Source organism: Aeromonas sobria, assembly GCF_006243315.1.
GTDB lineage: Bacteria > Pseudomonadota > Gammaproteobacteria > Enterobacterales > Aeromonadaceae > Aeromonas > Aeromonas sobria_A.
On the sequence record NZ_NKWE01000044.1, the window covers coordinates 1 to 101,465 of the forward strand.

Below are 101,465 nucleotides of genomic sequence, written 5' to 3' on the forward strand. Positions count from 1 at the left end.
ACATTATGCGCAGTCATGCTTGTGGATAGAACAAAGGGGCCGGAGGCCCCTTAATGGTTGTTCTTCAGGCAGCCACAACGTTCAGGCGGTATCCATTAGCCTGCTTTGGTTCCGATTCCTTCACAACAACATACAATTTGTGGGCTTCTTCATGATTACGGAACACTGTGATTTCAACAGGTTGCTGGTTCTTGATGGCACTTTGCAAAGCCTGATTGAGCTCAGCCGCTGATGGCTCATCTTGTAATGTCAAAACGAAGAATTTGCCAGAGAGTCTTATATCCTTAGTCTCTGAATCTCGACGATAACCAGATGTTGTGACTCGGTTGTTATAAACTAGGTTGAACTGGTTAGCTTCAAGCTTCTCTGAAAAGTAAAATGTCAGCTTGTCCCCATCCTTGTTGGTGTAACACGTTTCCATGGCGGCATCCTTGTTAGCTAATGTTGGTTTGTGGGCAAGGGTTTGCCGCACCAGAAGATCAGAGTAGCGAACGCGATGCGCTTCTCTGTTCTATACATCCGACTCTAACAAGAGGCCACATAGGCCTCTTGAACATTGATGCCGATAACTAGCTTTATCGGCATCACCATCCTAGTCCTTATCAACGTTGTTCTGCTCAGTGCTATCTGGATCAGCTCTCACGTACTTGGCCCCATTGCGCTCATAAATATGAAAGTCAGGATGTTTTCCTTCGCGTACCTCTTCAATTAGCTTTTTACGAGGAACTGTCCCTCGCCCAGGAATTGTGTAAGTTTGGTTTTCGCCGTTCTTCCCATCCTTGTTACCACGAATATCCTTTGCCATAAGCATTCCCCTCTTTGAACACCATGCTCCATACGGATATTGGGACTATTGCTTGCAAACCAAGCCATTACTGACAAAAAACCACTTTGCAAGAGATAACACCCCTCCCCTGTGGCTGGCCCTGAAAAACCGATTTGTATCGGCGTTGATGGTACAACCACGAAATGAAAGACCTGCATCTTGCGATGCAGGTCTTTGTTGAATGTGATCAATGTAATCAGGCTGCCAACCACCGTTTTCGTTTTGGCATGGGGGTCGGGTGGTGCAATGGGCGGGACTGAGTACAGATCTCGATGATCAGTTTTTTCAGTTCACTCATATCGCTACCCTTGAGCGTCAATGACCAGAATGCCCTCGCCTGGCTGTAGTGCATGCCATTGGTATAAAGCAGGGTGTCATTTTCAAAGCGAAGCTGATTGTAGGGCGCTTCCATTTGCAATCCGGTTTCAGGAAACCAGATATTCAAGGTGCCCGAGGGGATCAGGGTAAATTGCGCTATCAGATCGGTTTGTCCGACCAGCTTGTAGGTTTTTTTGATGATATCTAGCGGCATAGGGTTTCTCGATTTTTCAGCAAGCTATTTAATTGTTTGTTTTCTCTGCTGCGGGATGGATGTTTATCCTGCTGATGGCAATGCACTCGTTCCTTACCGCCTCGTTATTCCCTGAACCGCTTGCCATCCCAGAGAAGTACAAAATAGCAGCGCTCGCTTGAATGAGACCTTAATGAATCGCTTGTTGTTTTAAAAATAGACAGCAAACAACAGGATGAAGACTCACAACTTTACATGGCCCAATGTTGTTATCTCTCACTGCTATCCCAGCCGGTCGAGCGGTTTTTGTTGGGCACTCTCATGCCGTTCGCTGTTACTGGTGTGCAGATATTTAGAGGTGGTGTCGATGCTGTCATGTCCGGCATCGGCTTGTACGTGCGAGAGTGGTCGCCCATGCAGATTGATATCGTGGGTGATCCCGGTATGGCGAATGGCGTGGGGAGATAGCTGCCGCATTTCAGCCCCATCCTGGGTAAATCCATCCCGCTCTGCCAGATCTGCACCCTTGCCAATGATCATCATGATCAGGTCTCGTAACTGACGAATGCCCAGATTGGCATTGAGTTCGCCCTGTTCACGGCCATGGGCTGCCGCTTTGTGGCGAACGAACAGTGGTGTCTGTTCATCCGGTGTCGGCAAAGGGGCAAGGCCGAGGAAGCAACGATAGCGTTCAAGCGCCGCCAGCAGCGCTTGGGAGACCGCCACGGTACGCCGCTTTCCCCCTTTGCTTTGTGGAATGAAGTAGCCCCAGACGCCGGTTTTGCGATCCCGGCGAAACTGCCCCATCACCGGAGTGAAACCTGGCCTGGCCGCGACCTCCGAGATCCGTAGATAACAGGCATACATCAGGATGGTGAGAAAGCGGCTGCGTTCGTGCTGCTCGGGATGTTCGCGGGCCAGGGTGTCGGCCGCCTGGAGCACGTAGGACCACTGTAACTCGCTGAAGCATTGAACTTGATCATCGGCCTCTTGCTGTTGTGGCCGCTTGACTCGCTGTAGCAACAAGGCGGGGTTTCTGTCCATGTACTCCTCCTGGATCAGGAACTGGAAGAAGGCGGACAAAATGGCGAGTTTGGTCTTCATGGCCTGTTCACTTAGGCGATAGGGCAAGGCTCGCCCCAGTTCCCGTTTGCCCAGAAACGGGCGCCACTGCGGATTGGGTAATCGCTCCCCCCACTCCTTGTCGAGGATGAACTGCGCCACGTTGCGATAGGCGATCAGCGACTCTGGCGGGGACTGACAGTAGTCGAGATAGCGCATCATGATGCGGCGAGTGAGATCTTTGGGGTTGATGGCGGCCTCGCAAAAGCACCAGTGCAAAAAGGTGGTCAGCTCACTGCGATAGGTTTTGTAGTTATTTTCGCTATGGCGCTGCTCGAGCAGCCAGTCGACCGTTAATTCGTAGACCAGACCGGCATCGGGCACGTCATTGAGGCTGAGGTTGGCCAGGTACTGATTGACTTGCGGGTTGCCAGCCTCGAGATAGATCAGGCTATCAAACAGCGGCATGGCTGGCGGCAAGGATAAAGCGTGTTGAGTCATGGTGTTGCTTGTTGGTGATGATGTGAATTGGTGTGGGTCTGTGAGCCGAGACCCGAGAAAAGGGCCTACGCCGTGATGCATGAATGCGGCTTCTGTTGGTGTCTGTACTGTCCCTTGCGGTTGCTGTTGCTGATTCAGGTCTCCGCGGGCTGGCCGACTATCTCGCAGTTGTTTGCTCGTTGGCTCGGCTGAGATGGCTAGTCACTGCGCACTATTCAGTTATGCACTGTATATGCACCGTTGTTAAAAATTTCTCGGGGTAAATAGCCGTAAAAATGATTTTAAATGCAAATTAATTGAATGGTTTGAGCTATTCATCCCGAGAAGTAGCAGGCCTGTGCAATCAGGCGACCTGTTTGAGCGGTTTCTCTTTGCGCTTTGCTGCCGGCGTCTGCTCTTCTTCTGGACTGGCTGCTTGCACCTTGCCGCCGCGCAGCAGGGTTTGTAGCACGTCACGTTGTTCCGCCAGATAGAACGCCAGACTTTCTTGCTGCTCTGGTGCCAGTTCAATCGGGGCACCGGCGAGCAGGGTCATCAGTTCATCGGCGGTATCCAGCAGCTTGTCGTAGGCATCGGCCTCTTTTTTGCTGGCAAAGGTCATCTTCTCTACTCCCCCACGAACAACCACATATTTGATCTCGACAGCCATGATGGCCTCCTCTTGGTAATGGTGAATAGAGTATATGTATGGATATACAGTATTGCAAATCCACGCATCGAACATGGCCTGTGGATACCATGGATAAACGCGGGTGAGCTCAAAATATCGGAAAGTGCCATTTGACATCCATGTCTGACTGGTCGGATCATTGCCCCATGACTATCGTACGACACCTGTTTATTTTACTGATGGTGGAGGTGCTGCTTCTGGGGAGCATCGCCCATCTTGTTATGAACCTCTCTTGGCCACTTACCCTGCTGATGGTGGTGTTCGCCCTGCTGGCGTTGCGCTGTCTGGTGGTGCTGGGCAGCTGGCTGTTTACCCGCTTCTACCCCTCCCCGGCCATCGGCACTTGGGCGAGAGTGAAGATGATGGCGCAAGAGATGCTCGCCTACCTCTACACCTTTACCTGGTTACTCCCTTTTGAACCGCTGTTGATGGCATCTGATCGGTTGCCAGCCTGTCAGCGGCCGGTGTTGCTGGTGCACGGTTATGGCTGCAGCAGGGGGATCTGGCGCACCCAGCGTGCCAGGCTTGAAGCGGCTGGCCATGTGGTGGCCACCATTACCCTGATGCCACCGTTTGGTCATATCGATGAGATGGTGCCGCTGCTGGCCACCCGGATTGACGATGTGTTGGCGCAAACCGGGGCTGACAAATTGGTGCTGGTCGGTCACAGCATGGGCGGGCTGGTCTGTCGCGACTATCTTGCGGTTCATCGCGGTGACAAGGTCGCGCGCCTTATTACCTTGGCGACCCCCCATCAGGGAAGCCAGCTTGCCGCACTTGGGCTGGGAGCCAATGCCCGCGAAATGGAGCCGGGCTCTGGCTGGCTGCAGCGTTTTTCCTCGGTGCCTCTTTGCGTACCCGGCATCTCGGTGCGCACCAGTCATGACAATGTGGTGATGCCCCAAGAGCGGCAACGGCTGGCAGGTATGGAAGATCTTGAGTTACCTGCCATTGGCCATCTCTCGCTGCTCTATTCGCGCCGTACCACCGACCTGTTGTTACGGCTGCTGGCCCGCCCCTGAGAGCCAGATATAAAAAAGGGGGCCTGATGATTCAGGCCCCCTTTTTGTGGATGAATGGCTAACCGGTTAGAAATGGATCCCCTTGATCAAGGTAGATACGGCAATCTTATCGGCGGCCGCTTTGGATTTATCCCCATCTTTCGGGTCGGAAAACGTGCGAAAACTGGTGTTCATGATCACCTGGGCAACACGGGGTGCCAGCGCATGGATCACCTGACCGAATACCCCAAGGCGCGTCGCCAATCGAACATGCTTGTTGATGATTGTATCGCACACCAGATCGGCGGCCTCTTCCGGTGTCATCATCGGTACTTGGTCATATTCTTTGGTGGGCGCGACCATCGGCGTTTTCACCAGTGGCATATTGATGATGGAAAAGCTAACCCCTCTGTCGGCAAACTCTGACGCGGCGGTGCGCACCCAGGCATCGAGGGCAGACTTGGAGGCGACATAAGCAGAGAAGCGCGGCGCATTGGTCAACACCCCGATGGAGGAGATGTTGATGATGTGGCCTTTTTTCTTCTCAATCATGGTGGGCAGCACGCCCATGATCACCTTGAGCGCGCCGAAGTAGTTCAGTTGCATGGTGCGCTCCAGATCGTGGAAACGCTCGAAAGAGTCTTCAATGGAGCGACGAATGGAACGACCGGCATTGTTGATCAGAATATCGACCCCACCGTGATCCTCGACAATTTGCCTGGTAATCGCCTCCCCTTCGGCCAGATCGGCAAGATCCCCCTGATAGACCTCGATGGTGAGGCCCAACTCGGCAAATTCAGCGCGGGTTTCGGCAATTTTTAGCTCATCGCGGGCAATGGTCACCACGGTCGCTCCCGCCCCTGCCAACTTGCGTGCAGTGGCGCGACCAATCCCCGAGGTGGCACCAGTGACTAATACCACCTTGCCTTCGACCCGCCCGCGCAGGGAGCGATCGATAAAGAGTTCAGGGTCGAGATGACGCTCCCAGTAATCCCACAAACGCCAGGCATAGCTGTGCAGGGGAGGGACCTCAATGCCAGAGCCTTTCAATACCCGCTGGGTTTCGCGACTATCGAAACGGGTGGGATAGCTGATGAGGCGGAACATATCTTTGGGCAGTCCCAGATCGGCAATCGCGGCATCGCGGATCCGGCGTATCGGTGCCATGGTCATCAGCATGGCGCTCAGATGACGGGGGATGAAGTTAAACAAAGAGGCATTAATGCGAATGGCGGGTTCGGGCGCGTGGGCCGCGCGGGCAAAGGTGCTCAGCATGTCACCGACCCGCATCGGGTTGGGATCCGTCAGGTGAAATGTTTTGCGCTCCTCCCCTTGCTGGTGGGCGATGTAGACCATGGCGTCTACCACGAAGTTGACCGGTACGATATTGATGCGGCCCCCCTCCACCCCGATGGCAGGCATCCAGGGCGGCAACAGACGGCGCAACTTCTGGATGGTTTTAAAGAAGTAATAGGGGCCGTCTATCTTGTCCATCTCGCCAGTATTGGAGTCGCCGACCACGATGCCGGGGCGGTAGATCCGCCAGGGAATGGTGCATTCGTTGCGCACAATCCCTTCTGATTCGTGTTTGGTCTGGAAATAGGGCAGGTCGAGGTGCTCGGCCTCCTCGAACATGTCTTCCCGAAACAGGCCGTCGAACAGCCCTGCTGCGGCGATGGAGCTGCAGTGGTGGAAGTGCCCGGCGCCCAGGCGATCGGCAAGTTGTACCGCCTGGCGGGTTCCCTCGACGTTGACCTGCTGCTGGATCCCCTCTTTGGCATTGAGATCATAAATGGCAGCCAGATGGAAAAAGTGATCGATATGGCCACTGAGCTGCGCCAGCTGCTCGGTCGATATGCCCAACAGCGGTAGCGTGATGTCACCAAATACCGGGATGGCTCGTTGTTCATCGACTTGCCAGAAGGCAAACAGGTCAGTCAGTTTTTCTTGATGGGATGAACGCATCAAAAAATAGACTTTGTTGTCGAGTGACGCATCCAGTATTTTTTTAATCAATCTGTGGCCTATAAAACCACTACCACCTGTAATGAAATAGTTCATGTCATCGTTCCGCTACTGATTTGGCTATTACTTACCGTTAGATATATCACGATTCATATGGAAATCTGCAATTCAATAACCAGTTCGTGAGCTATCCCTAAGTTCAGTTAATTTACTGTTTCGTTATTAGGTAGAACCCTCTATTTTTTGTCCCTAGACTGAAATTGAAAAATCAGTAATGCCACAACCGGACTGTACGTTGTCGTTGTCGCCATTACGGTTAACCATCGTTATTCAAGGAGAAGATCATCATGGCTAAAAAACTCAAAGCACTGGCAAGTTCGGTGACCGACAACCAACTCACCTCCACCATCAAGGAGTCCACCCAGCAGATCTGGTTGGCTGGCTTGGGCGCCTATGCCAAAGCGCAGGAAGAGGGTGGCAAAATTTTTGAAGCGCTGGTGCAAGAAGGGGAAGCCTTGCAGGCCAAAACCCGTCAGAGCGCTGACGAGAAAATTGCCGCAGTGACCGACAAAACTGCCGGGACCTGGGGCCGCCTCGAGCAGGTATTCGAAGAGCGCGTAGCGCGTGCGGTTGCCAGTCTTGGCATCCCGACCCGCAAAGATATCGACAAACTTTCCAAGCGCATGGCGGAATTGACCGAGGTGGTACAGCAGTTGCTGGATGCCGAGGACGATGCGGCCCCTGCCGCGGCCACCGAAGCAAAACCGGCCGCAGCCAAGAAACCTGCCGTCAGAAAGGCACCGGTAAAGAAGGCACCGGTCGCCCAGGCTAAAGAGGCGGTGGTCGAACAGGCTGCGGATCTGCTCTCTGCCGCCGAGGATGCCGTCAAAGAGGTGAAAGCGAAAGCGGAAAGCGTTCTCCCCTGATCTCTGATCCTGCCAGATGGTGATTGATACCGGCCCATGCCCTTAGCTGGGCCGGTTTTTCCATTTATAGCGAGGTGGCACTATGAGTACGATCGCAATTGCCCTGGCCGGAGGCGGCCCGCTGGGCGGCATCTACGAGATAGGTGCCTGTGCCGCCCTCTCAGACAGCATCAAGGGGTTGCGTCTTGAACATGCTGACATCTACGTGGGGGTCAGTTCGGGGGCCGTGGTGGCGTCGGCACTGGCCAATGGCATTTCAGCCGACAAGCTGGTGCGGATCCTGCTCAGTGATGACTCCGGTGAGATATTCGATCCTGCCACCTTGCTGCGACCTGCTTTTGGCGAATATGCCGACCGGCTGAGCACCATACCGCCGCTGGCCTGGCAGAGCCTTGGCCATTACCTCTCTGCTCCCTGGAAGCATCGGCTGTTCGAGTCGCTGCAGGGGCTCTCCAAGGCGATCCCGACCGGGTTGTTTGACAACCGTGGGGTGGATCGGATCCTGACCCAGTTTTTTTCTCGGCCGGGCCGCAGCAATGATTTTCGCCAGCTCGCTGGCCGTCTGTTCGTCGTCGCCACTGAGCTCAATACCGGCCATGCGGTGGCCTTTGGCAGCCCGGGGCTGGATGATGTGCCCATCTCTGCGGCAGTACAGGCTTCGGCTGCCCTGCCTGGCCTCTTTCCCCCCTCATTGATCAACGGTCGCTACTATGTGGACGGGGCGCTGATCAAGACCCTGCACGCCTCGGTCGCACTGCAGGAGGGGGCAGATCTGGTCTTTTGCATCAATCCACTGGTGCCTTTTGATGCCAGCATGCTCCCCGGAGATCCTACCAATCTGGTGGACAGCGGGCTGCCGGTGGTGCTGGCCCAGACCTTTCGTGCCATGATCCACTCCCGCATGCATGTGGGAATGGATCGTTACCGTCATGAATACCCCGCTGCCGATGCACTGCTGTTTGAACCCTCGGGTGCCGATAGCGAGATGTTTTTTACCAATGTGTTCAGTTATCGGGATCGTCGCCGTCTCTGCGAGCACGCATTCCAGCGCACGCGCAGTGACCTCTGGGCGCGACGCGAGGTACTGGCACCCGTGCTGGCCAAGCATGGCCTAGAGCTCAATCTGGCGGCACTGGAAGATAAAGAACGCACCTTGCTGACCCCCAGTAGCAGTTCGGTCGCCGCGCTGGACAAGTCACTGGAACAGTTGCAACACTGGCTTGCCAAGCGTTATCGCCACGGCGTGCGTCGTTCATTAGTCAAGGAGTAGCATGGATCGCAAGCCCAAACGCCGTACCCGGGAGCGGATCCTGACCACTGCCCTCGCCTGCTTCAACCGACAAGGGGAACCAACCGTCACCACCTCGGCCATTGCCGCCGAGATGGAGATAAGCCAGGGCAATCTCTATTACCACTTTCATAACAAGGAGGAGATCGTCAATGCGCTGTTCGCTGAGTTCGAACAGCAGATGGCTCGCCTGCTGGATGCAGTCAGTACCCCCACCGATGAAGCGGAAGATATCTGGCTCTTCCTGCACCTGATGTTTGAAGCCATCTGGCAGTACCGTTTCTTCTATTACGATATCTCGACTCTGATGAATGGCTACCATCTGGTGGAGCAGCGCTTTTCCGCTCTGCTGCGTCGCAAGGAGCACACGGCTGCGGCCATCTGCCAGCATTTGCAAACGGCCGGGCTGATGGACGGGTCGGCACAACAGATGCGTTCACTGGCGGCCAATGTGGCGCTGGTGGGCACATTCTGGATCTCTTACCAGCGGGCACTGCACCCCAAGGCGGACGCCGATATCGCCCTCGGCGTCTTTCAGGTGATGCAGCTGGTCGCACCCTATTTGCGGGCCGATGCCCGTGCTCATCTGGGCGCCCTCGCCCACCACTATACCGATAAGGTTTGATTCACATGCTACAGGGAGAACCAGCATGACTACTTCACAACTCGAATTTGTCCCCTTCCCCTATGCGGATGCGGCTTATGACTATGCCGGCCAGAAGCTGGCTGATCACTGGGAGCGCCTCCATCAGGGGGATGCCGAACCCTGGCCTGAGGATGAACAGGTACAGGATGCCTGGCGTGCCTATCACGCCGGGGATTTTGCCCAAGCGGTGGCGCTGGGTGAAGCTGCTGGTGACGAAGGGCTCAACGTGGCAAACAAGGCGCTGGTGATCCATGCCAGTTACCTGTTGGATGACAAGTACGCCAAGCGCGCCGCCTTCGAGCGGGCCGCCAATCACGCCGAGCAGCTGCAAAAACGCCAGCCCGACAACGCCAACGCCTGGTATTTCCACGCCCTGGCACTGGGCCGCTACAGTCAGGTGATCTCTATCACCAAAGCGCTGTCACAAGGGATTGGCGACAAGATCAAGAGCAGTCTGGAAAAGGCGCTGGCGCTGGAGCCGGATCATGTCGAAGCCCATATCGCCTTCGGTGCCTGGCACGCCGAGATAGTCGACAAACTGGGTGCCATGATTGGCGGCATTACTTATGGCGCCAAAAAAGAGGAGTCAGAGCGCCACTTCAAGGTCGCGTTGGCGTTGATCCCCGATTCTGCCATTGCCCGTATGGAGTACGCCAATGCCCAAGTGATGCTGCACGGCAAGAGTCGCCTGAAAGCCGCTGAGGCGCTCTATGCCGAAGCGGCCGAGTGCCAGCCGGTGGATGCGATGGAGCGCCTCGATGTGGCTGCCGCGTGTGATGAGCTTGAGGATGAGTGATCCCTTCATCTGCCGCTAAAGAGTGAGGCCAACCTGCAGGTTGGCCTCTTTCGTTATGGCAGGAAATGAATCTGCGGTGGGTCAACCCAGTAGTGCATCGAGCTCGCGCGGGTCACAGTGCAGTGCTGGCTCCATCAACGCCAGTAACAGCAGTTGTTCAAACTCTATCGCAAAACGCGCCACCACCTGGTCGGGATCTGGCACCAGCTTCTTGTCGGTGATCAGACCCAACTGTACGGTATGGTCGTAAGAGAGTATGGAGACCCCCACGCCGATATCCCCGGCTTGTGGCACCCAGAATAGCGGTTGGCGCAATCGCGCCCCGGCCAGATAGAGTGTCTGCTGCGGGCCGGGCACATTGGTGATCACCGAACTGGCTTTGGCCGAGAGCAGCTCGACGGCTTGTTGTTGTACCGCCTTTGGCGCCATCCCCAGCACCTGCAGCAGATTGAGCACGACGATAGGCTGTAACGAGGTGCGCAGTGCCAACATGCGGTCACGCACGGCATAGAGGCGTTGCAATGGATGTTCAATATCGAGCGGCAGATCCAGTGCCACCAGCCCGAACCGATTGCCAAGGGCGCCATCATCGTCTGGTGCCCGCATATTGACTGGCACCAGCGCACGGATCTCTACCAGGTCAGCGTCATCCCCCTTCTCCTGCAAGTAGTGGCGAAACGCACCGGCGGTGGCGGCGATCAACAGATCGTTGACCGAGCAACCCAGCACCTTGCCCACGGCTTTGATGTCTGGCAACGCAATCTGTTCTGACCAGGCCACCCGCTTGGTGCTGGCGGTTTTGCCCCGCAAGCGGCATGGGGAGTCATCATTGAGGGTGGCAATGTGGCACAGCTCGCTGGCGACATCTCGTCCGATCTTGAGGTAGTCCATGGCCTTGGTGGGATGAGTAACCACATCGACATATCTGGACCAGAGGTTGCCGGTCAACTTGAGACCGGCCCGCACTAACCTGCTGCCCCCGTGTGGCATCTCATCCTCTTCTGGCGTGGACTCATCCCGCTGCGCTGATAGTTGGGGGCGTGGCGAACCTTGCGGGGTGTTATCCATCATGGTCAGAATGGCCCGCACCAGCGAGAAACCGTCGCCCATGGCATGGTGGATCCGCACCACCAGCGCCTGCCCGCCGAGGGAGGTATCAGTAAGATGCATGTCCCATAAGGGGCGCTGGTGGTTAAGGGGGGTGGAAGCGAGATCGGCCACCAGCTTTTCCAGTTCAAGCTTGCCCGCTTTGCCCGGCAGGATCACCCGTTTGAGATGTTGGTCGAGATCGAAGTCAGGGTCATGGCGCCAGTAGTAGGATCCCCCTTCGAGAATAGCGCGTTGCTGAAAGCGAGGCTGTACCGACATGGTATGGCGCAATCCGTCCCGCAGGCGCGGCTCATCCAGTTGGCCTTCGAACATCAAGACGCCAATAATCTGCATCAGATTATTAGGTCTGTCCATGCGTAACCAAGCAGTGTCAACGCAGGAGATAAATTCACTTAGTGGCATGGTTGTTTCCCTACAACATGAATTTAGCGAGGCGGCCAATCACAGATGCCACTCATATTCGGTGAGGGCCTTCAGGGAGTGAACATAACAGCAGCAACGACCGACTCGAAATATGAAAATAGAATGACCGATAATAAAATACCCCGTTCATCAATCGCCTATTTAATAACCACACAAGGCAAGCAAACGGATATATTACCAGGCTGACTTGCCTGCAGATCCGGCTATTTCAGGTGTACCCCTGATGGTTTTACGCACGATTAGGGCAAGGTAGCCGGTTGCTGACATAATCGAGGATCTCTTGCTCCAGCACACTACGCACCGGTAGCAGCATCAAGCCGAGATGTACTTCAAGTCGCAAGGTGTTCTCGTCCAGCATCAGGGAACCATGAACCCCTGAGCCACGAAACCGCAATTCGGTCTCCTCTTCATCTGCCCATTCACAATCGAGCTGGTAGCTTTCGCTCATATCCTGAGCGATGGCTTCTGCGGCAAGGCGTGCGGCGGCAAGACCCAGAGGATGTTGACGGTTGACCTGAATGGTGGAGAGTCCGCTGTTACCAGCGAGTGAGTCATATAGAAACATGGTGAATACTCTGGGCCATAAGATATTTATTGATATTAAACACATGTTCAGCACAAGTGAAAGGGGTGTTCCCATAAATGGGACTCACTTAACAGAGTCGAGGGCAATCGAACTGGCGAGTAGGCCACAGCATTTATTCCAGCTTCTCATGGGGTTACACTTGTCCCTAAGCGGGCAACAAAAGTCGTTTATTTTTCATCTGGTTGTATACATATGCCCCAATCATCTTGCCATTCCATGGGCCACAGGCCAGAGAGCATTACATGACCCATCAAGACCACGTCCACGATGATGCAACGACCCTGGGACGGCTCTATCGCCAGCTCAAGCGGGTTGCCGCCTTGCGCGAACAGATGCGAACCCATCCTGAAGATCAACAGGATCGGGACCGGTTGCGCCAGTGGCAGGCCGACAGGTTGGGGCGTACCCATAGTGATCTGCTGGAGAGTGACCGCTATGGCCCCGCCGCCGCGTTTTTCCTGACCGATCTCTATGGCCCTGGCGATTGCGCTCGCCGCGATGCGGACGTGATGCGGGTGATGCCGACCGCCGAGCGATTGTTGCCGGAGTCCGGTCTCAAGGTGCTGGCGCAGGCGATCGAACTTGATGCCCTCTCCGAGGAGCTGGATTATCTGATGGTGGTGGCATTGCGCCGCATTGGGGGTATCAATCCTATCAGTGCCGAACACTACGTCATTGCCTATCGCGCCGTGGGCGAGCAGGCGCGTCGCGAACAGCAGATCACCCTGGTGAATGAACTTGGCATGACGCTGGACAGGCTGGCGAGAAAACCGCTGCTGGGTGCGACCCTCAAGCTGGTCTCTGGCCCGGCTCATTTGGCTGGGCTTGGTGAGCTGTTCTCCTTTGTCGAGCGGGGTTATCGGGTCTGCCATCAGATGGGGCGTGCCAACGAGTTTCTCGAGACCATCGCCAGTCGCGAGACGGCGATCATGACGGCGCTCTTTAACGGCGACAGCAGTGTGCTGGCGTAGTGTTGCGGTGAGGGATAAACCGCCAGAATAACAAAGCGGGCCGATGGGCCCGCTGTTCGTTTATCACTTTTTGCCGATATGTTGGTCAATATGAGTTCGGTCAGATCACCAGCAGATCCATAAAGGCGTGTACCGGGGTGGCGGCAAGGCGCGGCCCGTCCTGACAGAGGGCGAGGATATTGCTGACCCGTTTCGCCGGGAAGCGGGTCGCCAGATTGTGCTGGAATTTTTCCACCAGCAGCGGGATCCCCTCCTCCCGACGACGGCGATGGCCGACCGGGTACTCCACCTCCACCTTAGGAGTGTGAGTGCCGTCCTTGAAGAAGATCTGGATGGCGTTGGCAATGGAGCGCTTGTCCGCCTCCAGATATTCACGGCTGTAGCGTTTCTCCTCCTGCACCACCATCTTGCTGCGCAGCCCATCGATGCGGGGATCGGCAGCCACGTCATCCTCATAATCCTCGGCGACAAGGCGACCGAAGATCAGCGGCACCGCCACCATGTACTGCAGGCAGTGATCTCTGTCGGCGGGGTTGTTGAGGGCCCCCACCTTGCTGATGATGCGAATGGCCGACTCATGGGTGGTGAGCTCGATGCGGTCGATCTCGTCCAGCCGCCCCTTCAGCTGACCGTGCAGCTTCATGGCGCACTCCACGGCGGTCTGGGCGTGGAACTCGGCGGGATAGGCGATCTTGAACAGCACGTTCTCCATCACATAGCTGCCGTAGCCCTGATGCAGGGCAAACTGGTTGCCCTTGAACAGCACGTCGTAGAAACCCCATTTTGGCGCGCTCAGCACGCCGGGATAGCCCATCTCACCGCTCATGGTGATAAGGGCGAGGCGCACCGCACGGGAGGTGGCATCCCCCGCCGCCCAGCTCTTGCGGGAACCCGCATTGGGGGCATGACGGTAGGTACGCAGGCTCTGGCCATCGACCCAAGCCTGGGAAACGGCATCGATCACCTGATCGCGGGTTCCCCCCAGCATATGAGCCACCACGGCGGTGCTGGCAACCTTGACCAGCACCACGTGATCGAGACCGACCCGGTTGAAGGAGTTCTCCAGCGCCAACACCCCCTGAATCTCGTGGGCTTTGACCATGGCCACCAGCACATCGCTCATGGTGAGCGGCGCCTTGCCTTCAGCGACGCGGGTACGGGAGAGCCAGTCGGCGGTGGCCAGAATACCCCCCATATTGTCGGAAGGATGGCCCCACTCGGCAGCCAGCCAGGTGTCGTTGTAATCGAGCCAGCGGATGATGGCGCCGATATCCCAGGCCGCCTTGACCGGATCGAGACAGAGCTGGGTACCGGGTACCCTTGCACCATGGGGCACGACGGTGCCGGGGACTATGGGGCCAAGGTGCTTGGTGCACTCGGGGAAGCGCAGGGCCAAGAGGCCGCAGCCTAGCGTGTCCATCAGGCAGTAGCGGGCGGTGTCGAGGGCCGCCTCGCTGGTGATGAGGTGGTTGCAGACATAATCGGCAATATCGACCAGCACCTGATCGGGCTCGGGTCTGTGGTTGACGTCGACGTTGGCGGACATCGTGATTTCCTTATCGTTGTTGTAGGGAGACAAAATGACGGGGGGCCGGGCCGACATAATCGGCGCTCGGGCGGATGATCCGGTTGTGCTCGCGCTGCTCCATCACGTGGGCACACCAGCCGGTAACCCGTGAGCAGACGAAGATGGGGGTGAACAGCTTGGTCGGGATCCCCATGTAGTGATAGGCGCTGGCGTGGAAGAAGTCGGCGTTGGGAAAGAGCTCTTTCTCTTCCCACATCACCTTCTCCGCCTCGCAGGAGACGCGATAGAGGCGATCATCCCCCACCGCTGCGGCGAGTTTGGCCGACCACTCCTTGATGATGACGTTGCGCGGATCTGAAGTGCGGTAGATGGCATGGCCAAAGCCCATCACTTTATCCTTGGCCACCAGTCTCGCCAGCAATTCGCGCCTTGCCTGCGCTTCATCCTGCCAGGGCTCGATCATCGCCATGGCCGCCTCGTTGGCGCCGCCGTGCAGCGGGCCGCGCAAAGTACCGATGGCGGCGGTGATGCAGGAGAACATGTCGGAGAGGGTCGAGGCGCAGACCCGCGCCGCAAAGGTGGAGGCATTGAACTCATGCTCGGCGTAGAGGATGAGGGAGACATGCATCACCCGACGCTCCAGCTCGCTCGGCGCCTTCTGGTGCAGCAGCGCGAGGAAATGGCCGCCGATACACTCTTCATCGGTATCGAGGGCGATGCGTACCCCTTCATGGCTGAATTTGTACCAATAGATCAGGATGCCCGGGAAGGCAGCCAGCAGCCGATCCGCCACTTCATGCTCGTGCTCGAAACCATCTTCCGGCTCCAGATCGCCGAGCATGGAGCAGCCGGTGCGCAGCACATCCATGGGATGGGCATTGGCGGGGATACGCTCCAATACCTCCAGCAGCGGCAGGGGCAAGGCGCGCAGGCGACGCAGTTCGCGCTTGTAGGCGTCAAGCTGCTGCTCACCGGGCAACTCCCCCTTGAGCAGTAGATAGGCGACCTCCTCGAACTGGGCGCTATCGGCCAGCTCCTTGATGTCGTAGCCACGATAGGTAAGACCGGTGCCGCTCTTGCCCACGGTGCAGATGCTGGTCTCCCCCGCACTCTGCCCGCGCAGACCTGCCCCGCCCAACGGTTTTTGTTGTCCCATACGCTGCCTCCTAATCCCTGGATGTGAACAGACGATCCAGTGTCTGCTCGTAGTGGTGATATCCGAGAAAGTCGTAGAGCGACTCCCGGGTCTGCATGGTCTCCACGACGGCGCGCTGATGGCCATCCTGGCGAATATGGTGATAGACGTTGAGGGCTGCCTGATTGGCGGCGCGGTTGGCGCTTAACGGGTAAAGCACCATGTCGACCCCGTGGGCGGCGAGCTGCTCTTTGTCAAACAGCTCGGTTTTGCCAAATTCGGTCATATTGGCGAGGATCGGCACCCCGGCCGCCTGCTTGAACTGGTCGTACTGGGCAAGCTCGGTCACCGCCTCGGCGAAGATCATGTCAGCGCCGGCAGCCACATAGGCGGCGGCACGTTCAAGGGCAGAACCTAGCCCCTCCACCGCCAGCGCATCGGTGCGCGCCATGATGACAAACTCGCTATTCTCGCGGGCATCCACCGCCGCCTTGATGCGATCGCACATCTCCTCCAGCGTGACCACAGCCTTGTTGGGGCGATGACCGCAACGCTTCTGGGCCACCTGATCTTCCATATGAACGGCAGCAACACCTGCCCGCTCGAACGCGCGAATGGTGCGGGCGATATTGAATGCCCCGCCCCAACCGGTATCGATATCGACCAGTAGCGGCACTCGGGTGGCCGCGGTGATCCGCTCAGCATCGATCAGCACGTCATTGAGGGAGGTCATGCCAAGATCCGGCAAGCCGTAGGAGGCGTTGGCCACCCCGGCGCCGGAGAGGTAGAGGGCTTGAAAACCACTGCTCTCGGCCATTAGCGCCATATAGGCATTGATGGTACCGACGATCTGCAGGGGAGCTTCATTGGCAAGGGCGGTGCGAAAGCGCAGGCCTGCCGAGGGGGACAAACTGGACATCATGACTCCTTTCACCTGTCTAGTGTGGCTATCTAATATCACGTTTACGTTAACGTCAATCATACTTTCGTCCCATTCAGGGTGCAGGCAAGACAGCGAAACGGTTTTAGGGTAAATTTCACCGATTCTTTCAACAGGTTGAATTGCATGATGGAGCCCAGTTCCGTGATTGTCTGTCCGGCGTGCGACTTGCTGATCCAGCGCAAGGCTCTGCCGCTGCGTCGCCATGCCCACTGTCCACGCTGTCACCAGCATCTCTATGGCCGTTATGCTTTTCGTCCCTCCCAGTTGATGGCATTGACCATCACCGGCTTGCTGTTGCTGCCCTCCGCTTTTTTTGAACCACTGATCTATTTGCGATTAGGCGGGGTGAGCTCCGATGCTGATCTGCTGCGCGGGATCCTGGTGCTGTTTGGCGAGGGCGAGTGGTGGGTGGCCGGTCTGGTGCTCTGGTGCGCCGTGCTGGCACCCGTCGGGCTGCTGGCCGGTATCTTTGCACTGGCATCGGGGCTGGCCAAACGCTGGCAGATCCTGGCGCCAACCTTGAAGCTGGTAGAAGTGTTTCGCCACTGGGCCATGCTGGAGGTCTATATCGTCAGCCTGCTGGTCGCCCTGTTCAAACTGATCGATATCGCGGATGTCCAGCTTGGTGGCGGATTGCTGAGTCTGGGTATTTTGATGTTGCTTAATATGACCCTGCTGATCCTGTTTGACCCGGCGCCCTACTGGGCACGGATCCCCCTCAAGGAGGCAGCAGATGACCAGCGCCCGTGAGATGGGGCTGTGCCGCTGCCACGACTGCGGCTTGCTGGTTCGTTATCAAACTGGGGCCCGCTGCCCCCGTTGCAACAGCAAGCTTCAGGTGCGTATTCCCCGCTCCCTCGCCTGGTCGTGGGGCTTGCTGGCACTCGCCACCTTTATGCTGCTACCGGCCAACTTGCTGCCCATTACCCACTTCTACAACAAGGGGTTGCTGCAGTCAGATACCATTTTCAGCGGTATCATGATGCTCTATCGCAGCAAGATGAGCGGGATTGCCACCATAGTCCTCACCGCCAGTATACTGGTGCCGGTGGGCAAAATAGTGGGGCTGGGCTGGATCTGCTGGCAGTTGCAGCGGGCCAAGCCGGTGCGACGCAAGCGCCAGCTTTTGATGTATCGGGTGATCGACTTTATCGGCCGCTGGTCGATGCTGGACTTGTTTGTGATTTCACTGATGGTGGCGCTGGTCGATCGCGGCGTCATGCTGAGTGTCCGGGCTGGCCCCGGTGCCACTGCCTTTGCCGGTGTGGTGGTGCTGACCATGATGTCAGCCCGCATGCTCGATCCCCGTTTACTGTGGGATAAGGCAGCCCGTTGATAAGTTCTCTGTTTCTGAATTATGTGCTGTTTAATCCAGCCAATAAGGAGTCGGTATGATCGGGGCTGAACCCGTCATTGAAAAGCGCCGCTGGTTATCGCCAGTCTGGTTGCTCCCCCTGATAGCCCTGCTGCTGGCGGGGGGCTTTCTCTATCAGCAGGTGTTGAGTCGTGGCCAACTTATTCAGGTCAACTTCGCCCAGGGTAACGGTATTTTACCGGGCAAAACCCAGATCCGTTATCAGGGGGTGGCCATCGGTGTCGTACAAGAGATGGATCTTGCTGAAGATGGCCGCAAGATTGCGGTGATGGCCAAGATAGACAGCCGGGCCCGGCCACTGATCCGCAAAGGGTCAGCCTTCTGGCTGGTGAGCCCCAAAGCATCGCTGACCGAGATCTCCGGACTCGATACCCTGGTCTCCGGTAACTACATCAATCTGCAACCCGGGCGTGACAACAATCCGTTGGAGGAGACCTTCGATGCACTGGAGGGGCCTCCCCCCGGCTATCAGGCTCAGGGGCGGATGCTGCACCTGACCGCTGACTCGTTGGGCTCGGTGGGGATCGGCGCCAAACTCTACTTCCGTGGCATAGAAGTGGGCAGCGTCATCAATACCCGCCTTGGCCAGGACAACCAGAATGTCATTCTGGATCTGGTGATCGAGCCTCGTTTCGAACATCTGATCAAAGCCGATACCCGCTTCTGGAATATTAGCGGCTTCAAGGGCTCCTTCAGTCTGGCCGGGGTGAACGTGGAAGCGGGTAGCCTCACCTCCATCCTGAGCGGCGGCATCGCCTTTGACTCGCCTAAAGCCTCGCCAGAGCCAGAGAAGGGGCAAATGTTTACCCTCTATAAAGGGCTGGCGGAAGCGGCCCGTGGTGAGCGCATCGACATAGTGGCCGGTGATCTGCCCATCAAGGAGGGGATGCCGATCCTCTATGAAGGGATCGAGATTGGCCGCATTGACCCTATTGGTCTGACCGACAAGGGGCGCATGGTGACGGCGCTGATCAATCCGGAGCAGGCTTATCGCATTACCGACAAGAGCCAGCTGGTGTGGGAGAGCGTCTCCCTCTCCCCGACCGGTGTGCAACATGCGGATCGCCTGCTCTCTGGCCCTGCCATTCGCCTTGACTATGTGGCGGGCAAACCGGCGCGCAAGATGACGCTGACCGATCGCGCTCCCCAGACTGGCACCAAGGTGACGCTGCAGGCCGAGGATCTGGCCGGGCTCAATCAGGATGCGCCGGTCTGGTACAAGGGATTAGAGGTGGGCCGGATCAGCCAGCTCACCCTGGATGCGCGCGGTAATGCCAGTGTCGAACTGGTGATGACGCCGAACTATGGTTATCTGCTCAACCGAGCCCGTTTTTATCGGGCTGCACCGCTGCAGATCGATGCCGATCTGAGTGGCATCAAAGTGGAAACCAGCCCTGCCAGTGCCTGGCTCGGTGGTGGGATCAAGCTGGTACAAGCCAGTAGTGGCGAGCGGATCAATCGGCTCTACCCGGATCAGGAGCTGGCACTGCTGGGGACCCGTGATGCCAAGCCCCAGCGCTGGTTGCTCAAAGCAGATCAGGCCGATGGTATCGGCATTGGCTCCCCCGTGCTTTATCTGGGATTGGAAGCGGGCAAGGTCAAACAGCTGCGCGCCGCGAAAGAAGGGGTCGAGATTGAGCTGGAAATTGACGGTGTCTACGCACCCCTCCTCGCCCGGCAGCCGCAATTTTGGAAGAAAGCAGCCATCGACACCCGGGTAGGAGTTGACGGCGTCAAGGTCAAAGTCGGTAATCTGGCCACCTTGCTGCGCGGTGCCATCGAATTCGACCAGTTGGGTACCGGCCGTAGCAGCCATCAGCTGTTTGATAATAAAGAGCAGGCCAGAGCCAAGGTTCGCCCCCTCTCTCTGGTGGCGGAGAGCAACCCGGGCCTCGGAGTTGGCAGCCCGATCCGTTATCGCGGGGTCGATATCGGCAAAATCGATCAGATCGAGCTGGAGCCCTCCTTGGGGCAAGTGATCTTCAAGGCAGAGCTTGATGGCCACTACGCAGCGCGTTTTTTACAATCCGGTGCCCGCTTCACCCTGGTGCAAGCCAAGCTGGGGCTGGGTGGTGTGGCCCATCTCGACACCCTGATCAAAGGGGCCTTTGTCGAAGCCCAACCCGGCAAGGGGGCAGGCAAAGATCGCTTCCCCCTGAACCAGAGTGGTCCGGTTGGGTTGGCCCTGACCCTCAAGAGCCCTTCGGTCAACGGCCTTAGCGTTGGTAGCCCACTGCTGTTTCGCAAACTGGTGGTGGGCAGTGTCACCAAAGTGGCGCTGGCACGGGATGGCAGCGAGGTGCTGATTGAGGTGAGCGTGGAGCAGGAGTATGCCCATTTGGTGCGAGCCAACTCACGGTTCTGGAACGTCTCCGGAGTGAAGGCGGATATTGGCCTGACCGGCGGCACCATCGAAGTGGAGACGGTGCAGAGCCTGCTAGCGGGCGGCATCGCCTTCAATACCCCGGAGCAGGAGATGGGCCCGACCGTTAAGACCGGCCACAGTTATCCGCTCAACAGCAAAGCCGAGAAAGCGTGGCTGGAGTGGAGCCCGCGCATCCTGCCCTGATCTTCTTCCTCAATCACTGTTGATTGCCACAAACGCCCGGCCTGCATGCCGGGCGTTTTATTTCATCTGCTCTATTTAGCCAGGGTCACCATTAAGAGAATGGCTTGGCCTGTGGTAGGATATCGACCCTCTTTTTCGGTCAACGAGACGGCGCCGTGCACGACAACACCTACCTTCCCGATCACTTTTTACACCACATTGCGGCCATTATGCCGGCTCATCTGTCTATGGATGATTTTGTGGCCAGTTGTCGGCGACCGCTACGGCGCAGCATTCGGGTCAATACCCTCAAGATCACTGTGTGTGACTTCTTGGCACAAATGCAGCCACAGGGTTGGCAGTTTGATCCCGTGCCCTGGTGTGACACCGGCTTTTGGCTGACCCGCAGCGATGAAACGGTTCCCCTCGGCAACACCGCCGAGCATCTGAGCGGACTTTTCTACATTCAGGAAGCGAGCTCCATGCTGCCGGTGACCGCGCTCTTTGCCAGCGACAAGATCAAAGCGGACGGCATGTTGCTGGATGCCGCTGCCGCCCCCGGCTCCAAGACCACCCAGATCGCCGCGCTGATGAACAATCAGGGCATGCTGGTTGCCAACGAGTTTTCCAGCAGCAGGTTGAAAGTGCTCAGTGCCAATATCCAGCGCTGCGGTGTGACCAATGTCGGCATGACTCACTTTGATGCCAAGGTGTTTGGCCAGTGGTTGCCGGAAACCTTCGACGCCATCCTGCTTGATGCCCCCTGCTCCGGCGAAGGGACGGTACGTAAAGATGAAGATGCCCTGCGCAACTGGAGCATCGAGAGCATCGACGAGATTGCTGCGGTGCAGCAAGGGCTGCTGGAGAGCGCCTTTCATGCCTTGAAACCGGGCGGTGTGCTGGTCTACTCCACCTGCACCTTGAGTGAGCAGGAGAATCAGGCGGTCTGCCAATCCCTGCTGGACAAGTTTGGCGATGCCCTGATGTTTGACTCACTGGCGGACCTGTTCCCCCATGCGGAGCAGGCCTGTACAGCGGAAGGATACCTGCACGTTTGGCCCCAGATCTTCGACAGTGAGGGCTTTTTCGTCGCCAGATTACGCAAGCAGCACTCGGTGCCCAATACCATGTTCAAACCGGGCAAGCTGGGAAAATTCCCCTTCTCTCCCCTACCGGCCAAAGAGGCTGACTCCATGTTGCAAGAGATTGCAGCCAACTTCGGGGTGATGCCGCAGGGGCAGTTGTTTGGTCGCAATGACGAGATCTGGCTCTTTCCCCATCTGTTTGAACAGGTACAGGGTAAGCTGCGTTTCGATCGCATCGGTATCAAGTTGGCCGAGACCTTCAAGAAGGGTTATCGACTCACCCATCAATGGGCACTGGCTTATGGTGATAAAGCCAGTCAAGGATTTGTCGAACTCGACAGCGCCAATGCCCGTGAATTTATGATGGGACGAGATGTCTGGCCTGAGCAGGCCGCTGGCGCTGGTGAGGTGATCGTCCGTTACCAGGGACATACCCTGGGCATGGGGAAATGGGTGGGCAGCCGGGTCAAGAATGCCCTCCCCCGAGAACTGGTGCGAGACAACAATCTCTTTGGTGCGTAAGCAGCGGAACGAGTCTGGAATAACCACACTCAGGTTGAACTTCTCTTCGGATCTTGAAAAGCCTTGAGCCTTGTCTAAGCTTAAGGCAATCCGAACACCAGTTAGCGCACGGCTCTGCAAGGAGCCAATTTCCCTATGCCAGGTACAAGGAATTCGTACCTGGCTCTTTTTATCTCTTATCGTCCCGCCAACGCTTCATCGTTAGGCTTCTACGACAGTCTCTTCCACCAGATTGGCTACTGTGTTTTCAAGCTCTGAGCCCCTGCCCAACTCATGTTGATAGAACAGATCGATCGCCTGTTCGATAAGCGATGCCTGACTGTCTTCGAGGTGAAGACCGAGATCAGCCAATCGCTCGGCGTGGCGATTGCTGATCCAGCATTGCAATCGGGTATGAGTCTCCTGTTTACGCTTTACATGCTGACGCTGCCGCTCGGCATTATTTTGTGGCACTGCCTCTTCGGCGTCACTCACTGCTATTTCATGGCTCATATGACCTTGCAATGCTCCATTATCAGATTTGTTATCTCTTACTTAATGCGTTTATCCATTGGCAGAGTGCCCTTCCCTCTTGAACGCTAGGCAGCGTGGCAAATATATCATCAGATCAACGAGATATCATTTAACATAAAAAATGCGGTGACGCAGTTATGTCAAAGCAAGCCATCGAGCGCGTGATCGGAGAATTTATGGGCATCATCGAAGTACTCCTGCAGAGTCCGCATATCCTTGTGGCGAGTGACTTCAATGATCTTGTTCATCGGTTTGCCGGCAGTCACAGCCGAGGTGATAAATCCGCGCCGCAAGCTGTGGCCGCTGACGTAGAGATCATCGATGGCCTGACCGGTGCGCCGCTTGATCATCAGGTTTATCCCTTGTGGCCCCAGGGGATCTGGCATGAGTTGCCCCCAGCGGTTCATCCGCCGAAACAGGTGCCCCTCGCTGATCCGGCTTTTGCGCAGCCAGTGCTGCAGTGCCGACACCGGACAATGATGCTTGCCCGGGATCAGCGCAATTTCGGTTTCATGGAGCTGATGCTTGCTCGGTTTGAGGCGAAGGCGGATCCCCTGCCCCACAAAATCGATATCACTCACCTCGATACGGGCCGCTTCCGAGCGGCGCAAGGCGCCACTGAACATCAACAGCAGTAGGGTGTGATCGCGAAGGCCGGCCAAATTAGTGGTGTCGATGCCATCCAATACCCGAGTTAATGGTTGCAGCGTTAATGCACCTGTCTTGCGCTTACGGTTATCCCCCAGTCGCACTATACCGCGCATCATCTCCTTGATTTCGGGATGCTCGGTCGGCATTGGGTTAATGCCTTTTTGTTTGAAGGCATAGCGGATCCCCGCCAGCCGTCTCACCAGGGTTGCCGGTTTTCGGGGTTCTCCATTGCGTAGCTCCCCCTTCCCCTCCTCTTTATCGAGCCATACCCAGTCGGCCAATACCCCATCTGCCTGATCCGCCAGAAAGTTCATGATGTCGTGATGGCTGGTTTGCAGCGGATCCAGCCCGTGCAATTGGCACCAAAAGACGAAAATACGGGTATCGGCCTGATAAGCATTGAGGGTTGAATCGGCTTTTGAACTGCGTAAAAAGCGACGAGCCCGACTATTTAGCTGGGCATCGAAGACGGTTTGCAGTGACTGATGAGCCGGATTGGATAAGCTTGGATATACCACGGAACACTATGATTCATATGAAGTTTAAGAGGATCTTACAGGATCCTCCCCATACATCAAGTATCGATAATGAATATTATCGATACTTGATGTAACTTGATTTAATACCCTTAACCCCCGTAGCACATATTGAACATAGGGGTGTTAATCGCCGCTATTTAGCATGAACTTAGAATATGCGAACACACTGTAAGTGAGAGATAACAAGGTGTGGTGTTGATATTGACGGGGGTAATCTGCTTGATATTTGAAGTATAAAAAGCCCCGAACAACGGGGCTTTGGGATTATTTCTTAGCCAGTTTAAACAGTTCAAAGAAATTACGGCTGGTCGCCTCGGCCAATTCACTCAGTGGTATATGGCGCAGGTCGGCAATAAATTGGGCAACATCTCGGACAAAGGCGGGTTCATTCTCCCTCCCCCGATGGGGAACCGGCGCAAGATAGGGTGCATCGGTTTCAACCAGCAATCGGTCGAGGGGCAGTGCCTTGATCACTTCTTGCAGTGCAGATGCATTTTTAAAGGTGGCGATCCCGGAGATGGAGATATAAAAACCCATGACCATCGCTGCTTGCGCCATCTCGAGGGATTCGGTGAAACAGTGCAGCACGCCGCCAACCTGATCCGCCCCCTCTTCGCGCATGATCTGCAAGGTATCTTGCTGGGCATCACGAGTGTGAATGATCAGCGGCTTGTTCAGCGCACGAGCAACCCGGATATGTTCGCGGAAAGAGGCCTGCTGCACCTCTTTGTTCTCCGGCGAGTAGAAGTAGTCGAGCCCGGTCTCGCCGATGGCGATCACTCTTGCGTCTGCCGCTTGAGTCAGCAGCAAGGCAGCATCCACCCCGGGTTCCTGATTGAGCGGGTGCACCCCGCAAGAGGCAAACACTTGGGGATAGGGGGCGATCGCCTCGAGCATGGTCGGGAACTGTGCCTGAGTCACACTGACACAGAGGAAATATCCCACATCCAGTTTCGCGGCCTTGGCCAGCACATCGGCCATATTGGTCTGTTTGCTGCCATAGCTCAGGCGATCGAGATGACAGTGGGAGTCAACGAGTAACATATAAAACCTTTATTCTTGTCGGAACTATAACCAGCGACTGAGCCAGTTCATCAGATGGATGGTGGGATTGGAGAGCTGTCCCGGCTGGCACGCTGACTTGAGGGCAACCAATTGCTGCTCCTCTTCCAGCAGTTTTTCACTGGAGTGCTGCTCTGCCAGTCGTTGACTCAAGATCGCCAGATCCGGCATCGCCAACTGGTGGTGACCGCATCCCGCCTGGGTTTTCAACGCGTCGCATAAAAACAGCTGCAGCCAGTGCAACCTGACCTGGGTTTCTTGCCCCAACTGGCTGCAAACTGCGGTTGCTGTGATGGGGCTTTGCCGCAGAGCGACGAAACTTTCCAGCAGTTCGCGGCGAGTTACGTCCTGTTGCTGCTCGATATAGTCGAGTACCCGCAATGGGGCGCCCTGACAGATCCGCACCTGGGCCAAGGTGGCCTGATGACCCTGCTCGGCTAACCAGCGAACCGTCTCCCCTTCTACAGGCAACTGGCAAACATGTTTGTGACAGCGACTAAGGATGGTGGGGAGCAGCCGGGAAACCTGGGAGGCAATCAGCAACAGCAAGCTGTCGCCGGCTGGCTCTTCCAAGGTTTTCAGCAGGGCGTTGGCTGCCGATTCGGTCATCCGCTCCGCATCAGGAATGATCACCACTTTGCCACGACCGAGCTGGGCAGAGCCCTGCAGCCGGGTGCAGATCTCGCGAATGGCCTCGACCCCGATGGTCTTGCTATCACGGGCTATGGTGCCGAGATCCGGGTGGTTACCCTTCTCATACAGCTGGCAAGAGTGACAGTGACCGCACGGTTCTCCGCGATCTGGTTGCTGGCAAAGGTGCAGGCGAGCCAGTCGTTCGGCCAGCTGTTCCTTGCCAAGACCGGGATCGCCGAGCAGCAACCAGGCGTGACCGAGCCGACCGGACTGAGCCGTCTGGCTTAAACGGTGCCAATCCGGGATCAGCCAGGGATACATAGCTGCTCGTTCGACAGATAGTGGTCCAAGGCACTCTCGATGGCGGTTTTGACCTGATCCGGCGTTTGCGCCGCATCGATCACCACAATGGAATCATCCTTGGCAGCCAGTTCGAGATAACGCGCTCGGGTGCGCTCGAAGAAGCTGAGCTGCTCCAGCTCGATGCGATCCAGCTCGCCCCGATGGCGGGCGCGCTGCAAGCCAAGGGCGGGATCGATATCGAGATAGAGGGTGAAATCCGGCTTGAAGTTACCGAGCACCGCCTGCTTGATGGCACCAATCAGGTTGGCATTGATCCCGCGGCCGCCGCCTTGATAAGCCTGGGAGGAGAGATCGTGGCGATCCCCCACTACCCAGATACCGTCCGCAAGGGCTGGCTTGATACGAGTCTCCACCAGTTGTACCCGGGAGGCATACATCAGTAGCAATTCAGCTTCGATGGTGAGGCGCTCATCGTGCACCTCTTTGACGATGGCGCGCATCCGCTCCGCCAGCGGGGTACCACCAGGCTCGCGGGTGCATTCGATCTTGTCGATACCATGGCGCCGCAGATAGTCAGTGACATAACGCACGGCCGAGCTCTTCCCTGCCCCTTCCAATCCTTCGATCACAATAAATTTAGACATTAAGGTTTCTTCAATATGAATTCGCGAACCGCCCGATTGTGTTCATCGAGGGTCTTGGAGAAATAGTGGGCACCGCCACCCTTGGCGACAAAATAGAGATAGTCGCTCGCCAGCGGGTTGAGCGCTGCTTCAATAGAGGCCTTACCCGGCATGGCGATAGGAGTGGGCGGTAAACCATCGATAACATAAGTGTTGTAGGGGTTCTTGTCGGTCAGATCGCTGCGGCGGATATTGCCATCGTAGCGATCCTTCACCCCGTAAATAACGGTGGGATCAGTCTGTAACTTCATCCCCAAACGCAGGCGATTGACAAATACAGCGGCAATTTGTGCTCGCTCGTCAGGCTGGCCGGTCTCTTTTTCGATGATGGACGCCATGATCAGCGCCTCATACGGCGTCTTGTAGGGTAAGTTGGCCTGGCGTTTCTCCCAACTCTGCTGCAAGAAGGTCTCCATGTCCTGATGGGCCCGGCGCAATAGCGATAGATCGCTGGCATGGGTGGTATAGGCGTAGGTTTCCGGCAGGAACCACCCTTCCAGCTTGCCATTCTCAATGCCGAGCTCCTGCGCCAGATCGGCTTCTGATTGCTCGACCGTCAACCGCTCAAGATACGGCGCGCTGGAGAGCTGCTTCTGCCAATCTTCGAAACGGGAACCTTCAACGAAGGTAAGGCTGAAGTGAAACTCCTTGCCTGAGGCAAACAGGGAGAGGGTATCCTTGAGGGGAGCCCCTTCCTTGATCTCATAGGTGCCCAATTTGATGGCAACCAGTTCGGGATGACCGCGCAGCCAGAGCCGCACCGCCCATGGGCTGGTCTCCCCCTCCCCCAACTCGGTTATCAAGCGGGCGGCATGGGCACCTTTTTCCACCGTAAAGAGCCGGGTCGGCCCTTTGTTGGTGAGTGTCTCCACCTGTTGCCATTTGTAGTGCACATAGCCCCCGGAGACAGCAACTGTCAGTGCCGCCCCCGCAAGCAGGGTGTAAAGCCGATTAAACTTCAATGACCAAACGCTCCTGTAAACGGCGACTCAATACCGCGGCGGGATAATCAATATCCTCGATGCCGTTGACCGGCACCACCCCCATCAGGGTATTAGTGAGCCATACCTCTTCTGCCTGCCATAGTGACTCCAGCGGAGCCTCCACCACACGCAACTCAATACTCATCTGTTTCAGCATCGCCATCACCTGGCGGCGCATGATGCCATCGACACCACCCCGGGCCAGATCCGGTGTAAATACCGTCTTGCCCCGACGCCAAAACAGATTGGCACTGACCCCTTCAGTCAGAAAACCGCGACTGTTGAGCACTATCCCTTCGACTGCACCACGGCTGACAAGTTCGCTTTTCAGCAATACCTGCTCCAGACGATTCAAGGTTTTAAGCCCGGCCAGCATGGGAGCATCACCGATCCGCTGGCGGCACACCACCATCTCGATACCCTCCTGTTGCCACTTGCCATAGTGGGTGGGAAATGGCGCCAGGCTGATAATGCGGGTGATGTGCTGACAGCCACTGCCATCATAGCCCCTGCCACCCTCGCCGCGGGTCAGGATCACCTTGGCCACACATTGTGGCTGGTCGGCCACCATCTCTTCAACCTCTTGGGTCAACAGATCCCAGTCTGGCTCAACCAACCCCAGCCGGTTGTTGGCCAGCAGCAACCGTGCCAGATGGGCAGGCCACTGCAACACGCGACCCTCTTTGACCGCCATGGTGGTGAAATGACCGTCACCATAAGCCAGCCCCCGATCATAGGCCGAGATTGTATCAAGCTTCATGCCATTGATAAGCAAAGGGATCCCTCCGATAAAAAAGGCCCGATACCGGCAGTATCGGGCCTGTGTCTTTGCCCTGCGGCAAATTATACGCGTTTGAAGATCAGTGAGCCATTGGTGCCGCCAAAACCAAACGAGTTGGAAAGGGCGTACTCGAAGCTGCCTGGCTTGGCCACGTGGGGCACCAGATCCAGATCGCACTCTTCATCCGGGTTGTCCAGGTTGATGGTGGGCGGCGCCACCTGATCACGCAGGGCCAACACAGTGATGATCGCCTCGATGGCACCGGCGGCACCCAGCAGGTGACCGGTCATAGATTTGGTTGAGCTGATCATCAGAGATTTGGCGTGCTCGCCAAACACTGACTTCATGCCACGCAGCTCGGCCACATCACCCAGCGGGGTGGAGGTGCCGTGAGCATTGATGTAACCAATCTGCTCGGGGGCAATGCCGGCATCCTTGATGGCATTTTTCATGGCGCGCGCGCCACCGTTGCCATCAGCGGGAGGTGCTGTCATGTGATAAGCGTCACCGCTCATGCCAAAACCGACCAGCTCGGCATAAATCTTGGCACCGCGGGCCTTGGCGTGTTCGTACTCTTCCAGTACCAGTACACCGGCGCCATCACCCAATACGAAACCGTCGCGATCCTTGTCCCACGGACGGCTCGCTTTTTGCGGCTCATCATTGCGATTAGAGAGCGCCTTGGCGGCGGCAAAACCGCCCATCCCCATCGGAGTGGAGGCTTTTTCGGCGCCACCGGCTACCATCACGTCCGCATCACCGTAGGCGATCATCCGGCCCGCCATGCCAATGGCATGGGTACCCGTGGTACAGGCGGTGGTCACGGCAATGTTCGGCCCTTGCAGACCTTTCATGATGGAGAGATGACCAGACACCATATTGATGATGGTGGATGGTATGAAGAAGGGGCTCAGCTTGCGCGGACCACTGTTGATCAGGCTGCTGTGGTTCTGTTCAATCAGACCCAAACCACCGATACCTGAGCCAATTGCCACGCCAATACGTTCGGCATTCTCTTCATTGATAGTCAGGCCGGAATCATCCAGCGCCTGCATACCAGCAGCAATACCGTATTGAATAAAGAGATCCATCTTGCGAGCGTCTTTACGGTTGATGCCGTATTGCTCGGGATCGAAATCTTTGACCATGCCTGCGAAGCGGGTCGCAAACTCGCTGGCATCAAAGTGGTCGATCAGGGAAATGCCGCTCTGCCCGTTGAGCAGTGCTTGCCAGCTGGATTCGGCAGTGTTACCCACCGGGGAAAGCATCCCCAAGCCGGTCACCACGACTCTGCGTTTTGACACTGAGGTAGTCTCCGAGAGGTTTTTGAAAGGAAGCAGATATAAAAGAAGCGGCCCTTGGGCCGCTTCTTTCAGAACAGGAAATTAATCCTGGTTAGCGGTGATGTAGTCGATAGCCGCTTGAACAGTGGTGATCTTCTCGGCTTCTTCATCAGGAATTTCGGTATCGAATTCTTCTTCCAGCGCCATTACCAGTTCAACGGTATCCAAAGAGTCAGCGCCCAGGTCGTCGACGAAAGAGGCGGCGTTCTTAACGTCGTCTGCTTTAACACCCAGTTGTTCGATGATGATTTTCTTTACGCGTTCTTCGATGTTGCTCATGACCTGAATTTTCCTTTAAAAATACGCTATTGCGTCTGGTTGGGGTAGTTTATTCAATTGACGTGAGTTTGCAAGTAGCTTGCCGCTGGTCAAACCACGATATTCGCCAAACTTCGGCGTATTATCGCAAATTTGAACAGATCTCACGACAAATTGATTACACCATGTACATCCCGCCATTAACATGGAGGGTTTCGCCGGTGATATAAGCTGCTTCATCAGAAGCCAAGAATACCACAGCAGCGGCAATTTCTTTTGGATCACCCAAACGGGCGGCAGGCACCTGGCTCATGATGCCACTGCGTTGATCATCATTGAGTGCGCGGGTCATGTCGGTTTCGATGAAACCTGGCGCGACCGCGTTCACAGTGATACCACGGGATGCCACTTCCCGTGCCAACGCTTTGGTAAAGCCAACCAGACCGGCCTTGGCGGCCGCATAGTTGACTTGACCCGCATTCCCCATGGTTCCCACCACGGAGCCAATGCTGATGATGCGACCATGACGTTTTTTCATCATGGCACGCAAAACCGGTTTGCTCAGACGGTAGAGAGAGGTCAGATTGGTATCGATGATCTCGTTCCACTCGTCATCTTTCATCCGCATCAACAGGTTGTCACGGGTGATACCCGCATTGTTGATCAGAATGTCGATATCGCCAAAACGCGCCTTGATGGCGGCAAAGACGGCTTCGATGGATTCCTGGCTGGTCACGTTCAGTGCCATACCGCAGCCATTATCGCCCAAATAGGCGCTGATCGCCTCGGCACCGCTCTCGCTGGTTGCAGTACCGACCACTTTTGCGCCACGGGCCACAAAGGTTTCGGCAATCGCACGACCGATGCCACGACTGGCACCTGTTACCAACACAACCTTATCGGTAAAACTCATCACTTGCTCCTGTTTACTTGGACTGGGCCAGCGCCTGCTCGAAAGAGGCCGTATCGTTGGCATGGATACCTTCCACACGCTTGTCGATGCGCTTGGCCAACCCGCTCAATACCTTACCCGGCCCCATCTCAATTGCGAGAGTGACACCGTCATTGGCCATCTGCTCGACAGTCTCGGTCCAACGAACCGGGCTGAACAGCTGACGCACCAAGGCTTGCTTGATGGCGGCCGGATCCTGTTCACAGGATACGTCGACATTATTGATGACTGCGATGGTTGGAACCTTGATCTCGATCCCGTCCAGCGCTGCTGCCAGTTTTTCTGCGGCAGGTTTCATCAGCGCGCAGTGAGACGGCACGGAGACCGGCAGCGGCAATGCCCGCTTGGCGCCTGACTCTTTCATCAGCACATTGGCTCGTTCAACGGCCTCTTTGTGACCAGCGATAACTACCTGGCCCGGGGAGTTGAAGTTGACCGGAGAGACCACCTGCCCTTGCGCCGCTTTCTCGCAGTTGGCGGCGATGGATTCGTTGTCCAGACCGATGATGGCGGCCATGGCGCCAGTGCCTTCCGGTACCGCTTCCTGCATAGCCAGACCACGCAGCTCGACCAGTTTGACTGCATCGGCAAAATCGAGGGCACCGCTGCAAACCAGCGCTGAGTACTCCCCTAAGCTGTGACCCGCCATCACCGCAGGGGTTGCCCCACCCTGCTGTTGCCACAAACGCCACAGGGCGACAGAGGCGGTCAGCAGCGCAGGCTGGGTGCGCCAGGTTTTGTTCAGATCTTCAAGTGGACCATCCATCACCAGAGCAAGCAGGTCATAACCCAGCACCTGGCTCGCCTCGGCGAAGGTCTCCTTGATCACGGCATGTTGTTCGGCCAGCTCGGCCAACATGCCAACGGACTGGGAACCTTGTCCCGGGAAGGCAATGGCAAAATGGGTCATCATTGATTCCTGTTAGAAAAGATGAAAATGAAATCTGAAACGGGATGAGGCGAATGCCGCATCCCAACGAGGATCAGAGGCGAACCAGCGCCGAACCCCAGGCGAAACCGCCGCCAAACGCTTCCAGCAACACCAGCTGACCGGGTTTGATCCGGCCATCTCTGATCCCCTCATCAAAGGCGATCGGCACAGACGCCGCTGAGGTATTGCCATGTTTGTCGAGGGTCAGCACCACTTTGTCGAGGCTCATACCAAGCTTCTTGGCCGTGGCGTTGATGATGCGGAAGTTGGCCTGGTGCGGCACCAGCCAGTCCAGTTCGCTTGGTGCGATACCGGCAGCCGCCAGGGTTTCGGTCACGATCTCGCTCAGGCGGGTGACCGCTACCTTGAATACGTCGTTGCCCTTCATATACATGTAGGCTTCGAGCTCGGCACCCGGCATACCACGGCGAGGATGTGGCAACTTGAGCAAGTCACCATAACGGCCATCAGCATGCAGATGGGTAGAGAGAATACCGGGGGTCTCGCTGGCGCCAATCACCACCGCACCCGCCCCATCACCGAAAATAATGATGGTGCCACGATCTTGCGGATCGCACATGCGAGAGAGCACATCCGCCCCCACAACCAGCACATTCCGCGCCGCACCGGACTTGACAAACTGATCGGCAATGGAGAGCGCATAAGTGAAACCGGCGCAGGCGGCCGCCACGTCAAAGGCAGGAATACCAGGTACGCCGAGCAATCCCTGCAGCTCGCAGGCTGCGGCCGGGAAGGCATTTTCCGCACTGGTGGTCGCCAGCACTATCATGTCGAGATCGGCTGCTGTCAGACCTGCCGCATCCAGGGCGCGCAGAGCAGCCTGATGAGCCAAGGTGGCCACTGTTTCGTCAGCACCGGCAATGCGGCGCTCATGGATCCCGGTTCGTTCCACGATCCACTCATCACTGGTCTCGACCATCTGCTCAAGATCGGCGTTGGTACGCACTGAACTCGGCAAGTAGCTGCCAGTACCCAGAATTTTGCTATGCATAGAGTTCTTATAGATCCCTGTCAGAGAAGACAGCTTCAAGGCGATCTGCTATTTGCAGTGGAAGTTGATGTTTGGCCTCTTGTGCGGCCAGCAGGATCGCATTACACAAGGCACGCCGTTCAGCACGCCCATGACTTTTTACCACAATGCCGCGCAATCCTAACAGACTTGCCCCGTTATACTGGTCGGGGTTCAGGTAAGAAAAGCGTCGTTTGAACATAAATCCAGCGAGTCGGCCAAGAAAACTGCGTTTCTTGCGGGGATATCCGGCCAGTTCAGCCATCATCCGTACCACACCTTCTGCCGTCTTGAGCGCGATATTACCAACAAAACCATCGCAGACAATCACATCACACTCACCACTGAAGATACGATCACCTTCGATGAAGCCAACATAATTGAGTGCACTGCACTGTCGCAGCAGCTCGGCACTGTGCCGCACCAGATCATTGCCCTTGATCTCCTCCTCGCCAATGTTAAGCAAGGCGACCCGAGGCGCCGATATGCCTTCGACCTTTTCGGCCACAACGGAGCCCATTAGCGCAAATTGCAGCAGCGTATCTGCATCACAACTTACGTTGGCACCGAGATCCAGCATCATGGTGCGCTGGCCGCTCAAGGTCGGCAATGCCTTGATGAGCGCCGGTCTGTCTACCCCCGGCAACGACTTGAGCACGCATTTGGCCATGGCCATCAAGGCGCCGGTATTACCGGCACTGACACAAGCATCGGCCTCACCGGCTTTCACCAGATTGAGCACCACTCGCATGGAGGAGTCTTTAAGGGTACGCAGTGCCACGATCGGCTTGTCGCCCATGCCAACCACTTGGGATGCATGTACGAAACGAACGCGGGGATGATTGAGCAAGCCATGTTGCTGCAACAAAGAAGAGGTCTGGTGCTGGTCGCCGACCAGGATCAGTTTTAGCTGGGGCAAAAGAGACAGTGCCTGCACGGCGGCAGGCACTGTTTCAGAGGGGCCAATATCTCCCCCCATGATGTCTAGCGCGACAGTTTGCGTAGACAAAGGCAATCCTTAAGCGATTACCTTTTTACCGCGATAGAAACCATCGGCAGTCACGTGGTGACGACGATGAATTTCACCACTGGTCTGATCAACAGTCAGTGCAGCGGAGGTCAGTGCATCGTGGGAACGACGCATGCCACGCTTGGAACGGGTTTTACGGTTCTGTTGTACGGCCATTGTAGGCTAACTCCTAAATTCACTTACGTTTAAGCGCTTCAAGAACTGCAAAGGGATTCGGCCGCTCATCAGCAGGTTCGATTTCACCCCAACTCATCTCCATATTCCCTCTCGGGCAAGCATCCATGGGATGCATTGCGACTTGAGGCAACGTGAGGATTAATTCATCCTCGAGGATTTGGTGAAGATCTATCTCGCCGTTTTCATCCAACTCAATGGGCTCATAAGCTTCCGGCAGTTCTTCCTCGTTTGTTTTTTCAAACAGCGGAGTGTAGATATATTCAGCTTCACAAAGGTATTCAAACGTCTCACCACAACGTTGGCAAACCAGGTCAACCTTGGCATGGGCAGTGCCTTTCATAACGGTCAACTTCTGGACATCTTTACCAAATTGCAGTGATACATCGATATCACTCTGCAAGCCAGCGGTTGACTCTTCCAGCCTGGGCATCTGCGACTTTTCCACTATCCCGACATAATCGAGCAGTTTCAAGGCACTACGGACTGGATCAACCTTAACGGGCAACTTCACCTTTTGCATAGGGCGCGAATATTATAGGTCCAACAATGGATAGTCAAAGGAAAAAGTCCTTACCGCCGATGATTTTAACGTCACAAGTCCCTAGAATGCCGGTACTTGCTTTCATCGGTGCCTGATATTATGCCACAGAATCTGACCCTCGCCTCAACTTCTCGTTACCGTAAAGCCTTGCTGGAGAAGCTTGGCCTGCCCTTTGATTGTGCCGCACCGGATGTGGATGAGCGCCCACTGGCGGAAGAATCAGCCCAGGCGTTAGTGGCCAGACTGGCCCGCGCCAAGGCACAAGCCATCGCCGATGGTCGTGATCACGGCCTGATCATAGGTTCTGATCAGGTGTGCGTCTGCGATGGCCGGATACTCGGCAAACCGGGCACCATCGACAATGCGGTCTCGCAGTTAATGGCGGCACAGGGTCGCAGCGTGACCTTCTATACCGGTTTGTGTGTGCTGGATGCCGCGACCGGGCAGACCCATCAACTGGTGGAACCTTTCACCGTTCATTTTCGCAATCTCGATGAAGCCGCCATTCGCCGTTATGTCGAGGCTGAATTGCCCCTCGATTGTGCCGGCAGCTTTAAATGCGAAGGGATGGGGATCGTGCTGTTCAAGGGGCTGGAGGGACGCGACCCCAACGCCTTGATCGGTCTGCCACTGATCGGTTTGATCGAGCTGCTGGCCTGCCACGGTATCGCCCTGCCCTGATCTCTCATTGCACAAAGAAAGATAACCACGACGAGCGGCAGGATCGCCGCCTCGTCTGGCAAGCACAGTCCGTGATCTTGCTGTTTCACTCTTATCCATCGGGAACCAGATAGTGCGTATAGATGATTTGAGGCTGTTTCTCTCAGTGGTTGAACTGGGCAATTTTGCCGCCGTGGCACACTCCCTTGATGTGCCACGAGCCCAGGTCAGTCGGCGGATTGGCGATCTGGAGCAGGCCCTTGGCTGCAAGCTGTTTACTCGCACCACCCGCAAACTGGCCCTGACGCCAGCCGGCACTGATTACTTTATGCAGTTGCAGGAGATTATTCCCCGGCTCGAAACCCTGAACCAAAGTATCAAGAATCAGAGCTCCGCCCCCACCGGCTCGGTCAAACTGGGGTTGATCGGGGATGCCGATATTCTGGCTCACGATCTGCTGCTTAATTTTCTCAGCCAGTACCCGCTCATTACGCTGGAAACCCACGTCAGTAATCTGGGTTATCACGACATCATGAACTACGGACTCGATGCCTGTGTCCATATTGGCAAAATGCAAGATAGCTCGTTTATTGCCAGACCCCTGACCACGGTGTCGCGCAAGCTTTATGCCAGTCCGGGCTATCTGGCCGAGCACGGCATGCCGCAGCAACTTGAGGATCTTCAGCAACACGCACTGCTGATCCACCGACTGGCCAGCGGTGAACTGGAAGATTGCTGGAACTTCAACACGGGCCCACTCAAAGTGAGCAGCCGACTCATCTCCAACAGCAGCCACTATATCCGCTACGCCGTGCTCAAGGGCGCCGGTATCAGCCTGCTGCCCGAGTTGAGCGTCAAGGCGCAGGTCTCCAGTGGAGAACTGCTGGAGATCCTGCCTGCCCACAAGGTCTATCTCGATGATGCCTGGCTGGTCTATCCCAGTCGCAAGGGGATGACCCATGCAGCCCGCCTGTTGATCGATAGTTTGCTGGCGGAGTCGGCGCTACTACTGAACTGATTGTCACGTATTTCGAGACATTGAAGCACGGCTAGACGGGATTATTAACGCTTCATGATTCAATTAAACTGGCGTCATATGATAACGCCTGTTTAAAGGAATCCTCCCATGGCACTTTCCCATCCCGGTACAACAGTGCTTAGCAGCACACTCCTGCTGCTGTTAAGCGGCTGTGGCACCGACGCCACCACGCCACCTTCCCAGCAACCAGCACAACTGCGCGCCGTCCAGGTGATGACCTTGGCTGACCCCGTTGCCACCCGAGCGCACAAATTCAGCGGCGTGCTGAAATCAGCCCACACCACTGACCTCTCGTTTCGCGTTCACGGCATGTTACAGGAGCTGGTGGCGACCGAGGGCACACAGGTTCGCAAAGGGGAGCTACTCGCGCGACTCGACCCGCACGATTTTCAGGTCTCAGTGAGCCAGGGAGAGGCCCAGTTAGCCGAAGCAACCGCCGCCCATCAGCTTGCACGGATCGAGCTTGCTCGGATCAAGCGTGCTTGCGCCGATAACGCCATCGCCGATGTCAATCTCGATCGGGCTATCAGCGGCGAAGCCCGGGCGCACGCAGCGGTCAAGCTGGCCACTCAGGGGCTGCAAAAAGCCCGTGATGCGCTGGCATATAGCGAACTGCGCGCGCCCTTTGACGGGGTGATTGGCAAGCGCCATATCGACAATCATGAGTTCGTGCTGCCCGGTATCAAGGTGCTCACCTTGCATCAGCCAGATCAGCTCAATGTGGTGATCGATGTACCGGAACGCCAGGTCAGCAGGATAACAACCGGCCAGCCGGGTCATCTCGCCTGGGGTCAGCGCCAGCAAGATCTCGCCGTCACTGTGACCGATATCGCTTCCATCCCCTCCCCGCTCAAACGCACCTATGAGGTCACCCTCGAACTGCCTCGGGATCAGGTCAATCTGGTGGCGGGCAAGTCGGTTAATGTCACCCTCGAACTGCCGCAGCAAGCTGAAACCCCGCTCTTCTGCCTGCCCGCGATGGCGGTCAACAGTCAGGATCGCCAGTGGCATGTCTGGCGGGTGGCGCAAGACCACGTAACCCGTATCCCGGTATCACTCCATGATCAGCAGCAAAATACCCTGTGTGTCAGTGGTGAACTGACGGCAGGTGATCAACTGGTAGTCGCTGGCAGCGCCTTCGTCAGCGAGGGCGAGCAGGTCGCCATTATTGCCAATCACTCGCTGGATCAGGTGGCTATCATGGCAAACCAATCACTGAAACAGGTCGGCAAATCATGAATCTCTCGACCTTTGTGCTACGCCAGAAGACCTTCGTGATCTTCTTCACCCTGCTCTGCACCCTCGTCGGGCTGGTCTCCTACTTCCAACTTGGCAAGCTGGAAGACCCCGCCTTCACCGTCAAAAGTGCGGTGATTGTCACCCTCTATCCCGGTGCCGATGCCGGTGAGGTGGAGCGGCTGGTCACCGATCAGATCGAAACCAAATTGCAGGAGATGGCGCCGCTATGGAAGCTGCGCTCCCTCTCCCGTCCCGGCAGTTCGATGATTTTTGTCGATCTGCAGGAGCAGGTGAACTCTGCCGAGCTCCCCCAGCAGTGGGACTTGCTGCGCCGCAAGGTGGATGACGTCAAGCTGTCTCTGCCACCCCAGGCCCAGCTCACCATAGTGCAGGATGAGTTTTCCGAAGTGTATGGCATGCTCTTCTCCCTTTATGGCGATAACGTCGCCATGGCCGATCTCAAGGATCATGCCCGCGAGCTGCAACGCCGGCTCAAGGCCGTCGAGGGGGTGAAGAAAGTTCAGTTGCACGGCATTCGGGAGCAGGTGATCAACATCGATCTCGATGATGAACGGTTGGCACAAGCCAACCTGACCACCCTGCAGCTGATCGATCAGCTAACCAGTCAAAACATGCCATTGCACAGTGGGGATTTCCCCCTTGGCATCGAGCAACTGCGCGTTGAGCAGGGCGGTGCGTTCAACAGCGTGGAGGATATCCAGAACCTCAGCATCAAGACCGGTATCAATGGTCTCGAAAGCGCCACCGTGAAGCTCGGGGATATCGCCAACATCTATCTGGACTACCAGGATCCCGCCATGACCCTGAGCCGCTTCAATGGCCAGCAAGCGATCACCCTGGCGGTAAGCCCGGTCAACGGCATCAACGTGGTCAGCATTGGTGACACCCTCAAACAGGAACTGGCACAGTTCGAAGCCACCCTGCCGGATGGCGTGCATATCGGTGTCATCGCCTATCAGCCAGAGGAGGTGGCCAAGTCGGTCAATAACTTCATCCTCAACCTCGCCGAGAGCGTGATCATCGTTGTGGTTGTATTGCTGATCTTCATGGGGTGGCGCAGTGCCGCCATCGTCGGTGCCAGCCTGTTGCTGACCATCCTGTTTACCCTGATCTACCTCAATCTGACCCAGGTCGACCTGCAGCGGGTATCGCTCGGCTCGTTTATTCTGGCGCTGGGCATGCTGGTGGACAATGCCATCGTCATCGTCGATCTCTTTGAGTCCAAATTGCGCCAGGGGATTGCTCGCCATCAGGCGGTGAGCGACAGCATCCGCGAAATGGCGCTGCCGCTGTTGGCTGCCACCCTGATCGCCGCACTGGGAACCGCACCGGTACTTTTCTCCCAGACTGATGCCGCCGAGTTTGCCCTCTCCATCGTCCAGGTGCTGTGCAGCTCCCTGCTGCTCTCATGGCTCATCGCCATGACGGTCACCCCGCTGCTCTGCTGGTATTTCATTCCTGCGCCGAGCCAAACCGATGAGACGGCACGGGTCTCACCCATGGCCCAGCTCTACCAAAAAGCCGTGTTCTGGTCGGTAGACCATCCGGTCAAACTGCTGCTCGGGGTTGCCCCTGTGCTGCTGCTGACCCTGGCCACCATTCCGCTGCTGCAGGTCAACTTCATGCCCTCCTCGGATCGCCCCATGCTGTTTCTCGACTACTGGCTGCCCAACGGGGGACGGATTGCGCAAACCTCCGCCGACATGCACAAAATTGAGCAGTGGCTGCTGCGTCAGTCCCAGGTGATCAGTATTTCCAGCCACGTTGGCGAGAGTGCCCCGCGCTTCTCGGTCACCGTGGAGCCTGAGCCTTTTGACAACAGCTATGGCCAGATCCTGATCAATACCCGCAGTTATGACGATATCGCCTCCCTGACGGCGGCAGGAGATGCCTGGCTGCAGGCCGAGTTCCCTTATGCCGAGCCCAGATTCCGTCCGCTCAAGCTGGCCACCAAGGACAAATTTGCCATTGAAGCCCGCTTCGTCGGACCGGATCCTCAAGAGCTGCACCGGCTGGCCAATCAGGCCAAGCAGTTGCTGGCGGCTAACCCCCACCTCATCTACATCCGGGATAACTGGCGGCAGGAGAGCAAGGTGCTGGTGCCCCTCATCAACCAGGATGCGGCAAGAATGGCCGGCGTCAATCGCACTGATATTGCCAACGCCATTTCCCGAGCAACCGATGGTAGCCTGATTGGCCTGATGCGCCGCGATGATGATCTGATCCCCATCAAACTGCGCAGCAGCAACGCCTCGCTGGAACACTTTGACAATATTCCGGTGCGCTCCCTGCTCGGTAGCCACAGCGTCCCGATGGGACAGGTTGTCGATGGTATCGAATTCAAAGGGGAAGAGAGCATGCGCTGGCGCTATAACCGTCAACCGGCCATCACAGTGCAGGCTGACGTGCGCGGCGATACCCCTTCCAATGTGCGCAAGGCCGTGGCCAGTGAGCTGGAAGCCATTGCCCTGCCCCCCGGCTACACCATGGAGTGGGGCGGCGAATACTATGACGAGAAGCGGTCGGTCGATGATCTGATGACCCAGACCCCCAAGGCGATGATCTTGATGACCATCATCCTGGTCGCCATGTTCAGTGCCTACCGCCAGCCGTTCATCATTTTGGTGACCCTGCCATTGGCCTCCATCGGCGTTGTCTGGAGCCTGTTGTTACTGGACAAACCGTTCGGCTTTATGGCGATTGTCGGCCTGATCTGCCTGAGCGGCATGATCATCAAAAACGGCATAGTGCTGATCGACCAGATCGAGCTGGAACGCAAGAATGGCAGAGCGCTGGCAGAGGCGGTGAAAGTCGCGACCCTCAACCGCACCATGGCCATCTCGATGGCGGCCCTCACCACGGTACTCGGTATGATACCGCTGCTGACCGACCGGCTGTTTGATCAGATGGCGGCCACCATAGTGGGCGGGCTCTCGGCCGCCTCATTCCTCTCCCTTTTCGTGATGCCAGCCCTCTATCAACTGCTCTATCGCGGCGACAAGCAGGCAGCCATCACCCCTTCGATCAGCAAGGAGCAGTGCCATGATTGACTATCGACTCACCATGGTGGCCGCCGCCCTGCTGCTGTGCGGTTGCAGCATGACCCCAGACTATGAGGTGCCGCTGGTGGCAGTGGGGAATGTCTATCTCAATAGCCAGGGAACAGCGGGGATCAGCGCGGTCAAACCCATGGCCGGGGTGCACTGGTGGCAGCAGTTCAATGATCCGCAGCTCGACCAGCTGATCGTGGCCGCCCAACAACAGAACATCCCCATCAGGATGGCCAAAGAGCGGATCAACGCCGCACAATCCTATCAGGCGGCGGTATCCTCCCTTAAAGTGCCTACCGTCTCCCTTAATGCCGGTTATCTGGATATGCGGCTGAGCGAGAATGGGCCGCTGAGCGGCCCTGCCGTCACCGAATATGCGCTGCCGCCGCAGCTGGGGGGCAGTAGCATCAGCCTGATCGATCGCGACAGCCATACCCATCTGGCCAGCGCATCCATCGGCTGGGAGGCAGACCTGTTTGGCCGGATCGATGCCATGAGCCAAGCCGCCAGCATCCGGGTTGAGCAGGCCGAGCTGCTGCAGCGCAACCTCACTACCCTGATGACCGCGGAGGTGATCAACAACTACTTGCAGTACCGCGCCGCTGAAGAGCGCATGGCCATCACCCGCCAGGCCATCACCGAACAGCAACAGGTGCTGGATCTGGTGCTCTCCCTCCAGCGCCACGGCTATGGATCTGAGCTGGATATAGCCAATGCCCGCGCCGCCCAGGCCACCACAGAAGCCATGCTGCCGATGCTCGACAGTGCTCGCGCCGTTCATCTTGGTCGGCTGGCCATTTTACTGGGGGAGACCACCACCCAGACCCGTAACCGGCTCGGTGATGGCGTCTTGCCACAGATGAAGGGGTTGATCCCGTTGGGCCTGCCATCGGATCTGCTGACCAGACGCTGGGATATCGCCCTGGCCGAGCGGGAGATGGCCGCGCGCAACCAGCAACTGGGGGCAGCCATCGCCAACCAGTACCCGAAACTGATGTTGACCGGTACCCCCGGGGTATCGGCCCACAATCTGGACGATCTGCTCTCCTCGGGTTCCGTGGGTTGGTCCCTTGGTGCTGGCATAAGCTGGAACCTGTTCGACGGCGGACGAGGTGCTGCCATGGTGGATCTGCAAGAAGCGGCATTTAGGGAGTCTGCCCTCGCCTATCAGCAGGTCGTCAATGGCGCCTTCAATGAGGTAGATACTGTGCTCAATGCCTATGCAAACAGCCAGGAGTATTACCGCTTGATCAACCAAGCCGACGAGCAGGCGCGCCTGGCGGTCAACAAAGCAACCAGCCTCTATCGGGCCGGGCTCGAAAACCATCTGAGCGTGCTCAATGCCCAGCGTGTCAGCAACAACCTGCAGGATGCCAAAGTACAGGCCAGGCTCAATACCGCCACCACAGTGGTGATGTTGCACAAGGCGCTGGGTGGCGAATGGACAGTGCCACAAGCCCCCGCGCATGAGGGAACGGCAGGATAAGCAAGATAAAAAAAAGAGCCCGGCCAATTGGCCGGGCTCTTTTTATCGATGAGATTCAGGCATTCACAATAACTGTTGCAGTGCTGCCATGGTATCCACCACTGCCGATGGCCGGTGACGACTGAGGGCATCACGGTTATCGACCCCCCAGCTGACGCCAATCCGCGGCATGGCAATCGCCTCGGCCATCGCCATATCATGCACCGAGTCACCTATCATCACCGCCTGCCGAGGCAATAGCCCCAGCTCGGCCAGGATCTGCTCAAGCATCAAAGGATCAGGCTTGGCCCGCGCCTCATCGGCACCTCGGCTGATGATGAACAAGGGGCGCAACCCCGTCTCATCCAATACCCGGTCAAGGCCACGACGTGATTTTCCGGTGGCGACCGCCAACAGCAGCCCCTGGGCGTGCCAGCCACGCAACAACGCCTCTGCCCCAACAAATAAAGGGCTGGGAGTCACATCGTGCAGATAGTGATGGCGATAGCGATCGGTCAGCGCGGTGATCTGACGCTCATCATCGCCACAGCCAAACAGGCGGGACATGGCCACATCAAGACTCAAACCGATAATTTGCCGGATCTGGGCTGGGGCTGGCACCGCCAGTTCGCAATCGCTGGCGGCCCCTTGCACACAAGCAACAATCCGGCCCACCGAATCCATCAGGGTACCGTCCCAATCGAAAATGGCGAGCCGAATATCTTGCATTAGCGAGCCAGTTTTTCCAGGAAGCCATCGAGTTCAGGAGCAAGAGGAGCCTCCATCTGCATCTCGCGGCCATCGGCAGGATGAATAAAGCTCAGCTTCCAGGCATGCAAAAACAGTCTTTTCAGCCCTTGGCTGCGCATTTTCTCGTCAAACGCCGCTTCGCCATACTTATCGTCGCAAGCGATCGGGTGACCGGCATGCAGGGTGTGAACGCGGATCTGGTGGGTGCGGCCGGTGATCGGGCTACATTCGACCAGGGTCGCTTCGGCGAATTGGCGCACGATGCGGAACCGGGTTTCAGACGGCTTGCCATCAGCACTGACCCGCACCACCCGTTCACCGGATTGCAGATCGTTTTTGCGCAGCGGCGCGTTGACCACTTTGACGTGAGCCTGCCACTTGCCACGAACCAGCGCCAGATACTGCTTGCGCATGGTCTTGATTCGCAGTTGTTCATGCAAGCTACGCAAGGCGCTGCGCTTTTTGGCAACCAGCAGCACGCCGGAGGTATCGCGGTCGAGACGGTGAACCAACTCGAGGAAGCGAGCGTCCGGACGCAGAGCACGAAGCCCCTCGATAACGCCAAAGCTGAGGCCACTGCCACCGTGCACGGCCATGCCAGAGGGCTTGTTCAGCACGATCATGGCCTCGTCTTCGAACAGGATCTGGCTCTCCAGACGCTGGATAACCCCCAGATTAGCCGACGGCAATTCATTTTTTTCGGCAACGCGGACAGGGGGCACCCTTATCACGTCACCCGCGCAGAGTTTGTACTCCGGTTTGATGCGCTTTTTGTTTACCCGCACTTCGCCTTTGCGAAGGATGCGATAGATCAGGCTCTTGGGGACGCCCTTTAGCTGAGTCTTGAGAAAATTGTCGATGCGCTGCCCGTCATGCTCAGCTTCGATGGTGAGCAGCTGCACTTGTTGTTGTATCTGTGTCATGGCGCGGATTTTAACACTGCCAAGGCCCCTTGGCTGCATGGTTTGTTGAAAAATGGCGCCTTGCTATAAAAGAGGTTTAAATGGGATAATAAACAAGGTTTTGTCATTGTGTTCAAGCCTTGTACTAAGTGGCCAAATAGTATGCCACCCAATCCCGAAACACCGTGTATACAAGAACATGACGGTTCCCGGGTGCGAGGTACAACGCATGGAGAACACAAACATTACCGTTTATTTGTCTCCACTGCGGCACCCTTAACTCGTCACCTCTCGAGAAGTGACGACCAGAGCGCCCTTAGTTTGCGCCTCATGCATACCCCAGCCGGGAGGTTGCCCAAGTATGCTGAAGACCCGAGGCCGGCGCCGGCAGGACCCAAGTGGAGGAAATCAAAATGACACAATAATGAGAACTCAATGAAAAGAATGCTAATCAACGCAACTCAAGAAGAGGAGTTGCGCGTAGCGCTGGTTGACGGACAACAGCTTTACGATTTGGATATTGAAAGTCCGGGACACGAGCAAAAGAAAGCGAATATTTACAAAGGTAAAATCACCCGCGTAGAGCCCAGCCTTGAAGCTGCTTTTGTCGACTACGGCGCCGAACGACACGGTTTTCTGCCGTTGAAAGAGATCGCCCGCAACTATTTCCCCTCCGGTTACTCCTATCAGGGTCGTCCCAACATCAAAGAAGTGGTCCGCGAAGGCCAGGAAGTGATCGTTCAGATTGATAAAGAAGAGCGTGGCACCAAGGGTGCAGCCCTCACTACCTTTATCAGCCTGGCTGGTAGCTATCTGGTACTGATGCCGAACAACCCCCGTGCCGGTGGTATCTCCCGCCGCATTGAGGGTGATGAGAGAACGGAACTGAAAGAAGCCCTGAACGGACTGACCGTGCCGGAAGGCATGGGTCTGATCGTGCGTACTGCCGGTGTTGGCAAATCGCCCGAAGAGCTGGAATGGGACCTGAATGTTCTGCTCAACCACTGGGACTCCATCCACAAGGCATCACAAGAGCGCACTGCGCCCGTGCTTATCCACCAGGAAAGCAACGTGATCGTGCGTGCCATTCGCGATTATCTGCGTCGCGATGTGGGTGAAATCCTGATCGATGACCCGGTAATTTTTGAACGTGCCCGTGCTCACATCGAGCTGGTTCGTCCCGATTTCCTCAATCGGGTGAAGCTGTACAAGGGTGAAGTTGCCCTGTTCAACCACTTCCAGATTGAGAGCCAAATCGAGTCTGCTTTCCAGCGCGAAGTGCGCCTGCCCTCCGGCGGCAGCATCGTCATCGATCCGACCGAAGCACTGACCTCCATCGATATCAACTCCTCCCGCGCCACCAAGGGCGGCGATATCGAAGAAACTGCGCTGCAAACCAACCTGGAAGCGGCCGACGAAATTGCCCGTCAATTGCGTCTGCGCGACCTGGGTGGCCTGATCGTCATCGACTTCATCGACATGACCCCGGTTCGCAACCAACGCGAAGTGGAAAACCGTCTGCGTGAAGCAGTGCATCAGGATCGCGCCCGCATTCAGCTGGGACGTATTTCCCGCTTCGGTCTGCTCGAAATGTCGCGCCAACGTCTGCGCCCCTCTCTCAACGAGTCCAGCAGCCACATCTGCCCTCGTTGCCAGGGTCAAGGTGTCATTCGTGATAACGAATCCCTCGCACTGTCCATCCTGCGTCTCATCGAAGAAGAGGCCATGAAAGACAATACCGAGCAGGTGCACGGTCAAGTGCCGGTCGATGTTGCCGCCTATCTGCTCAACGAGAAGCGCGCCGCCATCGCCAGCCTGGAACAGCGCAATGATGTCCGTGTTTACATCATTCCGAACCAGCATCTGGAAACGCCGCACTACGAAGTCACCCGCATTCGTCAAAACGAGATTGCGGAAGCGGCCAGCTATGAGCTGAAAACCGAAGTGGCCAAGCCGACCTACCAGCCGAAACAGGCCCAGGTGATCGAACGTGAACAGCCACTGTTGCAAGGTTTTGCCCAACCGGTACAACCTGCTCCTGTAGCCGCCCCTGCCCCCGTTGCAGCAGCTACTGCCGCACCAGCCCAAGCCGGTTTCTTTGGCAAACTGATCAAGGGTATTGCAGGTCTGTTCAGCAATGATGCCGCCCCTGCCGCAGTGAAAGCGCCTGCCGAACAACCGGTTGAGCGGGAAGCTCGCAAGGATGACGGTCATCGTCACCAGCGTGATGACGCCCGTGGCCGTGGTCAGCGTCCTCGTCGTGACGACAATCGCAATAACCGCAACAACGCGGAAGCTGGCGAGAAACGTGAAAACGGTAACCGTGAAGGTGGTGAAAACCGCAATCGCCGTCCTCGTAAAGAGCGTGAGCCCCGTCAGGAACGCGAACCGCGCGCTGAAGCTCGTAATGAGCAGCGCATGGAGCGTGAACCCCGTGCTGACGTGCAACCGCGCGTTGAACGTGAGCCTCGCGAACCTCGTCAAGAGCGCGAGCCCCGTGCACCACGTCCGGCCCGTGAGCCCCGCGCTCCTCGTGAGCAGCGTGCTGAAGTCGTTGTTGAAGCAGTAGAAGCCATTGACACTGTGGAAGCCGCGATCGAGCCGCGTCAGGAAAAAGAGCAGAAAGTGGCTGAGCGCCGCGAACGTCGTCAACTGCGTAAGCAGATCCGTGTCGATGTCGTTGCTACCGATGCCCCTGCCCTGCCGGTTGACGAGGCGCCAGCTGAAGTGAACGAGGCAACCGTGGGTAATGAGCAGGAAGAGCAGACCGAAGGTCAACGCCGCTCCCGTCGTACCCCACGTAGTCAGCGCATTGAAGGTCAGCGTCGCAAGCGTATCAACGAAGATACCCGTAGCCAGCGTGATGAAGAGCAGCAAGCAGATGTCACTCTGACAGCCGCGGCCCAGGCCGACGCTGCGCAGGTTAAAGTGGAAGAGCCTGCCGTACCTGTCGTCACTATTCCTAGCGCAGACGCCATTGCTGCGGCACTGCAGGCATCTTCAGCCTTGACTGAACATGTGGTTGTAGAAGCTGTTGCCGATGACATCCGTGATCAGGTCGTCGCAACCGAGGTTCACACTGCCGTGGCTGACGTTACTCCAACAGCACCGACTGCCGCACCTGCGCAGCTGGTTGCTGATGTGGTAGTCGCTCCTGTTGTTGCCGAGGTGACACCTGTCATTGAAGTCGCGCCGGTTGCCGAAGTCGTTGCAGTGGCTGACGTGGTGATTGCACCCGCTCCGGTGGTAGAAACAGCATCTGTAACTGCAGTTGCCGTTGAAGCTGCGCCAACTACCGAAGTAACAGCACCTGTGGTCATTGCTGAAGTAGCCGTGATCGAGCCCGTCGTTGTAGCCGCTGTTGAGCCTGTTGCCAAGGAAGCGGTTGCCGCCCCTGTGGCCAAGCAGGTCAACAAAGGTGCCGGTTTGCTGGCTCGTGCTCGCAAAGCCTCTGCACCGATGGCCACCCCTGCCGAGGTGCCTGTCGTGCAGGTTAACTGTGAGCCAGTGAGCCATCCGCCACTCGTTCGCAGTGAAGTGGCCAGTTCTGGCCGTCACGGTGGCAGCACTGCTGCTGTTAACGTGGCAACCAGCCCTGCTGGTCGACCATAACAGACCAGGGTTACCTGATTTGCCAAAAGCCACACCCTCCGGTGTGGCTTTTTTTATTGCCTATCACAAGTTCATCTTGGCGCTCTCTTTTAGTGCCGCCCTGCTAGTCCTAACGCCCCTTTTAGCCTTGCTCAACTGGTTTGATCAAAGCGCAAAGATCTTCCGATAGAGAACTCGATACTTAACTTTATGTGTTGTGTTTAATCTATAGTTTGTTGGCATATGAATAGTGGTAAATGTTGAGCAAGCATCAGCGCCCACTTCACCCCACTGCAATAAGTGGTTTCCCTATGGGTGCTATATAGCGATATGGGCGTGCTTGCCGATATCGAGTTCACCCCTCTCTTCTGCGGATTTAAAAAAGAAACAGCCCAGCAAACTTAGCTTGCTGGGCTGTGGATCTGGCTGACCATGATCTGAATCCGAACCCTGGTAACAGGGTCAAATTGACTCATCAGCGCTTATTGTGCCAGCAGGTGACCTACCAGCTCATGGCGCCACCCTTGCAGCAGCATCGGCTTGTCACTGCGGGCCCGCTCTTCGTCGTTCATCCGCCAGCTCCAGGTGAAGTACTGGTGAATGATCTTCTTGCTGGCAATCAGCTCGGGCGGAATGTTGCTGGCCTTGGCCTTCTCTTCCACCATGGCCTTGATGCGCTTGAGCTCGGCCTTGTACTGGGGGAAGTCCACCAGCCGGCGGATCGGCTCGGGCCAGCTGTCAGGATCGCTCTGCTGGGCGCGGGCGACGATATCGAGCATCCGCTTGCCGTGGATCTTGATCTCGATGGGGGCCAGCCCCAACTCGTTGAGATCCCGCATGGAGGTCGGACGACGCTCCGCCACCTTGAACAGGTGCAGCTCCTTGACCACGAAGTTGAGAGCCAGATCGCGGCGTACCGCCTCTTGCTGGCGCCAGGTGGCCAACTCGCGCAGGATGGCAAGCTCGCGGCGCCCCAGCTGCCAGGCGTTGACGATTTCAAGATAAGCCTGACGGGGATCGCTACCCTGGGTCTTGCGGGCGGAGTGGTTCTGGCACTCCTGCTCGAACCAGGCAAACTTGCCGCTTTCGCGCAGCTTGGCCATCACTTTCTCGTAGAGCGGCATCAGGTAGAACACATCCGCCGCCGCGTATTCGAGCTGACGATCGGTGAGCGGACGGGCCAACCAGTCGGTGCGTGCCTGATCTTTTTCCAGCTCGACCCCGAGGAATTCGTTAACCAGCGCACCAAAACCGACCGACACGCCGTAACCGAGAAATGCGGTGGCCAGCTGGGTATCGTGCATCTGGTTGGGCAGGTGGCCCGCCTGATGCTGAATCAGCTCCAGATCTTCGCCAGAGGCGTGCAGGATGGCGATCTGCCCTTCCCTGCCCAGTCGCTGCCAGAGATCGGAGAGATCCAGCGTCAGCGGATCCAGCAGCGCCAGATGCTCGCCGTCATAGATCTGGAACAGGCCAAGCTGGGGATAGTAAGTGCGGGTGCGAACGAATTCAGTATCGATAGCCAGGGGAACGTCGGCCAGAGAAGCGAGATAGTGCTCAAGTTCGGCTTGCTGAGTGATAAGTTGATATTGCATCTGTGCCTGCGCGGTTGATCAGGGCCAAAAAGAAAAAACCGTGGGATGACCCACGGTTTTGCATAACGACAGTACTGGTTTGCAGAGGGTTCTGCAGCCGCAGTCCGGTTATTGCTTGGCAATCTCCTCGTCGCGCAGTACGCGGCGCAGGATCTTGCCCACATTGGTCTTGGGAAGTTCGTCGCGAAATTCTACCAGTTTCGGCACCTTATAGGCAGTCAGATGTTTGCGGCAGTGGGCAATAATCTCGTCTTCCTGCAATGTTGCATCTTTCTTGACCACAAAGATCTTCACCAGCTCGCCAGAAACCGGGTGCGGCACGCCGACTGCGGCCACTTCCAGCACTTTCGGGTGCAAGGCGACCACATCTTCAATCTCGTTCGGATAGACGTTGAAACCGGAGACCAGGATCATATCCTTCTTGCGGTCAACGATCTTGAAGAAGCCCTGCTCGTCGCACACGGCGATATCACCGGTACAGAGCCAGCCATCCTGCATCACTTCGGCGGTCGCCTCGGGGCGCTGCCAGTAGCCGGTCATCACCTGCGGGCCGCGAACCTGCATCTCGCCGGGAGTGCCGAGGGCGTGGATCACCTGACCGTTGTCATCCACCAGACGGATCTCGGTGGAGCAGACCGGCAAGCCGATGGAGCCGTTGTAGTCGGTCAGATCGTAGGGGCAGACGCTCACCAGTGGCGAGCACTCGGTCAGGCCGTAGCCTTCCAGCAACGGCGTATGGGTCAGCGTCTTCCACTTTTCGGCTACCGCACGTTGCACCGCCATGCCGCCGCCGATGGTCAGCTTGAGCTTGTCAAAGGAGATGCCTTGAAACTCTTCGTTGTTGACCAGCGCATTGAACAGGGTGTTGACGCCGGTAATGCAGGTGAAGGGGTACTTCTTGATCTCTTTGACAAAGCCCGGGATGTCGCGCGGGTTGCTGATCAGCAAGTTGTAGCCGCCGACTCGCATAAAGAGCAGGCAGTTCACGGTAAGGGCAAAGACGTGATAGAGCGGCAATGCGGTCACCACGAACTCCTTGCCGCGCTCCAGCATGGGGCCATAGACGCCGAGGCACTGCTCGACGTTGGCAATCATGTTGCGATGGGTCAGCATGGCCCCTTTGGAGAGGCCGGTAGTGCCACCGGTGTACTGCAAGAAGGCGAGATCGTCGTTGGTGATCTCCGGCTTGATGTACTGCAGGAAACGCCCCTTGGTGAGCGCCTGACGCATGGTGGTGGCGTGGGGCAGATTGTATTTCGGCACCAGCTTTTTGACGTACTTGACCACGAAGTTGACCAGGGTGCCCTTGGCCAGCCCCAAGTTGTCCCCCATCCGGGTCAGGATGACGTGCTTGATCGGGGTGTCGTAGACCACTTTTTCCAGGGTATGGGCAAAGTTGGAGACGATAACGATGGCCTTGGCGCCAGAGTCTTTAAGCTGATGCTCCAGCTCGCGCGGGGTATAGAGCGGGTTGACGTTGACCACTATCATGCCGGCGCGCAGGATGCCGAACACAGCGATGGGATATTGCAGCAGGTTCGGCATCATCACCGCCACCCGATCACCCTTCTCCAACTTCAGCTCGTTTTGCAGATAGGCAGCAAAGGCGCGGGACTGCTCTTCCAGTCGGCGGTAGGTGATGGTCTGTCCCATGTTGACGAAGGCTGGCTGGTCGGCAAACTGGGTCACCGAGGATTCGAACATCTCGACCAGGGAGCTGTATTGGTCTGGATTAATCTCGGCGGGAACCCCTTTTGGATAACGCTTCAGCCAGACTTTTTCCACGAACTTCTCCTGCATAACTAGCACCTGTGCACTCACTGTGTTGCCTCCGTCCCTGTTCACATCCATTTAAATCGGTCGTTTTAAGCTGATACTCTAATGCGCCCATACTTACACAGCGCAACATTGATTAACAGCGAATTAACAATGAAAAAATGTGAGGGGGATGACAAACTTGGAATTATTGAAAGCCGGTGATTCTACCGAACTTGACAAAACTTTACGATACAAACGGCCGTATCCACCGAATTTTCCATATGAAAATGGTGGTTTCCACCCAATATGACCCGCTCGATCTGCTGGAAGGCATCCTGACGGAGTTGCCATTGGGTTTCCAGCGCAGCAAAGCCCTGTTCCCCCTGGATCAACAGCACCGGACAACGGATAGACGCCATCAGTGCTCGGGCCTGCCCTTCGCTCATTCTTAGGGGCGAAAGATCCCGCAAACGGGGATCGCTGCGCCAGTGCCAGCGCCCAGCTCGCTTTTCAAGCTGTCGTTCACAAATTAGGCGCGCCGCCTGCGGCGTGATATCCGCCACTTTGCAACGGGCGGCCACCGCCTCATCAACCGAGGCAAAGCCGTTGGCACTGCGCTCCCGGGTACGACTGCGGTTTAAAATCGCTCGTCGCAGCTGGGCAGGCACCTCCTCATCGGGCTGGCTGAGCGGGCCCAACCCCTCCAGCATGATCAGCCGATCCACCTGTTCGGGAAACACCCCGGCATAGGCAGAAGCGATCAGCGCCCCGAGGGAGTGACCAAGCAGAGTGAAACGCGACCACCCTGCCGCCTGCACTATCTGGTAGAGATCGTCCAGCCAGTCGACAAAGACATAGGGGGTGGTTTTGTGATCGGAGTGACCGTGCCCCGGCAGATCGACACAGATGAGATGAAAATCACCCAGATACGGCGCCAGCGGCAAGAAGCTGGCACTGTTATCGAGCCAGCCATGCAGGGCAATCAGCAGGGGTTTTCCCTGCTGATCATGCTCAGCGGATTGGTTCTCCAGCAGGGCCACCTGCCGACCATCCGCCAGGGTGAGCAGACGCTCGTGCAGAGTGCTTATCATGGGGTTGATCATGGCCAGCCTTAGCGACGCAGCGGCCGTCTCGGCCAGAAGGGATCATAGAAGGGGTCGTAGAAGTAGGGGTCCATATAGCGGATCTCCACCTCTTTGACTGGCGGCCACAACTTGCTGGAGGTGATATCAATCACCGAGAAGCGGTATTTGTGCTGGCCAATCTGACCATCCACCGGCTTGCCTATGATGCCGAGCACCGTCAGGCTGCGCCCCTTGGCATAGAGGGTCGGATCGACAAAACCCTTCATGATGGCCAGAAAACGGCCCGGGCTCTGCTCGGTCTGCTCCGGTACACCGTTGGACTTGAGCGGCAGATAGACCACTTCAATAACGCTCTGATCCGCCTTGTTGTGCACCGCCGAGATAACGCCGCTCCAGCGGGCCGGTTTGCCCTCCATCCCGCCAAGGGCAGCTTGATAGGCCACCAGCTGATTTTCGGGCTCATAAGCCAGCTCCTTGGGTACCGAGCTGCAGGCCCCGAGCAGCAGGGCCAGCGCCCCGACCACCATCCCGCGTTTCATCATGTCGCTCCTGGTATTACGCATCATGTCACTCTCCTGTTGCCGGCGTGGCCCATCGGGCCATCCGCTGGTGTTGCAGCTGATGAGCGGCAAGAGCGACATGCCTCTTGCCCTTATTCGCGACCCGGCAGTTTTTTCCAGGTCACCTTGTCACGCAAATAGACCGGCGTCGCCTGCTCCACCGGCACCGCCTCCCCCGCCAGCCAGGCGGCGCGGGCCAGCGGCAGCATGTCTTCTGCTGCCGGGAAGCGCACCTGACTCACCGCCAACTCATCGGCCAGAGCACTCAAGGTCTCGCCATAGGTTTCAAAACCGGTGCCGACGCAGGTCACAGGGCCCGCCTGCTTGCCACGGGCGTCAACCAGTGCCGCAGGATCGCTCACCACCTCGTCGCCCACCAGTTGCATGCGGCCATCGATCAGCTCATAGCGGCCAAAATAGACCTCGTTCATCCGCGCATCGATGGCGGTCAGCACCTGTTCAGCGCCATCGAGACGATAGGCCCCTTGCGCCATGGCGGCCAGAGTCGAGATGCCAATCAGCGGCACACCTACCCCGAACGCCAGCCCCTGAGCCACGCTGATGCCGATCCGCACCCCGGTAAAGGAGCCCGGCCCACGGCCGAACGCGATGGCGTCCAGATCACTCAAACTTATCCCGGCATCCTCTAACACAGCCTGAACCATGGGCAGGATTTTTCGGGTGTGATCCCGTGGCGCCTCCTCCCAGCGGGAGAACAGCGTGTCACCCACCAGCAAGGCGGCGGAGCAGGCTTCGGTGGCGGTATCTACGGCCAGGATCTTCAACTCGTTCATGCTTTCCAATCTCTATAAAATCAGTCAATTACATAACCGGCAAGCGAGATATGCTCACCCGTTGTTCAAATCTGTTAGCTGGCGGCAAACTTATTCACTGCGATCGAAAAAGCTCCCCAGCGTCCCCAACTCCCGGGTGCGAGGGATGGCAGGCAGGCTCTTGATAAAGGTGGCACCGTAAGGTTTGTTGACCATCCGTGGATCACAGATCACCAGCACCCCGTGATCACTGCGATCACGAATAAGCCGTCCCACCCCCTGCTTGAGAGCAATCACCGCCTTGGGCAACTGCAGCTCGGCGAAGGGATCGCCCCCCTTGAGCTTGCAATCATCGACCCGCGCTTTGAGCAGCGGATCATCGGGGCTGGCAAACGGCAGCTTGTCGATGATAACACACGACAACGCTGCCCCTCGCACGTCGATCCCCTCCCAGAAGCTGCTGGTCGCCACCAGCACGGCGCGGCCATTCTCGACAAACTCCTTGAGCAGCCGCTGCTTGTTATCCTCCCCCTGCAGCAGCACGGTGCGGCCAATCTCCCGGCGCAGCACCTCGGCCACCTGACGCATCACCTGATGGCTGGTGCAGAGGAAGAAACAGCCCCCCGGCGTCTTGTTGATAAGCGGGATCATCAGATTGGCCAGCTGCTCGCCGCGACCAAAGGCATTGGGCTCCGGCAGATAGCGGGGCACACAGAGCCGCGCCTGCTCGCCATAGTCGAACGGACTGTCGAGGATCAGCTCGGCGCTGCCCGCCAGCCCCAGCTCGGCCTTAAAGTGATCAAAACGCATATCCACCGTCAGGGTGGCGGAGGTAAAGACCCAGGCCACCTCCGGTTTTTGCACCTCGGCACTGAAACGTTCAGCTACCGATAGCGGCGTCAAATTGAGGGAAAAATGCAGCCGCGAACAGTCATACCAGTATGAGAAACCGGTCTGATTGACCGCCAGCACCTCCCCAAGGCGGGTGCGCAGCTCGCAGATCCGCTCGAAAGCGTGATCCAGCTGCTCGCCACGGCCGAGCGCCAGTTTAAGCACCTCGTAGCAGAGCCCGATGGCATCGTTGAGACGAGCCAAGGCTTGCCCCCAGAGCGATTGGCGCAGCATGTCGCGGGTATTGCCGCGGCCGCCATCCACCCCGAAGGCTAGGCGCAGATCCTGACTGGCGATGGCGAGCCGGTCCGCCGCCTTGCCGAGCTGGGCCATGTCGTGGGCCTCAGCGCGATAGGCCAGCTGGATATCCTGTGCCAGATCCTGAATGGTGCGACTGCCCACCGACTTGCCGAAGTAGTTGGTGGCAATCTCCGCCAGCTGGTGCGCCTCGTCAAACACATAGACTTGCGCTTGGGGCACCAACTCACCAAATCCGGTGTCTTTCACCGCCATATCGGCGAAGAAGAGGTGATGATTGATCACCACCACCTGGGCATCCATGGCGCGGCGACGGGCCACCACCAGATGGCAGTCGTCGTAATAGGGGCAGTCGCGACCGAGACAGTTGTCGTTGGTGCTGGTGACATGGGCAAGGATCTCGGCGTTCTCCTGCAATCCCGGAATATCCCCCACATCGCCGTTATCGGTGGCGGTGGACCAGGATTTTACCTTCACCAGATCGTTGAGAACTTCCGGCTTTTGCAGATGGGATTCGCTCAAGAGCCGGTTCATCCGCTCGATGCAGAGATAGTTGCTGCGCCCCTTGAGCAGGGCCACTGGCGGGGTGTAGGAGAGCGCGCCTGTGATGGTAGGGAGATCCCGATAGAAGAGCTGCTCCTGCAGGTTCTTGGAGCCGGTGCTGATCACCACCCGTTTGCCGGACTCTAGCGCTGGCACCAGATAGGCGTAGGTCTTGCCGGTACCGGTCCCCGCCTCCACCAGCAGACGGCCACCACTTTTGATGGCGCGCGCGACCGCTTCGGCCATCTCCAGTTGGGGAGCGCGGGCTTTGAAACCGTCGATATGGCTGGCCAGAGGGCCATCTGGCTTGAACAGGGTCTGGATGGTCAAAAGGGCGTCCCGCAGCAAAAGCGGTCATTATGCCAAAAGCACGGCAAAAGCGGGACAGATAATCTGCTTAGACGAACAGATCGATCTGATGCTCAGGATCCGGTTTGTGATCATCCTCTTCCGCCTTGGACTGATCACGCTTGGCGGGGGTGTTATACGCCTGCTGGCGCTGCTGGGAGTCACTGTTGTCAGTGCTGGTCTTACGCAGTTGATGCTTCTTGCTGATCTGGTTCACTTCCCGCTTGATCTCTTCGCTGCCGGGCGCGGCGGGCGCCCGGGGCAAAATGGGGAACAACAGGTCCTGGCTGGGCATGATGGCGACTCCTGCAGGGGTTATTGTCTAGTTATCGACCAGAAAACCGTTTTCTCCACTTTAATCGATCAAATCACAATTTCGGGTTGCATTTTCTGTCAAGGCAGGTAGTTTAAATCAGGCGTCAATTACGACATCTTATTTTGTAAAGGATTGATTACATGAAGTTCACCCCCCTGAAGACTCATCACCACCATCATCATCCCGACTAGTCTTTCAGGAGGTTGACTGCTGGAAGACACTTAACTGGTGACTTCCAAAAGGACCGCAAGATTCATAAACCCTCGGAAGCACACACTTCCGAGGGTTTTTTCGTTTTTGACTAGAAGGAAATAGAGCAAATGGAAACACAACGTCTGCGTATCGCCATGCAAAAGTCCGGTCGTCTGAGCCAGGATTCCCAAGCCCTGTTCAAGAGCTGCGGCCTCAAGATCAACCTGCGCGAGCAGCGCCTTATCGCCCATGTCGAGAACATGCCCATCGATATCCTGCGAGTGCGCGATGACGATATCCCGGGTCTGGTGATGGAAGGGGTGGTCGACCTTGGCATCATCGGCGAGAACGTGCTGGAAGAGGCACAGCTTATTCGCGCGTCCCAAGGATTGCCTGCACAGGTCAAAACCCTCAAGCAGCTCGACTTCGGTGGCTGCCGCCTCTCGCTGGCAGTGCCGGAAGATGTGGCCTACACAGGGCCACAAAGTCTGGCAGGCAAGCGCATCGCTACCTCCTACCCCGGGCTGCTCAAGCGCTTCTTTGATGAAAAGGGTCTTGGCTTCAAGAGCGTGATGCTGGGGGGCTCGGTAGAAGTGGCACCCCGTGCGGGTCTGGCCGATGCCATCTGCGATCTGGTCTCCACTGGCGCCACCTTGGAGGCCAATGGCCTTAAGGAAGTGGAGGTGATCTACCGCTCCAAGGCGGTGCTGGTACAGGCTCCCAACCCCTTATCCGATGCCAAGCAGAAGCTGATCGACAAGCTGCTGCCCCGCATTCAGGGGATGCAGCAGGCCCGCGAGAGCAAGTACATCATGCTGCATGCCCCCAAAGACAAGCTCGATGCCATCACCGATCTGCTGCCGGGTGCCGAGCGCCCCACCATCATGCAGCTGGCCGGAGACACCAATCAGGTGGCCCTGCACGTCGTCTCCAGCGAGACCCTGTTCTGGGAGACCATGGAGCAGCTCAAGGCCCTCGGCGCCAGCTCCATTCTGGTGCTGCCCATCGAAAAAATGATGGAATAAGGAAGGGATATCATGCAGACCCTGATCTGGAAGACCCTTTCCGCCGCCCAGCAGGCCGACGTGCTGACCCGGCCCGCCCTCAATGACGAGGCCGATATCGGCGCCGTGGTGCGGGATATCATCGCAGCGGTGCGCAGCCGTGGCGATGAGGCCCTGCGCGAGCTGAGCCTGCGTTTCGAGCGAGCCCCCCGTGAGCAGTTGCGCGTCAGCGAAGCCGAGATTGAAGCTGCCTGCGCGCGGCTGGATGACGAGATCAAAAGCGCCATCGAGGCGGCGATTGCCAACATCCGCACCTTCCACGCTGCCCAAGTGCAGCCGGTGGTGCGAGTGGAGACCCAGCCCGGGGTGGTGTGCGAGCTGCGCACCCAACCCATCAGCCGGGTCGGCCTCTATGTGCCGGGGGGCAGCGCACCGCTCCCCTCCACCGTGATGATGCTGGCTATTCCGGCGGCTATCGCCGGTTGCCGTGAAGTGGTGCTCTGCACCCCGTCCCCCGCCAGCGACGAGATCCTGTTTGCCGCCCGCGCCTGCGGGGTCGAGAAGGTGTTCGCCATCGGCGGTGCCCAGGCCATCGCGGCCATGGCTTACGGCACGGACAGCATCCCGAAGGTGGACAAGATCTTTGGCCCGGGCAACGCCTATGTGACCGAAGCCAAGGGACAGGTTTCCCGCGACTGGCGCGGCGCCGCCATCGACATGCCAGCTGGCCCCTCCGAGGTGCTGGTGATTGCCGACGAGAGCGCCAACCCGGCCTTCGTGGCGGCAGACCTGCTCTCTCAGGCCGAACACGGCCCCGACAGTCAGGTGGTGCTGGTCACCACCTCGCCCCTACTGGCCGATGCCATCGCAGGGGAGATCAAGCGCCAGCTGGCCAAGTTGAGCCGCCGCGAGATCGCCGCGCAGGCGCTCGGCAGCAGTCTGGTGATCCTCTGTGACGATCTGGCCGAAGCGTGCGCCATCTCCAACGCCTATGCGCCGGAGCACCTGATTGTGCAGACCCAAGCGCCTCGTGATCTGCTGGATAAGCTGGAGAACGCTGGTTCCATCTTTCTTGGCCAGTGGACACCCGAGTCGGTCGGTGATTACGCCAGCGGCACCAACCACACCCTGCCCACCTATGGCTACGCCCGCACCTGCTCCAGCCTTGGCCTCGCCGATTATCAGCGCCGCTACACGGTGCAGGAGCTGAGCGTCGAGGGCATTCAGGGGCTCGGCCCCATCGTTCAGCGCATCGCCCAAGCCGAGGGGCTCGATGGCCACAAAAATGCCGTCACCCTCAGGTTGAACGCCCTGGCCGCCGCGCCCCAACCAACAGCACAGCAGAAGGATTTGTCATGAGCATTGCCAATCTGGCGCGCCGCGTGGTGCGGGCCCTTACCCCTTATCAATCCGCTCGCCGCATTGGCGGCAAGGGCCACGTCTGGCTCAACGCCAACGAGGCACCGCAAGCTTACCCCTTCACCATCGAGGGGAGCCGCCTCAACCGCTACCCCGAATGCCAACCGGCCGAGGTGGTGAGCGGCTATGCCGCCTACGCCGGGGTCAATCCCGATCAGGTATTGGTGAGCCGCGGCGCCGACGAGGCCATCGAGCTGCTGATCCGCACCTTCTGCGAAGCGGGTGAAGATCAGATCCTGATCTGCCCGCCCACCTACGGCATGTACGCCATCAGCGCCGAGACCTGCGGCGTCGGTATCGTCGAGCAACCGCTGACCGCCAGCCGCCAGCCTGACTGGCCCGCCATCGCCGATCGCCTCGGCGACGTGAAGCTGGTGTTTCTCTGCTCCCCCAACAACCCCACCGGGGATCTGGTGGGGCGCGATGGCCTGATCGCCCTGCTGGAGAAAGCGCGGGATCGCGCCATCGTGGTGGTGGACGAGGCCTATATCGAGTTCTGCCCCGAGGCGTCCGTGGTAGACCTGCTGGCCCGCTTCCCCAATCTGGTGGTGACCCGCACCCTCTCCAAGGCCTTTGCGCTGGCGGGGATCCGCTGCGGCTTCACGCTGGCAAGCCCCGAGGTGATCGCCATGCTGGCCAAGGTGATCGCCCCCTATCCCATCCCCGAGCCCATCGCCCAGATCGCGGCGCAGGCCCTCTCCCCCATGGGACTGGAACTGATGCAGGAGCGAGTGATGGAGCTCAACAAGCAAAAAGCCGCCTTCAAGGCAGAGCTGGCCAAGCTTGCCTGCGTCAAAGCGGTGTTTGAGGACAAGGGCAACTTCGTGCTGGTGCGCTTTGTGGATGGCGCCGCCGTCTTTGCCGCCATGAAGGCCGCCGGCATCATACTGCGGGATTTCTCCAGCAAACCGGGCCTGGACAACAGCATTCGCGTCACCATCGGCTATCAGGGCGAGATGGATGCCGTGCTGGCGGTATTGCGTGACCTGCCCTCTCCCACTTTGTAAGACAAGGATGTAGCGATGAAGACCCCGTTTTTGTTTATCGACCGCGACGGCACTTTGATAGAAGAGCCGGTGACCGACAAGCAGGTGGATAGCCTCGCCAAGCTGCGCTTCGAGCCCATGGTCATTCCGGTGCTGCGCGAGTTGCAGGCCGCCGGTTACGTGCTGGTGATGGTGACCAATCAGGATGGGCTGGGCACCGCCAGCCTGCCGCTGGAGAACTTCCAGCCGCCTCACGACCTGATGATGCATTTATTTGAATCGCAAGGGGTGAAGTGGGAGCAGGTGCTGATCTGCCCGCACTTCCCCACCGACGGCTGCAGCTGCCGCAAGCCCCACCTCGGGCTGGTAAAGGAGTATCTCGCCTCGGGTCGTATCGACTTTGCCAACTCCTTCGTGATTGGCGATCGCCAGACCGATCTGCAGCTGGCCGAGAATATGGGCATTAGTGGCATTCGCTACCACCCGCAGGATCACGACTGGCTCGCCATCCGTGATCAGCTGCTCACTGCTCTTAGTCCAAATAAGGGCCGCGTCGCCTCGGTGGAGCGCAACACCAAGGAGACCCGCATTCAGATAGCTGTTGATCTCGACCCTTCAGCCACCAACAACAGCAGCGGCAACCAGATCGCCACCGGCATCGGCTTCTTTGATCACATGCTGGATCAGATCGCCACCCACGCTGGTTTCCAGCTCAAGCTCAACGTCAGCGGCGATCTGCATATCGACGATCACCACACAGTGGAAGATGTAGGGCTGGCCCTAGGTCAGGCTCTGCGTCAGGCCCTTGGCAACAAGCGCGGCATCGGCCGTTTCGGCTTCGTGCTGGCGATGGACGAGGTGCAGGCAGTGATCGATGCGCGCCCGCTGACTGAACAGGAGGTGAGCACAGCGCTGGATTTGAGCGGCCGCCCCTACTTCGTGTTTGACTGCCCGAGCGGCTTTGGCCGCGACAACGTAGGCGAGATGGCCACCGAGATGGTGCCCCACTTCTTCCGCTCAATCTCGGATGCCATGGCCATCACCCTGCAAATGAAGGTGGGCAGCGGCAACACCCACCATCAGGTGGAGGCGCTGTTCAAAGGCTTTGGCCGCGCCCTGCGTCAGGCCATTCGGGTGGAAGGGAGTGACCTCCCCTCCAGCAAGGGAGTGCTGTGATGGATGTGAGCAAGCAGAAGCTGGTCATTATCGATACAGGCTGTGCAAATCTGGCCTCGGTCAGAATGGCGTTCGAGCGCCTCGGCGTGCGGCCCTTGGTCTCCAGCCAAGCGGCTGATATCGAGCAGGCCGACAAGCTGATCCTGCCCGGTGTCGGCACTGCGGTGGCCGCCATGAACAACCTCAACGAACGGGGGCTGGTGCCCCTTATCCGCGCCGCCAAGCAGCCGCTGCTGGGCTTTTGCCTCGGCATGCAGATGCTGGCGGAGGCCTCCGAAGAGAGCATGGGCACGCAGGGTTCGCCAGAGCGGCTTATCGACTGCCTTGGCATAGTGCCGGGCAAGATCCGGCTGATGGAAGTGGGTAACCTGCGCCTGCCCCATATGGGCTGGAACCAGATTGAGCATGACGAGACCCATCCCCTGCTCAAGGGGATCCCGAGCGGCAGCTACTTCTACTTCGTTCACTCCTATGCGCTGGAGGTGACAGAAGCGACGCTGGCGACCTGCGACTACGGCAAGCCTTTCACCGCCATCGTGGGCGGGGTTGCTGAGCACAGCAACTTCTTTGGCGCCCAATTCCACCCGGAGCGCTCAGGCGCAGCCGGTGCCCGTTTGCTGCAAAATTTTCTGGAGCTTTGAATGATCATTCCCGCAATTGACCTGATCAACGGTCAGGTGGTCCGTCTCTATCAGGGGGACTACGAGCAGAAGACCGAATACAGCAGCAGCCCGCAGGCCCGCTTCGATGAATATGTCTCCCAGGGGGCGGTGCAGCTCCATCTGGTGGATCTGGACGGTGCCAAGGATGCCAAGGCGCGCCAGTTGCCCCTGCTGACCCAACTGCTGTCAGCCACCGAAGCGCCGGTGCAGGTCGGTGGCGGTGTACGCACAGAGCAGGATGTGGCAGATCTGCTGGCCGCCGGAGCCAGCCGGGTGGTGATCGGCTCCACCGCGGTCAAATCCCCGGATCTGGTGGCCAGCTGGATGGAGAAATATGGCCCCGAGCAGATCGTGCTGGCGCTGGACGTCAATATCGATGAGCAGGGTAATCGCCATATCGCGGTGGCAGGCTGGCAGGAGAACAGCGGCGTGACCATCGAAGCGCTGATCGAGCGCTTCCTGCCCGCCGGGCTCAAGCATGTGCTCTGCACCGACATCAGCCGTGACGGCACCCTCGCTGGCACCAACGTCGAGCTCTATCGGGATCTCTGCGCCCGCTACCCGAGCGTCGCTTTTCAGGCTTCTGGCGGCATTGGCGGCATCGCGGATATCGAGGCGCTCAAGGGCTCCGGCGTCAAGGGGATCATCCTTGGCCGCGCCCTGCTGGAGGGCAAGTTCTCGGTAGGTGACGCCATCGCCTGCTGGCAAACGCCCGCAGCCGTTACCACAGGAGGCAACTGATGCTGGCAAGACGCATTATCCCCTGCCTCGACGTGAAAGATGGCGTGGTGGTCAAAGGGGTGCAGTTTCGCAACCACGAGGTGATGGGCGGCATTGTCGAGCTGGCGCGCCGCTACGCCGAGGAAGGGGCAGACGAGCTGGTGTTCTATGACATCACCGCCTCCAGCGATGCGCGAGTGGTGGACAAGAGCTGGGTGAGCCGGGTAGCGGAGGTGATCGATATCCCCTTCTGCGTCGCCGGTGGCATCAAAAGTGTGGAGGACGCCCGCCAGATCCTCGAATTTGGTGCCGACAAGGTCTCCATCAACTCTCCGGCGCTGGCCGATCCGACCCTCATCAGCCGACTGGCCGAGCGCTTTGGCGTGCAGTGCGTGGTGGTGGGCATTGACTCCTACTTCGATGCCGAGACGGGCCACTATCAGGTCAAACAGTTTACCGGTGACGAGAGCCGCACCCGCACCACCGCCTGGCACACCCTCGATTGGGTGCAGGAGGTACAAAAGCGCGGCGCGGGCGAAATCGTGCTGAACGTGATGAATCAGGACGGCATGCGTCAGGGTTATGATCTCGACCAGCTCAAACTGGTGCGCAGCGTCTGCAAGGTGCCGCTGATTGCCTCCGGCGGCGCCGGTGCCATGGCGCACTTGCGCGATGCCTTTACCCTCGCCGATGTGGATGGGGCGCTGGCCGCCTCGGTATTCCACAAGGGCCTTATCCCCATTCCCGAATTGAAACGCTGGCTGAAAACCGAAGGAGTCGCCATCCGTGAATAACTTTTCTGAAAATGCACAAACAACCGCCAGCGCGCGCCCCCTTGCCGAGCAGCTCGACTGGGCCAAGTGCGATGGAATGATCCCCGCCATCGTCCAGCACGCCGCCAGTGGCGAGGTGCTGATGCAGGGCTTTATGACCCGCGAAGCGCTGGAAAAGACCCAGGCCACAGGTCAGGTCACCTTCTTTAGCCGTAGCAAACAGCGGCTCTGGACCAAGGGTGAAAGCTCGGGCAATGTGCTCAACCTCGTGGCCATCAGCACCGACTGCGATCAGGATTCCCTGCTGATTGCCGCCAACCCCGTCGGCCCCACCTGTCACAAGGGCCCCCCCTCCTGCTTCCATGGTCACCCGCTGCCGCCGCTCGGTTTTCTGGCAGAGCTGGAACAGATCCTGGCCGCCCGCAAAGGGGCCGATCCGGCCACCAGCTACACCGCCAGCCTCTACGGCAAAGGCACCAAGCGCATCGCCCAGAAGGTCGGTGAGGAAGGTGTTGAAGTGGCGCTGGCCGCCATGGCCAAGGATCGGGAGGAGCTCATCAACGAATCCGCCGATCTGCTCTACCACCTGACCGTGCTGCTGCAAAATGAAGGGCTGGGATTACAGGATGTGGTGCAGCGACTTTATGAGCGGCATAATAAATAACTGTATATTGATAGATGGGCGTGAAGCCCATCTATCATAGCGACCGTGTAGATAATTAAACTGCCGCAATATAATCCTGACCTTCCATTTGCCACTTCTATTCTGCTTACTCCCCATAGAAATAAACTAACCAGCAATTATCAGGTACTGCTGTACCGTTCTCTCAATAAATGGTTCAGAGGGCACATGGATAATATTTTCAGAGTGTCATCAGCCCATCAGTTACTTTTATACATACAAATGTTTTCATAAACATCGTGTTGATCAAGTTTTTACTACTTGCGCAAGAATATGATGCAACTACATAAATGTATCTTTCACTTATAGTACTCACAGGTGAAAATTTGAACTCACAGATAGAATTTCTGCTTGACAGTGTACACTCAAAAATTGTTGAACATGAAAAGGCCAGCGTTCAAAATGGTGTTAACTTCAATCTATTCTCCATTCTTAACATTGAAAGAGATGAGGTTGGCACACATTCAAGGTTTATATATGAATTATTAAATCCGAAAGGGGCGCACAACCTTGGTTATTATCCTGTAAAAACCCTCCTAGGGATAATTAACTTGGATGTCGATGATCATAACATAGAGGTTCGACGAGAGGATCTCACCACATCAGGAAGAAGGATCGATTTCACCATCAGTACCAAAAGTCATCTGATTGGCATTGAAATGAAGATTGATGCGGGAGATCAATACAATCAGCTTGATGACTATTATGATGAATTGTTTTTACGTGCTAAGGCTAATGAAAAAGTATCAATTTTTTATCTCACTTTAAATGGTAGAAACCCATCAATATATAGTTTAGGAAAACTACCAATTGAATGTGTTAATTGTATTTCTTTTGATATACACATTTTAACATGGCTTCAAAAGTGCGTAGAACGAGCGCCTAAGGAGTCAGTAGTAAAACAAACTCTTAATCAATATCTATCATTGGTGGAAAAATTGACTCATAAAAGTGGCCTTACCCCTTCCCTCTCTAACGAACTTGCTGGTTCTACTGAGAAAATGCTAGCTGCCTTATCAATATCTGAAGCAGTAGTTTATGCAAAAGAAAGTATTATGAGATTGTTTTGGAACGAACTTAATGCAAAACTAATCTCTGTAGGAAAGAAACCTGAAATATATGGCGGCAGTAATATAGATGACATTTGTCATGCCTATTTTTTTAAAAGCAAAAACAATCGCAATATCGGAATACGCTACTGCATATATCAAGATAGCTTCAAGAGTATATGGACCTATATAAATTTGTATTCATGGCTACATTATGGCCTGCGCAGTCACGACAAAAATAATCGCTTGTGTGTTGACCCAGAGTTAAAGTCATCAATCAATAACGATTTTGGTGTGGGTAACGCATTTTCAGCCAAAGAACCTGATTGGTTATCTTGTTATTACTTTGACCCAGACCAAGAATGCCCGCATCCAATAGCATTCGAAAAATATGAAAATAATGAAAGCTGTACCTATGTTTATTTTACTCAAATTAAAAATAGAACTCTTCGCATCGAGCAACTAATACAACACATCTATAAAATGGAAAGTAATATCAAATATCTTTTCACATAAAATGTGCTGGCCGTTTATCACAACGGCCTTCTAATCAGATTGTCACAGTACCTCAACCTTTACCTTGATAATCCCTTCGCGAATATTGCCGATGCTGCTAAACGCAGATTTGGAGAGATCGATAATACGCCCGCTTTTAAAGGCGCCGCGGTCATTGACCTTGACCACCACACTCTTGCCGTTGGCGAGGTTGGTAACCCGTACCATAGAGCCAAAAGGTAACTCCATATGGGCGGCGCTATTGAAGTTGTTGCGATAGAGCTCGCCGCTGGCGGTCTTTTTGCCGTGATAGCGGTCGGCATAATAGCTGGCATAACCGGTCTCGCTATAGCCGCGCCAGCTGCCGCCGTGGCTCTGGTCATAACGGCTGCTACAGGCCGCCAGCAACAGGCAAAGAGATAACAGCAGCCCTTTCTGAATATGTTGCACCTTTTCCCTCTCCTCTCTTCTTCTTTCTGCTCGGCTCTATTTTCTGCTCTGCTCTATTTTTTGTTCTTCTATGTGGTCCGTGACGCTGGCGGCACGTTTGCTAGCAGGCTCTCTCGCCTTGCCATCGGTCCGATGCACTCGCCATGTTACTCGCCTTGCTGCCAGGCAACAGCGACCGCGCGGCTACTTTGCCATATCTTTCATGCAAAAAGGGAGGCAAATGCCTCCCTTTCATCTATTTACCCGTCATCCCATGTCAGGATGGGCCAGACATTGATCAGGCAATCAGCTTGTCGTCGCTAAAGCCAAAGCCACGCAGACCCACCACATGGACATGCTCGTGCTTGCCTTGCACTTTACGGATGAGCTTGTAGGTGGTGCCCTTCTCGGGGCTGATGTTCTCAGGCGCCGCGATCAGCAGCTGCATATCCTGCCGCTCGCACAGCTCGAACAGGGTGGCGATGGATTTGCCATCCAGACGGGCCGCTTCGTCGAGGAACAACAGGCGGCAGGGAGCGATATCCTTGCCGCGCAGACGGCGGGACTCCTCCTCCCAGCTGATCAGCACCATCAGCAAGATGGCCTGACCGGTACCGATCGCCTCGCCGGTGGAGAGCGCGCCGCTCTCGGCACGCAGCCAGCCATCGGCCCCACGCTGCACCTCGATCTCCAGCTCCAGATAGTTGCGATAGTCGAGCAGCACGTCGCCCATCACCTGATAGCTACGATCCCCCTGTTCGATCTGCGGATTGAGGCGTTGGAACAGCTTGGCCATCGCCTCGGAGAAGCTGAGCTCCTTGTCGGCGAACAGATCGTTGTGCATGGCGGTTTGATCCGCCAGTGCCGTCAGCAGACGAGTGTGCGCCTCGCGGATATTGACGTTGAGGCGCACTCCGCGCACCAGACCGAAGGCGATGTTCTGCAAGCCCTGGTTGAGCACCCGGATACGGTTCTGCTCGCGGCGGATGATGTTGGTGATCTTGGCCGCCACCTCGTGGGAGGAGAGCGACAGGTGGTTTTCCCGCTGCTTGAGCTCATCGGCCAGACGGGCCAGCTCGATCTCCATCTCCTCGATCGCCTCCACCGGATCATCGGAGCGGATGATGTCGTTGCGAATGCGATCTTTAAGGTAACGGTAGACCTGCACGTAGAAGGCGACCTTCTGCTCGGTGCTGCGGTTGCCCTCCGACAGGCGCAGCGCATCGCGCAGGGCTTCATCGTGCGCCACCGCCACCCGCAGGGCACCGAGGGCTTTGTCCGACATAGAGCGCAGCTCGTCGCTGTCGAGATAAGCCAGCTCGCGCTTATTTAAACGCTTCTCGACGTCGGTCTCCCGCGCCAGTCGCACCACCCGCGACCAGCTCGCCTTGTGACCCACCAGGGATTTACGGGCGCTGAAGTAATCCTTGCCTTCGAGCGTGAGACGACCGCCAAGGGATTCGATCTCGCGCTTGGTCACCTGCAACTGGGCCTCGGCGCTGGTGCGACGGGAACGGGTGCGGATAAGCAGCTCCTCGATCTCTTTCTTGTGGGCGCGCGCCTTATCTTCCATATCGTCAGATAGCGTCAGCCCCATGGCTGCCAGCTCCTGCTCGAACTCGGTCAGGGTCTGGCGCTTGGCCGAGGCGCTGGAATCGAGGGCGGTGCGCAGTTGCAACGCCTCGGTATGACGCTGGGCAATCTGCTTGTGCTGCTCGCCGGCAGTGCGGGCCGCCAGCTCGGCGGCTTTAAGCTTCTCTTTGAGTCGCTCACTCATTTCAGACGCCTTGCCCAGCAGATCTTGCGCATCCTGATAGGCAAAGTGCGGCAGACGGGCCACCAGCTGATCAAGCGCGTAGCAACGGCGCTTCTGCTCGGCCAGCAGCTCGCTCACCTCATCATAGGCAGCCTGCAGTGCGGCCAGATCTTGCGGATCCTGACGCAGCACCTGCACCACTGTCTCGAGCTTCTCGAGCGCCTTGCCGTGCTTGGCGATAAAGGCTTCGGCCTGTTTCAGGGCTTCCACGTCGGCATGGGCCGCCTCAAGACGAGCAGCCAGATCCACTTCGGCAAACAGGTGAGCAAAGGGCAGCATCCCCTGCACCAGCTGGATATGGCGGGCCAGCTGGGCGGTGGCCGCTTTGGCCTCGGCCAGCTGCTTGTCGCACTCGGCGATGGCCCCCTGCAATCCCCGCAGTTCGGCCTGCTTGGCCTGCACTTCTGCTTCGGGGTCGGGGCGGAAGGCGATATCCAGATGCTGGCCGATAAAGTCACGGAAGTGACCGTAGAGACGGTGGTACTTCTGCTGCTCGAAGGCGGCCTTGGCGTAACCCTCGATCAGGCTCTCGCGCTCAAGGTCGAGCTGCTCGATGCGTTTTTCCCGCGCAGCGCGGCCAAACAGCGGCAACTCGGGGTAGCGGGAGAAGCGCACCTGACGCTTGCTGGTGCGCACCAGCACGGCGTCCCCCAGCTCGTCCGCTTCCACCAGATCCTCGTCAAAGGAGTCGGGGTTGCCCTGGATCAGGTAAATATCTTCCGGGCAATCTTCCAGCTTTTTCAGCCGCTCGATGGCGCCCTCAAGGTCGAGCACCACCAGAGCACTGCGAGCCGGGCCGTAGAGCGCGGAGTAGTAAGGGGCATCGTCGATGGAGATGTCGTCATAGACATCGGAGAGCAGCACGCCCCCCACCTGTTCGGCGATGCGGGCAAGACGCGGATCGGCCTCGCCAGCTCCCAGCTGCAGGTTGCGAATTTGCAGCTCCAGCGCCTGTTTCTGCGCCGCGATGCGGTTGCTCTCCTGCTCGAACTCGCGCTCCTTGTCGAGCACGCTCTGCATGCCGGACGACAGCTCCTCGGCGGTGGCGAGCGGCAATCCGCTCTGCTCGCGCAACTGCTCGAGTTTTTCAAAGGATTTGAGCCAACGGGGTGCCAGCTTGGTGAGATCGCTAATATCGCGGCCCAGTTGGGCGCCCTGATGCTCGAGGCTGGCGCGGCGCTGGTTCACTTCCGCCTGCTGCTCACTCAGCTCTTCCTGACGGGTGCGCTGGGCTTCAAGAAATAACTCCAGCTCATCTTGGCTGGCGATCAGCTGGCCGGAAGCCTGCTGCAGCTCATCACGCAAGCGGAAGAGCGCCTGCTGGCTGTCGCTCTCTTTCTCGAGGCGAGCCAGCGCGGCGCGCAGCCCCTGCCCCTGGGCAATACGGGCCTTGTCTTCGATGTGACGCTTGAGCAGCGCCTGCGCGGTAGGCCAGGCGGCCTCACGCACTGTCTCGGGGGCGATGCTCAAAAGCAGCGCCAGCGCCGCTTCGTGTTCGGCCACCGCCGCCTTGGCCAACGCGAGTTGTTGCTCGGCCCCCAGCACCCGGCTGGTGAGGCTCTGCTCGGCGCTGCGGAACTGATGCAGGGTGTCGCTCGCCTGTTCGGCAGTCAGCCCCGGCAGTTCGCACTGCTCGCGGGCATTTTCCAGCGCCTGCACCGCCTGACGGTACTGGATGGCGCGGGTCTGCTGAATATCGAGCGCCTGCTGGTAGTCGGCCAGCTGGGTCTTGAGGCTGTCTACCTCGGCCTGCGCCAGCTCCTTGCGCTCTTCCACCTCCAGCAGCTGACTGTGGATCTCTTCCACGATCGCTTGCTGTTGCTCCAGCTTGTCGACCAGCTCCGCCAGATCGGCGCGATACATCTCGATCTTCTTTTGCAGCGCTACCGCAGCCAACACTTTGGCCAAGTGATCGGCGGCTGACTCAGCCTCGGCAGTGAGCAATTTTTCACGATTGGTAAGCTGCTCCACCTCGTCGGCCAGATAGATGGCGCGCTGGCGCTCTTCGGCCAAGATGCGGCGTTTCTCCGCCAACTCCTGACGCGCCTTGAGGGCCAGCTCGGAGAGACGGCTCTTTTCGGCGGCGTTGCGCACATAGTCCGCCGCCACATAGTGGGTGGTCTCGGTGATCAGGTTCTTGAACAGATCCCGCTGACCCTGGGTCTCTTTAATGGCTTCCAGAGTGCGGCGGTTTTCATAGATGGCCGCCTCCATGTCCTGAAACGCCTTGCGCACCCCGGAGTTCTCCGGCAGCAGGTATTCCCGCAAGGAACGGCTGATGGACGAGGAGATACCGCCGTAGAGAGAGGCTTCGATCAGGCGATAGAACTTGCCGCGATCCTTCTGATCGCGCAGTTTTTTCGGGGTAATCCCGAACTCGAACATGAAGTTGTGGTAGTCGGTCACCGTATTGAACTTGGCGACCTTCATGGCCCCCAGCTCGGCGGCTGCCCCTTTCAGATCGGAAAACGCCCGTACCCGACCCTTGCCGTCATCGAGTTTTTCCAGCAGCAGATCGGTGGGTTGCAGCTGCTCGGGCACATCCACCAGCGCGAACGGGGTGATGTTGACCTTGTTGTCGCGGTTGGCCACCTGCTCGAGGTGGACACCGACCCAGATCCGCTGTTCGCGGCTGTTCATCACTTCCAACAGGGAGTAGCAGTGGCCACGCTGCAGCTTGCCGTAGAGCCCCTTGTCACGGGAGGCGCTGCTGGAGCCCGCTTCCGTGGTGTTACGAAAATGGAGCAGCGACTGGTCGGGAATAAGCGCCGCAATAAAGGCCGCCATGGTGGTGGACTTGCCCGCGCCATTGCCGCCAGAGAGGGTAGTGACCAGTTGGTCGAGATCGAAGGTGCGGGCGAAGAAGCCGTTCCAGTTGACCATGGTCAGGGATTTGAATTTTCCTCTCACGCCACACTCTCCATCACACTCTCAATCACACCAAGGGGCTTCATCAGTACCGGTAAATTAACGCTGCAGGTCATCTTCAACCTCCAGTTCAAGCTGTTCTTCATCAAGATCCGCTTCGATATCATCAAACAGCGAATCGCTGCTCGGCATCTCGTCGTCGTGGAAGATGGCTTCCCCTTCCTGGATCATCCGCAGCTGCACGGCGCGCGGATCTTCGTCAGAGCGCACGTCGGCGGCAAAGCGGAACACAGATTCGTTGACCCGGAATTTGTCGCTGTTGCCAAGGGCGGTGATCATGCCAAGGCGACGCAGGCGACGCATGGAAGTGCGGATCTTCTCCAAGAGCTTCTTCTTGTCGAGATCGGTACCGCCAGAGCGGCTGTTGACCATCCGCAGCAGCTGCTTCTCGTCAGCCAGGCTCAGCACCTCTTCTTGCAGCTCGCCCATGGCGAACACCCCTTCCGAGGCCAAGCGATCCGGGCTCAGGTAGAGGTAGCAGAGCACCTTGCCCACCAGCATATCGAGCTCAGACAAAACAGTGGTGCCGATGTCGGCGCTGGGGCGCGGACGCAGATAGAAGAAGCCCTCCGGCGCCTTGATCAGTTCAACCTGATAGCGGCCGTAGAAGATCTCCAGCTCGTTGTGGTACTCCACCAGCGCCGAATGGGGTTCGAACTCGTCGGCAGTGATGTGACGGCCGGAGCGCAAGGCGGTGTCGATGCGCGGAAACAAGGGGTTGGCAATCGCCTCTGCGAGTCGCAGCGGCAAGGGAAACTCAGTATTGATCAATGACATAGGCCTGAACCTTGGATCCAGCTTGGTTAATGGGTTTCCATGCGGGTTGGCGGTGCAGATCGCGCTCGCCGCTGGCATGGCCCAGGCGCACGGCCTGGTCGATCAGAAGACGCGCCACATCGAAATGGGCGTGCGCCGGGTAATCCAGCAGGTATTCGCGCAATACATCGGCCAAATCCAGCTGCTGACCCTGCTCGGGATAGCGGGCCAGATAGCGCTCGATCCGCTCCGCCAGCTCCTGGTTGATATCCACCATCTCCATGTACTCCATCTCGAGGGGCACCTCACCGGTCACCTCCTCGTCGTGGATGGCGATGGTCTCATCCCGCAGCTCCAGCAGACGGGGCTCCTCGGCGATCCGCAGCAGCCAGTTATGCTGCTCGAAATTGCGGATGGAGTCGCGCAGCCGCTGGCTGAAGGCGCGGTTCTTGTCCATGTCGATGGCGTTGCGGATGAACTTGTGGACGTGTCTGTCGTAGCGGGACCAGAGCTCGATGCACTGCTGGCCCCAGCTGGTGATGACGTCAAGCCGCCCCTGCAGGGCATGGGTCAGCTCCTCGACGTGGAACAGATCGTCACGCCCTTGCGCTGCTTCCTGAATGTTGAGCAGCCCCGCCTGCAGGCGGTGGCCGGCGGCGTCCAGGGTATCTTGCAGCTCGCGCAGGGTTTGGCCGGTCTCGTGCAGCAGTTTTTCGCAGCTGTGAATGGCATCGACCCAGTTCTGGGTCAGCAGGGCCGCGATCTCGCTCTTGACCTGATTTTGCTGCTCATCCATGGCGCGCTGGGTCAGATCGATGCGCCCGAGGGTCTCTTCCAGAGAGAAGGTGAGCCGTGGCAGCACCTCGGCATCCCACTGCTCGCGGGTGTTGGTCTCAAGCGCCGCCTTGCGGGCGGTGTCGAGCTCGGCCGCCAAGTGCTCGAGCAAAATGGAGAGCTTGATGGAGTCGACCGGACGCTGATCGAGAAAGAAGTCAACGATGCCGACCCCAAGGCGCGACAGGCGATAGAGGCTCTCCCCCGCCACCATGTCGGTGTTGAAGCGCGACAGCATCTGCTGGCGAATCAGGTCGTTGATGGCATTGTTGGCGCGACCGGTGAGAGTCTCGTCCATCTGGCCAAAGGCGTTGCTGACGTAGCCAAAGGCATCGTGCAGCGCCGCTTCCGACAAGTCCGACTCATCTTCGGACAGTGTCTTGATTGCAATCAGAAAGGCCAGCCGGTCGGTAGGCAGGCTCAGCGCCAACCCCTCCTGCCTGACCCACCCCACTATCTCCGGCAAAGAACGCTCGGGCAGGGTACGGGATGTACTCATCATGACGTTGTCATCTCGTTGTTGTAATTGAGCGCACAAACTTGCGCGCGGCTACATCCGGTAGCATCAAAAAAATCACGTTATCCCGGGCATCAGCTGGCCGGTTTTTGCGCCATCACATGGATATAGCGCCCCAGTCCGACAAACGGCTCCTGACGGCAATATTGCTGCTCCATGGCCAGCAGATCGTCGAACTTCTCGCTCTGATCCTGCCGGTTGCGCATATAGTCGTGGATCACCCGCACCCCGGTCTTGCCGATGATCTTTAGCCCCCCTCGCCCGATCCAGTCATAGACCTGCTCCGGCAACTGGGGATTGGTGGGGGTCAACGGCAGTTGACGCTTCTTGCGCAGGCCAAGCCGCACATAGTCAAAATTGCCCACCACCAGACTCTGAAACAGCAAGCCATGGCGGTTGTAAAAAAGCAGCGACAGTATGCCCCCAGCCTTGACGAAAGGGAACAGACCTAGCAGGGTCTGGCGCGGCTCGGCGAGCCACTCCAGCACCGCATGGCAGAGCACCAGATCAAAGGTGCCGGTCACATGGGCCTTGAGATCCTGAATGGGGCAATGGATGAGACGAATTCTCTCTTGCAGCCCCTTTTCGGCGATCTGGCTGCGGGCCAGCTCAAGCATGTCGGCAGAGAGATCGCACAGCTCCACCTGATGGCCCATGGCCGCCAGCTTCTGGGCAAAATAGCCAAAACCGCCCCCCGCATCGAGGATGCGCAGCGGTCGATTGCCAAGCCGGGCCAGGCAGGCTTCGATGTCACTCCAGACGATGGTGGTGCGAATGCGACCCTTGGTGGAGTCATAAATGTTACGGGCGAACTTGTCGGTGCGGCCGTCAAAACTTTGATCTTGCTTCAAAAACACTCAACTTTAGCCGCTGCATTGGGCATGACGAAAAAGAAGGGTATTCTGTCACATCCCGAATTTGCTGAAAACTCAAGGAAGTGTGACTCGTGTTTGAGCTCAACCTGTTTGTGGTCAAAAAATGGCTAGGCCAACTGCTGATGCCACTCCCCTTCTCTCTCTCCCTGCTACTGCTCGCCCTGCTGTTGCTCTGGTTCACCCGTTTCCAAAAAACCGGCAAGCTGCTGGCCACCTTGTCACTGCTGATTGTCACCCTGATGGGGATGCGACCGGTGAGCTATGAACTGGCCAGAGGGCTGGAACAGAGCTTCCCGCCATTCGAGGTGAGCCAGCATCCGAATATCGAGGCGATTGTGGTGCTGGGCAACGGCCATGTCAGCGATCCGGCGGTGCCCGAGCGCTCCTGGCAGAACAATATCGCCCTGGCCCGCACCCTCGAAGGGGTGCGCCTCGCCTTGGCATATCCGCAAGCCGAGCTGATTTTCTCCGGCTATGTGTCGGGGGATCCCCTCTCAAACGCCGAGGTCAACGCCCGGATGGCGATGAGCCTTGGCATCCCCCGCGCGCGAATGACGTTGTTTGAAAACAACAAAGACACCCATGACGAGGCGGTCAGCATCAGTGCCCATCTCAAGGGCAAAGAGGTGGCGCTGGTGAGTTCGGCCACTCACCTGCCCCGCGCCATGGCACTTTATCAGAGCCAGGGACTCAACGCCGTGCCAGCCCCCACTGACTACACCGCCAAGCAGAGCCAGGAAGCACAGCCGCTCTACAGCTATTTACCCAAAGGGCGTTATCTGATGTATTCCGAGGCTGCCATCCACGAATGGATTGGGGTATGGTGGGCCCGCTTGCGGGGGCAGGTTAACGAATGAGCGATCAAGCGTTTCATTCCTGATTTGGATCAGGAAAGCGAAAAAAAATTACGTCATTTGCCGCCGGGTCAGCTATCTTGGGCTCGGTTCAATTCATATAATGTCGCGCAATCAAATGCCTAGGAGATATACAAGATGAGACAGCACCTGGTAATGGGTAACTGGAAACTGAACGGCACCAAAGCTTCTGTTGAAGCTCTGATCAAAGGACTGACCCCGGCTGCTGCCGCTCATCCTTCTGTGCAAGTCGCCGTCTGCCCGCCGGTTATCTTTTTGGGTCTGGTTGAGCAGCTGACCGCTGACAGCAAAATTGCTTACGGTGCCCAGAACGCTGACCTTCACGAGTCTGGCGCCTTCACCGGCGAAAACGCCCCTTCCATGCTGAAAGCCTTCGGTTGCACCTACTCCCTGGTTGGTCACAGCGAGCGTCGTACCCTGCACGCAGAGACCGACGACGTAGTTGCTGCCAAGTACGAAGCGATCCAGAAAGGTGGCCTGGTGCCAGTTCTGTGTATCGGTGAAACGCTGGAGCAGTTCGAAGCCGGTGTGACCAAGAACGTGGTTGAGACCCAGCTGAAAGCTGTTATCGACCGTTGCGGCATCGCCTCTTTCAGCAACGCCGTTGTTGCATATGAGCCGGTATGGGCCATCGGTACTGGCAAGACTGCCACTCCGGAGATCGCTCAGTCCGTTCACGCGCACATCCGTCAGTATCTGGCCGGTTTTGACGCTGCCATCGCTGCCAAAGTACAGGTTCTGTACGGCGGTTCCGTCACTGGTGCCACTGCTGCCGACCTGTTCGGTCAGCCGGACATCGACGGTGGCCTGGTCGGTGGTGCGTCCCTGAAAGTGGACGACTTCTCCCAGATCATCGCGGGCGCAGCCCAGTAATCTTCGATGACTAATAAGAGAGGGGCACGTCCCCTCTCTATATCGCCTTTCCTATGGTCACCCCGCATTCCATAGGAAAGCCGATATAGTAAAAGTGGCTTGTCTATTTCAACATTCGTATTTGACAACTCAGATCCAGAGGCACTCATGACCAAACAAATCAAACGTATTGGTGTTTTGACCAGTGGTGGCGACGCACCGGGTATGAACGCAGCTATTCGCGCCGTGGTTCGCGCCGGTTTGCATCATGGCCTGGAAGTTTACGGTATTTATGATGGCTACCTGGGCCTGCACCAGGATCGCATCGTCAAGCTGGAGCGCCACAGCGTCTCCGACGTGGTCAACCGTGGTGGTACTTTCCTCGGCTCTGCCCGTTTCCCTGCTTTCAAAGATCCGGCAGTACGTGCCGAAGCTATCCAGAACCTGAAAAAGCATGGCATCGATGCGCTGGTGGTGATTGGCGGTGACGGCTCCTACATGGGTGCCAAGAAGCTGACCGAAGAGGGTTTCCCCTGCATCGGCCTGCCGGGCACCATCGATAACGACATCGCCGGTACCGACTTCACCATCGGCTTTGATACTGCACTGAACGTAGTGGTTGATGCCATCGACCGTCTGCGCGACACCTGCAGCTCCCACCACCGTATCTCAGTGGTCGAGATCATGGGCCGCCACTGTGGCGATCTGGCCATGTCTGCGGCCGTTGCTGGTGGTGCCGAGTACGTGATCGTGCCGGAAGTGGCTTTTGACAAAGAGAAGCTGCTGCAACAGATCAAGGAAGGCGAAGCCAAAGGCAAGCGTCACGCCATCATCACCATCTGTGAGCACGTCACCGACGTCAATGTGCTGGCCAAAGACATTGAAGCGCTGACCGGTCGTGAAACCCGCGCCACCATTTTGGGCCATATCCAGCGTGGCGGTGCCCCGAGCGCCCGTGACCGTATCATGTCCAGTCGTATGGGCGCCTTCGCGGTTGAGCAACTGCTGGCTGGTGAGGGTGGTCGCTGCGTCGGTATTCAGGGTAACGTCATGGTGCATCACGACATCATCGACTGCATCGAGAATCTGAAGCGTCCGTTCAATCAGGAACTCTACGATCTCTCTACCACTCTGTTCTAAGCCGCTGCCATTTAGATAGCTTGGTAATGCAAAAAACCCTCCGCTGGAGGGTTTTTTCTATTTGAAGCAACCAGCCATGGCGCCAGTATGGCAGCTCATCCATCGGCCAGAGCGGCTAACACCCTCTCTTGGTAACGTGTCGCCATCATCCTGCTCCTATGCCGCAACCCTGCGCACGGCAAGCGCTGTCATCCTCCCCAACCATTGTCTCTGCGCTCCCCCTTGGCCCTATCAGGGAATATGGGCATGCCGCTGCAATTACAACAGGCACATCCGCCGCAACTATCCCGTGCATCCAACCCATATCAACGACGACGGGCTCTGGCGGCCCCATCTTGAGGGCTGACGTTCACACAGAGCTCGCAATGCCCGATAGGGGGCTGCACCACACATCGTCCCTATGTCAGCGGGATTGCAGTGACTTGGCGGCTCAACCAGAGGCTGTCATGCAAGCCGCCCCGATCTGGCGTCATCCTTACCAGTGGTTACTTTTTTTGGCTGGGTTATCTTCGCCAGAAATGGCCAACCGCTTGATTGGGACAGTTTTCATCACCCATCCAGGGCCATAATAGCCATGTTAATTTACAAAAAACAAAGATGGAGCCACATAGCCCCCACCTAAAGCATTCACCCTAAAAACATAAGACACTGATTTATAATGAATTTAATAAAACCAGTTGATTAAAAGATCACCTCAAAGCCAAATGGTCGATAAAAACAGCGCAAGATGACAAAAATAGACCGTTCGCCTCCAGCAACCATCAAAACACCCATTTAAACAATAATGCGCTTGTTTTAAGGGCTAGTTATGGTATCTTGACTGCATCAACTAACAATCTGGGTAGAAGAAAATGAAAGAATTTGTTGTTACTGCCGTCTTTACGGTGTTTTTTACCCTGGTTGCTGTCTCTCTGCCCTCACTGTCACAGTTCTGAGCCGGATAGAGAGACATCAATCCGGAACATCTCTGTCAGGCATGCCTGTTTCATCGCCACTAACTGGCGCTTTTCAACAGCACTGCCGCGATAGCCAACATAGATATGATTTCTGTACGTTGACGCTGTTTCTTTCGCCACAAGGGTGTAACCAGGATGGTTTAACCACACTCTGTTTGACCTGATGAAAGACAACCAGCAGCAGATCATATCCGAGGGGAGCCAAGCTCCCCTTTTTGTTACCTGCCATTTAGCAACCCCCCAGCCGCCGCTACAGGTTGACCGTCTCGACACTCGACATTGCTCCCCTGCCAGTGCTCACCATTCACTCCAGCGCAAGCAGCCCCTTGCTCACGCTTTTCCCCCTGATGCCTGTCCGGCAGATATAAAAAAGCCCCCACCATCATGGCAGGGGCTCGCGTCACACCGTTTCAGATCAGGGCTGTTTATCTCAGCGCTGTTTTAGTCCAACTCAAAGCTGTTATGCCTTGTTCCAACGCTGTGGGTCATATTCCGGGCTGAAGCGGTCAACAATGACAGCACAGGCCGCATCACCGGTGATATTGAGGGAGGTGCGGATCATGTCGAACAGACGATCCAGCGCAAACAGCAGCGGCAACCCTTCGATGGGGATCCCGGCCGCCAGCAGCACGGCAACCACCAGGAAGCTTGGGCCCGGCACACCGGCCTGACCGATCGCCCCCAGGGTGGAGGTCACGATGATGGCAGCCCAGGCACCGACACTCAGGTCGATGTTGTAAACCTGCGCAAAGAAGATGGCGACCAGACCGTAATAGATGGCGTTACCGCTCATGTTGATGGTGGCCCCCAGCGGCAGCACGAAGGAGGCAGTCGCGTTGGTCACTTTCAGATCATGCTCACAGGTCTCCATGTTGACCGGCAGGGTCGCCATGGAAGAGGCGGTGGAGAAGGCCACGATCTGCGGCTTCTTCATGGCAGAGAGGTACTTCATCACCGGCGTATTGGAAAACGCCATCACCAGCAGCGGATAGACCACAAAGCCGAAGATCAGAATGGCAGCCACATAAACCACGAACAGCTTGAGCACCAGCGTCAGCACGTCGAAGCCATAGGTGCCGATGGCTTCGGCCATCAGACCAAACACCCCGAGCGGCGCAATGATCATCACTTTGTTGATCATCCAGACGAAGGCATCCACCAGGGTATTGAGCCCATCGACCAGCGGCTTGGCGCGCTCGCGCGGCTGCTTGGCCAGCGCAATGCCGAGGAACATGCAGAACACCAGGATCTGCAGGATGTTCGCCTCGTTGAGCGACTGGAACACGTTGGTGGGGATCATGCCAAGCAGAGTGGCAACCGCATCCGGCAGCGCCCCTTTATCGGCATAGTCACCGCTAAACATGGCGGAGGCTGAACCGAAATCGACCCCGACACCGGGTTTGAAGATCTGTCCCATCACCAGCGCCAGCAGCACAGCCAGAGCTGACGTGCCGAGGAAGAAGGCCAGGGTGGCAGCGCCGATCTTGCCAGCAGCCGGGCTAGCACCCAGATTGGCAGCACCCGAGAGGATGGCAACCGCCACCAGCGGGATCACCAGCATCTTGATCAGCTGGATAAACAGGGTACCGAGCGGTGCAAACACGGTGGCTTGTTCACCCATGAAGGCCCCGACCACTGCGCCCAATACCATGGCCACCACAACCTGGAAGCCGATGTTTTTAATGAGTCCTTTAGTTAACACAATACGTTCCTTTATGTAGCAGAATTCACACTTTCCCAGTGCAATTAACCAAATAGGGGAATGAGCATCGGCTCATTCCCCTATTTGGTCGCTTTATCTCACATTTAATAGCTGTTTTAAATCAGCAAGTCGTTAACCTTAACTATTAATAAGTTTGCTAAAAAGTAAAGATTCAAAGCGGCCACGGTGATTTTTAGCCCATCCCCCCATGACAATTGGCAAAAGATTGTGCTAGCTTGGCTGCACAAACGTACACACAGGGATGTAAAGATGCTGAAAGTTAACGAATATTTTGACGGAAATGTAAAATCCATCGGTTTCGAACAAAAAGGCGAAAAATCTACCGTTGGGGTGATGAACGTCGGTGACTACCAGTTCAACACCGCCGCCCCCGAGCGGATGACAGTGATCAAAGGCGCACTCACTATCCAGCTGGTTGATGAAGATCAGTGGCACACCTATCACCAGGGTGAATCCTTTCTGGTCGCGGGCCACTCCTCCTTCAAACTGGAAGTGAAAACCCCCACCGCCTATCTGTGCGAATTTCTCGACTGATCCCGCAGGTTGAAGGGGCAAGTCCCCTTCAACCCGGATGAACACGCCGTCACCACTTTATCTGTGCCCATGTCACAGCACTGCATCTCCCCCCTTTCTATCTACGGCAAAAATCCTAGAATAAACAGACATAAACCATCACCGGATTGATGTCATGATCAGCGTGTTTGACCTGTTTTCCATCGGCATTGGCCCCTCCTCTTCCCATACCGTCGGTCCTATGCGGGCCTCTTATGCCTTCATCCAGCTGCTCCGCCTGCAAGGTCATCTGCCACACACTGCGCGGGTCGAAGTGGAGTGCTACGGCTCGTTGGGCCAGACCGGAAAAGGGCATGCGACCGGCAAGGCGATCATTCTGGGGCTGGCCGGTTTTGAACCGGAATCGGTCGATATCGATGCTATTCCGGATCTGCTGGCCAAGGTGGATAAAGAGCAGCGCCTGCTACTGGCCGGTGAACAGCCGAGCCACTTCCCCCGCAGCGGGGCCATCATCTTCAACCGCCGCAAGACGCTGGCGGCTCACACCAACGGCATGACCCTGCGCGCCTTTGCCGCCGACAACGTCCTGCTGTTTAGCCAGACCTACTACTCCATCGGGGGCGGCTTCATCATTGAAGAGAGCCACTTCGCCACCGCCAAGGAAGAGGCCATCAAGACGGATGCCGAGCACCCGGTCCCCTACCCGTTTGACAGCGGGGCCGAACTGCTCGCCCACTGCCAGGAGAGCGGCCTCTCTATCTCTGGCCTGATCCTGGCTAACGAACGGGTGTTTCGCAGTGATGAACAGATAAAAACGGGGCTGCGCAAGATCTGGCAAGCGATGCAAGGCTGTGTCGAGCGCGGTTGCAAGAGCGAAGGTGTGCTGCCGGGCGGCCTCAAAGTGCTACGCCGCGCACCGGGGTTGTTCCGTCAGCTCAGCTGCGAAACCAACTTCAACAAGGATCCGCTGATGGTGATGGAGTGGGTCGATCTGTTTGCCCTCGCGGTCAATGAAGAGAACGCGGCCGGTGGCCGGGTGGTCACCGCCCCGACCAATGGGGCGGCCGGGATCATTCCTGCGGTACTGCACTACTACGATCGTTTCGTCCACAAGGTGGATGACGAGATGCTGGTACGCTACTTCCTCACCGCGGCCGCCATCGGCATCTTATATAAGAAGAACGCCTCGCTATCGGGGGCGGAAGTGGGCTGTCAGGGTGAGGTCGGGGTCGCCTGCTCGATGGCCGCCGGGGCACTCACCGAGCTGTTTGGCGGCAGCCCGGCCATGGTGGAGAACGCCGCCGAGATCGGCATGGAGCACAATCTTGGCCTCACCTGCGATCCCATCGGCGGGCTGGTGCAGGTGCCCTGCATTGAGCGTAACGCCATGGGGGCAGTCAAGGCGATCAATGCCGCCCGCCTTGCCCTGCGCGGCACTGGCGAGCACAAGGTATCGCTGGATAAGGTGATCAAAACCATGTGGGAGACCGGCAACGACATGAAGACCAAATACAAGGAGACCGCCCGCGGTGGCCTGGCAGTTAACATTACTGAATGTTAAAAAACAGAAATTGACTCCATTTGGTTCCTAAATGCCCGGCGTCGCCGGGTATTTTTATGGGCAAACGCTTAACAAAATGGATAAGCAACAAAATTAATTTTATAATCCCGCCTCAGATTCAACAAAAATAGATCTATTTCAACTTTTTTTAGGTCTTGAGCCGTTACACTACGGTTATCTGGTTCAGTGACCGCGTTCTACCAAGAGCGCTCCATGGATCTCCCAAATTTCTGTGAGTGGGCATGCCGCCCCCTTCTACCCTGAGGTAATTGTGACATGATCAGCGTTTTTGATATCTTCAAAATCGGTGTAGGCCCCTCTTCTTCCCACACGGTTGGCCCGATGAAAGCGGCCAAGCAGTTTGTTGACGAGCTGCGCGCAGGCGGCAAAATCCGCGAGATCACCCGCATCAAAGTGGATGTTTACGGCTCCCTCTCCTGGACCGGTAAAGGCCACCACACCGACACAGCTATCATCATGGGTCTGGCAGGCAACTTGCCGGAAAACGTCGATATCGATGCGATCCCCGAGTTTATCTCTCGCGTCGAGCAGACCGAGCGTCTGCCGATCGGTCTGCACTGCCACACCGTCAGCTTTCCGCGCAATGCCATGGTGTTCCATGACGAAGCCCTGCCGCTGCACGAAAATGGCATGAAGCTGACCGCGTTCATTGAAGATGAAGCGGTTTACAGCAAGACCTATTACTCCATCGGCGGTGGTTTCATCGTTGACGAAGAGAACTTTGGCAAAGCAGACAGCGGCGACATGTCGGTCCGTTATCCGTTCAAGAGCGCAGCCGAACTGATTGCCCACAGCAGCCAGACCGGTCTCTCCATCTCCGCCCTGATGCTGGAGAACGAGAAGTGCTTCAATACCCCGGAAGAGATCTACAAGAAGTTCGGCAAGATCTGGAACACCATGCGTGAAGGGATCGAGCGCGGCTGCCGCACCGAAGGTGTACTGGCCGGCCCGCTGCGGGTTCCCCGCCGTGCTGCACCGCTGTTCCGTCAGCTCAGCACCAACGAGAATCTCTCCAACGATCCGATGAACATCATTGACTGGGTCAACATGTTCGCGCTGGCCGTGAGTGAAGAGAACGCGGCCGGTGGCCGTGTGGTGACTGCACCGACCAACGGCGCTGCCGGTATCATCCCGGCCGTACTGGCCTACTACGACAAGTTCATCCAGCCGGTTGGCCGCGACGAGTACACCCGTTTCTATCTGGCTGCCGGTGCTGTCGGCATCCTCTACAAGATGAACGCTTCCATCTCCGGTGCCGAAGTGGGTTGCCAGGGTGAAGTGGGCGTCTCCTGCTCCATGGCCGCAGCTGGTCTGACCGAGCTGATGGGCGGTAGCCCGGAGCACGTCTGTGAAGCGGCCGAGATCGGCATGGAGCATAACCTGGGTCTGACTTGTGATCCGGTTGCCGGTCAGGTACAGGTACCTTGCATCGAGCGTAACGCCATTGCCGCCATGAAGGCGGTCAACGCCTCCCGCATGGCCCTGCGTCGTACCTCCAAGCCACGTGTATCACTGGACAAGGTCATCGAGACCATGTACATCACCGGCAAGGACATGGACTCCAAGTACCGTGAAACATCCCGTGGTGGTCTGGCCATCAAGGTAATGCAGGTTGCTTGCGAATAAGGGTTCACCCTCTTGTTCAACGCGGGATCGCCGATGATGGCTGGCAGTTAAGGCGCCATTGACCGATCCCCATCAATGAAAAATCCGAAACCTGTTGCAGGGTTTCGGATTTTTTTATGCCTGTCGAACAGGGTCAGGAAGCGAGCCACCGGCGGCCAGCAGTAGGCAAGCGGGCCTGCGATCACTACAATGGCGCTCTTTTGGATGTAACGAGTAATAGACATGGCGGAACTGACCTATCTGGGTGGCTATCCCGATCCCCTCAAAGCCCAGGTACAACAACTGATCAGCGCAGGCAAGCTGGGGGATATGCTGGCCAAACGCTATCCCGATAGCCATCAGGTCCAGAGTGACAAGGCGCTGCTGGCCTATACCATGGAGCTGAAGAACCGCTACCTCAAGAGTTCGGCGCCGTTATCCAAGGTGGTATTCGATGGCAAGATCAATGTCATCAAGGATGCCCTCGGCCTGCACACCTATATCAGCCGGATCCAGGGCAACAAGCTCAAGGCCAAGAACGAGATCCGCATCGCCGCCCTGTTCAAGGAGGCGCCACCGCCCTTTCTGAAGATGATCGTGGTACACGAGCTGGCCCACATCAAAGAGAAGGAGCACAACAAGAGCTTCTATCAGCTCTGCCAGCACATGGAGCCGGACTATCATCAACTGGAGTTTGATCTCAGACTCTGGCTCACCTGGCGCGATATCGACAAGGCCAGCCGCTAGGCTGACAACCGTTTCAAGGAGGAAACATGTCATTTGCCGCCATCCCCTTTAGCGCCACGCGCTTTATTGCCACTGTGGTCATTGCCAATGTGTGCCGCGCTGCCCGTCCTCGCCGCGGGTCACGCGGGCTGCTAGCCCTGCTGCTTCTGTTCGCGGGCCACAGCGCCTGGGCCGATGAGCGCTGGCAGAGCGACAGCTATCTGGTCGAGAGCTTTATGGCCATCGCCATGGAGCGGGAGTATGGCGAAGCCAAGCAAACCCGCTTCGCCCGCTGGCAGCAGCCAATCCGGTTGCAACTCATCAACGAGTCGGGGGACAAGCCGCTGCAGGCGGAGGTGGTCAAGGTGCAGGCGGCCCATCTGGCCCGCATCACCGGTCACCCCATCAGCATGGTGACCGCAAAGCCCAATCTGACCCTGATCATGACCGACTACAGCAAGATGAAGAGCTGGGCCAACCGCACCATGGGCAACGACCCGTCGGTCAACATCGCCCTCAAGGAGGGACTCTGCCTTGCCAACTTCGCCACCAACCCGCAGCACGAGATCAGCCGTGCCACCATCATCATTCCGGTGGACTACAGCCGGGCCAAGGGGCGCTTTCTCGACTGCGTGGTGGAGGAGTTCACCCAGGTGATGGGGCTGCCCAACGACTCGGACAAGGTGTTCCCCTCCATCTTCAATGACAACAGCATCGACAGTTTTTTGACCGGCCTCGACTATGTGCTGCTCAAGATGGCCTATCACCCGGCCCTCAAGCCGGGGATGAGCAGTGACGAGATCCGCGCAGCGCTGCCCACTGCGCTGGCTGATCTGCGCGCCAAGGGGGAGATCCGCGAAGCCAATCGCCGGGTGCAGCAGCAGAGCCTGAAAAGCTGGGCGGGGCTGTGAATACCTCCCCTGCCGGTGCTATCAGGCAGCAGTGGCTGCCATCACCTCAGCCACTGGTTCGCAGTGGGGATCAAAGCGCAGCACCCGATGGCAGATCTGGCGCAGCAGCGCCTGCTGGTGGCTAAAAATCAGGATGCCAAGCCCGCGCTGTTCGCACTCGCGCATCAACTCCAGCCAAATATGGCGCTGAATTTGCGGATCCAGCTGGGCGGTCACCTCATCTGCAATAAGCAGACGAGTACGGGGATCGAGGGCGCGCAGCAGCGCGATGCGGGCCAGCTCGCCGCCAGATAGCTGACCCGGCTTGCGACTTAGCCACTCGGGCTTGACCATAAAGCGGGCCAGCATGGCATCATCGGGGCGCCACACATCCCACAGCGCCTGCCCGGTGGTGCGATAGGGATTGAAAGTGAGTTCCGGGTGCTGGGGCACCAGCTGGATGGGGTTATACCCCTTCACTGGCTCAGGCACAGGCTGCCCATCCAGCCGCATTTCCCCGCTTCCCCGAACCGGTTGCCAACCGGCTAATACCCGCCCCAGCGTGGTCTTGCCATAACCGCTCGGGGCGGAGATGCCAAGCCGCTCACCCGCTTTGACCGTCAGGATAAGCCCCTGCCAGAGGGGGCGTTCCCCCTGGGCGATGGTGAGATCTCGAACTTCAAACATCAGGAAACCTCCGGCACAGAGAAGAGCGCATTGAACTCCGGCAGCGCCTGCCAGTGAGCACGGAGCATCTCGCTCCCCTGCCCCTGGCGCAGATGGTGGCTGCTCAAGGTGTCGCTCACCTGCCCCTGATGCAGCGCTACAATGCGATCGGCAAAGCGGGCCGCCAGCGCCAGATCGTGGGTGACCCAGAGAATACCGCTGCCCTGATTGGCCAATTCGCGCAACTGGCTGAGCAGCAGGCAGGCCAGCTCCTCGTCGAGCCAGGCGGTGATCTCGTCCGCCAGAATGTAGCGGGCGCCGCCGAGCGCCGCAGTGCAGGCCAGAATGCGCTTGGCCATGCCGCCGGAGAGCTGGCGCGGATAGTTGTCCAGGGTGGCAGCGGGCAGCTGGTAGCGCAGCAGTTGTTCGCCGAGCCGCTCGCGAGAACCGTTCTGGCCACACAGACGCGCCGCCCGGCCCAGCTGGCGCTCCACCGTCAGCAGCGGATTGAGGGCGCTAACCCCCTGCGGCACATAGCAGAGGGTGTGACCACGCAGACGGGCTCGGCTGGCGTCGCACAGGGGCGTGCCATCAAGGGAGATGGCGCCGCGCATCCGCAGGTTGTCCGGCAGCAGGGTCAGGGCGCTTTGCAGCAGCAGGCTCTTGCCCTCACCGCTCCCCCCCACCAGCGCCACTATCTCCCCCGGCGCCAGTTGCAGGCTGATATCGGTCAGCAAAGGCTGCCAACTGCGCCGCCCCAGCCAGGAGTAGTGGGCCGCCTCTATGGTCACATGGTCAAAACTCAGCATGGTTCACCCCCAAACCAGAGCTGCTGCAGGGCGCGGGTAGCCTGATCAAACAGTAAAACCAACGTCAGCAGCATCACCCCGGGGAAAAGAGCCAGCCACCAGCCGCCGCCGGCCAGATAACGCAACGCATCCGCCAGCAACAGGCCAAGGGAAGCCTCATGGGCCGCCAGACCAAAGCCGAGAAAGCTCAAGGCGGCGCTGTGCAGCACCGCATGGGGAAACATCAGCAAGGTGCCGATAAACCACTGGGGCAACAACCCCGGCAGCAGGTGGGTGCGCCAGCGACGCAGCGCCCCCATCCCCTGACAGCGGGCCAGCACCACGTAGTCGCTGCAGGCGATCCGCCGCGCTTCTGCGCAGAGGATCAGCGCCAGCTTGGGCCAGTGGGTCAGCGCCACCGCCAGGATCACCCCGCGCATGCCGCCCCCCACGGTAAAGCAGATCAGGATCAGCAGCAGCATATGGGGCAGCGCCAGCATGGCGTCGATCACGAGCCGCACCGCCACATCGCATCTGGGGTGAATGAGCGACAGGCTTGCCGCCACCATGGCCAGCAAGCCGCTGCACAGGGCCGTGCTGATCCCCAGCTCCAGACTGGTGAGGGTGCCCTGAAAGGCCCGCAACCAGAGATCCCGCCCCATCTGATCGGTGCCGAACCAGTGGACCAGCGAGGGGGGTTGCTGGCGCGCCAGCAGATCCATCGGCACATCCTGATGAGAGAGGCTCCAGCCGTAGGCGGCCAGCAGCGCCAATCCGATCAGAGCCACGGCCAACCGCAATATTGAGGGGAACGGATTAAACAGCATGCTCACCCTCCCAACCCCGATTGATGCGGGCCAGCAGCAAACTGGCCACAGTGTTGCCTATAAAGACCAGCAAGGTGCAAAAGAGCACTATGCCCATCAGCAAGGGGATATCTCCCCTAAGCCCCGCATCCACCGTCGCCTGCCCAAGCCCCGGGTAGGAGAAAACCTTCTCCGCCAACAGCGACCCGCCAATCAGTTCCCCCAGCGAGGCAAACTGCAGGCAGATCGCCGGGGTCAGAGCATGGCGCAGCACGTGAAAACGCAGCATGGGCCAGCCGCCATCCCCTTGAGCGCGTGCGTAACGGATAAAGTCACTCTCCAGCACCTCGGCCACCCGCCCCCGGGTATGCAGGGCAATGTTGCCCACCCCGAGCAGCGCCAGCGTGGTGACCGGCAGCAGCAGATGGCGCAATCGCATGGCCCAATCCGCCTCATCGGCTGAGAACCCCGGCGTCCAGGCACAGCAGACCGGCAACAGCGGCCAGTGCACCGCAAACAGCGCGAGCAGCAAGAGGCCAACCCAGAAGGTGGGCAAGGAAGCGAGCAGATAGGCAAAGCGGCAAATAAAGCGATCGGGCCAGCGGTTAAGATAGCGACCGGCGCAGAGGCCCAGCAGGATGCCGAAAAAGCCGGAGAGCAGCCAGGCCCCCGCCAGCAGCAGGAAGGAGGCAGCAAAGCGGCTGCCGATCACCTGAACCACAGGTGCGTTGTAGAGCATGGAGTAACCGAAATCCCCCTGCAGCACTTGGCTAAACCAGTGCCAGTAGCGCAGCCACAGCGGCTGATCCAGCCCCCAGCGGGCGGCAATGCGGGCGTACTGCTCGGGCGGCACATGGAGCAGATCGTTGCCGATATATGCCTTGATGGGATCAATGGGGGAGTAACTCAGCAGCACAAAGGTGGCGACAGAGACCAGACAGAGCAGCCCTGCCAGACGCAGCAGGGCTTTTACCAAGATGTAACCGGAAGCGCTAACGGGCGAACTTAACGGCACGTCCACCGCCAATCCTGCAGGTTGTTGAGCAGGGACCAGCTACCGTGAATTTCCGGCGCCCCCTTGCCAAGGTCGATGCAGCTGTTGGCGAGATAAGTGTGCTGCACATTGAGCAGCCAGGCCCAGGCAGCATCCCCCTGCACCCCGGCGCCGCTCTTGCCATCCCACTCCACCTGCTGCCAGAACGGTACCGCCGCCTGCCAATTCGGGGCATCCAGCGCCTGCTTGAGGTGGCCATCCACCACAGGGTTGCTGTAGTAGCCCGGGTTGTAGAACTCAACGCCACCCGAACCACTCTGATAGTGGTGATAGAGCTCCATGGGATCCAGACTCCCCCACCCCATCAGCACCGGATTGGCGTGCATCTCGCGTTCCACCTGCTCCCAGCTGCCGGATTTGAGGCTCACTTCGAGACCGATGGGTTTGAGCATGGCGCGCACCGCTTCCGCCAGATCCCGGCGGGTGCTGTCGCCACTGGTGTACCAGAGGGTAACGGCGGCGCGCAGGTCACCCTTGTGGCGAATGCCATCGTTGCCCATCTTCCAGCCAGCCTCATCGAGCAGGGCGTTGGCATGGGCGACATCCCCATCCTTGAAGGCAGTGGCTTTGTTTAGCCAGGGCAACCCTTCCACCGCGCTATAGGCGGGGATGGCGTGCCCTTCCAGCAGTTGATCGGCCAGCAGCTTGCGGTCGATGGCATAGTTGATGGCGCGGCGCACCGCCACATCGGCGGTCACGTCGTTGCCGACGGGATAACCCTTGGCATCCTTGCCGCCCGCAGGGGGGATCGGAAAGACGATGCCACGGTTCTCCACGCTCGGCCGAACCCACAGCTTGAGGGAGGCAGGCACGGTGGGCGCCAGCGACGGGGGGATGCGCACCAGATCGAGCTGGCTGCTCTGGGCAGCGGCATAGGCGCTCTCTTCATCGATAAAGACAAACACCAGCCGTTTGAAATCATTGTTGCCACCGGCGTAATAGGGGTTCGCCTCCACCACCAGTTGCTGACCGGGCAGGAAGCTCACCAGCCGGTAAGGGCCGGCACCGACCGGCTTTTGAGCGTACGCTTTTGCGTCGTAATCCCTCTTCGACACGATACCGAGGGAGCCCAGCACATTGACGAAGGTGCTCTGGGGGGCGCTTAAGACGATGGCCACCTCGGTAGGCGAGAGCACGTTGGCCGAGACAAAGTTGCCCATGTCGATCTTGCCGCCGCCCTTGGCCGCGCTGTTGTAGGTAAAGGCCACATCCTCGGCGGTGAGCGGCGCGCCATTGGAGAATTTCAGATCGGGCTTGAGAGTAATAAGCCACCCCTTGCCATCCTTGCTCGGGGTCACCGCCTGGGTGAGCAGATCCTGCCAACTGAGATCGGCGTTTTGTTTAAGCAGCGGGCTGTGCAGCAGCAGGTAGCTGCCGTGACTCCAGCCAAGCAGAGGGTCAAACCCTTCAGTGGGCTCGGCGCCGATGGCGAGCTTGAGTTCGGCAGGCACCGGTTGGGTAGCGGCCAGCGCGGCGTGAGAGGCGGTGCCCAGCAGCAGGGTCAACAGGGTGGCAGCACTGGGGCTGACGTAATGGCGAAGGGGATTGCGAGAAACAGCCATGGGGATCCTTTTTATTGTTCCACTCACTCTTTATCTCTGAAAGAAGAGGTTGAATGCGTGCTGGTAAATGCGAGTGAGGGGCCAAAGTGGCCCCCTATTCTAAACTTGATTTCGCGTGAAACCTAGCGACTATGCCGGTTGGCCGCGCCGGGCACCGAACAGCCGTCTGCGCCCCAGATCCACGCCGCCAGCCCCTTGCTGCACCGGCAAGGAGAGCAGCATCTTGAGGGTGCTGCTCACCAATGAGCGCCCCTGCTCGGCACCCAGGTGCGGTTCGAGCGGCGACATCAGGGAACAAGCCAGCAGCTGCCCCGTCTCGGGCAATTCACCCACCATAAAGGTCATGTTGCCGCAGGGGAGCTGCAGGGCGAGCCGATCGCTGCTGCTGCGCACCGGCCAGAGTTGATCCGGCCCCGGCAGCACCACCACGCTCAGCATCCAGGGGGTGAGCACGCAGCCGAGCCACTGCCCTTCAAACAGCACACTCTCCGCTACGATGGGCATGTCCGGGTGATAGAAAGGCAACCCTTGCATCTCTTCCCGAGCGATCCGCTCATACTGGGCCACCAGCAAAGGCGCGGGATTGCTGGCAAAACCCGAAAACTCCTGCTGGCGCTCCTGCACTGCATCAGACTCGCTTAAATGGGACTGCGCCATAGACCCTCCTGCTCTTGCTTTGCCCGCTCGGCATCGGAGAGCGCAATGGCGGGGGCGCCAACACTGGCCAGCAGGGTCAAAATCCGATCCTTCGCCTCCCCCATTGCCGCCGCCACCACAGGGGTAAGACCGATGCGCGGTTCAAGGGATTCAGGCTCTATGCCGATCAGGGTGAGCCGCTTTGGCGACTCCCCCGTCATGTGCAGCGCCGAGAGCACATCCGCCAGCCCCAGCTGGTGTGGGGAGATCTTGCGGCCAAACAGGGTCGGGATCTCCTCATCCTTCAGGGTCACCACTGTGCCCGGCGGGTTACCGCTGCGCACCGCATCCGCCAGAATAATGTGGTCGCGACTGGCCATCGCTTCGAGCAACTCCATACCGGCGGTGCCGCCGTCCAGCAGCTCGATGCCGGGGGCGAAACGGTATTCGCGCCCCAGCGCCTCGACGATGCGTACCCCCACCGCTTCGTCGCTCAACAGCAGGTTGCCCACTCCCAGGATCAAGGTGTTCATCACAGCACCTTCACCTGAGTCACTTCGCCATTTTGGGTATCCACCACGTGGACCGCGCAGGACATGCAGGGGTCGAACGAGTGGATGGTGCGCACCACCTCCAGCGGTTTGGCCGGATCCGCCACCGGCGTGCCTACCAGCGCCTGCTCGTAGGGGCCGGGCTCGTCATTGAAGTTGCGCGGGCCCGAGTTCCAGGTCGAGGGCACCACCGCTTGATAGTTGGCGATCTTGCCCTCCTTGATGACGATCCAGTGGGAGAGCATGCCGCGCGGCGCCTCTTCAAAGCCCACCCCGCGAAACTCCTTGTCCGCCGGGATCTCGGCCTTGATGTAGGCGGTGAAATCCCCCTTGCCGATGTTGTCGATCAGCGCCTGCCACTGGTGCGCCAGGGTATCTTTCAGCACGCAGCAACGCACCGCGCGGCCGATGATGCGGCCCATGGTGGAGTGCAGCTGTTCGGTCTTGATGGCCGAACCGGTCAGTGCTTTATAAATGCCATTCAACTGGTCGAAGTGCGTCACCGTCTCCGGGTGTTTGGCGGCCAGTTTGACCAAGAGGTCTGCGAGCGGCCCCACCTCCACCACCTTGCCGTAGAAGGTGGGGGATTTAACCCAGGAGTATTTGCCATCATCCTGCCAGCCGGTGTAGTTGGGCTCGGTTTTGCCCTCCCATGGCTTGAGGGGCTCGTCATCCTTGTACCAGGCGTGCTTGTTGCTCTCGGCGATGCCATCCATCAGCCAGGCGTCCTGATGGCTCTCGATGGGGCGATAGCCTGCCAGATTGCCATTCTCGATATAGCCGCCCGGCATCAGGAAGCTGCCGCCGTCGGCGTCGGTGGGGAGCTCAGGCACGCTCAGGTAGTGCTTGGCCCCCTGCCCCAGACTCAGCCACTCGGGGTAGTGAGCGGCTATGATGGCGGCATCCACCTTGTAGACCTGCTCGATAAACTCGCCGAGCCGGTCGATGAAGCTCTTCACATAGAGCAGCCGCTCGAGGTTGAGCACGCTCGGTGCATCCAGATTGATGGGGTTGGCTACCCCGCCCACCGCCAGATTCTGGATGTGCGGGGTCTTGCCCCCCAAGATGGCGACGATGCGGTTGGCATCGCGCTGGCACTCCAGCGCCTGCAGGTAGTGAGCCACGGCGATGAGGTTTACCTCCGGGCTCAGCTTCATCTCCTTGTGACCCCAGTAGCCATTGGCAAAGATGCCGAGCTGGCCGCTGGCCACCAGGGCGCGGATCTTGTCTTGCACCTTGGTCAGCTCTTCGGCGCTGTTGAGGGACCAGGTAGAGACCCCCTTGAGGATATCCGCCGCCTTTTGCGGATTGGCCTGCAGCGCTGCCGTGATGTCCACCCAGTCCAGCGCGGAGAGCTGGTAGAAGTGGACGATGTGATCGTGGATGTTGTGGGCCGCGATGATGAGGTTGCGGATGAACTGGGCATTGACCGGTACCTTGGCGCCGATGGCGTTCTCTACCGCCCGCACCGAGGCGATGGCGTGAATGGAGGTGCATACCCCGCAGATGCGCTGCACAATCATCCAGGCATCGCGCGGGTCGTTGCCCTTGACGATCTCCTCCATCCCGCGCCACATGGTGCCGGACGACCAGGCTTTGGTCACTTTTCCACCTTCGATTTCGCAGTCGATACGCAGGTGCCCCTCAATGCGGGTGATGGGGTCTATGGTGATTCGTTGGCTCATACGTTGACTTTCCCTCGGGCCTGATAATCTTGGTGAACACGTTCAAGTGATGGCAGTACCGGCAACAACCGGATCAGCAATAAATAGGCACACACCTCGATGGCGACGAAGCCAACGGAGATCAGCACCTCCTCCGCGGAGGGGAAGTAGTGGTAGCCATTGCCGGGGTTAAAGGCGAGCAGGGAGTAATCCAGTCGCCAGAGGGCTGCGCCCAGCAGCATGCTGAGAGCCCCCAGAAACAACATGCGCGAATCGCGGCGGCTCTTGTCCCAGTGGAACACCAGCAGCGGGAAGATCATCAGCGCAATCTCGCTCCAGAACATGATGGAGAAGCGGTTGAACTCGGAGAGATAGGCCGACTTATCATTGATGACGATCTCGGCAAAGCGCAGCGCCACAAACAGGATCAGGAAGATATCGATCACCTGGGTCAGCTTGTAGAAGAGCGACTTCTCGTTGGGGCCCCGCCCCGCCAGTCCTGCCTGTACCAAAGAGCCCTCAAACACCACGATGGAAAAGCCCATGATAAAGGCGGTCAACAGCGAGAAGACCGGCAACAACTCATAGCTTTGCCAGAGCGGATGGATCTTCTCCCCCGCCACTATCATCAGGGAGCCCATGGAGGATTGGTGCATGGTGGGCAGCAGAGCCCCCAGCGCCAGCACGAAGAACATGATCTTGTTGAGGCGAATGAGTGACGCCTTCCAGCCAAACTTCTCCAGCAGCACGGGAGCAAACTCCAGCGCCATCACCCCGATATAGATGGTCATGCAGACCGCCGTCTCGAACAGCACCGAGGAGGTGTTGAAGTGACCGGGCAGGTAGAAGTACGGCAGGTTCCAGTAACGCCCCACGTCGATGGTGATGGAGAGACCACCCAGCGAGTAGCCAAACAGGCTCGCCAGCAAGGCTGGCCGCACCAGCGGGTGATACTCGCCGCGGTTAAACACATAGACAGCCCAGGCCAGCGCCCAGCCGCCACAGGCGAAACCGGTGCCGATCAGCAGGTCAAAGGAGATCCACAGCCCCCAGGGATAGCCGCCGTTCAAGTCAGTGACCGAGCCTAGCCCGAAGACGAGACGTTTCAAGATCAACATGCCGCACAGCACGGCAAAAGGGGCCAGCACCAGCACCGGCCAGCTGACCAACTTGCCACCGAGGGGATGAGCCTTATGGTTACTCATGATCCTTGCCTCCCTTTGTTACGCCCTGATCCTTGCTCTGCGCACTCCCCTGATCATGATCATCATCATGATGGTGATCGTGACCGTTCTTCTTGGTATTGCGGCGGATCAGCACCGAGAGGCCGGTCAGCACCACCATGGGCAGCACCATCCCCTTGTAGAGGGTGTGCTGGATATGCTCGGAGCGGGCACCGGAGGAGAGCTCCGGCAGATCTGGCATGTCGAGCTTGGTATAGGGCACCCCGGCCAGCACCAGCACCTGGGTACCGCCCCCCTCTTTCTCGCCATAGACGTAAGGCTGGTAGTTGGGCACTTCGTGCAGGTAAGGGTCGTTGGCGGAGAGGGTCTGGCGCGGATAGGCGTATTCGCTACCCGGGCTCGCCAGCAGGCGGCGCTTGGCCTCGGCCATCAGCTCCTCACGGGTGCCGAAAATCACGGCGCCGGTCGGGCACACCTCGACACAGCCGGGCAACTTGCCCTGATCGATCCGCTCAAGCCCCTTCTGGTTGCAGAGTTCGCACTTGTGGATCGCCCCCAGCGGATTGTCGTAGTCATACTTGGGCACATCGAACGGGCAGCCCACCATGCAGTAACGGCAGCCGGTGCAGACGCTCGGATCGTAGTGAACGATGCCGGTCTTGGGATCTTTGGTAAGGGCCTGCACCGGACAGACCGAGACGCAGTTGGGATCGACGCAGTGCATGCACTGCTTTTTGATGTAGGCGTAGCCATCCACCAGCTGATCCTTGTGCTCACCCGTACCGCTCTGCCACACCTGAATGATGTTGTTGGTGTAGGGCGTCAGCTTGTCGTTGGTGGACCAGGTCTGTGCTCCCTCCGGATTGGACGGGTTGCCATTGAGGCGCTGACACTCCGCCACACAGGCCTGACAGCCGACGCAGAGGGTGGAGTCATACAACATGCCGAGCGCCCCGGGAATGGGCGGTTTGTTCTTGGCCGCCGCCAGTGCGGTGCCGGGCACGGCAGCCCCTGCCGCCAGCGCGCTGGCAGAAGCGAATTTGAGGAAATTGCGTCTGTTCACGGTTACTCCTCCCGTGATGGGTGCTGCCCGGCTTCGTGGCGCTTCTGCTGGCGACCGAGTTCACGCACCGTCATCAGACTCACCCCCACCAGCACCCCGAGGGCGCCACCGATCAGGCCAGTCGCGGTGGGCGAGGTATAGCCCCCCTCCTGGATCTTCACATCGGGTTTATCCACCCGCGGGGTCGGGTTCTCTACCTTGGCGAGCTGGAAGATCCCCTTGCTAAAACCCACCCCCTGCTCGTTGCAGCCGTAGCAGGGGTGGCCGATGCCGACCGGCCAGATGCCACCGCCCACATCACAGAACTCCAGGGTCGAACAGTTGCCGTAGGTCTCCGGCCCCTTGCAGCCCAGATGGTATAGACACCAGCCCTGACGGTGCCCCTCATCGCCAAACTCCTTGGCAAAACGCCCTGCGTCGAAGTGCGGACGACGCTCGCAGTTCTCATGGATCAGCCGCTCATAGGCAAACAGCGGCCGCTTCTTGCTATCCAGCGCCGGCAGCTTGCCGTAGGTGATGTAGTAGGCAACCGTGGTGAGGAAGTTGTGGGGATTGGGCGGGCAACCCGGGATATTGATGATCGGGGTGCCGATATTGCCGAGGGCCTCTTCCAGACTGACGGCGCCGGTCGGGTTGCTACCGCTGGCAGGCACGCCGCCCCAAGCGGAGCAGGAGCCAATGGCGATGACCGCAGCCGCATCGACGGCCGCACGGCGAATATGGTCGACGATGGGCTCACCGGCCACCATGCAGTAGACGCCACCATCTTTCAGCGGAATGGAGCCATCCACCACCAGCAGATATTTGCCTTTATAGCGTTTGATGGCGTTGTGCTTGTTCTCTTCCGCCTGATGACCAAAAGCCGCCGAGAGCACCTCGTGGTACTCCAGCGAAATGGTATTGAGGATCAGGTTCTCGATGGTGGGGTGCGTGGCGCGCAGCAGCGACTCGGTGCAGCCGGTGCACTCCTGCGCCCCAATCCAGATCACCGGCGGCCGCTCGGGGCTGGTGAGCGCGGTGGCCATCTTGGCAACGGCATTCTGACTTAATCCCAGGGTTGCGGCCATCCCGGCACACAATTTCATAAAATCACGGCGATTAATCCCATGAGCCGATAAAAAATTATCCTCGACCATTCTACTTATTCCCGTAGTGAGCACTTGTTTGGTAAATGCTTAATAGCGGAAATGCTAAGGACTCACCCACCCTGCAGTATTGATCTCTATCAATTTCGACAGGCTTACCCCTATTTTCGAGGCGAGCCACATCACAAATAAAACTATTTACCCCTAAAGAGATACTCACCAAGCCATAAATTTAATGAATTTAATTGGATGCCAAATAATTAATCGCACAACAGGCCAATCTTTGCCAGATGGTTAAATTAATATGGGCGGCGACTTGGGTATTTTCTTGATTTCACAAGCCGGATACGCCGCCATAAATGATCCGTTGGATATATCTTCATGCACCCAATCGCATGTTCTTGTCGCCCACTTTTGTCGCCCCTTTTACTGGCCCCAATCTGACTGGATGCCTGGCACCCTTGCCTAATGCACCTTCACCGGCAGCACTGGCGGCTAGCGGATCAGGCCCATTGCACTTCCCTTGCTGGCCCCCACCACGCTAGCCATGGAAAAACAGCCCCTACAACCGCTCTGCTTATCCGATGGGAAAATTTTCGCACAGGGCGATGTTTACGCACAAACATGAATGGTGATTCACACTCAAAAGGCGTTCCCAAAAACGTCGGCACCGCGCCATTAACATATTGGCAATGTCGCCATTGTTGATGAGTTGTTCGTTAATATACAAATTACATTGTTAAACAGCACAATATTTACCTTAACGTCACCTCACGTAATTAACCAACACGTAAATGGGCATAAATACACCACGATAATGATAAAAGCTCTTATTCAATGGCCATGCTGGAATATTTATACCTCCCCCATCATGGCAAGATGAAAATAGTAGCCACCCGAAGGTTCGCTCTGACATAACGATAGCATCACCACTATTTTGCAGATGAGTGACGCCCTGATGAGTTCAACTCGACCTTGCCAATGGCCAGCACCGCCAAGCTGACGCGGTGATCAATACCTCCTGCTCGAGCCACCGGGCCTGACGCCTCAGCGCATCCAGCCAGGGGAGCGCTTCCGTTCCCCCTTCATCCTCAGTCAACGGCAGCGCACGCCAGGGGATCTTGCCACTGCCAGCGGTGAAGGAGCCCACAGGCCGGGCGTAATGACCCAGATAGGGCTGTAGCTCGCAAGGTAGCCAGAGCAGCGCGGGGCGATCAAGGTCGCGCGCCAGCTCGATGGCGATATCAATACCCCGTTGATCGAGATCGCCAAAGTGAGCCCACTGCACCCCCTGCGGCAATAGCGGGATAAACCGCTTGGCAAGGGTGGTATTGCGCCCGGGGGCAAACAGCAGCAGTTGCCCGGGCTGGAGCGGGTAGTCAACAAAGGCGCCCTTGTTCTCCACCGTGATGACCTGATGCCCTTGCCACCAGATGGCCGCCAGGGTGGCCAGCGCCCGCTCAGGCAAGGCCAGCTCACCCAGTAACGTTATCACCGCCGTCATATCCTGCGGCTGGCCGTGCTGATCGACCAAGGAGAGCGGATCAAGCGTGCGCAGACGGATCACCTCATCCTGCGTCAAGGTCATGTTCGCACACTGTGGGTTGGCGTTCTCCCCGACGCGCGGATGCTTGCTATCCCCGTGCCAGAGCGCATGAAAGCTGGCCTGATTGAGCCGTGACGGCAACGCTATCCCCAAGCTTTGCAACTGCTCCCCCTTGTCCGGTGCGGGGGGCGGTAGCTGCGCCAGCTGCCCGATCAGATACGCACGTCCCGCCTCGGTCAGCACACAACGGGCACCAAGCCTAACCGGCTTTACTCCGTCAACCGCCTGCAACAGATCTTTCAACTCCCTACCATGCCTGCTCTCAAGGGAGCAGCCCTTCTCGTTCTGGCTATCGAGCAACCGTGCACACAGTTCCTGTACCCGGACTTCATCAAACAGCGACATCCTCACCTCCCCACATGGCTTCATATGACGAAGTAGAGGTGATTTTCCCTGTCATTACCGTGACCGGCTTCGCAAGCGGTTCTCATCAGCCCCACCATGCCCGGCCCGATACTGGTAAACCCGCCACAAACGGCGCAAGCTCACTGAGATGCACATCACATGGCCACCATCTGGCAGGGGTACTGGCCGATACCTTCATTTGGACTTTCAAAAGGGCTGCCCATGACCCAGTCGACAGACAAACCACAACCCTCCTCGTGGCATGTTTCAGATCTCCGCGAGCTGGCGCAGTTGCTCACCCTGGCCCTGCCCGCCGCAGTACAGATGACCGAAGCTGTGCATCAAGCGATATTGAGCGGCATGGGGTTTAAGGGGCGGGACAAAGGGAAGACAGCGGGGATCACCGGGCTGGTTTACAAGGGTGTGCATGGGGCGGCCAACACCTTGAGCCATGGCATTAATGGGCTGCTGACGCACCTGCCGCCGACCCCGCCGTTGCACCACATTCCCGAGACCCCCAAACGCGCCGCCCTGATCGCTACCCTCAACGGGATAATGGGGGACAAGCTGGTCGAGAGCGACAACGCCCTCGCCACCCCCATGACCCTGCGCTATCAAGGCAAACCTCTTGATTGGCAGGCTATGCCCGCAGATCTTCCCCCCGAAGGACGGGTACTGTTGATGGTGCATGGCCTGTGCATGAATGATCTGCAGTGGCAAACCCGCGATCAGGACCAGCCCGTCAATCATGGGGAAAATCTGGCTAATACCCTGGGTTATGTGCCCCTCTATCTGCGCTACAACTCGGGGCTGCCCATTGCCCAAAATGGCCAACAGCTGGCCCTGTTGCTGGAACAGTTGACCAGCCACTGGCCGGGGCAACTCAAGGAGATCAACGTGCTGGGCTACAGCATGGGGGGACTGGTTGCCCGCAGCGCTTGTCATTATGCCAGCCACGGTGATCTCACCTGGCCCGCACACCTGCGCAACCTGCTCTTTATCGGTACCCCCCACCATGGTGCGCCGCTGGAACATGCAGGCCATTGGCTAGAGCAACTGTTGCCCACTACCACTTACACAGAGCCCTTTGTCCGGCTAGCAAGGGTGCGCAGCATCGGGATCAAGGATCTGCGCCACGGCAAGGTGATCGAGCCGCTCGCAGCGCCCGACCACCCCACGCACTTGCGGGATCCGCGCACGCCACTGCCCCTGCCTGCCGGGGTGAACTGCTTTGCCATCGCGGCCACCACCGCCGCCAAACGCAGTCTGCTGGCAGACAGATTGATTGGCGATGGGCTGGTTCCTTTGCGTAGCGCCCTCGGCCAGCATAACGAGGCTCGCCACCAACTGGCCTTCCCCCCTTCTCATACCATGATTGCCTATCGCACCAGCCATATGGCCCTGCTCGCCAGCCCGCAAGTGGGCCAACAACTGCTGCAATGGCTTACCCCCCATAAGGCATAAGGGTTGGCCTACCAACAAGGGGGGCGGCGACACTGCTTATTCGTCCGCCATGGGGCGACGGTCATGGCATCGTGAATGTGGCAACCGGTGGACGCAACACCGAAAAGTACCATGCCTGCCTGCAGATCTGCCCACCGCATTGTCACTGAGGTAGCTGAATTTTCGACGACCTGGTATATCGTCGTCACCAGCGAAAACTGTCTATTAATACAACAGAGTGCTGGCCCATAACGGGCACCTGTGGCAGGCTGGGTTGTCGAAGGACAGACCACCATGACACCTTGTGTGTCCCCATAGCAAAGGAGCGCCGCCGATGGCCAAAGTGAACAAAAAAGAGATCAAGAAGAAGATCGCCGCACGTCTTGAGAAAATTGCCAAACATGAAGGCAAGATCAAGAAACTGAAAAAGGCCCTGAAATAGCGGCTTGAACATACCTGAGTAAGAAAAACCGCCAGCTTGAAGTGAGCCCGATATGTTGGCCACCTTAAGCTGGCGGTTTTGCACATCAGCGACCTGGGTTAACCAGGTTGCGGCTACCCCCCAACACCCCGGTTCAACCCGATTTTCCTGCTTTTTGATCTAACGGCGCCATTCGGGCGCCGCGTATGGCCTTGCCAGCAGCTACCTTCAACAGAGTGTTTGATATGAGCCAGCAGTGGAGCGCCATATGTACTCTTACACCCTCACCTTCAAAGAAGATGTCGATCGCCTGACCACCCCGGAGCAGGAGATCACCCTGCAGAGCCCCGCCATGACGGGCGACTTTATTATCCTCTCCGACGGTAGCCGTCATCAGGTGATGTTCGTCACCCATCGCTCCCACTACAGCAGCCTCTATCTTGATAAAGGGGTCAGAATACCGCAGGGGTAACCACATCGATCCGGTCGATCCCGTCAATAATGGCCGCTCACCCGGCGCCACAGGTGCTGGCTGCCTTCACAAAGGGCTCGTATAAATTCCGCCATGTCACCCACAACCGGCGTTTTGTGATATGGCGCTGATCCTGCGGGAATAATCGGGAATGATCTCGGGATCCGTGCTTAATTTAAAGCAGTTGATACCCATTGCATCTGTATACAACGCTCGCATTGTAATGACCAAGGATGGCCAACCCCATGAAGGATGCCCCCTTATCCACCCGATTAGAATATGAGCTGGATCACCTCAAATCGATCTTCAACGAGATCGGTGCCTATCTCTTCACCAAAGATCTGGATGGCCGCTACGTCTATGCCAATCAGGCCGTGCTGGATCTCTTTGGTTGCACCCTGGCCGAGCTGCAGGGCCAGGATGACAGTGCTTTTTTTGACCTCGACCACTCGGATACCCTGCAACGTCATGATCGTCAGGTACTGGCACAGCAGATCGAGATTTGTCAGGAGGAGATCAACTACCTCAAGGAGACCGGTGAGAAACGCATCTACTGGAGCGTAAAAAAGCCCATGTATGGCAGGGATGGCGCACTGATTGGCCTGTGCGGTATCTCTACCGATATCACCGAAAAGAAGCGGATCGAGGCCCATCTGGCAGAGCAGCATCAATTGCTGGAAATCATCCTCGCCAACGTGGATGCCCATATCTACATGAAAGACAGCCAGCACCGCTTTCTTTATGTCAATCAGAAGGTCGCCGAACTGCTTGGCTTGCCTGCCGAGCAGATCATCAACCGCCGCGATGACGAGGTGATCCCTGCGGCCAGCGCCTGCCAGCTGTGGCAGCTGGACAACCGGGTTTTCGAAACCGGCGAGCTGCAAGCCGGGGAAGAGTTATTGACCAATGTTGAGGGCAATCAGCACTACTACTGGTCCGTCAAGGTGCCCTTTTTACTGGCCGATGGCACCCCGACCCTGATCGGTATCTCCTCCGATATCACCGAGCTGCATCAACTGAAGGAACAACTGCATCAGCAGTCGGTGCAAGATAGCCTCACCGGTCTCTATAATCGCCGTTTCTTCTTTGAGGTATGCGAAAAGAACCTGAGTTTAAATGCCCGCCACCACCTCAAATCGGTACTGATGGTACTGGACGTGGATCAGTTCAAGTGCATCAACGATCGCTATGGTCACCCGCTGGGAGATCGGGCGTTGACCCACCTTGGCAAGGTCATGCAATCGGTACTGCGCAGCGAAGATGTGTTAGCCCGCATCGGCGGCGACGAGTTTGCCATTTGGCTACCCAACACCAGGTTGTCGGCGGCCTCATCGATGGCCGAACGGCTGTGCCAACAGGTGATGCAAAGCCCGTTAGCCCTGCACGATGGCGATGAACTCATCATCACCATCAGCGCCGGGTTGGTGGAAAATAGTGAGGGCGAATTGCTGGAAAGCCTCTACGCCCGCGCCGACCAGATGCTCTATCAAGCCAAACAGGCTGGCCGCAATTGCGTGGTGTGCGCACCAAGCTAAGTGTGCGTTTATCTTATCCCGTCGATTAACCCCCATCACTGAGCCATGGAGCCCTGCGTTACCAATGGATGCGAGTAGTGCAAGTGATGATGGCCTGATGGGCCAGCTGAGGCTGTGATACATATGTGATACATCAGTGGCAACACCCCGTGCCTGGCGCGGGGTGTTCTATTTTTAGCCTTAGTGGCGCACCCGGCTCTGCTGGCGGAAGCAGTAGAGTTTGAGGCTGATGTCGGCGATATCGGCGGGTAGCTCCTCCCCCTGTTCGGCAAGAGGTTGGTAGAGCGATGAGAGCAGACGTTCGGCCTGCTGCACCGTGATGATGTCGGCCTGGATGGCCGGGGTGATCCAGCTCGGTAACATTGACATATCTCCCCCTTATTGATCAGGTGACCTCGGGTGAACACATCCATTTCAGGTCTCACGGGGCTGTCCCACTTCCTCTGCCCCTGCCGACCCGTTCACCCTCTGCCTGTCATCCGATCAAAGCAAAATGCTTGCCGTGATCTCTTATCGGCCAACATCCAATGGGGCTATAGCGATTTATCAACCACTTGCGGGCCATATCGGAGGGCAGAGCACCACCACCCTCACCACCCCTTGACCGCCCGCCGTCAACAGCTTGCCACTCTTGCTTTTCCCCGCGTCTTTCATTGCAAAATGCGACTCGCACCTTGCTTATCTCAGGATCAGGAGCAGCCAGGCGTCAGAATCTGTGTCATTTTCAGAAGACGACT

The 101,465-nt window shown here is 57.8% G+C and carries 91 protein-coding genes and 1 other annotated feature; of the genes, 36 read left to right on the plus strand and 55 right to left on the minus strand.

Annotated elements, in window-relative coordinates:
• Positions 1 to 64: 64 nt before the first annotated feature.
• The 5 genes from CF137_RS14315 to CF137_RS14335 all read right to left on the minus strand — a co-directional run bounded on the left by CF137_RS14315 (position 65) and on the right by CF137_RS14335 (position 3,549).
• Positions 65 to 421: a YolD-like family protein gene (locus CF137_RS14315; protein ID WP_139719808.1), complete on the minus strand. Its 357-nt coding sequence runs from the start codon at positions 419 to 421 to the stop codon at positions 65 to 67.
• A gap of 171 nt (positions 422 to 592) precedes the next feature.
• A complete protein-coding gene (locus tag CF137_RS14320) occupies positions 593 to 805 on the minus strand; it encodes a DUF3892 domain-containing protein (protein ID WP_139719810.1) in 213 nt (70 codons plus the stop codon).
• A 217-nt stretch (positions 806 to 1,022) separates the two neighbouring features.
• Positions 1,023 to 1,358 carry a hypothetical protein gene (locus CF137_RS14325; RefSeq protein WP_139693233.1) on the minus strand — a complete coding sequence of 112 codons (336 nt, stop codon included), beginning with the start codon at positions 1,356 to 1,358 and terminating at the stop codon, positions 1,023 to 1,025.
• 261 nt (positions 1,359 to 1,619) lie between these two features.
• Positions 1,620 to 2,867 carry a tyrosine-type recombinase/integrase gene (locus CF137_RS14330; protein ID WP_193556572.1) on the minus strand — a complete coding sequence of 416 codons (1,248 nt, stop codon included), beginning with the start codon at positions 2,865 to 2,867 and terminating at the stop codon, positions 1,620 to 1,622.
• A gap of 376 nt (positions 2,868 to 3,243) precedes the next feature.
• A complete protein-coding gene (locus CF137_RS14335; protein ID WP_042023440.1) occupies positions 3,244 to 3,549 on the minus strand; it encodes a YebG family protein in 306 nt (101 codons plus the stop codon).
• 167 nt (positions 3,550 to 3,716) lie between these two features.
• Between CF137_RS14335 and CF137_RS14340 the strand changes: the two genes are divergently transcribed.
• Positions 3,717 to 4,592, plus strand: a complete 876-nt coding sequence (locus CF137_RS14340) for an esterase/lipase family protein (RefSeq protein ID WP_139719812.1) — start codon at positions 3,717 to 3,719, stop codon at positions 4,590 to 4,592.
• A 66-nt stretch (positions 4,593 to 4,658) separates the two neighbouring features.
• On the opposite strand, the gene CF137_RS14345 is transcribed toward CF137_RS14340, so the two are convergent.
• The gene (locus tag CF137_RS14345; protein ID WP_139719814.1) at positions 4,659 to 6,632 is read right to left on the minus strand and encodes an SDR family oxidoreductase; all 1,974 of its coding nucleotides are present in this window, start codon (positions 6,630 to 6,632) and stop codon (positions 4,659 to 4,661) included.
• 251 nt (positions 6,633 to 6,883) lie between these two features.
• Here CF137_RS14345 and CF137_RS14350 point away from each other — a divergent pair, with 251 nt between their 5' ends.
• The 4 genes from CF137_RS14350 to CF137_RS14365 all read left to right on the plus strand — a co-directional run bounded on the left by CF137_RS14350 (position 6,884) and on the right by CF137_RS14365 (position 10,192).
• Positions 6,884 to 7,462: a phasin family protein gene (locus CF137_RS14350; protein WP_042021952.1), complete on the plus strand. Its 579-nt coding sequence runs from the start codon at positions 6,884 to 6,886 to the stop codon at positions 7,460 to 7,462.
• A gap of 82 nt (positions 7,463 to 7,544) precedes the next feature.
• Positions 7,545 to 8,732: a patatin-like phospholipase family protein gene (locus CF137_RS14355; RefSeq protein WP_101317070.1), complete on the plus strand. Its 1,188-nt coding sequence runs from the start codon at positions 7,545 to 7,547 to the stop codon at positions 8,730 to 8,732.
• Position 8,733: 1 nt separating this feature from the next.
• Positions 8,734 to 9,375: a TetR/AcrR family transcriptional regulator gene (locus CF137_RS14360; RefSeq protein WP_139693244.1), complete on the plus strand. Its 642-nt coding sequence runs from the start codon at positions 8,734 to 8,736 to the stop codon at positions 9,373 to 9,375.
• Positions 9,376 to 9,400: 25 nt separating this feature from the next.
• Positions 9,401 to 10,192 (plus strand): tetratricopeptide repeat protein, encoded by a 792-nt coding sequence (locus tag CF137_RS14365; RefSeq protein ID WP_139719816.1) that lies wholly within the window; start codon positions 9,401 to 9,403, stop codon positions 10,190 to 10,192.
• An 81-nt stretch (positions 10,193 to 10,273) separates the two neighbouring features.
• On the opposite strand, the gene CF137_RS14370 is transcribed toward CF137_RS14365, so the two are convergent.
• Positions 10,274 to 11,704: a wax ester/triacylglycerol synthase family O-acyltransferase gene (locus tag CF137_RS14370; RefSeq protein ID WP_139719818.1), complete on the minus strand. Its 1,431-nt coding sequence runs from the start codon at positions 11,702 to 11,704 to the stop codon at positions 10,274 to 10,276.
• A 250-nt stretch (positions 11,705 to 11,954) separates the two neighbouring features.
• Positions 11,955 to 12,290 (minus strand): polyhydroxyalkanoic acid system family protein, encoded by a 336-nt coding sequence (locus tag CF137_RS14375; RefSeq protein ID WP_162515635.1) that lies wholly within the window; start codon positions 12,288 to 12,290, stop codon positions 11,955 to 11,957.
• 263 nt (positions 12,291 to 12,553) lie between these two features.
• Here CF137_RS14375 and CF137_RS14380 point away from each other — a divergent pair, with 263 nt between their 5' ends.
• Positions 12,554 to 13,282 carry an FFLEELY motif protein gene (locus tag CF137_RS14380; RefSeq protein ID WP_139719820.1) on the plus strand — a complete coding sequence of 243 codons (729 nt, stop codon included), beginning with the start codon at positions 12,554 to 12,556 and terminating at the stop codon, positions 13,280 to 13,282.
• A 100-nt stretch (positions 13,283 to 13,382) separates the two neighbouring features.
• Here CF137_RS14380 and CF137_RS14385 read toward each other — a convergent pair whose 3' ends face one another.
• From CF137_RS14385 to prpB, 3 genes are read right to left on the minus strand one after another with little or no spacing between them, the layout of a single operon-like run.
• On the minus strand, positions 13,383 to 14,828 hold the full coding sequence (locus CF137_RS14385; protein ID WP_139719822.1) for a bifunctional 2-methylcitrate dehydratase/aconitate hydratase: 1,446 nt from the start codon (positions 14,826 to 14,828) through the stop codon (positions 13,383 to 13,385).
• Between the two features lie 10 nt (positions 14,829 to 14,838).
• Positions 14,839 to 15,966: a bifunctional 2-methylcitrate synthase/citrate synthase gene (gene prpC, locus CF137_RS14390; RefSeq protein WP_139719824.1), complete on the minus strand. Its 1,128-nt coding sequence runs from the start codon at positions 15,964 to 15,966 to the stop codon at positions 14,839 to 14,841.
• Between the two features lie 10 nt (positions 15,967 to 15,976).
• The gene (gene prpB, locus CF137_RS14395) at positions 15,977 to 16,864 is read right to left on the minus strand and encodes a methylisocitrate lyase (protein ID WP_139719911.1); all 888 of its coding nucleotides are present in this window, start codon (positions 16,862 to 16,864) and stop codon (positions 15,977 to 15,979) included.
• Between the two features lie 147 nt (positions 16,865 to 17,011).
• On the opposite strand from prpB, the gene CF137_RS14400 reads away from it, so the two are divergent.
• From CF137_RS14400 to rsmF, 4 genes are all read left to right on the plus strand, one after another.
• Positions 17,012 to 17,638 carry a paraquat-inducible protein A gene (locus CF137_RS14400; protein ID WP_139719826.1) on the plus strand — a complete coding sequence of 209 codons (627 nt, stop codon included), beginning with the start codon at positions 17,012 to 17,014 and terminating at the stop codon, positions 17,636 to 17,638.
• Positions 17,622 to 18,224: a paraquat-inducible protein A gene (locus tag CF137_RS14405; protein ID WP_101317056.1), complete on the plus strand. Its 603-nt coding sequence runs from the start codon at positions 17,622 to 17,624 to the stop codon at positions 18,222 to 18,224. Before CF137_RS14400 ends, CF137_RS14405 begins: the two co-directional genes overlap by 17 nt.
• 55 nt (positions 18,225 to 18,279) lie before the next feature.
• Positions 18,280 to 20,832: an MlaD family protein gene (locus CF137_RS14410; RefSeq protein WP_139719828.1), complete on the plus strand. Its 2,553-nt coding sequence runs from the start codon at positions 18,280 to 18,282 to the stop codon at positions 20,830 to 20,832.
• A gap of 155 nt (positions 20,833 to 20,987) precedes the next feature.
• Positions 20,988 to 22,418: a 16S rRNA (cytosine(1407)-C(5))-methyltransferase RsmF gene (gene rsmF / locus CF137_RS14415; RefSeq protein WP_139719830.1), complete on the plus strand. Its 1,431-nt coding sequence runs from the start codon at positions 20,988 to 20,990 to the stop codon at positions 22,416 to 22,418.
• 201 nt (positions 22,419 to 22,619) lie between these two features.
• On the opposite strand, the gene CF137_RS14420 is transcribed toward rsmF, so the two are convergent.
• The 15 genes from CF137_RS14420 to yceD form a co-directional block, all read right to left on the minus strand.
• Positions 22,620 to 22,910 carry a RepB family protein gene (locus CF137_RS14420; RefSeq protein WP_139719833.1) on the minus strand — a complete coding sequence of 97 codons (291 nt, stop codon included), beginning with the start codon at positions 22,908 to 22,910 and terminating at the stop codon, positions 22,620 to 22,622.
• Positions 22,911 to 23,071: 161 nt separating this feature from the next.
• Positions 23,072 to 24,100, minus strand: a complete 1,029-nt coding sequence (locus tag CF137_RS14425) for a site-specific integrase (protein WP_139719835.1) — start codon at positions 24,098 to 24,100, stop codon at positions 23,072 to 23,074.
• Positions 24,101 to 24,385: 285 nt separating this feature from the next.
• Entirely contained in the window at positions 24,386 to 25,165 is a 780-nt protein-coding gene (locus tag CF137_RS14430) for a TatD family hydrolase (protein ID WP_139719837.1), read from the minus strand.
• Positions 25,166 to 25,189: 24 nt separating this feature from the next.
• Positions 25,190 to 26,137, minus strand: coding sequence for a DNA polymerase III subunit delta' (gene holB, locus CF137_RS14435; protein WP_139719839.1), 948 nt, complete (start codon positions 26,135 to 26,137; stop codon positions 25,190 to 25,192).
• On the minus strand, positions 26,122 to 26,763 hold the full coding sequence (gene tmk / locus CF137_RS14440) for a dTMP kinase (RefSeq protein WP_139719841.1): 642 nt from the start codon (positions 26,761 to 26,763) through the stop codon (positions 26,122 to 26,124). Before tmk ends, holB begins: the two co-directional genes overlap by 16 nt.
• Positions 26,763 to 27,764 (minus strand): endolytic transglycosylase MltG, encoded by a 1,002-nt coding sequence (gene mltG, locus CF137_RS14445; protein WP_162515944.1) that lies wholly within the window; start codon positions 27,762 to 27,764, stop codon positions 26,763 to 26,765. Before mltG ends, tmk begins: the two co-directional genes overlap by 1 nt.
• A complete protein-coding gene (gene pabC, locus CF137_RS14450) occupies positions 27,754 to 28,560 on the minus strand; it encodes an aminodeoxychorismate lyase (RefSeq protein ID WP_139719843.1) in 807 nt (268 codons plus the stop codon). Before pabC ends, mltG begins: the two co-directional genes overlap by 11 nt.
• 68 nt (positions 28,561 to 28,628) lie before the next feature.
• Complete coding sequence (gene fabF / locus CF137_RS14455; RefSeq protein WP_101347282.1) at positions 28,629 to 29,870, minus strand: beta-ketoacyl-ACP synthase II; 1,242 nt, start codon at positions 29,868 to 29,870, stop codon at positions 28,629 to 28,631.
• An 81-nt stretch (positions 29,871 to 29,951) separates the two neighbouring features.
• Positions 29,952 to 30,188 (minus strand): acyl carrier protein, encoded by a 237-nt coding sequence (gene acpP / locus CF137_RS14460; protein WP_042021919.1) that lies wholly within the window; start codon positions 30,186 to 30,188, stop codon positions 29,952 to 29,954.
• Positions 30,189 to 30,345: 157 nt separating this feature from the next.
• Positions 30,346 to 31,080 carry a 3-oxoacyl-ACP reductase FabG gene (gene fabG / locus CF137_RS14465; protein WP_042021916.1) on the minus strand — a complete coding sequence of 245 codons (735 nt, stop codon included), beginning with the start codon at positions 31,078 to 31,080 and terminating at the stop codon, positions 30,346 to 30,348.
• A 13-nt stretch (positions 31,081 to 31,093) separates the two neighbouring features.
• Complete coding sequence (gene fabD, locus CF137_RS14470) at positions 31,094 to 32,029, minus strand: ACP S-malonyltransferase (RefSeq protein WP_139719915.1); 936 nt, start codon at positions 32,027 to 32,029, stop codon at positions 31,094 to 31,096.
• 73 nt (positions 32,030 to 32,102) lie between these two features.
• Entirely contained in the window at positions 32,103 to 33,062 is a 960-nt protein-coding gene (locus CF137_RS14475) for a beta-ketoacyl-ACP synthase III (RefSeq protein ID WP_042021911.1), read from the minus strand.
• A 7-nt stretch (positions 33,063 to 33,069) separates the two neighbouring features.
• Entirely contained in the window at positions 33,070 to 34,089 is a 1,020-nt protein-coding gene (plsX, locus tag CF137_RS14480) for a phosphate acyltransferase PlsX (protein WP_139719846.1), read from the minus strand.
• A gap of 9 nt (positions 34,090 to 34,098) precedes the next feature.
• Positions 34,099 to 34,266 (minus strand): 50S ribosomal protein L32, encoded by a 168-nt coding sequence (rpmF, locus tag CF137_RS14485; RefSeq protein ID WP_042021907.1) that lies wholly within the window; start codon positions 34,264 to 34,266, stop codon positions 34,099 to 34,101.
• 19 nt (positions 34,267 to 34,285) lie between these two features.
• A complete protein-coding gene (gene yceD, locus CF137_RS14490; protein ID WP_042021904.1) occupies positions 34,286 to 34,807 on the minus strand; it encodes a 23S rRNA accumulation protein YceD in 522 nt (173 codons plus the stop codon).
• 120 nt (positions 34,808 to 34,927) lie between these two features.
• On the opposite strand from yceD, the gene CF137_RS14495 reads away from it, so the two are divergent.
• The 5 genes from CF137_RS14495 (at position 34,928) to CF137_RS14515 (ending at position 42,323) form a co-directional block, all read left to right on the plus strand.
• Positions 34,928 to 35,509: a Maf family protein gene (locus CF137_RS14495; protein WP_139719848.1), complete on the plus strand. Its 582-nt coding sequence runs from the start codon at positions 34,928 to 34,930 to the stop codon at positions 35,507 to 35,509.
• 112 nt (positions 35,510 to 35,621) lie between these two features.
• Positions 35,622 to 36,506, plus strand: coding sequence for a LysR family transcriptional regulator (locus tag CF137_RS14500; RefSeq protein ID WP_139693281.1), 885 nt, complete (start codon positions 35,622 to 35,624; stop codon positions 36,504 to 36,506).
• Positions 36,507 to 36,614: 108 nt separating this feature from the next.
• Positions 36,615 to 37,766, plus strand: a complete 1,152-nt coding sequence (locus tag CF137_RS14505) for an efflux RND transporter periplasmic adaptor subunit (RefSeq protein WP_139719850.1) — start codon at positions 36,615 to 36,617, stop codon at positions 37,764 to 37,766.
• Entirely contained in the window at positions 37,763 to 40,837 is a 3,075-nt protein-coding gene (locus CF137_RS14510; RefSeq protein WP_139719852.1) for an efflux RND transporter permease subunit, read from the plus strand. The genes CF137_RS14505 and CF137_RS14510 overlap by 4 nt, the downstream gene beginning before the upstream one ends.
• Positions 40,830 to 42,323 (plus strand): efflux transporter outer membrane subunit, encoded by a 1,494-nt coding sequence (locus CF137_RS14515; RefSeq protein ID WP_139719854.1) that lies wholly within the window; start codon positions 40,830 to 40,832, stop codon positions 42,321 to 42,323. Before CF137_RS14510 ends, CF137_RS14515 begins: the two co-directional genes overlap by 8 nt.
• 63 nt (positions 42,324 to 42,386) lie before the next feature.
• Here CF137_RS14515 and CF137_RS14520 read toward each other — a convergent pair whose 3' ends face one another.
• Positions 42,387 to 43,031: an HAD-IA family hydrolase gene (locus tag CF137_RS14520; protein ID WP_139719856.1), complete on the minus strand. Its 645-nt coding sequence runs from the start codon at positions 43,029 to 43,031 to the stop codon at positions 42,387 to 42,389.
• Entirely contained in the window at positions 43,031 to 43,975 is a 945-nt protein-coding gene (gene rluC / locus CF137_RS14525; protein WP_204787377.1) for a 23S rRNA pseudouridine(955/2504/2580) synthase RluC, read from the minus strand. The genes CF137_RS14520 and rluC overlap by 1 nt, the downstream gene beginning before the upstream one ends.
• Positions 43,976 to 44,389: 414 nt before the next feature.
• On the opposite strand from rluC, the gene rne reads away from it, so the two are divergent.
• Positions 44,390 to 47,566, plus strand: a complete 3,177-nt coding sequence (gene rne, locus CF137_RS14530) for a ribonuclease E (RefSeq protein ID WP_139719858.1) — start codon at positions 44,390 to 44,392, stop codon at positions 47,564 to 47,566.
• A 461-nt stretch (positions 47,567 to 48,027) separates the two neighbouring features.
• Here rne and rnd read toward each other — a convergent pair whose 3' ends face one another.
• The 7 genes from rnd to CF137_RS14565 all read right to left on the minus strand — a co-directional run bounded on the left by rnd (position 48,028) and on the right by CF137_RS14565 (position 55,651).
• Complete coding sequence (rnd, locus tag CF137_RS14535; protein ID WP_101347272.1) at positions 48,028 to 49,140, minus strand: ribonuclease D; 1,113 nt, start codon at positions 49,138 to 49,140, stop codon at positions 48,028 to 48,030.
• A gap of 108 nt (positions 49,141 to 49,248) precedes the next feature.
• Positions 49,249 to 50,925 carry a long-chain-fatty-acid--CoA ligase FadD gene (gene fadD / locus CF137_RS14540; RefSeq protein ID WP_139719917.1) on the minus strand — a complete coding sequence of 559 codons (1,677 nt, stop codon included), beginning with the start codon at positions 50,923 to 50,925 and terminating at the stop codon, positions 49,249 to 49,251.
• A gap of 197 nt (positions 50,926 to 51,122) precedes the next feature.
• Complete coding sequence (locus CF137_RS14545) at positions 51,123 to 51,989, minus strand: alpha/beta fold hydrolase (RefSeq protein ID WP_139719860.1); 867 nt, start codon at positions 51,987 to 51,989, stop codon at positions 51,123 to 51,125.
• A 20-nt stretch (positions 51,990 to 52,009) separates the two neighbouring features.
• Complete coding sequence (locus CF137_RS14550; RefSeq protein ID WP_139719919.1) at positions 52,010 to 52,525, minus strand: Slp family lipoprotein; 516 nt, start codon at positions 52,523 to 52,525, stop codon at positions 52,010 to 52,012.
• A 110-nt stretch (positions 52,526 to 52,635) separates the two neighbouring features.
• Complete coding sequence (gene tsaB, locus CF137_RS14555) at positions 52,636 to 53,337, minus strand: tRNA (adenosine(37)-N6)-threonylcarbamoyltransferase complex dimerization subunit type 1 TsaB (RefSeq protein WP_162515945.1); 702 nt, start codon at positions 53,335 to 53,337, stop codon at positions 52,636 to 52,638.
• A 90-nt stretch (positions 53,338 to 53,427) separates the two neighbouring features.
• The gene (locus CF137_RS14560) at positions 53,428 to 55,338 is read right to left on the minus strand and encodes an ATP-dependent DNA helicase (protein WP_139719862.1); all 1,911 of its coding nucleotides are present in this window, start codon (positions 55,336 to 55,338) and stop codon (positions 53,428 to 53,430) included.
• Positions 55,339 to 55,405: 67 nt separating this feature from the next.
• Positions 55,406 to 55,651 (minus strand): hypothetical protein, encoded by a 246-nt coding sequence (locus CF137_RS14565; RefSeq protein ID WP_139719864.1) that lies wholly within the window; start codon positions 55,649 to 55,651, stop codon positions 55,406 to 55,408.
• A gap of 187 nt (positions 55,652 to 55,838) precedes the next feature.
• Positions 55,839 to 55,967: a sequence feature (His leader region), on the plus strand.
• Between the two features lie 25 nt (positions 55,968 to 55,992).
• Here CF137_RS14565 and hisG point away from each other — a divergent pair.
• From hisG to CF137_RS14610, 9 genes are all read left to right on the plus strand, one after another.
• Positions 55,993 to 56,889 (plus strand): ATP phosphoribosyltransferase, encoded by an 897-nt coding sequence (gene hisG, locus CF137_RS14570; protein WP_101319962.1) that lies wholly within the window; start codon positions 55,993 to 55,995, stop codon positions 56,887 to 56,889.
• A gap of 12 nt (positions 56,890 to 56,901) precedes the next feature.
• Complete coding sequence (gene hisD / locus CF137_RS14575; RefSeq protein WP_139719866.1) at positions 56,902 to 58,227, plus strand: histidinol dehydrogenase; 1,326 nt, start codon at positions 56,902 to 56,904, stop codon at positions 58,225 to 58,227.
• Positions 58,224 to 59,294, plus strand: coding sequence for a histidinol-phosphate transaminase (hisC, locus tag CF137_RS14580; RefSeq protein ID WP_139719868.1), 1,071 nt, complete (start codon positions 58,224 to 58,226; stop codon positions 59,292 to 59,294). The genes hisD and hisC overlap by 4 nt, the downstream gene beginning before the upstream one ends.
• A gap of 15 nt (positions 59,295 to 59,309) precedes the next feature.
• Positions 59,310 to 60,449, plus strand: a complete 1,140-nt coding sequence (gene hisB / locus CF137_RS14585) for a bifunctional histidinol-phosphatase/imidazoleglycerol-phosphate dehydratase HisB (RefSeq protein WP_139719870.1) — start codon at positions 59,310 to 59,312, stop codon at positions 60,447 to 60,449.
• Positions 60,449 to 61,090 (plus strand): imidazole glycerol phosphate synthase subunit HisH, encoded by a 642-nt coding sequence (gene hisH, locus CF137_RS14590; protein ID WP_139719872.1) that lies wholly within the window; start codon positions 60,449 to 60,451, stop codon positions 61,088 to 61,090. The genes hisB and hisH overlap by 1 nt, the downstream gene beginning before the upstream one ends.
• Complete coding sequence (gene hisA / locus CF137_RS14595) at positions 61,091 to 61,852, plus strand: 1-(5-phosphoribosyl)-5-[(5-phosphoribosylamino)methylideneamino]imidazole-4-carboxamide isomerase (protein WP_033115885.1); 762 nt, start codon at positions 61,091 to 61,093, stop codon at positions 61,850 to 61,852.
• A complete protein-coding gene (gene hisF, locus CF137_RS14600) occupies positions 61,852 to 62,625 on the plus strand; it encodes an imidazole glycerol phosphate synthase subunit HisF (RefSeq protein WP_139719874.1) in 774 nt (257 codons plus the stop codon). The genes hisA and hisF overlap by 1 nt, the downstream gene beginning before the upstream one ends.
• Positions 62,618 to 63,268 (plus strand): bifunctional phosphoribosyl-AMP cyclohydrolase/phosphoribosyl-ATP diphosphatase HisIE, encoded by a 651-nt coding sequence (gene hisIE, locus CF137_RS14605; RefSeq protein WP_139719876.1) that lies wholly within the window; start codon positions 62,618 to 62,620, stop codon positions 63,266 to 63,268. The genes hisF and hisIE overlap by 8 nt, the downstream gene beginning before the upstream one ends.
• A 344-nt stretch (positions 63,269 to 63,612) precedes the next feature.
• Complete coding sequence (locus CF137_RS14610) at positions 63,613 to 64,851, plus strand: PDDEXK-like family protein (protein WP_162515946.1); 1,239 nt, start codon at positions 63,613 to 63,615, stop codon at positions 64,849 to 64,851.
• Between the two features lie 42 nt (positions 64,852 to 64,893).
• Here the strand turns inward: CF137_RS14610 and CF137_RS14615 are convergent, their stop codons facing one another.
• From CF137_RS14615 to cmoM, 5 genes are all read right to left on the minus strand, one after another.
• Complete coding sequence (locus CF137_RS14615) at positions 64,894 to 65,280, minus strand: septal ring lytic transglycosylase RlpA family protein (protein ID WP_162515947.1); 387 nt, start codon at positions 65,278 to 65,280, stop codon at positions 64,894 to 64,896.
• A 277-nt stretch (positions 65,281 to 65,557) separates the two neighbouring features.
• Positions 65,558 to 69,985 carry a chromosome partition protein MukB gene (mukB, locus tag CF137_RS14620; protein WP_139719881.1) on the minus strand — a complete coding sequence of 1,476 codons (4,428 nt, stop codon included), beginning with the start codon at positions 69,983 to 69,985 and terminating at the stop codon, positions 65,558 to 65,560.
• 57 nt (positions 69,986 to 70,042) lie between these two features.
• Positions 70,043 to 70,780, minus strand: a complete 738-nt coding sequence (gene mukE / locus CF137_RS14625) for a chromosome partition protein MukE (protein WP_101319947.1) — start codon at positions 70,778 to 70,780, stop codon at positions 70,043 to 70,045.
• Positions 70,761 to 72,095 (minus strand): chromosome partition protein MukF, encoded by a 1,335-nt coding sequence (gene mukF / locus CF137_RS14630; protein ID WP_098969376.1) that lies wholly within the window; start codon positions 72,093 to 72,095, stop codon positions 70,761 to 70,763. Before mukF ends, mukE begins: the two co-directional genes overlap by 20 nt.
• 89 nt (positions 72,096 to 72,184) lie before the next feature.
• Complete coding sequence (gene cmoM / locus CF137_RS14635; protein ID WP_101319946.1) at positions 72,185 to 72,961, minus strand: tRNA uridine 5-oxyacetic acid(34) methyltransferase CmoM; 777 nt, start codon at positions 72,959 to 72,961, stop codon at positions 72,185 to 72,187.
• Positions 72,962 to 73,071: 110 nt separating this feature from the next.
• Here cmoM and elyC point away from each other — a divergent pair, with 110 nt between their 5' ends.
• The 3 genes from elyC to pfkA all read left to right on the plus strand — a co-directional run bounded on the left by elyC (position 73,072) and on the right by pfkA (position 75,852).
• The gene (gene elyC, locus CF137_RS14640) at positions 73,072 to 73,842 is read left to right on the plus strand and encodes an envelope biogenesis factor ElyC (protein WP_139719925.1); all 771 of its coding nucleotides are present in this window, start codon (positions 73,072 to 73,074) and stop codon (positions 73,840 to 73,842) included.
• Positions 73,843 to 73,977: 135 nt separating this feature from the next.
• On the plus strand, positions 73,978 to 74,733 hold the full coding sequence (tpiA, locus tag CF137_RS14645; RefSeq protein ID WP_042021855.1) for a triose-phosphate isomerase: 756 nt from the start codon (positions 73,978 to 73,980) through the stop codon (positions 74,731 to 74,733).
• Between the two features lie 147 nt (positions 74,734 to 74,880).
• Entirely contained in the window at positions 74,881 to 75,852 is a 972-nt protein-coding gene (gene pfkA, locus CF137_RS14650) for a 6-phosphofructokinase (protein WP_101319944.1), read from the plus strand.
• Positions 75,853 to 77,268: 1,416 nt separating this feature from the next.
• On the opposite strand, the gene CF137_RS14655 is transcribed toward pfkA, so the two are convergent.
• Positions 77,269 to 78,510, minus strand: coding sequence for a dicarboxylate/amino acid:cation symporter (locus CF137_RS14655; protein ID WP_083221041.1), 1,242 nt, complete (start codon positions 78,508 to 78,510; stop codon positions 77,269 to 77,271).
• Between the two features lie 270 nt (positions 78,511 to 78,780).
• Here CF137_RS14655 and ppnP point away from each other — a divergent pair, with 270 nt between their 5' ends.
• From ppnP to CF137_RS14675, 3 genes are all read left to right on the plus strand, one after another.
• The gene (ppnP, locus tag CF137_RS14660; RefSeq protein ID WP_162515948.1) at positions 78,781 to 79,065 is read left to right on the plus strand and encodes a pyrimidine/purine nucleoside phosphorylase; all 285 of its coding nucleotides are present in this window, start codon (positions 78,781 to 78,783) and stop codon (positions 79,063 to 79,065) included.
• A 154-nt stretch (positions 79,066 to 79,219) separates the two neighbouring features.
• Complete coding sequence (locus CF137_RS14665; RefSeq protein ID WP_139719883.1) at positions 79,220 to 80,605, plus strand: L-serine ammonia-lyase; 1,386 nt, start codon at positions 79,220 to 79,222, stop codon at positions 80,603 to 80,605.
• Positions 80,606 to 80,881: 276 nt separating this feature from the next.
• Positions 80,882 to 82,252, plus strand: a complete 1,371-nt coding sequence (locus CF137_RS14675) for an L-serine ammonia-lyase (protein ID WP_101319941.1) — start codon at positions 80,882 to 80,884, stop codon at positions 82,250 to 82,252.
• Positions 82,253 to 82,299: 47 nt separating this feature from the next.
• Here CF137_RS14675 and CF137_RS21985 read toward each other — a convergent pair whose 3' ends face one another.
• Positions 82,300 to 82,476, minus strand: a complete 177-nt coding sequence (locus CF137_RS21985) for a hypothetical protein (RefSeq protein WP_162515949.1) — start codon at positions 82,474 to 82,476, stop codon at positions 82,300 to 82,302.
• Between CF137_RS21985 and CF137_RS14680 the strand changes: the two genes are divergently transcribed.
• Both CF137_RS14680 and CF137_RS14685 read left to right on the plus strand, forming a co-directional pair.
• Positions 82,475 to 82,978: a M48 family metallopeptidase gene (locus tag CF137_RS14680; protein ID WP_139719885.1), complete on the plus strand. Its 504-nt coding sequence runs from the start codon at positions 82,475 to 82,477 to the stop codon at positions 82,976 to 82,978. The two genes, CF137_RS21985 and CF137_RS14680, sit on opposite strands and share 2 nt — an antisense overlap.
• Before the next feature lie 26 nt (positions 82,979 to 83,004).
• Positions 83,005 to 83,868, plus strand: coding sequence for a DUF2927 domain-containing protein (locus CF137_RS14685; protein WP_139719887.1), 864 nt, complete (start codon positions 83,005 to 83,007; stop codon positions 83,866 to 83,868).
• Positions 83,869 to 83,889: 21 nt separating this feature from the next.
• Here the strand turns inward: CF137_RS14685 and CF137_RS14690 are convergent, their stop codons facing one another.
• The 12 genes from CF137_RS14690 to CF137_RS14745 all read right to left on the minus strand — a co-directional run bounded on the left by CF137_RS14690 (position 83,890) and on the right by CF137_RS14745 (position 96,857).
• Positions 83,890 to 84,534 carry an ATP-binding cassette domain-containing protein gene (locus tag CF137_RS14690; protein ID WP_139719889.1) on the minus strand — a complete coding sequence of 215 codons (645 nt, stop codon included), beginning with the start codon at positions 84,532 to 84,534 and terminating at the stop codon, positions 83,890 to 83,892.
• Positions 84,534 to 85,322, minus strand: coding sequence for an ATP-binding cassette domain-containing protein (locus tag CF137_RS14695; RefSeq protein WP_101347258.1), 789 nt, complete (start codon positions 85,320 to 85,322; stop codon positions 84,534 to 84,536). Before CF137_RS14695 ends, CF137_RS14690 begins: the two co-directional genes overlap by 1 nt.
• Positions 85,316 to 86,128, minus strand: a complete 813-nt coding sequence (locus tag CF137_RS14700) for an ABC transporter permease (protein ID WP_139719891.1) — start codon at positions 86,126 to 86,128, stop codon at positions 85,316 to 85,318. Before CF137_RS14700 ends, CF137_RS14695 begins: the two co-directional genes overlap by 7 nt.
• Positions 86,118 to 87,128, minus strand: coding sequence for an ABC transporter permease (locus tag CF137_RS14705; protein ID WP_139719894.1), 1,011 nt, complete (start codon positions 87,126 to 87,128; stop codon positions 86,118 to 86,120). Before CF137_RS14705 ends, CF137_RS14700 begins: the two co-directional genes overlap by 11 nt.
• A complete protein-coding gene (locus tag CF137_RS14710; protein ID WP_139719896.1) occupies positions 87,113 to 88,723 on the minus strand; it encodes an ABC transporter substrate-binding protein in 1,611 nt (536 codons plus the stop codon). The genes CF137_RS14705 and CF137_RS14710 overlap by 16 nt, the downstream gene beginning before the upstream one ends.
• Positions 88,724 to 88,852: 129 nt before the next feature.
• Positions 88,853 to 89,380: a hydrogenase-2 assembly chaperone gene (hybE, locus tag CF137_RS14715; protein WP_139719898.1), complete on the minus strand. Its 528-nt coding sequence runs from the start codon at positions 89,378 to 89,380 to the stop codon at positions 88,853 to 88,855.
• Entirely contained in the window at positions 89,362 to 89,892 is a 531-nt protein-coding gene (locus CF137_RS14720; protein ID WP_139719900.1) for a HyaD/HybD family hydrogenase maturation endopeptidase, read from the minus strand. The genes hybE and CF137_RS14720 overlap by 19 nt, the downstream gene beginning before the upstream one ends.
• Positions 89,892 to 91,595 carry a hydrogenase 2 large subunit gene (gene hybC, locus CF137_RS14725; RefSeq protein WP_139719902.1) on the minus strand — a complete coding sequence of 568 codons (1,704 nt, stop codon included), beginning with the start codon at positions 91,593 to 91,595 and terminating at the stop codon, positions 89,892 to 89,894. Before hybC ends, CF137_RS14720 begins: the two co-directional genes overlap by 1 nt.
• Positions 91,592 to 92,779: a Ni/Fe-hydrogenase cytochrome b subunit gene (hybB, locus tag CF137_RS14730; RefSeq protein ID WP_098969364.1), complete on the minus strand. Its 1,188-nt coding sequence runs from the start codon at positions 92,777 to 92,779 to the stop codon at positions 91,592 to 91,594. Before hybB ends, hybC begins: the two co-directional genes overlap by 4 nt.
• The gene (hybA, locus tag CF137_RS14735; protein WP_139719904.1) at positions 92,772 to 93,821 is read right to left on the minus strand and encodes a hydrogenase 2 operon protein HybA; all 1,050 of its coding nucleotides are present in this window, start codon (positions 93,819 to 93,821) and stop codon (positions 92,772 to 92,774) included. Before hybA ends, hybB begins: the two co-directional genes overlap by 8 nt.
• 2 nt (positions 93,822 to 93,823) lie before the next feature.
• The gene (gene hybO / locus CF137_RS14740) at positions 93,824 to 94,957 is read right to left on the minus strand and encodes a hydrogenase 2 small subunit (RefSeq protein WP_068978527.1); all 1,134 of its coding nucleotides are present in this window, start codon (positions 94,955 to 94,957) and stop codon (positions 93,824 to 93,826) included.
• A gap of 913 nt (positions 94,958 to 95,870) precedes the next feature.
• Positions 95,871 to 96,857 (minus strand): Wadjet anti-phage system protein JetD domain-containing protein, encoded by a 987-nt coding sequence (locus CF137_RS14745; protein ID WP_139719906.1) that lies wholly within the window; start codon positions 96,855 to 96,857, stop codon positions 95,871 to 95,873.
• A gap of 222 nt (positions 96,858 to 97,079) precedes the next feature.
• Between CF137_RS14745 and CF137_RS14750 the strand changes: the two genes are divergently transcribed.
• From CF137_RS14750 to CF137_RS14765, 3 genes are all read left to right on the plus strand, one after another.
• Entirely contained in the window at positions 97,080 to 98,321 is a 1,242-nt protein-coding gene (locus tag CF137_RS14750) for a lipase family alpha/beta hydrolase (protein WP_139719909.1), read from the plus strand.
• A 668-nt stretch (positions 98,322 to 98,989) separates the two neighbouring features.
• Positions 98,990 to 99,193 carry a hypothetical protein gene (locus CF137_RS14760; protein ID WP_042021824.1) on the plus strand — a complete coding sequence of 68 codons (204 nt, stop codon included), beginning with the start codon at positions 98,990 to 98,992 and terminating at the stop codon, positions 99,191 to 99,193.
• A 233-nt stretch (positions 99,194 to 99,426) separates the two neighbouring features.
• Positions 99,427 to 100,728 carry a sensor domain-containing diguanylate cyclase gene (locus tag CF137_RS14765; RefSeq protein ID WP_240038554.1) on the plus strand — a complete coding sequence of 434 codons (1,302 nt, stop codon included), beginning with the start codon at positions 99,427 to 99,429 and terminating at the stop codon, positions 100,726 to 100,728.
• A 180-nt stretch (positions 100,729 to 100,908) separates the two neighbouring features.
• Here the strand turns inward: CF137_RS14765 and CF137_RS14770 are convergent, their stop codons facing one another.
• Positions 100,909 to 101,097, minus strand: a complete 189-nt coding sequence (locus tag CF137_RS14770; protein WP_042021814.1) for a hypothetical protein — start codon at positions 101,095 to 101,097, stop codon at positions 100,909 to 100,911.
• Positions 101,098 to 101,465 lie beyond the last annotated feature (368 nt).

Excerpts from the sequence above, each read along its gene's own strand:
- CF137_RS14320 (WP_139719810.1), bottom strand. The coding sequence starts at position 805 with ATGGCAAAGGATATTCGTGGTAACAAGGATGGGAAGAACGGCGAAAAC.
- CF137_RS14495 (WP_139719848.1), top strand. The coding sequence starts at position 34,928 with ATGCCACAGAATCTGACCCTCGCCTCAACTTCTCGTTACCGTAAAGCC.
- hybO (WP_068978527.1), bottom strand. The coding sequence starts at position 94,957 with ATGGTCGAGGATAATTTTTTATCGGCTCATGGGATTAATCGCCGTGAT.
- CF137_RS14685 (WP_139719887.1), top strand. The coding sequence starts at position 83,005 with ATGTCATTTGCCGCCATCCCCTTTAGCGCCACGCGCTTTATTGCCACT.
- prpC (WP_139719824.1), bottom strand. The coding sequence starts at position 15,966 with ATGGGACAACAAAAACCGTTGGGCGGGGCAGGTCTGCGCGGGCAGAGT.
- hisA (WP_033115885.1), top strand. The coding sequence starts at position 61,091 with ATGATCATTCCCGCAATTGACCTGATCAACGGTCAGGTGGTCCGTCTC.
- CF137_RS14505 (WP_139719850.1), top strand. The coding sequence starts at position 36,615 with ATGGCACTTTCCCATCCCGGTACAACAGTGCTTAGCAGCACACTCCTG.
- CF137_RS14515 (WP_139719854.1), top strand. The coding sequence starts at position 40,830 with ATGATTGACTATCGACTCACCATGGTGGCCGCCGCCCTGCTGCTGTGC.
- CF137_RS14410 (WP_139719828.1), top strand. The coding sequence starts at position 18,280 with ATGATCGGGGCTGAACCCGTCATTGAAAAGCGCCGCTGGTTATCGCCA.
- holB (WP_139719839.1), bottom strand. The coding sequence starts at position 26,137 with ATGTATCCCTGGCTGATCCCGGATTGGCACCGTTTAAGCCAGACGGCT.
- hisD (WP_139719866.1), top strand. The coding sequence starts at position 56,902 with ATGCAGACCCTGATCTGGAAGACCCTTTCCGCCGCCCAGCAGGCCGAC.
- fabD (WP_139719915.1), bottom strand. The coding sequence starts at position 32,029 with ATGACCCATTTTGCCATTGCCTTCCCGGGACAAGGTTCCCAGTCCGTT.
- rne (WP_139719858.1), top strand. The coding sequence starts at position 44,390 with ATGAAAAGAATGCTAATCAACGCAACTCAAGAAGAGGAGTTGCGCGTA.
- CF137_RS14475 (WP_042021911.1), bottom strand. The coding sequence starts at position 33,062 with ATGCATAGCAAAATTCTGGGTACTGGCAGCTACTTGCCGAGTTCAGTG.
- CF137_RS14430 (WP_139719837.1), bottom strand. The coding sequence starts at position 25,165 with ATGTTACTCGTTGACTCCCACTGTCATCTCGATCGCCTGAGCTATGGC.
- hisG (WP_101319962.1), top strand. The coding sequence starts at position 55,993 with ATGGAAACACAACGTCTGCGTATCGCCATGCAAAAGTCCGGTCGTCTG.
- CF137_RS14325 (WP_139693233.1), bottom strand. The coding sequence starts at position 1,358 with ATGCCGCTAGATATCATCAAAAAAACCTACAAGCTGGTCGGACAAACC.
- mukE (WP_101319947.1), bottom strand. The coding sequence starts at position 70,780 with ATGTCATTGATCAATACTGAGTTTCCCTTGCCGCTGCGACTCGCAGAG.
- pfkA (WP_101319944.1), top strand. The coding sequence starts at position 74,881 with ATGACCAAACAAATCAAACGTATTGGTGTTTTGACCAGTGGTGGCGAC.
- CF137_RS14330 (WP_193556572.1), bottom strand. The coding sequence starts at position 2,867 with ATGCCGCTGTTTGATAGCCTGATCTATCTCGAGGCTGGCAACCCGCAA.
- CF137_RS14700 (WP_139719891.1), bottom strand. The coding sequence starts at position 86,128 with ATGCTGTTTAATCCGTTCCCCTCAATATTGCGGTTGGCCGTGGCTCTG.
- hisC (WP_139719868.1), top strand. The coding sequence starts at position 58,224 with ATGAGCATTGCCAATCTGGCGCGCCGCGTGGTGCGGGCCCTTACCCCT.
- CF137_RS14710 (WP_139719896.1), bottom strand. The coding sequence starts at position 88,723 with ATGGCTGTTTCTCGCAATCCCCTTCGCCATTACGTCAGCCCCAGTGCT.
- CF137_RS14695 (WP_101347258.1), bottom strand. The coding sequence starts at position 85,322 with ATGCTGAGTTTTGACCATGTGACCATAGAGGCGGCCCACTACTCCTGG.
- CF137_RS14345 (WP_139719814.1), bottom strand. The coding sequence starts at position 6,632 with ATGAACTATTTCATTACAGGTGGTAGTGGTTTTATAGGCCACAGATTG.
- CF137_RS14690 (WP_139719889.1), bottom strand. The coding sequence starts at position 84,534 with ATGTTTGAAGTTCGAGATCTCACCATCGCCCAGGGGGAACGCCCCCTC.
- CF137_RS14360 (WP_139693244.1), top strand. The coding sequence starts at position 8,734 with ATGGATCGCAAGCCCAAACGCCGTACCCGGGAGCGGATCCTGACCACT.
- CF137_RS14750 (WP_139719909.1), top strand. The coding sequence starts at position 97,080 with ATGACCCAGTCGACAGACAAACCACAACCCTCCTCGTGGCATGTTTCA.
- yceD (WP_042021904.1), bottom strand. The coding sequence starts at position 34,807 with ATGCAAAAGGTGAAGTTGCCCGTTAAGGTTGATCCAGTCCGTAGTGCC.
- CF137_RS14365 (WP_139719816.1), top strand. The coding sequence starts at position 9,401 with ATGACTACTTCACAACTCGAATTTGTCCCCTTCCCCTATGCGGATGCG.
- CF137_RS14340 (WP_139719812.1), top strand. The coding sequence starts at position 3,717 with ATGACTATCGTACGACACCTGTTTATTTTACTGATGGTGGAGGTGCTG.
- hybE (WP_139719898.1), bottom strand. The coding sequence starts at position 89,380 with ATGGCGCAGTCCCATTTAAGCGAGTCTGATGCAGTGCAGGAGCGCCAG.
- CF137_RS14375 (WP_162515635.1), bottom strand. The coding sequence starts at position 12,290 with ATGTTTCTATATGACTCACTCGCTGGTAACAGCGGACTCTCCACCATT.
- rpmF (WP_042021907.1), bottom strand. The coding sequence starts at position 34,266 with ATGGCCGTACAACAGAACCGTAAAACCCGTTCCAAGCGTGGCATGCGT.
- CF137_RS14765 (WP_240038554.1), top strand. The coding sequence starts at position 99,427 with ATGGCCAACCCCATGAAGGATGCCCCCTTATCCACCCGATTAGAATAT.
- CF137_RS14665 (WP_139719883.1), top strand. The coding sequence starts at position 79,220 with ATGATCAGCGTGTTTGACCTGTTTTCCATCGGCATTGGCCCCTCCTCT.
- hisB (WP_139719870.1), top strand. The coding sequence starts at position 59,310 with ATGAAGACCCCGTTTTTGTTTATCGACCGCGACGGCACTTTGATAGAA.
- tpiA (WP_042021855.1), top strand. The coding sequence starts at position 73,978 with ATGAGACAGCACCTGGTAATGGGTAACTGGAAACTGAACGGCACCAAA.
- CF137_RS21985 (WP_162515949.1), bottom strand. The coding sequence starts at position 82,476 with ATGTCTATTACTCGTTACATCCAAAAGAGCGCCATTGTAGTGATCGCA.
- CF137_RS14380 (WP_139719820.1), top strand. The coding sequence starts at position 12,554 with ATGACCCATCAAGACCACGTCCACGATGATGCAACGACCCTGGGACGG.
- CF137_RS14350 (WP_042021952.1), top strand. The coding sequence starts at position 6,884 with ATGGCTAAAAAACTCAAAGCACTGGCAAGTTCGGTGACCGACAACCAA.
- CF137_RS14565 (WP_139719864.1), bottom strand. The coding sequence starts at position 55,651 with ATGCCCAGCCAGGACCTGTTGTTCCCCATTTTGCCCCGGGCGCCCGCC.
- tsaB (WP_162515945.1), bottom strand. The coding sequence starts at position 53,337 with ATGAACGAGTTGAAGATCCTGGCCGTAGATACCGCCACCGAAGCCTGC.
- fabG (WP_042021916.1), bottom strand. The coding sequence starts at position 31,080 with ATGAGTTTTACCGATAAGGTTGTGTTGGTAACAGGTGCCAGTCGTGGC.
- CF137_RS14510 (WP_139719852.1), top strand. The coding sequence starts at position 37,763 with ATGAATCTCTCGACCTTTGTGCTACGCCAGAAGACCTTCGTGATCTTC.
- CF137_RS14355 (WP_101317070.1), top strand. The coding sequence starts at position 7,545 with ATGAGTACGATCGCAATTGCCCTGGCCGGAGGCGGCCCGCTGGGCGGC.
- CF137_RS14720 (WP_139719900.1), bottom strand. The coding sequence starts at position 89,892 with ATGAACACCTTGATCCTGGGAGTGGGCAACCTGCTGTTGAGCGACGAA.
- rnd (WP_101347272.1), bottom strand. The coding sequence starts at position 49,140 with ATGCAATATCAACTTATCACTCAGCAAGCCGAACTTGAGCACTATCTC.
- CF137_RS14400 (WP_139719826.1), top strand. The coding sequence starts at position 17,012 with ATGATGGAGCCCAGTTCCGTGATTGTCTGTCCGGCGTGCGACTTGCTG.
- CF137_RS14545 (WP_139719860.1), bottom strand. The coding sequence starts at position 51,989 with ATGATAAGCACTCTGCACGAGCGTCTGCTCACCCTGGCGGATGGTCGG.
- acpP (WP_042021919.1), bottom strand. The coding sequence starts at position 30,188 with ATGAGCAACATCGAAGAACGCGTAAAGAAAATCATCATCGAACAACTG.
- rluC (WP_204787377.1), bottom strand. The coding sequence starts at position 43,975 with ATGACACAGATACAACAACAAGTGCAGCTGCTCACCATCGAAGCTGAG.
- hybB (WP_098969364.1), bottom strand. The coding sequence starts at position 92,779 with ATGAGTAACCATAAGGCTCATCCCCTCGGTGGCAAGTTGGTCAGCTGG.
- mukF (WP_098969376.1), bottom strand. The coding sequence starts at position 72,095 with ATGATGAGTACATCCCGTACCCTGCCCGAGCGTTCTTTGCCGGAGATA.
- hybC (WP_139719902.1), bottom strand. The coding sequence starts at position 91,595 with ATGAGCCAACGAATCACCATAGACCCCATCACCCGCATTGAGGGGCAC.
- hisF (WP_139719874.1), top strand. The coding sequence starts at position 61,852 with ATGCTGGCAAGACGCATTATCCCCTGCCTCGACGTGAAAGATGGCGTG.
- prpB (WP_139719911.1), bottom strand. The coding sequence starts at position 16,864 with ATGTCCAGTTTGTCCCCCTCGGCAGGCCTGCGCTTTCGCACCGCCCTT.
- CF137_RS14335 (WP_042023440.1), bottom strand. The coding sequence starts at position 3,549 with ATGGCTGTCGAGATCAAATATGTGGTTGTTCGTGGGGGAGTAGAGAAG.
- CF137_RS14385 (WP_139719822.1), bottom strand. The coding sequence starts at position 14,828 with ATGTCCGCCAACGTCGACGTCAACCACAGACCCGAGCCCGATCAGGTG.
- CF137_RS14760 (WP_042021824.1), top strand. The coding sequence starts at position 98,990 with ATGTACTCTTACACCCTCACCTTCAAAGAAGATGTCGATCGCCTGACC.
- hisH (WP_139719872.1), top strand. The coding sequence starts at position 60,449 with ATGGATGTGAGCAAGCAGAAGCTGGTCATTATCGATACAGGCTGTGCA.
- CF137_RS14520 (WP_139719856.1), bottom strand. The coding sequence starts at position 43,031 with ATGCAAGATATTCGGCTCGCCATTTTCGATTGGGACGGTACCCTGATG.
- CF137_RS14370 (WP_139719818.1), bottom strand. The coding sequence starts at position 11,704 with ATGCCACTAAGTGAATTTATCTCCTGCGTTGACACTGCTTGGTTACGC.
- CF137_RS14745 (WP_139719906.1), bottom strand. The coding sequence starts at position 96,857 with ATGTCGCTGTTTGATGAAGTCCGGGTACAGGAACTGTGTGCACGGTTG.
- CF137_RS14550 (WP_139719919.1), bottom strand. The coding sequence starts at position 52,525 with ATGATGAAACGCGGGATGGTGGTCGGGGCGCTGGCCCTGCTGCTCGGG.
- CF137_RS14315 (WP_139719808.1), bottom strand. The coding sequence starts at position 421 with ATGGAAACGTGTTACACCAACAAGGATGGGGACAAGCTGACATTTTAC.
- CF137_RS14675 (WP_101319941.1), top strand. The coding sequence starts at position 80,882 with ATGATCAGCGTTTTTGATATCTTCAAAATCGGTGTAGGCCCCTCTTCT.
- ppnP (WP_162515948.1), top strand. The coding sequence starts at position 78,781 with ATGCTGAAAGTTAACGAATATTTTGACGGAAATGTAAAATCCATCGGT.
- CF137_RS14420 (WP_139719833.1), bottom strand. The coding sequence starts at position 22,910 with ATGAGCCATGAAATAGCAGTGAGTGACGCCGAAGAGGCAGTGCCACAA.
- CF137_RS14770 (WP_042021814.1), bottom strand. The coding sequence starts at position 101,097 with ATGTCAATGTTACCGAGCTGGATCACCCCGGCCATCCAGGCCGACATC.
- CF137_RS14680 (WP_139719885.1), top strand. The coding sequence starts at position 82,475 with ATGGCGGAACTGACCTATCTGGGTGGCTATCCCGATCCCCTCAAAGCC.
- tmk (WP_139719841.1), bottom strand. The coding sequence starts at position 26,763 with ATGTCTAAATTTATTGTGATCGAAGGATTGGAAGGGGCAGGGAAGAGC.
- CF137_RS14405 (WP_101317056.1), top strand. The coding sequence starts at position 17,622 with ATGACCAGCGCCCGTGAGATGGGGCTGTGCCGCTGCCACGACTGCGGC.